Source organism: Alkalibacterium sp. 20, assembly GCF_001885615.1.
Lineage (GTDB): Bacteria > Bacillota > Bacilli > Lactobacillales > Carnobacteriaceae_A > Alkalibacterium.
In genome coordinates this window covers 1-115,343 of the sequence record NZ_LSRN01000034.1, presented here as the reverse complement: position 1 = coordinate 115,343, position 115,343 = coordinate 1, and the positions used below count along the sequence as shown (strand labels likewise).

General features: G+C 38.6%; 106 protein-coding genes, 4 tRNA genes and 4 pseudogenes (1 of these 114 running past the window's edge). 30 read left to right on the top strand and 84 right to left on the bottom strand.

Annotation, left to right across the window (positions count from 1 at the left end; translation table 11 throughout):
* The 22 genes from AX762_RS06950 to AX762_RS06840 form a co-directional block, all read right to left on the bottom strand.
* Positions 1 to 675: the beginning of a phospho-sugar mutase gene (locus AX762_RS06950; protein ID WP_071848414.1), read on the bottom strand. 1,050 nt of this gene lie to the left of the window's left edge; only the first 675 of its 1,725 coding nucleotides appear in the window; its start codon is at positions 673 to 675; its stop codon lies off the left edge, out of view.
* Positions 676 to 965: 290 nt separating this feature from the next.
* A complete protein-coding gene (gene trxB / locus AX762_RS06945) occupies positions 966 to 1,919 on the bottom strand; it encodes a thioredoxin-disulfide reductase (RefSeq protein WP_071848413.1) in 954 nt (317 codons plus the stop codon).
* 231 nt (positions 1,920 to 2,150) lie between these two features.
* Entirely contained in the window at positions 2,151 to 3,095 is a 945-nt protein-coding gene (gene galU / locus AX762_RS06940; RefSeq protein ID WP_071848412.1) for a UTP--glucose-1-phosphate uridylyltransferase GalU, read from the bottom strand.
* Positions 3,096 to 3,134: 39 nt separating this feature from the next.
* Complete coding sequence (locus AX762_RS06935) at positions 3,135 to 4,136, bottom strand: NAD(P)H-dependent glycerol-3-phosphate dehydrogenase (RefSeq protein WP_071848411.1); 1,002 nt, start codon at positions 4,134 to 4,136, stop codon at positions 3,135 to 3,137.
* Between the two features lie 40 nt (positions 4,137 to 4,176).
* Complete coding sequence (lgt, locus tag AX762_RS06930) at positions 4,177 to 5,052, bottom strand: prolipoprotein diacylglyceryl transferase (RefSeq protein WP_071848410.1); 876 nt, start codon at positions 5,050 to 5,052, stop codon at positions 4,177 to 4,179.
* Positions 5,053 to 5,066: 14 nt separating this feature from the next.
* Complete coding sequence (gene hprK, locus AX762_RS06925) at positions 5,067 to 6,005, bottom strand: HPr(Ser) kinase/phosphatase (protein WP_071848409.1); 939 nt, start codon at positions 6,003 to 6,005, stop codon at positions 5,067 to 5,069.
* 132 nt (positions 6,006 to 6,137) lie between these two features.
* Entirely contained in the window at positions 6,138 to 6,467 is a 330-nt protein-coding gene (locus tag AX762_RS06920; protein ID WP_071848408.1) for a phage holin family protein, read from the bottom strand.
* 3 nt (positions 6,468 to 6,470) lie between these two features.
* Positions 6,471 to 6,767, bottom strand: a complete 297-nt coding sequence (locus AX762_RS06915) for a PspC domain-containing protein (protein WP_071848407.1) — start codon at positions 6,765 to 6,767, stop codon at positions 6,471 to 6,473.
* 20 nt (positions 6,768 to 6,787) lie between these two features.
* The gene (gene liaX, locus AX762_RS06910) at positions 6,788 to 8,485 is read right to left on the bottom strand and encodes a daptomycin-sensing surface protein LiaX (protein ID WP_071848406.1); all 1,698 of its coding nucleotides are present in this window, start codon (positions 8,483 to 8,485) and stop codon (positions 6,788 to 6,790) included.
* Between the two features lie 170 nt (positions 8,486 to 8,655).
* A complete protein-coding gene (uvrA, locus tag AX762_RS06905) occupies positions 8,656 to 11,481 on the bottom strand; it encodes an excinuclease ABC subunit UvrA (RefSeq protein WP_071848405.1) in 2,826 nt (941 codons plus the stop codon).
* A 161-nt stretch (positions 11,482 to 11,642) separates the two neighbouring features.
* Positions 11,643 to 12,308, bottom strand: a complete 666-nt coding sequence (locus AX762_RS06900) for an HD domain-containing protein (protein WP_071848404.1) — start codon at positions 12,306 to 12,308, stop codon at positions 11,643 to 11,645.
* Between the two features lie 65 nt (positions 12,309 to 12,373).
* Positions 12,374 to 13,510 carry a cation transporter gene (locus AX762_RS06895; RefSeq protein ID WP_177244059.1) on the bottom strand — a complete coding sequence of 379 codons (1,137 nt, stop codon included), beginning with the start codon at positions 13,508 to 13,510 and terminating at the stop codon, positions 12,374 to 12,376.
* A 4-nt stretch (positions 13,511 to 13,514) separates the two neighbouring features.
* On the bottom strand, positions 13,515 to 13,880 hold the full coding sequence (locus AX762_RS06885; RefSeq protein ID WP_256244553.1) for a metalloregulator ArsR/SmtB family transcription factor: 366 nt from the start codon (positions 13,878 to 13,880) through the stop codon (positions 13,515 to 13,517).
* A gap of 75 nt (positions 13,881 to 13,955) precedes the next feature.
* Positions 13,956 to 15,152, bottom strand: a complete 1,197-nt coding sequence (locus tag AX762_RS06880) for a PDZ domain-containing protein (RefSeq protein ID WP_071848403.1) — start codon at positions 15,150 to 15,152, stop codon at positions 13,956 to 13,958.
* A gap of 400 nt (positions 15,153 to 15,552) precedes the next feature.
* On the bottom strand, positions 15,553 to 16,443 hold the full coding sequence (ftsX, locus tag AX762_RS06875) for a permease-like cell division protein FtsX (RefSeq protein WP_071848402.1): 891 nt from the start codon (positions 16,441 to 16,443) through the stop codon (positions 15,553 to 15,555).
* Entirely contained in the window at positions 16,433 to 17,119 is a 687-nt protein-coding gene (gene ftsE, locus AX762_RS06870) for a cell division ATP-binding protein FtsE (RefSeq protein ID WP_071848401.1), read from the bottom strand. The genes ftsX and ftsE overlap by 11 nt, the downstream gene beginning before the upstream one ends.
* 427 nt (positions 17,120 to 17,546) lie before the next feature.
* Positions 17,547 to 18,651 (bottom strand): peptide chain release factor 2 gene (gene prfB / locus AX762_RS06865; protein WP_177244058.1). Its coding sequence is split into 2 segments (ribosomal slippage): positions 17,547 to 18,587 and positions 18,589 to 18,651, totalling 1,104 coding nucleotides; the frame shifts between segments, so codons are not numbered across the junction.
* Positions 18,652 to 18,719: 68 nt separating this feature from the next.
* Positions 18,720 to 21,182, bottom strand: a complete 2,463-nt coding sequence (gene secA / locus AX762_RS06860) for a preprotein translocase subunit SecA (RefSeq protein WP_071848400.1) — start codon at positions 21,180 to 21,182, stop codon at positions 18,720 to 18,722.
* A 178-nt stretch (positions 21,183 to 21,360) separates the two neighbouring features.
* Positions 21,361 to 21,930 (bottom strand): ribosome hibernation-promoting factor, HPF/YfiA family, encoded by a 570-nt coding sequence (gene hpf, locus AX762_RS06855; protein WP_071848399.1) that lies wholly within the window; start codon positions 21,928 to 21,930, stop codon positions 21,361 to 21,363.
* Positions 21,931 to 22,081: 151 nt separating this feature from the next.
* A complete protein-coding gene (locus AX762_RS06850) occupies positions 22,082 to 22,615 on the bottom strand; it encodes a ComF family protein (RefSeq protein ID WP_177244057.1) in 534 nt (177 codons plus the stop codon).
* A 155-nt stretch (positions 22,616 to 22,770) separates the two neighbouring features.
* Entirely contained in the window at positions 22,771 to 24,120 is a 1,350-nt protein-coding gene (locus AX762_RS06845; protein ID WP_071848397.1) for a DEAD/DEAH box helicase, read from the bottom strand.
* 129 nt (positions 24,121 to 24,249) lie between these two features.
* Positions 24,250 to 25,101 carry a DegV family protein gene (locus AX762_RS06840; RefSeq protein ID WP_071848396.1) on the bottom strand — a complete coding sequence of 284 codons (852 nt, stop codon included), beginning with the start codon at positions 25,099 to 25,101 and terminating at the stop codon, positions 24,250 to 24,252.
* Positions 25,102 to 25,205: 104 nt separating this feature from the next.
* On the opposite strand from AX762_RS06840, the gene AX762_RS06835 reads away from it, so the two are divergent.
* The gene (locus AX762_RS06835; RefSeq protein ID WP_071848395.1) at positions 25,206 to 25,841 is read left to right on the top strand and encodes a YigZ family protein; all 636 of its coding nucleotides are present in this window, start codon (positions 25,206 to 25,208) and stop codon (positions 25,839 to 25,841) included.
* Positions 25,842 to 26,001: 160 nt separating this feature from the next.
* Positions 26,002 to 27,060 carry an LCP family protein gene (locus tag AX762_RS06830; RefSeq protein WP_083432855.1) on the top strand — a complete coding sequence of 353 codons (1,059 nt, stop codon included), beginning with the start codon at positions 26,002 to 26,004 and terminating at the stop codon, positions 27,058 to 27,060.
* A 44-nt stretch (positions 27,061 to 27,104) separates the two neighbouring features.
* Here AX762_RS06830 and AX762_RS06825 read toward each other — a convergent pair whose 3' ends face one another.
* Positions 27,105 to 28,193: a glycosyltransferase family 4 protein gene (locus AX762_RS06825; RefSeq protein WP_371261636.1), complete on the bottom strand. Its 1,089-nt coding sequence runs from the start codon at positions 28,191 to 28,193 to the stop codon at positions 27,105 to 27,107.
* Positions 28,194 to 28,330: 137 nt separating this feature from the next.
* Here AX762_RS06825 and AX762_RS06820 point away from each other — a divergent pair, with 137 nt between their 5' ends.
* Positions 28,331 to 29,365 carry an LCP family protein gene (locus tag AX762_RS06820; RefSeq protein ID WP_071848394.1) on the top strand — a complete coding sequence of 345 codons (1,035 nt, stop codon included), beginning with the start codon at positions 28,331 to 28,333 and terminating at the stop codon, positions 29,363 to 29,365.
* Positions 29,366 to 29,447: 82 nt separating this feature from the next.
* Here AX762_RS06820 and AX762_RS06815 read toward each other — a convergent pair whose 3' ends face one another.
* The 10 genes from AX762_RS06815 to coaA form a co-directional block, all read right to left on the bottom strand.
* Positions 29,448 to 30,161: a GntR family transcriptional regulator gene (locus AX762_RS06815; RefSeq protein WP_071848393.1), complete on the bottom strand. Its 714-nt coding sequence runs from the start codon at positions 30,159 to 30,161 to the stop codon at positions 29,448 to 29,450.
* A 39-nt stretch (positions 30,162 to 30,200) separates the two neighbouring features.
* Entirely contained in the window at positions 30,201 to 30,899 is a 699-nt protein-coding gene (locus tag AX762_RS06810; protein ID WP_071848429.1) for a glucosamine-6-phosphate deaminase, read from the bottom strand.
* Positions 30,900 to 30,909: 10 nt separating this feature from the next.
* On the bottom strand, positions 30,910 to 32,046 hold the full coding sequence (nagA, locus tag AX762_RS06805) for an N-acetylglucosamine-6-phosphate deacetylase (RefSeq protein ID WP_071848392.1): 1,137 nt from the start codon (positions 32,044 to 32,046) through the stop codon (positions 30,910 to 30,912).
* Between the two features lie 92 nt (positions 32,047 to 32,138).
* The gene (nadE, locus tag AX762_RS06800; RefSeq protein ID WP_071848428.1) at positions 32,139 to 32,966 is read right to left on the bottom strand and encodes an ammonia-dependent NAD(+) synthetase; all 828 of its coding nucleotides are present in this window, start codon (positions 32,964 to 32,966) and stop codon (positions 32,139 to 32,141) included.
* Between the two features lie 41 nt (positions 32,967 to 33,007).
* Positions 33,008 to 34,492 (bottom strand): nicotinate phosphoribosyltransferase, encoded by a 1,485-nt coding sequence (locus AX762_RS06795; RefSeq protein WP_071848391.1) that lies wholly within the window; start codon positions 34,490 to 34,492, stop codon positions 33,008 to 33,010.
* A gap of 135 nt (positions 34,493 to 34,627) precedes the next feature.
* A complete protein-coding gene (locus AX762_RS06790; protein WP_071848390.1) occupies positions 34,628 to 35,725 on the bottom strand; it encodes a glycosyltransferase family 4 protein in 1,098 nt (365 codons plus the stop codon).
* Positions 35,722 to 36,462: a WecB/TagA/CpsF family glycosyltransferase gene (locus AX762_RS06785; RefSeq protein ID WP_071848427.1), complete on the bottom strand. Its 741-nt coding sequence runs from the start codon at positions 36,460 to 36,462 to the stop codon at positions 35,722 to 35,724. Before AX762_RS06785 ends, AX762_RS06790 begins: the two co-directional genes overlap by 4 nt.
* A gap of 81 nt (positions 36,463 to 36,543) precedes the next feature.
* A complete protein-coding gene (locus AX762_RS06780; protein ID WP_071848389.1) occupies positions 36,544 to 37,536 on the bottom strand; it encodes a sensor domain-containing diguanylate cyclase in 993 nt (330 codons plus the stop codon).
* Between the two features lie 138 nt (positions 37,537 to 37,674).
* Positions 37,675 to 37,971, bottom strand: coding sequence for a DUF3221 domain-containing protein (locus tag AX762_RS06775; RefSeq protein ID WP_071848388.1), 297 nt, complete (start codon positions 37,969 to 37,971; stop codon positions 37,675 to 37,677).
* A 20-nt stretch (positions 37,972 to 37,991) separates the two neighbouring features.
* Positions 37,992 to 38,915 (bottom strand): type I pantothenate kinase, encoded by a 924-nt coding sequence (gene coaA, locus AX762_RS06770; RefSeq protein WP_071848387.1) that lies wholly within the window; start codon positions 38,913 to 38,915, stop codon positions 37,992 to 37,994.
* A gap of 224 nt (positions 38,916 to 39,139) precedes the next feature.
* Here coaA and mvk point away from each other — a divergent pair, with 224 nt between their 5' ends.
* From mvk to AX762_RS06745, 5 genes are read left to right on the top strand one after another with little or no spacing between them, the layout of a single operon-like run.
* On the top strand, positions 39,140 to 40,093 hold the full coding sequence (gene mvk, locus AX762_RS06765) for a mevalonate kinase (protein ID WP_071848386.1): 954 nt from the start codon (positions 39,140 to 39,142) through the stop codon (positions 40,091 to 40,093).
* Entirely contained in the window at positions 40,080 to 41,066 is a 987-nt protein-coding gene (mvaD, locus tag AX762_RS06760) for a diphosphomevalonate decarboxylase (protein WP_071848385.1), read from the top strand. Before mvk ends, mvaD begins: the two co-directional genes overlap by 14 nt.
* A 20-nt stretch (positions 41,067 to 41,086) precedes the next feature.
* Complete coding sequence (locus AX762_RS06755; RefSeq protein ID WP_071848384.1) at positions 41,087 to 42,166, top strand: phosphomevalonate kinase; 1,080 nt, start codon at positions 41,087 to 41,089, stop codon at positions 42,164 to 42,166.
* A gap of 17 nt (positions 42,167 to 42,183) precedes the next feature.
* Positions 42,184 to 43,245, top strand: coding sequence for a type 2 isopentenyl-diphosphate Delta-isomerase (gene fni / locus AX762_RS06750; protein ID WP_071848383.1), 1,062 nt, complete (start codon positions 42,184 to 42,186; stop codon positions 43,243 to 43,245).
* Between the two features lie 39 nt (positions 43,246 to 43,284).
* A complete protein-coding gene (locus AX762_RS06745; RefSeq protein WP_071848382.1) occupies positions 43,285 to 43,788 on the top strand; it encodes a hypothetical protein in 504 nt (167 codons plus the stop codon).
* A 75-nt stretch (positions 43,789 to 43,863) separates the two neighbouring features.
* Here AX762_RS06745 and AX762_RS06740 read toward each other — a convergent pair whose 3' ends face one another.
* From AX762_RS06740 to AX762_RS06730, 3 genes are all read right to left on the bottom strand, one after another.
* The gene (locus AX762_RS06740; RefSeq protein ID WP_071848381.1) at positions 43,864 to 44,184 is read right to left on the bottom strand and encodes an AzlD domain-containing protein; all 321 of its coding nucleotides are present in this window, start codon (positions 44,182 to 44,184) and stop codon (positions 43,864 to 43,866) included.
* Positions 44,177 to 44,878 (bottom strand): AzlC family ABC transporter permease, encoded by a 702-nt coding sequence (locus AX762_RS06735; RefSeq protein WP_071848380.1) that lies wholly within the window; start codon positions 44,876 to 44,878, stop codon positions 44,177 to 44,179. Before AX762_RS06735 ends, AX762_RS06740 begins: the two co-directional genes overlap by 8 nt.
* 138 nt (positions 44,879 to 45,016) lie before the next feature.
* Positions 45,017 to 46,318: a pyrimidine-nucleoside phosphorylase gene (locus AX762_RS06730; protein WP_071848379.1), complete on the bottom strand. Its 1,302-nt coding sequence runs from the start codon at positions 46,316 to 46,318 to the stop codon at positions 45,017 to 45,019.
* 187 nt (positions 46,319 to 46,505) lie between these two features.
* Here AX762_RS06730 and AX762_RS06725 point away from each other — a divergent pair, with 187 nt between their 5' ends.
* Together AX762_RS06725 and AX762_RS06720 are read left to right on the top strand one after the other, a co-directional pair.
* Positions 46,506 to 47,699 (top strand): glycine C-acetyltransferase, encoded by a 1,194-nt coding sequence (locus AX762_RS06725; RefSeq protein ID WP_071848378.1) that lies wholly within the window; start codon positions 46,506 to 46,508, stop codon positions 47,697 to 47,699.
* Between the two features lie 94 nt (positions 47,700 to 47,793).
* Complete coding sequence (locus AX762_RS06720; RefSeq protein WP_071848377.1) at positions 47,794 to 48,744, top strand: L-threonine 3-dehydrogenase; 951 nt, start codon at positions 47,794 to 47,796, stop codon at positions 48,742 to 48,744.
* A 361-nt stretch (positions 48,745 to 49,105) separates the two neighbouring features.
* Here the strand turns inward: AX762_RS06720 and rpiA are convergent, their stop codons facing one another.
* From rpiA to murB, 5 genes and pseudogenes are all read right to left on the bottom strand, one after another.
* A complete protein-coding gene (gene rpiA, locus AX762_RS06715; protein WP_071848376.1) occupies positions 49,106 to 49,783 on the bottom strand; it encodes a ribose-5-phosphate isomerase RpiA in 678 nt (225 codons plus the stop codon).
* Positions 49,784 to 49,877: 94 nt separating this feature from the next.
* Positions 49,878 to 50,054 carry a hypothetical protein gene (locus AX762_RS12785; RefSeq protein ID WP_177244056.1) on the bottom strand — a complete coding sequence of 59 codons (177 nt, stop codon included), beginning with the start codon at positions 50,052 to 50,054 and terminating at the stop codon, positions 49,878 to 49,880.
* A gap of 70 nt (positions 50,055 to 50,124) precedes the next feature.
* Positions 50,125 to 50,583 (bottom strand): NUDIX hydrolase, encoded by a 459-nt coding sequence (locus AX762_RS06710; RefSeq protein WP_071848375.1) that lies wholly within the window; start codon positions 50,581 to 50,583, stop codon positions 50,125 to 50,127.
* Positions 50,583 to 51,506 (bottom strand): Gfo/Idh/MocA family protein, encoded by a 924-nt coding sequence (locus AX762_RS06705; RefSeq protein ID WP_071848374.1) that lies wholly within the window; start codon positions 51,504 to 51,506, stop codon positions 50,583 to 50,585. Before AX762_RS06705 ends, AX762_RS06710 begins: the two co-directional genes overlap by 1 nt.
* A gap of 238 nt (positions 51,507 to 51,744) precedes the next feature.
* A pseudogene (gene murB, locus AX762_RS06700) lies at positions 51,745 to 52,641 on the bottom strand (UDP-N-acetylmuramate dehydrogenase); the annotation flags it as partial.
* Positions 52,642 to 52,818: 177 nt separating this feature from the next.
* Here murB and AX762_RS13330 point away from each other — a divergent pair.
* The 3 genes and pseudogenes from AX762_RS13330 to AX762_RS06690 form a co-directional block, all read left to right on the top strand.
* Positions 52,819 to 52,992, top strand: a pseudogene (locus AX762_RS13330) (exodeoxyribonuclease III); the annotation flags it as partial.
* A 260-nt stretch (positions 52,993 to 53,252) separates the two neighbouring features.
* Entirely contained in the window at positions 53,253 to 55,883 is a 2,631-nt protein-coding gene (locus AX762_RS06695; protein WP_071848372.1) for a cation-translocating P-type ATPase, read from the top strand.
* A 163-nt stretch (positions 55,884 to 56,046) separates the two neighbouring features.
* Positions 56,047 to 56,571 carry a 3'-5' exonuclease gene (locus AX762_RS06690; RefSeq protein ID WP_071848371.1) on the top strand — a complete coding sequence of 175 codons (525 nt, stop codon included), beginning with the start codon at positions 56,047 to 56,049 and terminating at the stop codon, positions 56,569 to 56,571.
* A gap of 38 nt (positions 56,572 to 56,609) precedes the next feature.
* Here the strand turns inward: AX762_RS06690 and AX762_RS06685 are convergent, their stop codons facing one another.
* From AX762_RS06685 to AX762_RS06675, 3 genes are all read right to left on the bottom strand, one after another.
* A complete protein-coding gene (locus AX762_RS06685; RefSeq protein WP_071848370.1) occupies positions 56,610 to 57,128 on the bottom strand; it encodes a GNAT family N-acetyltransferase in 519 nt (172 codons plus the stop codon).
* Positions 57,121 to 57,579, bottom strand: coding sequence for a tRNA (adenosine(37)-N6)-threonylcarbamoyltransferase complex ATPase subunit type 1 TsaE (gene tsaE / locus AX762_RS06680; RefSeq protein ID WP_071848369.1), 459 nt, complete (start codon positions 57,577 to 57,579; stop codon positions 57,121 to 57,123). Before tsaE ends, AX762_RS06685 begins: the two co-directional genes overlap by 8 nt.
* 110 nt (positions 57,580 to 57,689) lie before the next feature.
* Positions 57,690 to 58,154, bottom strand: a complete 465-nt coding sequence (locus AX762_RS06675) for a Dps family protein (protein ID WP_083432854.1) — start codon at positions 58,152 to 58,154, stop codon at positions 57,690 to 57,692.
* Between the two features lie 138 nt (positions 58,155 to 58,292).
* Between AX762_RS06675 and AX762_RS06670 the strand changes: the two genes are divergently transcribed.
* Positions 58,293 to 58,928 carry an MBL fold metallo-hydrolase gene (locus tag AX762_RS06670; protein WP_218162481.1) on the top strand — a complete coding sequence of 212 codons (636 nt, stop codon included), beginning with the start codon at positions 58,293 to 58,295 and terminating at the stop codon, positions 58,926 to 58,928.
* Positions 58,882 to 59,898, top strand: coding sequence for an asparaginase (locus tag AX762_RS06665; RefSeq protein ID WP_305728183.1), 1,017 nt, complete (start codon positions 58,882 to 58,884; stop codon positions 59,896 to 59,898). The genes AX762_RS06670 and AX762_RS06665 overlap by 47 nt, the downstream gene beginning before the upstream one ends.
* A 49-nt stretch (positions 59,899 to 59,947) precedes the next feature.
* Here the strand turns inward: AX762_RS06665 and AX762_RS06660 are convergent, their stop codons facing one another.
* The 4 genes and pseudogenes from AX762_RS06660 to AX762_RS06645 all read right to left on the bottom strand — a co-directional run bounded on the left by AX762_RS06660 (position 59,948) and on the right by AX762_RS06645 (position 64,605).
* Positions 59,948 to 61,348, bottom strand: coding sequence for a glycoside hydrolase family 32 protein (locus AX762_RS06660; protein WP_071848366.1), 1,401 nt, complete (start codon positions 61,346 to 61,348; stop codon positions 59,948 to 59,950).
* Positions 61,349 to 61,381: 33 nt separating this feature from the next.
* Positions 61,382 to 62,776, bottom strand: a pseudogene (locus AX762_RS06655) (sucrose-specific PTS transporter subunit IIBC); the annotation flags it as partial.
* An 89-nt stretch (positions 62,777 to 62,865) separates the two neighbouring features.
* Entirely contained in the window at positions 62,866 to 63,849 is a 984-nt protein-coding gene (locus AX762_RS06650) for a LacI family DNA-binding transcriptional regulator (protein ID WP_071848365.1), read from the bottom strand.
* 15 nt (positions 63,850 to 63,864) lie between these two features.
* Entirely contained in the window at positions 63,865 to 64,605 is a 741-nt protein-coding gene (locus tag AX762_RS06645) for an acyl-[acyl-carrier-protein] thioesterase (RefSeq protein WP_177244054.1), read from the bottom strand.
* 323 nt (positions 64,606 to 64,928) lie between these two features.
* Between AX762_RS06645 and AX762_RS06640 the strand changes: the two genes are divergently transcribed.
* Entirely contained in the window at positions 64,929 to 66,464 is a 1,536-nt protein-coding gene (locus AX762_RS06640) for an AbgT family transporter (RefSeq protein ID WP_071848363.1), read from the top strand.
* Positions 66,465 to 66,558: 94 nt separating this feature from the next.
* Complete coding sequence (locus AX762_RS06635; RefSeq protein WP_071848362.1) at positions 66,559 to 66,837, top strand: hypothetical protein; 279 nt, start codon at positions 66,559 to 66,561, stop codon at positions 66,835 to 66,837.
* Positions 66,838 to 67,088: 251 nt separating this feature from the next.
* Here the strand turns inward: AX762_RS06635 and AX762_RS06630 are convergent, their stop codons facing one another.
* Positions 67,089 to 68,429, bottom strand: coding sequence for an aminopeptidase C (locus AX762_RS06630; RefSeq protein ID WP_371261635.1), 1,341 nt, complete (start codon positions 68,427 to 68,429; stop codon positions 67,089 to 67,091).
* A gap of 206 nt (positions 68,430 to 68,635) precedes the next feature.
* Here AX762_RS06630 and alr point away from each other — a divergent pair, with 206 nt between their 5' ends.
* Entirely contained in the window at positions 68,636 to 69,805 is a 1,170-nt protein-coding gene (gene alr, locus AX762_RS06625; protein WP_071848361.1) for an alanine racemase, read from the top strand.
* A 100-nt stretch (positions 69,806 to 69,905) separates the two neighbouring features.
* On the opposite strand, the gene AX762_RS12780 is transcribed toward alr, so the two are convergent.
* From AX762_RS12780 to AX762_RS06580, 8 genes are all read right to left on the bottom strand, one after another.
* On the bottom strand, positions 69,906 to 70,061 hold the full coding sequence (locus AX762_RS12780) for a hypothetical protein (protein WP_177244053.1): 156 nt from the start codon (positions 70,059 to 70,061) through the stop codon (positions 69,906 to 69,908).
* A 26-nt stretch (positions 70,062 to 70,087) separates the two neighbouring features.
* Positions 70,088 to 70,315, bottom strand: coding sequence for a hypothetical protein (locus AX762_RS12775; RefSeq protein WP_071848360.1), 228 nt, complete (start codon positions 70,313 to 70,315; stop codon positions 70,088 to 70,090).
* A gap of 459 nt (positions 70,316 to 70,774) precedes the next feature.
* Positions 70,775 to 72,019, bottom strand: coding sequence for a 3D domain-containing protein (locus AX762_RS12410; RefSeq protein WP_177244052.1), 1,245 nt, complete (start codon positions 72,017 to 72,019; stop codon positions 70,775 to 70,777).
* A 270-nt stretch (positions 72,020 to 72,289) separates the two neighbouring features.
* Positions 72,290 to 73,054 carry an iron export ABC transporter permease subunit FetB gene (fetB, locus tag AX762_RS06600; protein ID WP_071848359.1) on the bottom strand — a complete coding sequence of 255 codons (765 nt, stop codon included), beginning with the start codon at positions 73,052 to 73,054 and terminating at the stop codon, positions 72,290 to 72,292.
* Positions 73,054 to 73,704 (bottom strand): ATP-binding cassette domain-containing protein, encoded by a 651-nt coding sequence (locus AX762_RS06595; RefSeq protein ID WP_071848358.1) that lies wholly within the window; start codon positions 73,702 to 73,704, stop codon positions 73,054 to 73,056. The genes fetB and AX762_RS06595 overlap by 1 nt, the downstream gene beginning before the upstream one ends.
* A gap of 73 nt (positions 73,705 to 73,777) precedes the next feature.
* Positions 73,778 to 74,680 (bottom strand): YitT family protein, encoded by a 903-nt coding sequence (locus tag AX762_RS06590; protein WP_071848357.1) that lies wholly within the window; start codon positions 74,678 to 74,680, stop codon positions 73,778 to 73,780.
* Positions 74,670 to 76,289, bottom strand: coding sequence for an amidohydrolase (locus AX762_RS06585; protein WP_071848356.1), 1,620 nt, complete (start codon positions 76,287 to 76,289; stop codon positions 74,670 to 74,672). The genes AX762_RS06590 and AX762_RS06585 overlap by 11 nt, the downstream gene beginning before the upstream one ends.
* 118 nt (positions 76,290 to 76,407) lie before the next feature.
* A complete protein-coding gene (locus tag AX762_RS06580) occupies positions 76,408 to 77,034 on the bottom strand; it encodes a glycosyltransferase family 32 protein (protein WP_071848355.1) in 627 nt (208 codons plus the stop codon).
* Positions 77,035 to 77,204: 170 nt separating this feature from the next.
* Here AX762_RS06580 and AX762_RS06575 point away from each other — a divergent pair, with 170 nt between their 5' ends.
* The 3 genes from AX762_RS06575 to AX762_RS06565 all read left to right on the top strand — a co-directional run bounded on the left by AX762_RS06575 (position 77,205) and on the right by AX762_RS06565 (position 81,772).
* A complete protein-coding gene (locus AX762_RS06575) occupies positions 77,205 to 78,584 on the top strand; it encodes a rhodanese-like domain-containing protein (protein ID WP_071848354.1) in 1,380 nt (459 codons plus the stop codon).
* Between the two features lie 421 nt (positions 78,585 to 79,005).
* Positions 79,006 to 79,650 (top strand): TetR/AcrR family transcriptional regulator, encoded by a 645-nt coding sequence (locus AX762_RS06570; RefSeq protein WP_071848353.1) that lies wholly within the window; start codon positions 79,006 to 79,008, stop codon positions 79,648 to 79,650.
* A gap of 94 nt (positions 79,651 to 79,744) precedes the next feature.
* Positions 79,745 to 81,772, top strand: a complete 2,028-nt coding sequence (locus tag AX762_RS06565) for an ATP-binding cassette domain-containing protein (protein WP_071848352.1) — start codon at positions 79,745 to 79,747, stop codon at positions 81,770 to 81,772.
* Positions 81,773 to 81,838: 66 nt separating this feature from the next.
* Here the strand turns inward: AX762_RS06565 and AX762_RS06560 are convergent, their stop codons facing one another.
* Positions 81,839 to 83,227: an MATE family efflux transporter gene (locus AX762_RS06560; RefSeq protein ID WP_071848351.1), complete on the bottom strand. Its 1,389-nt coding sequence runs from the start codon at positions 83,225 to 83,227 to the stop codon at positions 81,839 to 81,841.
* Between the two features lie 167 nt (positions 83,228 to 83,394).
* On the opposite strand from AX762_RS06560, the gene AX762_RS06555 reads away from it, so the two are divergent.
* A complete protein-coding gene (locus AX762_RS06555) occupies positions 83,395 to 84,075 on the top strand; it encodes a CAP domain-containing protein (RefSeq protein ID WP_256244536.1) in 681 nt (226 codons plus the stop codon).
* Positions 84,076 to 84,148: 73 nt separating this feature from the next.
* Here the strand turns inward: AX762_RS06555 and AX762_RS06550 are convergent, their stop codons facing one another.
* The 4 genes from AX762_RS06550 to groES form a co-directional block, all read right to left on the bottom strand.
* A complete protein-coding gene (locus AX762_RS06550; RefSeq protein ID WP_071848350.1) occupies positions 84,149 to 85,624 on the bottom strand; it encodes a hypothetical protein in 1,476 nt (491 codons plus the stop codon).
* A gap of 129 nt (positions 85,625 to 85,753) precedes the next feature.
* On the bottom strand, positions 85,754 to 86,533 hold the full coding sequence (locus AX762_RS06545; RefSeq protein ID WP_071848349.1) for a carbon-nitrogen family hydrolase: 780 nt from the start codon (positions 86,531 to 86,533) through the stop codon (positions 85,754 to 85,756).
* A 372-nt stretch (positions 86,534 to 86,905) separates the two neighbouring features.
* Positions 86,906 to 88,528, bottom strand: coding sequence for a chaperonin GroEL (groL, locus tag AX762_RS06540; RefSeq protein WP_071848348.1), 1,623 nt, complete (start codon positions 88,526 to 88,528; stop codon positions 86,906 to 86,908).
* A gap of 59 nt (positions 88,529 to 88,587) precedes the next feature.
* Positions 88,588 to 88,872 carry a co-chaperone GroES gene (gene groES / locus AX762_RS06535; protein WP_071848347.1) on the bottom strand — a complete coding sequence of 95 codons (285 nt, stop codon included), beginning with the start codon at positions 88,870 to 88,872 and terminating at the stop codon, positions 88,588 to 88,590.
* Between the two features lie 238 nt (positions 88,873 to 89,110).
* Here groES and AX762_RS06530 point away from each other — a divergent pair, with 238 nt between their 5' ends.
* Both AX762_RS06530 and AX762_RS06525 read left to right on the top strand, forming a co-directional pair.
* Positions 89,111 to 89,773: a CPBP family intramembrane glutamic endopeptidase gene (locus AX762_RS06530; RefSeq protein WP_071848346.1), complete on the top strand. Its 663-nt coding sequence runs from the start codon at positions 89,111 to 89,113 to the stop codon at positions 89,771 to 89,773.
* 35 nt (positions 89,774 to 89,808) lie between these two features.
* A complete protein-coding gene (locus AX762_RS06525; protein WP_071848345.1) occupies positions 89,809 to 90,009 on the top strand; it encodes a YdiK family protein in 201 nt (66 codons plus the stop codon).
* A gap of 48 nt (positions 90,010 to 90,057) precedes the next feature.
* On the opposite strand, the gene AX762_RS06520 is transcribed toward AX762_RS06525, so the two are convergent.
* Positions 90,058 to 90,738 carry a redox-sensing transcriptional repressor Rex gene (locus AX762_RS06520; protein ID WP_071848344.1) on the bottom strand — a complete coding sequence of 227 codons (681 nt, stop codon included), beginning with the start codon at positions 90,736 to 90,738 and terminating at the stop codon, positions 90,058 to 90,060.
* A 371-nt stretch (positions 90,739 to 91,109) separates the two neighbouring features.
* Here AX762_RS06520 and AX762_RS06515 point away from each other — a divergent pair, with 371 nt between their 5' ends.
* Entirely contained in the window at positions 91,110 to 93,056 is a 1,947-nt protein-coding gene (locus AX762_RS06515) for an ABC-F family ATP-binding cassette domain-containing protein (RefSeq protein WP_071848343.1), read from the top strand.
* Positions 93,057 to 93,099: 43 nt separating this feature from the next.
* On the opposite strand, the gene tsaD is transcribed toward AX762_RS06515, so the two are convergent.
* Genes tsaD through tsaB form a run of 4 tightly spaced genes read right to left on the bottom strand, consistent with a single transcriptional unit; the run spans position 93,100 to position 95,908 of the window.
* Positions 93,100 to 94,110 carry a tRNA (adenosine(37)-N6)-threonylcarbamoyltransferase complex transferase subunit TsaD gene (tsaD, locus tag AX762_RS06510; RefSeq protein WP_071848342.1) on the bottom strand — a complete coding sequence of 337 codons (1,011 nt, stop codon included), beginning with the start codon at positions 94,108 to 94,110 and terminating at the stop codon, positions 93,100 to 93,102.
* Positions 94,070 to 94,585 carry a ribosomal protein S18-alanine N-acetyltransferase gene (rimI, locus tag AX762_RS06505; RefSeq protein WP_071848341.1) on the bottom strand — a complete coding sequence of 172 codons (516 nt, stop codon included), beginning with the start codon at positions 94,583 to 94,585 and terminating at the stop codon, positions 94,070 to 94,072. Before rimI (AX762_RS06505) ends, tsaD begins: the two co-directional genes overlap by 41 nt.
* An 8-nt stretch (positions 94,586 to 94,593) precedes the next feature.
* Entirely contained in the window at positions 94,594 to 95,193 is a 600-nt protein-coding gene (gene rimI / locus AX762_RS06500) for a ribosomal protein S18-alanine N-acetyltransferase (protein ID WP_071848340.1), read from the bottom strand.
* The gene (tsaB, locus tag AX762_RS06495; protein ID WP_071848339.1) at positions 95,180 to 95,908 is read right to left on the bottom strand and encodes a tRNA (adenosine(37)-N6)-threonylcarbamoyltransferase complex dimerization subunit type 1 TsaB; all 729 of its coding nucleotides are present in this window, start codon (positions 95,906 to 95,908) and stop codon (positions 95,180 to 95,182) included. The genes rimI (AX762_RS06500) and tsaB overlap by 14 nt, the downstream gene beginning before the upstream one ends.
* Before the next feature lie 163 nt (positions 95,909 to 96,071).
* Here tsaB and AX762_RS06490 point away from each other — a divergent pair, with 163 nt between their 5' ends.
* Together AX762_RS06490 and AX762_RS06485 are read left to right on the top strand one after the other, a co-directional pair.
* Positions 96,072 to 96,275: a CsbD family protein gene (locus tag AX762_RS06490; RefSeq protein ID WP_071848338.1), complete on the top strand. Its 204-nt coding sequence runs from the start codon at positions 96,072 to 96,074 to the stop codon at positions 96,273 to 96,275.
* A gap of 65 nt (positions 96,276 to 96,340) precedes the next feature.
* A complete protein-coding gene (locus tag AX762_RS06485) occupies positions 96,341 to 97,087 on the top strand; it encodes an NAD(P)-dependent oxidoreductase (protein ID WP_071848337.1) in 747 nt (248 codons plus the stop codon).
* Positions 97,088 to 97,139: 52 nt separating this feature from the next.
* Here the strand turns inward: AX762_RS06485 and AX762_RS06480 are convergent, their stop codons facing one another.
* From AX762_RS06480 to AX762_RS06465, 4 genes are read right to left on the bottom strand one after another with little or no spacing between them, the layout of a single operon-like run.
* Positions 97,140 to 98,129 carry a LacI family DNA-binding transcriptional regulator gene (locus tag AX762_RS06480; RefSeq protein WP_071848336.1) on the bottom strand — a complete coding sequence of 330 codons (990 nt, stop codon included), beginning with the start codon at positions 98,127 to 98,129 and terminating at the stop codon, positions 97,140 to 97,142.
* Between the two features lie 46 nt (positions 98,130 to 98,175).
* Positions 98,176 to 99,216 carry an aldose epimerase family protein gene (locus AX762_RS06475; RefSeq protein ID WP_256244533.1) on the bottom strand — a complete coding sequence of 347 codons (1,041 nt, stop codon included), beginning with the start codon at positions 99,214 to 99,216 and terminating at the stop codon, positions 98,176 to 98,178.
* An 11-nt stretch (positions 99,217 to 99,227) separates the two neighbouring features.
* On the bottom strand, positions 99,228 to 100,742 hold the full coding sequence (gene galT, locus AX762_RS06470) for a UDP-glucose--hexose-1-phosphate uridylyltransferase (protein ID WP_071848334.1): 1,515 nt from the start codon (positions 100,740 to 100,742) through the stop codon (positions 99,228 to 99,230).
* A complete protein-coding gene (locus AX762_RS06465; RefSeq protein ID WP_071848333.1) occupies positions 100,735 to 101,910 on the bottom strand; it encodes a galactokinase in 1,176 nt (391 codons plus the stop codon). The genes galT and AX762_RS06465 overlap by 8 nt, the downstream gene beginning before the upstream one ends.
* A gap of 265 nt (positions 101,911 to 102,175) precedes the next feature.
* Here AX762_RS06465 and AX762_RS06460 point away from each other — a divergent pair, with 265 nt between their 5' ends.
* Positions 102,176 to 102,877 (top strand): zinc metallopeptidase, encoded by a 702-nt coding sequence (locus AX762_RS06460; protein ID WP_071848332.1) that lies wholly within the window; start codon positions 102,176 to 102,178, stop codon positions 102,875 to 102,877.
* A 318-nt stretch (positions 102,878 to 103,195) separates the two neighbouring features.
* On the opposite strand, the gene AX762_RS06455 is transcribed toward AX762_RS06460, so the two are convergent.
* Positions 103,196 to 104,491: a M20 family metallo-hydrolase gene (locus tag AX762_RS06455; RefSeq protein ID WP_071848331.1), complete on the bottom strand. Its 1,296-nt coding sequence runs from the start codon at positions 104,489 to 104,491 to the stop codon at positions 103,196 to 103,198.
* A gap of 181 nt (positions 104,492 to 104,672) precedes the next feature.
* Here AX762_RS06455 and AX762_RS13325 point away from each other — a divergent pair.
* Positions 104,673 to 104,798, top strand: a pseudogene (locus AX762_RS13325) (IS3 family transposase); the annotation flags it as partial.
* 72 nt (positions 104,799 to 104,870) lie between these two features.
* Here AX762_RS13325 and AX762_RS06445 read toward each other — a convergent pair.
* Positions 104,871 to 105,623: a GDSL-type esterase/lipase family protein gene (locus tag AX762_RS06445; protein WP_071848330.1), complete on the bottom strand. Its 753-nt coding sequence runs from the start codon at positions 105,621 to 105,623 to the stop codon at positions 104,871 to 104,873.
* A 73-nt stretch (positions 105,624 to 105,696) separates the two neighbouring features.
* Positions 105,697 to 106,248, bottom strand: coding sequence for a serine O-acetyltransferase EpsC (gene epsC, locus AX762_RS06440; RefSeq protein ID WP_071848329.1), 552 nt, complete (start codon positions 106,246 to 106,248; stop codon positions 105,697 to 105,699).
* Positions 106,249 to 106,558: 310 nt separating this feature from the next.
* Here epsC and AX762_RS06435 point away from each other — a divergent pair, with 310 nt between their 5' ends.
* The gene (locus tag AX762_RS06435; RefSeq protein WP_218162479.1) at positions 106,559 to 107,041 is read left to right on the top strand and encodes a DUF456 domain-containing protein; all 483 of its coding nucleotides are present in this window, start codon (positions 106,559 to 106,561) and stop codon (positions 107,039 to 107,041) included.
* A 93-nt stretch (positions 107,042 to 107,134) separates the two neighbouring features.
* Here AX762_RS06435 and glmM read toward each other — a convergent pair whose 3' ends face one another.
* From glmM to AX762_RS06385, 10 genes are all read right to left on the bottom strand, one after another.
* A complete protein-coding gene (gene glmM / locus AX762_RS06430; RefSeq protein ID WP_071848328.1) occupies positions 107,135 to 108,487 on the bottom strand; it encodes a phosphoglucosamine mutase in 1,353 nt (450 codons plus the stop codon).
* A 37-nt stretch (positions 108,488 to 108,524) separates the two neighbouring features.
* Positions 108,525 to 109,538, bottom strand: a complete 1,014-nt coding sequence (locus tag AX762_RS06425; protein ID WP_071848327.1) for a YbbR-like domain-containing protein — start codon at positions 109,536 to 109,538, stop codon at positions 108,525 to 108,527.
* Positions 109,535 to 110,395: a diadenylate cyclase CdaA gene (gene cdaA, locus AX762_RS06420; RefSeq protein ID WP_071848326.1), complete on the bottom strand. Its 861-nt coding sequence runs from the start codon at positions 110,393 to 110,395 to the stop codon at positions 109,535 to 109,537. Before cdaA ends, AX762_RS06425 begins: the two co-directional genes overlap by 4 nt.
* A 176-nt stretch (positions 110,396 to 110,571) precedes the next feature.
* Positions 110,572 to 110,643, bottom strand: a tRNA-Gln gene (locus AX762_RS06415).
* A gap of 5 nt (positions 110,644 to 110,648) precedes the next feature.
* Positions 110,649 to 110,729 (bottom strand) — tRNA-Tyr (locus AX762_RS06410).
* 16 nt (positions 110,730 to 110,745) lie between these two features.
* Positions 110,746 to 110,818: transfer RNA gene (locus AX762_RS06405), tRNA-Thr, on the bottom strand.
* A 28-nt stretch (positions 110,819 to 110,846) separates the two neighbouring features.
* Positions 110,847 to 110,918, bottom strand: a tRNA-Glu gene (locus tag AX762_RS06400).
* A gap of 95 nt (positions 110,919 to 111,013) precedes the next feature.
* Positions 111,014 to 111,286, bottom strand: a complete 273-nt coding sequence (locus AX762_RS06395) for a GNAT family N-acetyltransferase (protein ID WP_071848325.1) — start codon at positions 111,284 to 111,286, stop codon at positions 111,014 to 111,016.
* A 1,168-nt stretch (positions 111,287 to 112,454) separates the two neighbouring features.
* On the bottom strand, positions 112,455 to 115,061 hold the full coding sequence (locus AX762_RS06390; RefSeq protein ID WP_071848324.1) for a DEAD/DEAH box helicase family protein: 2,607 nt from the start codon (positions 115,059 to 115,061) through the stop codon (positions 112,455 to 112,457).
* The coding region (locus tag AX762_RS06385) for a hypothetical protein (protein ID WP_218162478.1) at positions 115,054 to 115,343 on the bottom strand (290 nt) is incomplete at its 5' end. The genes AX762_RS06390 and AX762_RS06385, both read right to left, overlap by 8 nt.

Below are 115,343 nucleotides of genomic sequence, written 5' to 3'. Positions count from 1 at the left end.
AATTAAATCTTGATCGATCGTCACTGTTCTGATTGCTTCCAAATAATATCTGTCTACATCTTTACCAATAATTTTTAAAAGACCCTCTTTTTCTGCTTGTTCTCTATCTAGTGCATCAATCGAGAGGATATCAGTTACACTTCGTACATAAGTAGTTAATTCATCTGCTTCTTTAGGTGGTAGTTGTCCACCATCTTCACCGTATACTTTGTATCCATTGTATTCTGGTGGATTATGGCTAGCTGTAATCACAATACCCGCAGCGGCTTTCAAGTGTCTTACTGCAAAAGACAATTCTGGTGTGGGACGTAATTCTTCGAACACGTAGGCTTTTATACCATGAGCTGCTAAAGTTCTTGCTGCTTCTATGGAAAATTCCTTAGACATATGACGAGAATCGTAGGCAATCACTACACCTCGTTCTTTCATCTTGTTTCCTTGTTTTTCAATAAAGAGTGCCAGTCCTTCAGTTGCTTGTCGAACGGTATAAATATTCATGCGGTTCGTTCCAGCACCAATGACCCCGCGCATTCCAGCTGTACCAAATTCAAGTGATGTATAAAAGGCATCTTCAAGTGCAGAGTCCTGTTCTTTGTTTTTTTCTAAATCTTGTTTCAACGATGCATCCAAACTCGAGTGGTTCAACCATGTTTGATATGTTTTTTTCCAATCCACAATAATCCCTCGTCTCTGTAAGATATTGGTTAAGTTAATTAAACTAGTTTAATTGTATCATTTTTGTCCTCTTCTTGCATGAGAAAAGGGTACATGTTCAATAAATAACGAATGGTATTTTTAAAATATCGACGTTGCTTAATGTCGCATCAATGTTCTGGGAATATTTACATCAAAAATAATATCAAGCAAATAATTGTCACAGTCTTCTTTACCCTTTGGTTCGCACCTTCACTAAAAAAAATAGAGGTTGAGACCTGAGTCTCAACCTCTATTTGACAGACTAACCTTTAAACATTATGTTTTTCAAATTGTTCTTTCAATTCTTCAACATATTGGTAGGCTGCATTCCCAGCCACTGACCCATCTCCAACAGCAGTTGCAACCTGTCTTAATACTGTATCTCTAACGTCACCAATAGCAAATATCCCAGGAACTTGGGTCATCATATTGGCATCCGTTTCAATCCAACCTTCTTCGTTGGTGATAGATAATGAACGGAATTCGTTTGAGTTTGGTAATATACCAACGTAAATGAATGCACCATCCGCATCGATAAGAGAAGTCTCACCGTTTTTAACATTTTTAACTTTTACACCAGTAACTTTATTGTCACCAACAATTTCTTCAACGACGGAGTCCCAGATGAAATCAACTTTTTCATTTTTAAAAGCACGATCTTGTAAAATCTCTTGGGCTCGAAGTTTATCTCTTCGGTGAATAATGGTTACTTTATCAGCAAACTGGGTAAGGTATGCACCTTCCTCAACAGCTGCATCACCACCACCAACAACAACGACATGTTTATTTCTGAAAAATGCACCATCACATACAGCACAGTAGGAAACGCCGCGACCATTAAATTCGGCTTCACCCTTCACACCTAACATTTTGTGTTCTGCGCCAGTAGAAATAATGACTGCTTTAGCTAAATACGTTTTATCGGAAGTAATCACTTCTTTTACCGTTTCTTTATCCACAATTTCCTGCACGTCTCCATAAACATGTTCGGCACCAAATTGCGTTGCACCCTCAAGCATTTTCATGGATAAGTCGGGACCCACAATACTTTTAAAACCAGAATAGTTTTCGATTTCAGCTGTATTGTTCATTTGGCCACCAGGAATTCCTTTTTCTAACATCAATGTTTTCAAGTTTGATCTAGAGGCATATAATCCGGCGGTTAATCCTCCTGGACCTGCACCAATCACAATAACATCGTAAATTGTTTTTACGTCTTCCATTCAAACATGCTCCTCTCAACTAGCATCAAATAATTCATCATAGTTTAATTTTATTTTATGCTATCTATTCCTTTACTTACTTTTTGTAAGTTTCTTTACTTTATACATCTTACCAGAATTCCATCATTTGTCAAGCATGAAAAACTCCTATCACAATAAACAGTCCTGACTCTTCCTGTTCATTATAAAAGGAGCTTGCTCGGTCTGTCTGGTCATCCTACTAAGATTTAGTTATTCATCATTCTCTTTATTATCCTCAAGTTCGTGTACTTCTGGTTCCATACTATTTTCTATTGCTCCTGTTTCAAGTTCTTTGCTTAAGTCTAAAATGTATTGTTTCAAATCATCTTTGACTTGAGGATGTTTCAAGCCATACTGGATCGTTGTTTTCAAAAAACCGAACTTGTCTCCGACATCGTAACGTTCACCTTTAAATTCTTTAGCAAAGACGCGTTGCGTTTTATTCAGTACATCAATGGCGTCAGTCAGTTGGATTTCCCCACCCACACCTGGTTCGATTTTTTCCAAGATATCAAAAATTTCCGGCACAAGTAAGTAACGCCCGATGATTGCTAAGTCACTCGGAGCATCTTCAGGATTAGGCTTCTCAACAAACTTACGGACATTATATAATCCTTCTTCCACTTCTGCTTCGGGATCGATTATCCCATAATTTGAAGTTTCTTCATGAGGAACACGCATGACCGCAATATTGGAAGCATGTGTTCGTTCATACCCTTCGATCAACTGTTTAGTTAACGGAACCTCATCAGCCATGATATCATCGCCCAGCATAACGACGAAAGGTTCATCTCCAACAAAAGCTTTCGCTTGCAATACAGCGTGTCCCAGTCCCAGTGGATAAGGTTGTCTGACAAAGTAAAGATTGAGTCCAGTTGTTTCTTCTACAAGTTCAAGCAACTCTTCTTTTCCTTTTTTACGTAAACTTGCTTCCAATTCTGGATTGGAATCAAAGTGATCCTCAATTGGTCTTTTTAGCTTACCCGTAATAATCAGGATATCTTCGATACCGGATGCAATAGCTTCTTCAACAATGAATTGAATCGTTGGTTTATCAACAATTGGAATCATTTCTTTAGGCATTGCTTTTGTTGCTGGTAAAAACCGGGTACCATATCCTGCAGCAGGAATAATAGCTTTCCTTACTTTTTTCATTTTTCTCTACTCCTTTATACTGTGGTAAGACACGCCACCTTATTCAGCTTTTCCTTCTCGTTGCATAAGATTTAGTATAACAAATTTAACTTCAGCCTCATTATATAGCACTTCGTATAGTGCTTCAGTAATGGGCATTTCAATTTCATATTCTTTTGCTAATTCATAAGCGGCTTGTGTGGTAGAAACACCCTCAACAACCATTCCCATATTTTCCAGGACAGATTCAATTTTTTCGCCTTTACCTAATTGGTATCCAGCTCTCCAGTTACGCGAATGTGGGCTGGTACAGGTCACAATCAAATCGCCCACTCCACTGAGCCCCATAAATGTTAAGGGATCTGCTCCTAGCTCAATGCCTAAGCGACTGATTTCAGCCAGGCCACGCGTGACGAGGCCTGCTTTTGCGTTATCCCCATAACCAAGTCCAGCGATGATTCCAGCACCGATCGCGATAATGTTTTTTAATGCTGCTCCGATCTCTACTCCGATAATATCTTTATTCGTATAGACGCGGAAGTAATCATTAATAAACAAAGATTGAACATAGCGTGCACTATCTATATGAGTGGATGCCGCTGTGATTGTGGTTAAATCACCTTTTATCACCTCTTCAGCATGACTCGGTCCAGATAAAGCAACAATACCATTTATGTTTTCTGAAGAGAGTTCCTCTTCAATAATCGTGGAAATACGTTTATGTGTGTGACGTTCGAGACCTTTGGAAGCGTGGATGATCGTCACTTTTCTATCTAATAATTCATTGACTCTTTGCGAGAGTTCTCGCATCCCATTTGTTGGGATAACGAAGAGAATAGCTTCGACATCCTGAATGGCTATTTCCAAATCAGTCGTTGCCATAATTACATCTGGAAATTTGAATTCTGGTAAATAATGTGTATTAGTATGTTGTGTGTTGATCTCATTTTGCTGTGCTTCGTCTCTGGTCCATAAATTAACGTGATGACCATTTTCAACTAAAACATTTGCCAATGCACTGCCCCAAGAGCCAGCACCTAAGACCGCAATTTTACTTCCCACTTTAATCGCTCCTTCAAATAACAGGATCTAATCGTTACATTTAATTTTTTCTTTGATCATATTTCTTCTTTTTTTCCTGAAATGTTTTTTCCGGCTCAATACCTTCAGTATAATTAGGCGGTCTTGGATAAGCATAAAATCGTCTGTAGACGATTAGTCCAACTCCGGCGATAAATAACACTAATGAAAATAGTTGTGAAACTCGGAAACCACCGATATACAAGCTGTCTGTTCGCATGCCTTCAATAAAGAATCGGCCTAAGCCATACCAGGCAATATAACCTAAAAAGGCTTCTCCTCTAATTAATACATTATCTTTAGCTCTTAACACCATTAAAATTGCAAAGCCGATAACATTCCACACGGATTCATACAAAAATGTCGGATGATAATAATTCCCTGCGATATTCATCTGTTCAATGATAAATTCAGGTAATTGAAGTCTTTCCAAGAATCCACGACTAACTTCCCTACCATGAGCCTCCTGATTGACAAAATTACCCCATCTTCCTATTGCTTGAGCAATCATGACATGTGGTGCTAGAATATCTACTAAAAGCCAGACAGGCACATTATTTTTTTGGCTGTACCAATACAGCGTTATAAACCCAAGTATCAACCCGCCATAAATTGCCAAACCACCTTCCCAGAAATAAAACATACGGATTGGATCGGCTAAGTAGGTCGGTAATTCAAACAACACGTAATACAATCTTGCGCCTAAAATACCTGCTGGTATTATCCAAAAAGCAAGGTCAACAATAAAATCTTCGCCTATACCTCTTTTATTGGCTTCTCTCATACTGAGCCACACAGCTAAAAACATCCCAATAACGATAATCAGACCATACCAAGCGACTTCTACTGGTCCTAGTCTAAAAGCAATCGGATCTATGTTACCTATAATCATCTGCATCCTTAATCCTCCATCTAGTCTTCTTGAGAATTTTTCTCAATTAGTTTATTCAAATTATTCTCAAAAGTTTTTGTAGCATCATATCCCATTTCTTTGGCACGGATGTTCATCGTTGCGATTTCTATAATTATTGACAAATTTCGTCCTACTCGAACAGGAATCGAAAGTTTAGGAATATCTACATTAAAGATGCGCATTTTATCCAAATTGTAACCTAAGCGATCGTACTGCTTATTACGATCCCAGTGTTCTAAATTGATCACTAGATCAACCGTTTTCTGTAAACGAATAGCACCAACACCAAATAAGTTCACTACATCGATTACGCCAATACCTCTGATTTCGATCAGATTTCTCAGGATTTCAGGTGGTTCTCCTATGATGCGTCTTTCATCCATCATGTACAGTTCCACTCGGTCATCTGCAACTAAACGATGACCCCGTTGAATCAGCTCTAACGCTGTTTCTGACTTACCTATGCCCGAATCTCCTATGATCAATACACCCATACCATAAATATCGACCAGCACACCGTGTTGGGAGATACGTTCGGCTAATCGTTCTTCTAAAAAATTAGTCACGTTTGAGGATAAACGTGTAGTAGAACGTTTTGAGAGAAGCACCGGTATGCCCTTTTCTTCAGCAGCTTTTAAGAGCTCTTTCGGCGGTTCCATATTGCGTGAAATCAGAAAAGCCGGCGTTTCAGCTTGACACATACGCTTCATCACAATATAACGTTCATCACTTGTCATTTTTTTAGCAAATGATAATTCTGTTTTACCTAATAATTGTATTCTATCTTGAGGATAAAAGCTGAAATATCCTGTGAGTTCTAATGCGGGTCTTGATAAATCACTGATCGTGATTGCTCTATCCAAGTTGTTTTCGCCAACAACAACGCGAATATCATCCATCGCATCTACTAACTCGTGTATTTTTACTGATACAGTCATTGATTTTCTCCTTTGATCATTGATAAAAACATATCCTAATCATATCATATTTGAGTAAGCCATAATAGAATAAAACAATATCGATATAAACAAAAAGGTTTAACGTAGTAAGACTACATTAAACCTTTTCAATTAATTAGTGTTAAAAAATGCATTTAATGCTGATACGATTATGGCTACAAATAGCGCGAGAGTGAATGAACTAAATCCAAACCCACTTACCAAGGCGGCTGTAAACCATAACATCAAACCATTAATGATAAAATAGAATAATCCTAATGTCAGGATAGTTATTGGTAAAGATAAAATTACAAGGATAGGTTTAATCAGTACATTTAGTATCCCAAAAACAACTGCGGCCAGCAAAGCAGTCGTCCATGACGAAATAATAAACCCTTCTAAAAAGCCTGCTAAGGCAAGGAAAATCAAAGTGTTAGCTAAAATACGTTGCCACCATTTCATCGACTAAAAGTCACTCCAATCTTCTTCAACCTTTTCCGCTTCTTTTCTTTTAGGTTTTTCATTAAATTGGCCAAAAGGTGAATTGGTTCGTGGTTTGTTTTCTGATTGAGACTCTCCATTTTCATCAGGCATAACAAGCGCTAATAAGAGATAAATAGGAATAGTCGCGCCTACTCCAACGAAAGTTGCCACAACAACAACCACACGAAGCAATACGGGATCTATATTAAAGTACTCTCCCATGCCACCTAACACTCCAAAAATCACTGCATTTTTTTTTGACTTTGCTAATTTTTTCATAGTTTGACCCTCATTTCTTTTTATTGAGTATCTGTATCTTTTAGCAAAATATTACCCGTTGTGGTCGTTGCATTAAAATCAAACGACGTTTCATCAACCACTCTTTTATATCGTTTCATATTTTCTGATTTTTCGTTAACTTCAACTTCACTTAATCGACTTTTTATTTTACCGAATGTCGTTTTTGCCTGTCCCTCTAAAGTGATATTTTCAGGAATAGCCAGTTTCACGTTTCCATTGACCGTCGTTGCGTTAAGTCTAGTAATTGTACTATTCCTTACAGTAACTTTTATCTCGCCATTCGTAGTAGAAAGATCTCCACTTTTAATCGTTCCATCATATACAAGAGAACCATTTACTGAACTGGCAAGCAGATCCTTTAATTGACTGTTTTTTATCGTTACCGAACCATTCGATCCTTTAGCTTCCAACATTGTTCCACTCAGTTTTTCAAAATTGATTGACCCATTCGTTGATTTAGCATAGACATCTTTAACCTCAATGTCAGTGACCAGTACGTTACCATTTAGGGTATTGATGGATAAATAATCATACGTTCTTTCCGGTAAGGTAAGCGTTAGGTCAACATAGATACGTTTATTGGGAACGTGGACTATTAATTTGTCCTCATCTGCAGAAATAGTACTACGTATATCAAAAGATTCTTCCGGTGTCTCTTCATCCATTTTTCCATACAGTTTTCCTTTTGCAGATAATGTTATTGTTTGCGTGTTCCCTTTGTTTATAGTGACTTTTCCATTTGCGATTTTAATATCTAAAATGGTTGCTGTCGACTCATCAAATGCCCATTCTTTACTATACTCTTTGGAAGCCAAGGTTGGAAATTTCAAATTGACATTTTTCCAATCAAAATTATCGAGCACATTATCAAAAGATGTCCGAATCGTATCTTTCACATCTTTGTCGGAGGCTTCTTTCACTCTTTTTTTAAATAGTGTCGACATCTCTTTGCTGGCTTCTTCAATACGTTTACCTGCTTTTGACAATTCCTCACTGGCTTCTTTTTTCCAATCTTCCGGAATTTCGAAATCAGCTGTCACTTGTCTAGCTTTAAGTGTCCACTGTTTGACTTTTGAACGGTTCAACTGTTTGACACACTCATTTTTTCTATCAGTTAGTTCTAATTTTCTCTTTTCCAGCTGAGAAATCTCATCACTCAGCTCTTTGATACGAGCATCTTCTTCAAAGTCCTGTTCAGTCATTTCAACACGTTCCAGTTCTTGAGAAAGTTTATCAACTTTATTTCTCAATGCGATAATTTCATTGGTATTGTCCACTTCATCCAGTTGTTTGATCAACTCTAATTCTTTTTGAACAAGTTGAATTTCTTCTGAAATGGCTAGTTTTCTATCTTCAATGTCTAAGTGACTGTTTTTTTTCAGGCTATTCAATTCAGAGTTTTTTTCACCTATTTTTGAATCAACTTCTTTGAGCTGCTGGTTCAAATTATCTAGTTCAACTGAACATTCATTAATTTCTTTGACCAATGCTTCGAGTTCAATTTCAGCCTCTTTTTGATGTTGTGTTGATTCTGTTTCAGTTTTTTCTTCAACAGGCTGATCCTCTTGTTCAGCAAATTCTTCAGCTTCTACTTTTTTGCCTTCTTTATCGATTGTATTTTCGAGTAAGTCTAAGCCTTCTTCAGTAGATAAAATACCTTTTTTCATTAAGTCTATGATACGTTCTTTTTCGTTCATTCAAAGCCCTCCTATATGGGTTCCTTTAATCGATGCACAATAGTTCCACACGTTCTATAATTATTATGCACCATCTATTTTGGATTGTCATAGGACTTACGACTGATGTTTGTATTAAAAATAACTAAACTAATTATTCTCGAGGAAAATCAACAAATGAAAATCATGCTTTAGTGTCTATTCAGCATCTTACTCAAATACTGACCTGTATAACTCTCTTTACAATGAGCAACCTCTTCCGGAGTTCCTGTTACAATAACATACCCTCCACCCTCGCCACCTTCTGGACCAAGATCTATGATATGATCTGCCACTTTTATGACATCCAGATTATGTTCGATGACAAGCACTGTATTCCCCGCTTCTACTAAACGATCTAGAACTTGCAGTAGTCGAGCTATATCATCCGCATGCAGACCGGTCGTCGGTTCATCAAGAATATAAAAGTTATGACCATTCTGTCTTTTGTGCAGCTCACTCGCCAGCTTCATACGCTGAGCTTCCCCACCGGAAAGCGTAGTGGCAGGTTGTCCCAACCTCACATAGCCCAAGCCTACATCTATGATCGTCTGCATTTTACGTTCGATTTTCGGGACATTGGCAAAAAAACTAACAGCTTCATCGATTGTCATCCCTAATACATCAGCAATATTTTTTCCTTTATATTTCACTTCCAGCGTTTCTGAGTTGTAACGTGTCCCATGACATATTTCACACGGAACATAAACGTCAGGCAAGAAGTGCATTTCGATTTTTAATATCCCATCACCTCTGCACGATTCACAGCGTCCTCCTTTTACATTAAAACTGAACCGTCCTTTTTTATATCCGCGCATCTTAGCTTCATTGGTCTTTGCAAACAAATCACGAATATCATCGAAAACGCTCGTGTATGTGGCTGGATTACTTCTTGGTGTGCGCCCGATCGGACTCTGGTCGATATCGATCACTTTTTCCAGTTGTTCATGTCCTTCAATTGACTTGAATTTACCTGGTCTCTTTTTAGAACGACTGACTTCTCTTGCCAAAGCTTTATGCAGGATTCCATTTATTAACGAACTCTTACCCGAACCGGAGACGCCAGTTACAGCAACAAAGAGCCCTAAGGGAAAATCAACATCAATATTTTTTAGATTGTTTTCCTGCGCACCTTTGATCTTAATATAACCTTCTTTGTTGGTTCGTCTGGTTTTTGGTACAGGTATTTCTTTTTTTCCTGACAAATAGGCACCAGTGATCGAATCCGGATTTGCCATGATATCGTCTATTGTTCCTGTTGCGACTACTTCTCCACCTTTTTCTCCTGCTCCCGGACCAATATCAATAATATGATCCGCCGCACGCATGGTATCTTCGTCGTGTTCCACAACAATCAAAGTATTGCCCAAATCTCTCATTTTCTTCAGGGAATCGATCAGACGATTATTATCTCGCTGATGCAATCCAATAGATGGTTCATCTAGTATATAAAGGACACCTGATAAGTTTGACCCGATTTGAGTGGCTAAACGAATCCGTTGGGCTTCACCGCCAGATAGCGTTCCCGCTTTACGGTTTAAGGTTAAATAATCAAGTCCGACATTTTTCAAAAATGACAACCGTTCTTTTATTTCCTTGTTTATAGGTTTGGCTATGGTTGCATCTTTGGAGGAAAGATTTAAGTTATCAAAAAATTCCAATGCATGTTCCACAGAAAGCTGACTGATGTCACCAAGATCTTCTCCTTCTATTTTAACGGCTAAGGCTTCCTCGTTTAAACGTTTCCCATGACAAACAAGACACTCCAATTCGGTCATATACTGTTGCATAACCTTACGTGTATAGTCACTATTCGTTTCATGGTATCGTCTATTTACATTAGGCATTACACCTTCAAATGGAATCATCGTATCACGGACACTTCCAAAATCATTTTTATAATGAAAATGAAACTTTTTATTTTTAGATCCGTTCAATACAATATCCTTGTGTTTTTTGGGTAAATCTTTAAAAGGTATCGTTGTATCGATGTCAAACGCTTCACATGCTTGCGATAACATCTGTGGATAATAACTTGAACTAATGGGCTGCCAAGGAAGTAATGCGCCTTTATCTAAGGAAAGCATTTTGTCCGGCACAACTAGATCGATATCTACTTCGAGCTTCGTACCCAGTCCATCACATTCTGAACAGGCCCCAAACGGAGCATTAAATGAAAACAGACGTGGCTCCAGCGGCGGTAACGTAAAGCCGCATACCGGGCAGGCATAATGTTCGCTGAAAAGCACTTCTTCTTCGCCAATGACATCTGCTATAACGTATCCTTCCCCCAACTGCAAAGCAGCTTCCAGAGAATCGAACAAACGAGAGCGAATGCCTTCTTTAATCGCTATACGGTCTATGATGACATCTATGGAATGATTGACATTTTTATCCAACTCAATCTCTTCATCAATATCAACCAATTCACCATCGATTCTGAGTCTGACATAGCCTTCAGTTTTTATCTTCTCCAACACTTTTTTGTGCTGTCCTTTTTTCTCTTTTATTACGGGAGCAAGAATTTGAAGACGTGTTTTTTCCGGATATTCCAAAATACGATCGACCATTTGTTCAATGGACTGACTTGCTATCTCGGTTCCATCGTTTGGACAAATCGGTTTTCCGATTCTTGCATACATCAATCTCAAAAAGTCATTGATTTCAGTGACCGTTCCAACGGTTGACCGCGGGTTATTACTTGTTGTTTTCTGATCGATAGAAATTGCCGGACTGAGTCCTTCAATACTGTCCACATCAGGTTTATCCATTTGACCTAAAAATTGTCTGGCATATGAAGACAGTGATTCAACATATCGACGCTGTCCTTCCGCATAAAGCGTATCAAACGCCAGGGAACTTTTCCCTGACCCTGATAAACCCGTCATCACAACCAGTTTATCTCGCGGAATAGTAATATCTATATTTTTTAAATTATGCGAACGTGCACCACGTACTACAATTTTATCGTTAGCCATACTTTCATCCTACCTTTATTTATCGTCTCTAGGTTTACCATTCTCTTATTCATATTGTAAGGTTTTTAATCGAGTTATGCGACTATTAGACTCTGAATCGCTACTAAAAAAGAGGAAAGAGTCGGACTCTTTCCTCTCTTCCATTATTAATTTTAACATATTCACTCGTCTATTGCGAATGTCTGTTCTACTTCGTGATTCTTTAGAATCGCTCTAGATATTTTTTCTAGTTCCGCTTGATTGGTGAACTCACCCTTAAGTAAATCAGGCAATATCTCTGTTAGAAAATATTGCACACTCGCCATTTCTTTGAACTTTAGAATCGTATCTAATGATTCCTGGTAAATTTCTGTGAAAAGCGATTCTGGATTTCCTTTTTGTATTTCACCAAAAGACTCATATAACAGATCGACTTTATCCGCGACTGATAAAATTTTCCCTTCCAAAGTATCATCTTTTCCTTCTTTTAGTCGTTCATGGTAAATGGACTGGAATTCTTCCGGAAACTCTTGCTGTATAAAGTGCTGCGTCATGGATTCTTCCACATGCGCCAATCTATCTCGCAAATCAGGATCTGCGTATTTGACGGGTGTTTTGATATCCCCAATAAAAATTTCTGCATAATCATGATTCAGAGCTTTCTCATATAAGGCTTTCCAGTTCACCTTATTGCCTCTATTTTCTTCAACTGTTCCCAGAAATTGAGCAACTTTGGTCACTTTAAAGGAATGTTCTGCAACAGAATGTTCCTCATACTTAAATTTTCCTGGACAACGATATATTTTTTCTAGATCACTCAAACTCTTAAAATATTCATGTATTCCCATAATTATCTCCCCTTTTGATGTCGAATTCACCTTATATTATCAACTTCGCTGTCCCTTTTCAACCATTAATCCTCTGTTAATATATTTTCCGGATCATAGACGATCTCAATTGTCGAATGGTGGATAGCATAGTTTGACAAAGCTTTTCTAACCTTCTTCTTGATTGATTCGATTTCATGCATATCTGACACTGCTGTACTGATTGTCATCGTCATAGCATGTTCCTTGCCATCGACAGACCAAACATGTAAATGTGAGACGTTCGTTACCCCTTCAATCGAAAGAATGGTTTCTTTTATCTTTTTTTGAGACAAGTGTTTAGGTGTCGCATCTAAAAATATTTCAATCGTTTCTCTGAATAGAGGCCACGTTTTATACACAATGAATCCCGCTATAGCTATGGACAGTAAGGGATCCAAGAAGTACCAGTCTGTAAAATTTAAAACAACACTGACTAATAAGACACCAACCCAACCTAAAACATCTTCCATCATATGCAGGTTGATCAAGGATTCATTATTCGACTCCCCGCGACTCATTAACCAGGCAGAAAAACCATTTGCTACAATCGCAGCTATGGAGAGCCAAAACATGCCTTCATGATTGACAGGCTCCGGATTCAGTAAACGTGGGACAGCATTAAAGAGAACCACCATCGAGCCGCCTAATAAAATGACAGAAGTAACTAAAGCACCTAATAAAGAAAATCGCTGGTGCCCAAAACTATATTGATCATCCGCTTCTTTTGTGGAGATTCTTTCAAAGTAACTGGCTAATCCAATAGACAGCGCATCACCCAGATCATGAATGGCATCTGTCATAATAGCAATACTGTTAAACAGAAAACCAAAGACGAATTCGATGGCTGAAAAGAATAAATTCAAGCTGAATACAAACATCATTTTTTTTGACGTTTCTTGATTCATTATAGACTCTATACCATGGTGGTGTCCTTGATGGGAATGTCCCTCTTTGCTTTTATGAGTATTTTCGTTATCAGCATCCATGTCTGACATCGTGATTTTTTCAAATTCCAAGACTTTTTTTATCTGCTCGATAGCCGCATCCGTTTCATTTAGCGTCAGTTTATTATTTTCAAAATCTATTTTAACGGCAGAATTAGATGTGAATTTATTCAGTTTTTTTTCTAAATTTATAGAACAGTTGTTGCAATGTAACCCATGTAATTTGTATTCGGTCATTTTTCTACCTCTTTTCTTGAACATGTGTGACGACTTGGTTGATCAGTTCATAAACATGCTCATCCATTATAGAGTAGATACGAGTCTTACCTTCTCTGCGTGATTTTACAAGTCTTGCGGCTTTTAAGATTTTCAGTTGATGCGAGACTGCCGATTGTTCCATATTCAGATTATCTGCTATCGTATTTACATTCATATCATTTAACGATAAATAATAAACAACGGCTAACCGATGAGGATCACTTAATGCTTTAAACAATAATGCCGCATCTTCAAGTGTTTCATTTCCGATTTCCATCTTTACACCACTTTCATATGTATGTATGTTCATATGTTCATGATACCATTTTTTCATTCCTTTTTCCATCATAAAAAAAACCTCTCCGTTAACGTTATTACTAAAGGTTAAACCTTAATAATGACATCAACTGAGAAGTTAATAAGTTTAGTATTCGATTTCTTCCAATGTTACAAGTCCCAAATCATGAGCATCTTCTTCATAAATAGGCGTTTCAGCTATGACAAGTTCCCCATCCAATCGTTTCAATTTAAGTTTGCTATATGAGCGATTGTTAAACAACGATTCAGTAAGGTCTTCAGAAGAGGTCAATTTTATCTGATTCGATTCTACAAGAACATCCCCTACTTCAATTGACATTCTCTCGGCTGGACTGTTTGGTCTTACTGCTACGACACGCAATCCATCTTGATCTGGTCCGAATTTAAATGCCCATTTCCTTTCTCGCTGTCTATGTCTATACAACACATAAACGCCTCCAACAAGCATCACAACTAGGCCAATTGCACTGAATTCTTCAATCCAAAATGTCAGTCCCACTAGCAGGACGCTTAACACGCTAAGTAGTGAAAAATCCTTAATGATGGCCTGTTTCGCTTCAGAAGGAAGTTGTGCCTGCACGGTGTATCTGAAACCTAAAAGTACAGGTATGATCAAAAATGAATAGGTTTGATTGCCCATTGAAAAAACGGGCCACCAATCAAAGAGAGCGGTAAACGTTTCTCCCGGTACAACAACGACCAGAGGAATCAGCCATAAAGGTTTCATACGGTACCTGGCTACTAGCTTACCACGTTTTGTTTTCATAAATCTTGGGACAAATTGATTCATATTTCCTTTGTTCAAAACAATTATAGTACTCATCAATAGCAAAACAACTAAAACGAGTATCACTCGAGTACTTTCTAAACTCGTCGATGTCTGACTTAATATAGGACTGTTCCATTGTTCCAGGATATCGCCAAATAATGACGCTTCTGTGACAAAATAACTCAAGCCTAATACAACCAAACTCGCCGTACTAAACGTAAAGATTGGATGAATGAATCTATAGCCTAAACCTAAAAATAACAATGTCACAATATGATAGATTATGATCCAGTCAATCGTAACCGGCATACCTATACCCACTGAAAACAAGGATATGACTGCTCCAGGAATGAGACCCCACGTTATTAATCTTTTGATCTCATAATTTTCTTTATACACAGTCGTTCTGAGCTTACTTCTGGAGTACTTGAAACGTCTATTTTTGGATAAGAGTGCTAAAACGACACCAATGATAAACGTTGGTTGCAATAAAAATAACAAAAGTGCCAGCAAGATATTTTGAAACAATGTCATATTTTTCATCCCTTCGAATCTATATTTATCTCATTTTATCATATTAAAACATAACTTACTTTGTTTGTACAAAAAAACTCCCGATGTGACGGTATGACCTCACATAAGGAGTTTTATTTATACACTAAGATTTAAGGACGTCCGAATCTGGCAACACATCTAAGGCAACTTATCAGGTGCAAGTGAGCCAAAAGCCGCACCCGCCGCTGTATGAGCACCCAAGCATATCCTTCGACATGGTAAATGGGCCCGAATTGATAGTAGAAAAATAAACATCCTGGAGATGAATTTAAAACGCTTCTTACAATTCATTTAGATACTTTTTTTATCCACGTTGGCTTTTTTCTTATCTGCTTTTCTGACTATATGTAGGAAGAGGGGAAAATTCCCCTCTTTTAAATTAAACTTTCAAGAATTTTCTGATTGACAATGATGATCCAACGCTTCCTATAACTATACCAATAGTTAGAAGTAATATAACGATTTGAATTAAGAATGGGTTAGGCGGTAATAAACTGAAATATGTGCCCGATAGGTATCCCATTAATGTATCAAACCCTCTTAAATAAACATAAGAAATAATCGATACAGGGATCAACGCTCCAGCAAAACCGATCAGTGCACCTTCGATCAAGAATGGCCATCTAATAAACCAGTTTGTTGCACCTACTAATTTCATGATCTCGATTTCTGTTCTCCTTGAAAAGATAGTGATTCGAATAGTGTTGGAAATTAAGAAGACAGCTGTGAATATCAGCGCACCGATTATAACGGCTCCGACATTTCTTACTGTTCCCATCAATTCAAAGAGTCGATCAGCTTCTGCTCCACCGTAGTTAACATTATCAACCACAGAACCTAACTGTTCAGCTTCTTCAGCTACTACTGAAGTATACTCGGGCAATGACGTATTTAAAATGAATACATCATGTAAAGGGTTGTCGTCCCCTTCAAATAGTCCGAATTCCTCGCCATAGCTTCCCATGACATTATCCAGTTCTTCTTCTCTACTTGAAAACTCAATAGATTCAATATTATCGATTTCATCCAATTCACTTCTCAAAGCTTCTTGTTCTGACTCTTCCGTTCCGGTTGCAACATACACTCTCACGCTGACGTCTTCTTCAACATCTGACGCTAGCTTGTTTACATTCATTAAGAGAGCAATTAAACTCCCCACTAATAATAGTGTAATAGCAACAGCACTGATAGCTGCAAATGTCATCCATCCATTACGTTTAATACTTTTAAATGATTCTTTTATATGTCTTCCTGCTGCTCTAAATTTCATAACCGTACTCCCCTCTTTCCTGGTCGCGGGCAATACGTCCATTTTCAACAGCCAAGACACGATGTCTCACGCGGTTAACAATTTCGCTGTTGTGCGTTGCCATAATAATCGTCGTCCCATGATTATTGATTTCTTCAAGTAAATCCATGATGCCCGCTGCCGTTTCCGGATCCAAGTTCCCTGTTGGTTCATCTGCAATGAGTATACGTGGCATATTAGCTATCGCTCTGGCAATCGCAACACGTTGCTGTTCTCCTCCTGATAGTTCATTTGGAAACATGCGCACTTTATGTTTTAATCCAACTAATTCTAAAACTTCTAATGATCTTTTTTTGATGTTCTTAGGATTTTTACCGACCACTTGCATAGCGTACGCAACGTTCTCAAACACAGTCAAACGCGGTAATAATTTGAAATCCTGGAATACTACGCCTACGTATCGTCTTAAAAACGGGATTTTTTTATTCTTCAAATTCATTAAATCAAATTTACCCACTTTGACTGTTCCTTTTGTAGGCAGCTCTTCACGGTAGATCATTTTTATGAATGTTGATTTACCTGCACCACTGGGGCCCACAATATAGACAAATTCTCCCTGATCGATCGTTACGTCCAACCCATTAATAGCAGTGATGCCATTGGGATATTTTTTATAGACATTTTTCATCTCTATCATTAATTATATCACCTATCTATTTTAGATTTTTATTCTAATCTGGTAAGCAACCTATAACTATTTCCTCTTGCTTTTTGGAACCATACATAGTATATCATCATTTTTACACATGTCTGTTTTAAACAAATTACAATATTGTTTCAACGTAACATTTCTGTTTTTTTAAAAAATAAAAGTTTGATAGAACAAACCTCTCTTTGCCTACGTTCACCACTTCAAGCGTTTTAAATAACGATTAGACAGTATAACGAACCATTTTATTGCTTTATAATCACTTAAAATGGGAAGCGTTACACACTATTACAACATTAGTCTTACCTTTATTTTTCTTGTTTTTTTTGTCTAAAATATGACAATACCGGATTATCTTCCTAATAAAAATACAGACCTCCATATCAGAAGCCTGCATTTAATCATTAATCACTTTTTATCTATTCATCGTTAACCTTAAATAAGCATTGATGAATGGATCGATTTCTCCATCCATAACAGCATCAGTATTTCCTGTTTCCTCATTTGTTCTATGATCTTTCACCATAGCATACGGGTGGAAAACATATGATCTGATTTGAGAACCCCAACCAATTTCTTTTTGTTCGCCTCTAATTTCTGCCATTTCCTGCTCTTTTTCTTCAATTTCTTTTTGATATAACTTGGCTTTCAACATATTCATTGCTAGTTCTTTATTTGCTATTTGAGAACGTCCGGCTTGACTGGCAGCCACAAGGCCCGTTTCTTTATGAGTGATACGTACAGCTGAATCTGTTTTATTGATGTGCTGTCCACCAGCACCGCTCGCACGATACGTATCAACACGAATATCATCTGGATTAACAACAATATCTATTTCGTCGGTGATTTCCGGAATAACGTCTATAGAAACAAAAGAGGTATGACGTCGGCCATTTGAATCAAAAGGAGAAAGACGGACAAGCCGGTGTACCCCTTTTTCGGCTTTCAATAACCCATAGGCATTCGTTCCTTTGATCAATAACGTTACGCTTTTAATTCCTGCTTCGTCACCGCTTTGGTAATCAAGCACCTCGTAGGATAGTCCTTTTTTTTCTATCCAACGCGTGTACATGCGGTAAAGCATTTCGCCCCAGTCTTGAGACTCTGTTCCGCCAGCCCCAGGGTGTAATTCCATAATAGCATCGTTTTTATCATAAGGGTCACTTAAGAGCATGTCTAATTCATATTGATTGATGACCTTTTCTAATTGCGTTATATTCGACTCGATTTCCGATTGTATGTCTTTATCGTCTTCATCTTTCAACATATCGATCAAGATGGCAACCTCTTCTATCGATTCTTCCATATTTATAAAAGTCTGATAAGCTTCTTTTGTTTCGTTGCCTTCTTTGATAACCTTTTGCGCTTCTTCTTGATCATCCCAAAAAGTGGGATCGGCCATTTTTTGATCAAATTCAGCGATGTCTGTTTCTAATTTTTCTAAGTCAAAGAGACCCCCTAAAGTCTTCAACTTTATGTTTTGCTGCACTCAATTTATTGGTAATTTCACTTATTTCCATTATTATCCTCCGTTTTGTATAGCTGAAAAGGAACAGATAAACTATCCGTTCCTTTTCCAGGTTTGATATTATCCCAATCGTGTGTGTACTTCCTCATCATGCGAATGAGCTGGTTTCTCGGCTGCGCGACGTACTTGTTTTTTGTTACCATTTGGTGTTGCCTGCTCACGTTTCAAGTTTTGTCTGATTTGAGATTTCATTAACAGACGAGTCACATCATGTTCGATTTCACCGATCATTTCTTCAAACAATGTGAAACCTTCTTGTTGGTATTCTGTCAACGGATTAAATTGTCCATATGAACGCAGGCCAATTCCTTGTCTTAATTGATCCATCTGATCAATATGATCTGTCCATTTCTTGTCAACAACACGCAAGACAACTACTTTTTCAAATTCGAGTACTTGTTCTTTCCCATTAAGTTGAGATGTTTTTTCTTCATAATTTGCCAGAGATAAATCAATTAAAATTCCCTCGATTTGACTCGCTGATTTCTCTTTTAAATCGTCGACTGATAAATCATCAGGATGAACCAGGGTCGTGTGTGCAAAATCTTCAATGTGTTCTAAATTCCATTTTGAAGAGTCTTCTTGCTGAGTATTCAATTGAACAAAACGTTCTATAGTGCGTTTGATCATAGGAACTGCAACATAATTTAGCGACTCTTCTTCTAATATCACTTTTAAACGCTGCGAGTAAATAACTTCACGCTGTTCACGCATTACATCATCATATTTCAGTACGTTACGACGTGTGTCATAGTTATTTCCTTCAACCCTTTTTTGAGCTGATTCCACTTGGCGGCTGATCATTCGGCTTTGGATGACGGCATCATCTTCTGTAATTTTCAGTTGCTCTAGGACCATGCGGATACGTTCAGATCCAAAACGTTTCATCAAATCATCTTCAAGAGAAAGGTAAAATTGGGAAACCCCAGGGTCTCCTTGACGACCAGAACGTCCTCTTAATTGATTATCAATACGTCTTGATTCATGACGTTCAGTACCAATAACTGCTAATCCACCAATTTCTTTAACGCCGGGACCTAATTTGATATCTGTCCCACGTCCAGCCATGTTTGTTGCAATCGTGACGGCACCGGGTTGTCCGGCATTCACGACGATTTCAGCTTCACGGAAGTTATTTTTCGCATTCAAGACTTCGTGTGGAATGCCTTCTCTTTTAAGGAGATCACTGATCACTTCAGATGTTTCAACAGCCACCGTACCCACGAGTACAGGTTGCCCTTTACCGTGACGCTCTCTAATATCTTCAGCTACAGCATTAAATTTGCTTTCAAGCGTCGGATAAAGCAAATCATCACGGTCATCACGAATTAACGGACGGTTAGTAGGAATGGCAATAACATTCATGTTATAAATCTCTCTGAATTCTTCTTCTTCCGTTTTCGCTGTACCTGTCATCCCAGACAATTTTTTATACATACGGAAGTAGTTTTGGAACGTAATAGTTGCCATTGTTTTAGATTCTTTTTGAATCTCAACATTTTCTTTTGCTTCGATTGCCTGATGCAGGCCATCTGAATAGCGACGACCCTCCATAAGACGCCCCGTAAATTGATCAACAATCTTCACTGCATTATCAGCCACAACATAATCGATATCACGTAACATGATATAATTCGCACGTAACGCTTGATCGACGTGATGTACTAAGGCTTGATGTTCAATGTCATACAAGTTAGTTACATGGAAGGTGCTCTCAGCTTTTCCAATACCTTCTTCAGTTAATGAAATGGATTTAGAAGATAAATCGATCGTGTAATCCTCTTCCTCTTTCAGACCTTTGATAAAGAAATCACAGCGTGTGTAGAAGGATGTTGATTTGTTTGCTTGACCAGAAATAATCAATGGTGTTCGTGCTTCGTCGACCAAAATCGAGTCGACCTCATCCAGAATAGCGAAATTCAGTGGACGTTGAGCCATTTGTTCTTTATAAACGACCATATTATCTCGAAGATAATCGAATCCTAGTTCGTTATTCGTTGAATAGGTGATATCGCAAAGATAGGCCTCTTTTTTTTCAGCAGATGTTTTTGCATTCAGGTTTAACCCAACTGTCAATTCCATCCATCTGTATAATTCGCCCATTTCTTCTGCATCACGTGTTGCCAAGTAATCATTGACCGTTACGACATGTACGCCTTCGCCCGAAATAGCGTTCAAATAAACAGGCATCGTAGCTGTAAGGGTCTTACCTTCACCCGTTTTCATTTCGGAAATATTTCCTTCATGTAAGGAAATCCCTCCCATTAATTGCACTCTAAACGGGTACAATCCTAGAACACGGAGTGCAGCTTCTCTTACTGTCGCAAACGTTTCAACAAGCAAGTCATCTAGTGTTTCGCCTTTCGCGTAACGATTTTTAAATTCTACAGTTTTCGCTTTTAACTCGTCATCATTTAAAGCTTTCATCTCAGCACTTAATGCTTCAATTTTGTCAGCTGACTTACCATATCTTTTTAAAACTTTATTATCATTTTCAAATATTCTTTTTAATAAATGAGCCATGAATACAAATCTCCTCTATCGTTTCATTTCTACTACTATACTTCTGGAATATATCATACCTTATAATTGTACCATTATTCAGGTTCAAATAAAAGACTTGTTCCCATAAATATAGACAACTGTTTCAAAATTTTCCAATAAAAAAAGACGAGCATATTCGCTCGCCTTTTTGTTGAAATTAATCTGTTTCAATTAATCCGTATTTCCCATCATTACGTTTATAAACGATACTAGTACCATTAGTATCAGCATCTTCAAAAATAAAGAAGTTATGACCCAACATATCCATTTGCAGGACAGCCTCTTCGGCATCCATTGGTTTCAGGCTTAAACGTTTTGTTCGAACAATCGATGCGCTTAATTCTAAATCATCGTCGTCATCCATGTTTAAGTCTGCCCATAAATCAGAGTCAGTGGGCTGAGGCACATCCACACCTTGTGTACGACGATTCTTACGGTTGATTTTTGTTTTATATTTTCTCATTTGGCGTTCTAATTTATCGACAACTAAGTCGACGCTTCCATATAAATCTGGGGAAGTTTCCTCCGCACGTAAAACCACATATGGGAGTGGAACAGTGACTTCTACTTTAGCCGTTTTATCAGAATAAGTTTTCAAATTGACATGTGCATTTGCTTCTGGCACATCATTAAAATATTTCTCAATCTTACCGACTTTCTTTTCTACGTATTCTCTTATGGCTTGAGTCACCTCAATGTTTTCGCCTCTAACATTGTATCTAAGCATAATACTTCACCCTTCCAATATCTAGTATAGTCTTGACCTTAAAACACTGACCAAGACCATCTCCAAGCAAACCGATTATGTTTGCTTGATTTAATTATACATGATAGCGTTCCCTTTCTCAACGAAAGTACACTTTACTGAACCACTTAAATTATCTGAACAGAGAAAATGTCTCAATGCGCTTGGGTGAATACTGTTTCAAGACATCGGCAGCATGAAACAAGGTTCGTCCTGTCGTATATAGATCGTCAACTAATAGTACCGAAGCACCTGTAACAAGTGATTCCATCTCAGTTTCAAGGATAAATGGTTGCTGTGTTTCCATTCGGTCCGCTTTGTTTTTCTTGGACTGTTTCTCCCCTTGCCCTACGTTTTCAAGAGCTCTTATATACGGGATCTCAGCGCTGTCTAATAATAGTTCAACTTGATTGAAACCTCTTGTTTGCTTGCTACCTTGACTGATCGGAATGGGAATAATACGTGACTGTTTAGAGAGCGGTCCCAAGTGGGCTTTCAACTCGAGCGCAAATAAAGACGACAGTTCGCAATCTCCCATAACCTTATATTTTTTCATATAAGCTTTGGCAAATTCATTATAATAAAATAAACTGCGATGTTTAAAATCATACTCCGGATATGTTTTTTTCCATTTTCTGCAATCCAGACAGAGATCATCCTCCGACATTTTTTCACATCCGGCACACTTTACAGTTTCTTTACTCACGGGCTTCAATTGACTATAACAATGATCACACATTTGTCTGGGCATTACATTACGGTAAAAAAGATTAGCAAACGACAAACTATCTTCAACCTTTTCAAGGCACCATAAACACACACTCATTGGATCAACCCTCTTTTCTGAGCTAAGCGATTCATTTGTCTGATTTGTTTCAGCGCTTTTTTTATCGCTCGCGTCCAGTCCTGATGATAAAACGTCACATTCCCGGTTGGATGATTTTTTGATCTCCCCACTCTACCAGAAATTTGTACAAGCGCCGCTTCGGTGTATACATGATGATCCGCACGCCAGACAATTACATCAATATTTTCAAAAGTAACTCCGCGTTCCAGAATAGTCGTGGTCATCAAAAAGTCCAGTTCTCCATTCCTCATTTTTTGCACCTTTTCTTTCCGGTCAGCGTCTTTGGAATGTACACATTCAAATGATGCTCTTTGAAAATTCATCTGAAAAAAGGGTTGTATTTTTTCCATTAAGGCTATCGTTGGTATGAAGACCAAAAAACGCTTTTTTTGTGCGATCAATCGCTTCATATGTTTAATCAAACGGGTGTGCTCGCCTTTTTTGTAATTGATCGAATCACTCCTTTGATAAACAGCTTCTGGAACTGGCAAAGCATACCCATGATATCTGGCTGGTAATATAACTGCCTCTATCAGCTTGTTTTTTATTCTTTTCTGCATAGGCTTATCCGGCGTCGCCGTTAAGTAAATGAGGCTTGACAACGTTTTCCGAGCTTTTTTTGTAGCAAAATGAAGGGCTGCATTCATGTGATAGGGAAAAGCATCCACCTCATCGATGATAACCACATCAAAAGCTTCTTTAAATCGGTACAACTGGTGTGTTGTCGCAATGACAAGTTGCGTGTACCGGTAATCTTCTTCTGCTCCCCCGTATAATACAGCAATCGGGATCTCCGGAAAGACACGTTGCATCCGCGGGGCCAATTCCAAACACACATCAATACGAGGTGAAGCTATGCAGACACGTTTATTGCTTTCTAACGCCCCTTGAATCCCCTTAAAGAGCATTTCTGTTTTACCGGCACCTGCGACAGCCCAAACGACTAATTCTTTATGCTCTCTAATGCTTTCGGTGATTACTTTGGAAGCTTCTCTTTGCTGCTCTGATAATTTCCCATGCCACTTTAGATAGGGTTTTTGGTATGATTCATATTGATTAGGTTCTGGCAGTGAATACAGCTGAGCGCATTCCCTTACTTTACCTAAAGCAATACATTCTCTGCAATAGAGACAATGGTTCCCACATATGCATGGATTAGGTTTTGACAATTCAGAACGCGTTGAACAGCGTGCACACCTTTTACTTCCGTCACTAATAACAAAAGCGGGTTCAACACAAATAGAACTCTTTATTTCTTCAGTCAGTTCGAAACCAACTTCTTCTTTCAATAAACTTCTTCCGTATACTAACGAATAGTCTGGCATTTTTCTTCATCCCTTAACTAAATGGTTACTACTACTATTTACATACAAATAAAAAAATCACTTTTTTGGGTAAAAAAAAAGCATCAAATGATTGATGCTTTGAAATAATAGTATAATAGCAAATTATAATTAGTGGATATCCTTTGTCCATGACATCCCAATGGCGCCTTCCCCTGTATGAACGCCGACAACAGGACCTAAAAAACTGGAGGTAAATCGTACCGTAGGAAACTTGATTTCCAAATGTTCCTTAAACGCTTGCGCTTCTTCTTCACAATAAGCGTGAACGATCGTCGCCACGATAGGATAGTCTTTATTTAATACTGACTCTTCGAGTAACCCTTCAATTTTTCTCAAGGCTTTCTTTTTAGTTCTGATTTTGTCATAAGCAACAATTTCTCCTGCTCTAAAAGTCAGAACTGGCTTGATTTTAAGCGCCGTTGCTACGCCACCTGCAGCTCTCGATAATCGTCCGCCTTTGATTAAATTAGTCAGATCGTCAACAATAAAATAAATCTCTAGTTCTTTTTTTATTTTATCTAACTCGTCAATGATTGCATTAATTGATTGTCCCTCTTTAGCCAACTTCATTGCAGCTCTCACAAGAAAGGCTTGTCCGGCACCGGCTAGTTCAGAATCATATGGATAAATAGTAATGCCTTCTAAAGAGTTGGCCACACTATAAGCATTTTGAAATGTTCCAGATATTCGACCGGATAAATGTATACTGATAATGGCATCATAGTCATCTTGTAATTCTTGATACAGCGTTGTTAATTCTCCCACTGTCGGTTGCGAACTGGTAGGGAGCTGCTCACATTCTCTCACTTTTTCAAAAAATTCATTTGATGTAATGTCTACTTCTTCTTTGAAAACTTCATTTTTAAAAATGACAGACAACGGGACGAAATAAACGTTATCCTTTTCATACTCTTCTTTGTTTAAGTATGCTGTACTATCTGTTACAATGGCTGTACGCATTTTTTCACCTCACTTCCTTAAAAATCACCTGTTTAAACACCCTTATACTATAGCATGTATTCTATTGTACACCAACTTTGTGACTAAATGAAAGGGACGGAATCATGAAAAATTATCGAACAATTCGTGAACATGGCTCGCACGAAATAAATATAAAAAAGTCTCGCTTTATTTGCACACTTAAGCGCACCGAATCTGAAGGAGAAGCTGTATCTTTTGTTGAACAGATTAAAAAAGAACATTCTAAAGCTAGTCACAATTGTTATGCTTATTTAATTGGTGAGTCTGATCACATTCAACGCGCTTTTGATGATGGTGAACCGAGCGGGACAGCTGGCGTTCCAATCTTGGAAGTTTTAAAAAAAAGAAACGTCAAAAACATCACGGCTGTTGTCACTCGCTATTTTGGCGGAACCAAATTAGGCGCTGGCGGGCTCATTCGAGCCTACGGACAAGTCACGAACGAAGCGCTCAATCATATTGGAATCGTTGAAAAACAGCTTCAACAATTTGTTGCTGTATCCGTCGCCTATCCGGTGAGTGCTAAACTTCAGAATATATTAGAGGAGTCCGCTTACACCATCCATTCCACTGATTATACAGCAGATGTAACCTATAATTGTCTTATCCCTATAGAAAAAGCAGAACTATTCATGGAAGAAACAACCAATTGGACAAGCGGGAACGCCACTTTTGAAACAGGCGCTAAAGCATGGATAGAAGTCCCCGTTGCTAATTGAAAATAAATGACATCGTAAAAAACAAGCGCGAATGATGAACAGCTTGTCAAAACCGACTGTTTCTATTTAGTCAGTTTCCCCTCACATATTGACACGTGAGTCATTTAGCATAATAATAGTAAAGGACCGTCTTTCAACTCACTTTAAAGGAGTAACCCTATTGTCTTATCAAACTAATCAGTCTAATTTTTCTCGAACACACGTGAATAATCGAAAGAAGAAAAAAAAGCAACGCATCATTTTGAGTATCTTGATTCCACTATTTACAATTATATTGATTGGTACAGTTTATTTTGCTAAGCTTTTTGCGACAATTGGAAATGAAATTGACGCATCATTCGCCGAGATAGACCGGCAAGGACCTATTGAAAAAGTTAATCCCATTGACGAACCTGTTTCATTCTTGTTTTTAGGTGTCGACAATAATGAAGACCGTCAACTCGATTCCACCCGTGCTGACTCTATCATCTACGCTACCATTAACCCGATGACACACGAGATGAATATGGTTTCCATCCCTAGAGATACCTTCGTACCGATTAAACACAAAGGCGAAACCATTCGCTTTGACCGGATCAATGCGGCTTATGCTGTCGGACAAGAGAGCGCTATGGTTCAAACAGTTGAAGAATGGCTGGATGTGCCTATACATTATTATGCGACCTTTAACTTCACCGCTTTCTTGGATATTATAGATGAACTCGGTGGGATTGAAATGGATGTTCCTGTTGCGATAAACGAAATGGATTCCAACGATCAGCTGGGTTCGATTGCTCTAGAAAAAGGATTACAGACTTTGAACGGTGAAGAAGCGTTGGCATTAGCACGCACACGCAAGCTTGATAATGATGTGAATCGCGGTCATCGCCAGCAGTTGATTATTGAAGCTATCATAAAAAAAGCATTAAATTTTGATTCACTCACTAAATATACCGGCATAGCTGAGACAGTAGGCAGCAATATGCAGACAAATCTGCGGATGCGTGATATGACGGCTATTGCTCAAACCGGTTTAAACGACTCATTTAAGATTACGACACATATCTTTGAATGGTCCAGTTTTACAGAACGAGGAATGGATTTAGTTGAAATCAAACCAGAAAGTTATAACCTCATTCAAAACGAATTAAAAAATTCGTTAAACAAAACGGAAACATCGTCAGAGTCTATGCCGTATGATGAAGAACCTACCGCAGGCACAAGTAGTACCATAAATTAAAGAAAGCCTCACGAATTATTATTATCTATAATTCGTGAGGTTTTCTATTTATTTAATTTTCGTAAGAACGCTTTAATTATATTCAAAATTGGGTGTTTATCTTCACCAACAAGACCAATGAGTTCTACAAACAAGATAACCCCTATGATCACAAAAAGTGTCAATAAAACAGAACCAATGAGTGTAGAAAAATTATAGAGCAAGGCGATAATTGAAAAGATGGCAGACACACTATAAATAGCTAAAACTGTTTGCTTATGTGACAACCCTATACTCATAAAACGATGATGAATATGACTTTTATCTGCGGTAGCAATGGATTGTTTGTTCAGCTTTCGTCTAATCATAGCAAATAAGGTATCTGTTACAGGAATACCTAAGATAATGATAGGTAGACCTAGAGAAATAAGCGTTGCATTTTTTAGGCCCTGTAAAGAAAACACACTTATCATAAAACCTAAAAACAAGGCTCCGGTATCTCCAAGAAAAATACTGGCCGGATAAAAATTATAAGGCCAAAAACCTGCAATGGCAGCGACTAGAATAAAAATCATCACAGAAATAGAGATCTCTTCAATGGTTAGAAAAAAGAAACCGATTATTCCCATCGTCGTTAGGGCAATCATTGAAATCCCGCTGGCTAATCCATCTAGACCATCTATGAGATTTATGGCGTTAGTAAAACCAACTATCCATAGAATAGTAAATGGAAGTTGAAAAGAACCAAATTCTATCGTACCTAAATACGGAAATGTCATGGTTTCCAGCGCGACGTCACCATAAAAATAGATAAGACTAGCTGCTGTGATTATCCCGAGTAATTTTAACAACGGAGATAATTCAAACAGATCATCAATGATTCCTGTTATAATAATAACTGAAGAGGCTGCGAATAGAGGTATCAACTGATTATAAGGAATGGGTACTAAGAAAAAGGTAGCCAGATAAAATGACAAATAAATTATTATACCGCCCATGGTCGGCATTCTTTTCTCATGAATTCTTCTTACTTTTGGCTCCGGATCATCTACGATGTCCCACTTGTCAGCCAGTCGTTTAAACAGTGGCGTTAATATAAGTGAGAATATCATCGTAAATATACTAACGAGCAATACAATATACATATCAAACATTATCATTCTCTTTTCATGCTATTTTGGACCCATTATAGCATTCTAAACTTTGAAAATACAATTGCAATTAAACGATAACTAGATTAAACTAATTAAGGAGATACTGCTCATTTTCCCCTTTAGAAAAGAGGTCCCCCATGCAATCAGATAAACATATTGATAAACAACAGCGAGTTAAAAAGCTGAAACGTCTTTCACTAATTCTAGGCGTACTCGTTTTTTTAACTTTCGGTATTATTGCCGGTTATTATGCTAATGAAGTGAGAGAATTTCTTAAAGATGTAAACGAAGATACACCTGAAGAATTAAAAGACACCAGTGAACAAGACGCCTCACTTAGAGATTTGCACCCTATCTCTTTCCTCATCCTAGGCTTAGACGCTGAAGGGGAAGGGGAAGCCACGCGATCTGATTCAATAATGGTCGCCACTGTCAATCCTGGCGAGGAATCAACAAAGATATTATCGATTCCACGTGACACTTTGATCACTTTACCTAACAGCAACGAACAAGAAAAATTCAATGCCATTTATCCCATTACTGGTATGACTGGTTTAATCGATTTCGCCGAAGATTACTTAACGATTCCGATTTCTTTTTATGCCACGTTGAATTTCGAAGGTCTGGTCGATCTGGTGGATGCCGTTGGAGGTATAACTGTCGATTCCCCTTTGTCCTTCACTGTTCAGGACAGCAACGAAAAGGCTGATGCCATTGTCATTGAAGAAGGTATTCAAAAGTTGAATGGCGAAGAAGCTCTCGGCTATTCTCGGATGAGAAAGCAAGATCCAAGAGGTGACTTCGGTAGACAAGACCGTCAGCGTGAAGTGATTGAGGCAGTGATCGAAGAACTTCTATCATTTAATTCAGTCACTAATCTCACACCAATTCTTAACGCCGTTCGTCCTAATCTGCAAACAAATATGTCAGGTCAGCAAATCCTCACAGTTGCTTCTAATTATAGTGCTGCAGGCAAAAACATTGAATCAGTTGAGTTCTCTGGAGCTGCAGAATATGTTTATTTCCCTTCCTACGGTCATGACCTGTACGTATGGAATCCTTATGAAGAGTCACTAGACGAAGCTAGACGTACATTACGTGAACACCTTGAACTAGATCCGTCATCAGAAGGACTACCCGAAGAAAACAGTAATGATGAAATAAATAATTAAAAAAAGAGTGTCTCCCCTCTTTATTAACTACACCTAAGATGTTTTCCATACGGTTAGTTTGTAAAGACAGGAGACATTCTTTTTAGTTACTCTTCGCTTCAATAAAAAATTCATAACGGGAACCAACATACTGGGCTCTGACATATTCAAAAGGGTTATCTTCCTGCGTGTAGCTCACTTGTTTTAATCTTAAAATTGGAGACTCTCTCTTGACATTCAACATATCAGCTACATACTCAGATGCCCATGTTGCGGATATGACTTGTTCAGCCCGAGCCACATGGTACCCAATATCTGAAAGCGATTGGTATAAGTGTTGTTTCAAATCTTCTTTGTTGATTCCACTTACAATATGATAAGGAATAGTCGCTACCTCAAAACATAAGGGGGCGTCATCTGCATATCGTATGCGTTCCATGACCAATACTTCTTCATCTTGTTTAATTTGTAGTTTTTCGGCTTCGCTCTCACTTGCATGTTTAGTATAAAAAGAAACAAGTTGACTCGAGGGGGTCTTTCCGAGTTTTTCAATAGTTTCGGTAAAGCTTGGGATCCCACTCAATTTTTCTCTGACTTTATCCGATGCAACAAATGTCCCCGCACCCTGTTTTCGCTCCAATAAACCTTCTTCAACTAAAGAACTCACCGCTTGTCTAGCCGTCATCCGACTGACATTAAATTCAGTTGCCAGTGCACGTTCAGAAGGTATTTTTTGACCTTTATTCCATTCTTTTGATAATACTTTTTGTCTTAATTCATTGTGCATGGCAATATAAACGGGTACTTTTTTCGACATAATGTTTCCTTCCTTACAAGCTAACTAACACCTCATAGATTATAACTGGCTGGCCGCCTCTTCATCAACAATAATAACGACATCAGAATGCTTTTGTAAAATACTGGCAGGAACATCTTCTGTAACAGGTCCATTCACTGTTTTCGCGATGGCATCTGCTTTGTTTTGACCATAAGCAATCAGAATGATTTTTTTAGCAGCCATAATGGATGCAATCCCCATTGAATAGGCAAATTTGGGTACATCTTTTTCAGAATCAAAATTACTTTTATTTGCTTCAATAGTCTCTTCCGTCAGCTTAACTTTCTGCGTTTCGGTATCAAAGGCTGTTCCCGGTTCATTGAAACCGATATGAGCATTTGTCCCTATACCTAAAATCTGAACATCAATGGGATACTTTTCTAAAATATCATTGTACCGTTTTATTTCAGTTTCTTCGGGTGCCAAACCGTCTGGAATATGCGTTTCTTTAAACAGCTTTTTGTTAAACAGTTGCTTCTGCATGAAAGTCTTGTAACTCTGTGGATGATCAGCCGTTAGTCCAATATATTCATCCAAATTGACAGCAATTTTATCTGAAAAATCAACATCACTTAATCTTAATTCTTTATATAATGTCTCCGGTGTGCTGCCGGTGGCTAGCCCAAAAACGGTTGCGCCTTCATTTGCTGCTTTTTGTATAAGTTGAAACGCCACTTTAGCGCCTTCTTCTTTATTTTTAACGATCTCAATTTTCATATTAGATGGCTTAGTTGAACTCATTAATTTTTCCTCCTAGGATTGTTTGTCTTAATGTTAAGTCTTCATCCAGCACGACCATATCTGCATCAAAACTTGGATATAATTGGCCTTTAGAAGTTAAATTAAACTCTTTAGCCTGGTTGAATGAGCTCATTTTGACCGCTTCTAACATTGAACAACCTGTAAAATTCATCATGTTTTTGAATGCGTCTATAAAGGTCAGTACGCTCCCTGCTAAGGAACCATTGCTTAGACGTGCTTGTTTGTCTTTCACAATGACTTTCTGCCCCCCCAGCTCACTCTCACCTTCCGGATAACCTTTGGCGCGCATAGCGTCTGTAATCAATTGAATCCCGTCCGCACCTTTTGTTTTATAAGCAAGTTTTACCATTTCCTCCGAAATATGAAACCCATCGACGATCATTTCAACGCTTACGCCGTCTTCTAGTAAACCGTATCCACTGACCCCAATTTCTCTATGGTGTAAGCCTAATTGGCCGTTAAAAAGATGTGTGATGTGCGTGGCCTTTGATTCTTTGAGTTGCTTGTATGTCGCACCTGAATGGCCTGCAGATAAGATGATATCATTATCTTGACAATACTCTTCAAACTCTGAAACTTCACCCGTTTCCGGGGCATAAGTAATGAGGCGAATACGTTCTCCACTTAATTCCTGCCATTTTTTCAGTGTATCAAGCTGAGCAACACGAATAAATTCTTCCGGCTGAGCGCCTTTGAATTTTTTTGATATAAACGGTCCTTCCACATGAATGCCACGAATCATCGGATTCATACTAGCCGCTTTATCGATTGCTTTTAAAGCAGCTTCAATCTTTTCATCTGATTGGGTCATCGTTGTTGGAAAATATGAAGTGATTCCTTCTTCTAACATTTTATACGTCATGTCACTAATTTTCCCGGCATCCGCATCCATGTTATCCACACCATAACCACCGTGGCTGTGGACATCAATAAAACCCGGTACAATAAAATGGCCGCGTAAATCCGCTTCTTCATCCTCTACTTGTTTAGTATAATGTTCCATTTTACCTACACCGATTATTTCATCAGAGAAACGGATATACCCATTTTCAATTTCTCCTTCGCCGGTAAAGATATGAGCGTTAGTGTATACTTTTGTCACAAAGAATCCTCCTTTTTTATTGTTGCTAAATTAATGCGTAACAATAATGAGCAACATCTTTGTATTCATTGAAAAACACAGCGATGTTGCGTCTACTTCCAGAAATCGTCAAAGATCGTAACTGGTAAGTGACGCTTGTGTTGTGTTTGAAGGTACCATTTCTCAATTTTTTCTGCTGATTCTTTTTCTATTTCTTTGCCTTCCAGGTAATCATCAATTTCATCATAGGTCACGCCTAAGGCAGCTTCATCTGCAATACCGGGCTTATCACTTTCCAAGTCAGCTGTTGGTACTTTTTCTATCAAGTGTTTTGGTGCACCGAGCGCTAAAAGTAATTGTTTGCCCTGTCTTTTATTCAAACGGAACAGCGGATTGACATCTGTTCCCCCATCACCATATTTCGTGTAAAAGCCTGTGACTGCTTCGGCAGCGTGATCTGTCCCTAAAACAACACCCTTTGTTTCGCCGGCTATCGCATACTGGACGCTCATACGTTCACGTGCTTTTATATTTCCTTTATTAAAATCACTTACTTTCAAATCATTAGCTTCTATACTTTTTTCAGTTGCATCCACAGATGGTTCGATATCTGCACGCATCATTTTGTCTGGTTGTATCCAGTCAATAGCAGCCATTGCGTCTGCTTCATCTGCTTGTATACCATAAGGCAATCTTAAAGCTATAAATAAATACGTTTGATCCCCTGTTTCTTTTCGTAATTCTTCAACAGTTATCTGAGCAAGTTTTCCCAGTAATGTAGAATCTTGTCCGCCAGACATCCCTAAAACAAACGTTTTAAGAAAGGAGTGTTTCAGCATGTATTCTTTCATGAAATCGATAGATCGGCGAACTTCTTCTTTAGCATCAATGGTAGGTGAAACATTCATTTCTTCTACTATTTGTTTCTGTAAATCAGACATCATTTCCTATCTACTCTCCTTTAACATCGATATGAATCATCTTAAAAAAATGATTTATTCATCGTTGTTTTCTCTTTTGCAATTTCTCTGAAAAAATTAATTGTCTCTACTTTTTCATCATATAATTTTTGTGATAAATCAACAGGATACGGCTCCGGATTCAATAAGCGTTTATGTTCCTCCCATTGTTCTGATAAACTCTCTTTTGCATAATCCTTGATCTCTTCAAGAGAAGGCATATTGTAAACCAGTTCTCCCTCCACGATTATATCTTGTAACAGCGGACGTGCTTCAAAGTCATCTAATGTTTTGTTTATATACGTGTATTGGGGGTGGAACATAAACAATTCATCCTGCAGGTCGGGACGTTCATCAGCAAGGGCAATGTAATCTCCCTCAGGCTTCACATTATTATGCGAACGAATACGCCAAACCTGTTTTTTCCCTGGTGTGGTGATCTTAGACGCATTCGCTGTAAGTTTTAAGGTTGGATACATAGTTCCGCCGTTTCCTTCAACAGAAACAATTTTATATACTGCTCCTAATGCAGGCTGATCAAAGGCTGTAATCATTTTGGTACCTACGCCCCACACATCGATTTTTGCTCCCTGCATCTTGAGGTTCAAAATTGTTTCCGCATTTAAATCATTAGACACATAAATTTTTGCATCCGGGTAACCCGCTTCATCTAATTGTTGTCTTACACGTTTGGATAGATACGATAAGTCTCCAGAATCTAAGCGGACACCTAAAAAGTTGATCTTATCGCCCATTTCATTAGCTACTCGTATGGCATTGATCACGCCCGAATCAAGCGTATGATAGGTGTCGACTAAGAAAACACAGTCTTTGTGTGTCTCGGCATACGCCTTAAAGGCTTCGTATTCATCTCTATAAGCTTGCACCAATGAATGGGCATGTGTCCCAGAAGCGGGTATACCAAAAATTTTACTTGCTCTCGTATTACTCGTCGCATCGCATCCGCCAATATAAGTTGCGCGTGATCCCCATATCGCTGCATCAAACTCCTGCGCTCGTCTCGCACCGAACTCCAGGACAGGGTCATCACCTGCCGCACTCTTTATTTGAGAGGCTTTGGTAGCAATGAGTGTTTGAAAATTAACAATATTAAGTAATGCTGTTTCTATTAATTGGCAATCTGCAATGGGGCCTTCAACTTGAATCAAAGGTTCATTGGCGAAGGCAACTTCTCCTTCTTTAAATGCACGGACGGTTCCTTTAAATGTCCAATTCTCCAAGTACTCTAGAAAGTCTTCCGGAAATTCTTTGATTTCTTTTAAGTACTTAATATCTGATTCACTAAATTTAAGATTTGTAATATAATCCACAACTCTTTCAAGCCCGGCAAAAACTGTGTAGCCAATCCCAAAAGGATTATCCCGATAATAAACTTCGAAAACGGCCTTATTTAGGTGGTTCTTTTTTTTCCAATAAGTATAAATCATATTTAATTCGTAAAAATCTGTATGCAATGCCATGCTATCATCTGCATAGGTCTGAAACATCGTTTTTCCTCCTAATTATATAAGGTAACTCCGTATTGAAGTATACCATAATTCGCGCCTTATCGCGTTTATTCTGTATTAATCATCGGCGTACCTACAGCTAGAAAGAAACAAAAACCCAAAATAGAAAAGTTTCTATTTTGGGTTTTTTACTAAAATTTCCTGATAAAATGATTTTACGGCTTTCGCCTGTTGTTCGATTGAAAAACGTATCGCCCAGGCATGGAGGTTTTTTCCTTTTTCACTTAGTTTATTTTTTTCCCAGAGTGAATAAGCTTGCAATAGGGCTTCTTTTATTTTTTTGTTATCATTTGGGGGAACGAGCCACCCCATACTTGAATCTTTGATCACTTCTTTGACGTCTCCTACATCTGTGGCAACGGCAGGCACGTTTACATCAGCTGCTTCAAGTAAAGTCAACGGAAAACCTTCGCTCAAAGAGGGAAGCATAAAGATGTCCGCCTGATTTAATTCTTTCTTGATTTCAGCTGAGGAAAGCCAGCCTTTAAAGTTTAAATGCCCAGACAAATCATAATCTCTTCCACGTCTCTTTAAAGTCTCCATTTCTTCACCGTCACCACAGATTACCCATTGCCACTCTTCAAATTCAACTGTCCTTAAGACGTCCATCAAGTTAGAATAGCCTTTGATTTTATTAAGTCTGCCTACAGTAATAAGAGTAAACACCTTTGATTGTATCATGGGACCCTGTTCGGCCGATTCAGAAAATCTTATACCATTATGTATGACTTTAATGCGATCAGGGGAAACATTAAAAGAATGTAACACTTCCTTTATTTCATTGGAAACAGTTATGATGCCATCTGCTCTTTTAAAAGTCAGACGGTGAATCGTCTCAAACACTTTTCCTTTGATTCCTCTATCTTTAAAATCTAATAAAGGATTACTATGAACAGTCATTATCCAATACACGTGTATAAAAGGATTCAAGAGAGCTATGAGCGCGTTGGCTCGTGGCCCGTGGGTGTGTACAATTGTGTAATCTTGTTCTTTGATATATTGTCGTAAACGGTACAACACTTTAATATCAAAGCGGTTATTTTGTTCAAAAACATATACTGGAATACCCTCTTTGCGCGCTGCTTTAGCTACGGGACCTTCCTCAAAGACAATCAAGTCGACACCATCCTGTTCAAGTTCTTTAAGCAACGAGATGATGTGTACAAGGCCACCCCCGATTTCGTTTCCAGCATTTATATGAGCAATTTTCATATTTTTTTTTCCTTCTTATTCTGTTTATAAACTTCCTGCAAAAATTTTGGCAATACGGCCATACGTTTATATCTCGAGGGCTGTTTAATTAAACGATACAGCCATTCAATATGAAAAGATTGAACAAATTTCGGTGCACGCTTCGTTTTACCGGATAACACATCAAAGCTACCTCCTACGCCGACTGCTATTCCATGAGATACTCGGCTAAGATAGTGACTGATCCATTTTTCTTGTCTAGGAAAACCAAACGCTACAAATACAATATCAGGATTAGTATTTTTCACTCTCTCGATCATTTCCGGATCATCATGATCAAAATACCCGTGATGATAACCGACAATATTGATATGAGGCCATTTGTTCTTTACCTTTTCAATGGTGAGCTCTAAAGTTTCTTCTTCAGCACCTATAAAATAAACGTTTTTCTCTTCTAAATCAGCGATTTCAAGTAAACCGAGCATCAACTCAAATCCGGGAACGCGTTCTTGAATTGGCGTGCCCAATTTACGAGAGGCTTTAACAATACCAATACCATCCGGCGCGATATAATCTGCCTGCATCAACAAATCATAATAATCTTTATTATTTTTTGCATACATAACGATTTCCGGATTGGCGGTCACTAAAAATGTTTTTTGATGCGTGTTTAGTCGTTCATTTAAGTTTTTCAGGAATTCTTTACGAGTCATATTATCGAAGGGGATCCCTAGAATCATCACTTTTCTTTGCATCATATGTCCATCCATTCTGCTAACTTTTCGCTCTGTTTTCTTGTTTAGAGGCCTATTTTACCGCATGCCAGTCAATCTGTCTATCTAGTCTGATAAGACATTGTTTTTCCCATTTTGTTTTATCCTGAATAATAAGCGATTTGCACGATTGAATAGTTCACTGACCGTCTCATTGGGTTCATATTCAGCCACTCCCAAACTACTCGTCACCTCGGCCGGTTCACTAAAGTCTCGGTTACTAAAAGTTACTCTAATTTGTTCAGCAATTTGACGCGCTTGGCTTTTCTTGACATCGGGAAGCACAATCAAAAATTTCCCTCCTTCAAACATTCCGGCATAATAATCCGCTTGAATGATTTCCTTAATAACTGCTGCCGCTTCTTTGATCAATTCGTCACCAAATAACGGTCCGAACAAAGAATTCTGATGTTCTAAATTGTCAATGTCCACTAAAATCATTGAAACGGTCTGTCGTTTTTCTTTATTGACTTCAGAAATGATTTGTCCCAATTTAAGAAGGATGTTTGATCGGTTAAGTAGACCAGTCAACTTGTCTAGTTTAGAGATTTGCACCCATTCTTTATTTTCTTTGAGTAGCACCTGTTTTTCCGCTTCATACTTTGTAACGTCAAAAACGATACCCGTGAGAAATAAAGGTTCTCCCGTTTCGGTCCGCTGCGTTATTTTCCCACGGTCATAATAAGTTTTGTACGAGCCGTCTTTTGCCCGGATACGGTATTTCACTTCCCAAACAGGAACTTTCCCAGCTAAATGATCTCTCATTTCTTGCATGACACATTCGTAGTCTTCGGGGTGTATTCGATCGGTAAAAAAATGATAATCAACATTTTCAGGTAACTCTTCTCTCTTAAAACCTAAAGATGTAGCTTTCATTGGGTTGAAGGTTACTTTTTTTTGCTCTAAGTCCCAAAACCAATGACCCAAATTACCTATCCATGAAAATTCCAGTGAATCTTGTTGCTGCTGTAGATCAAGGAGTTCTTTGTTTAAACGTTTCACAGCGGCTAATTCATTTTTCAACAGGTCAATTTCTCTTTGCTGCTCAGTGTCCACCATATTGTCATCCCCTTTTCTCTAGTATAATACAGGTCTCTGTTGTTTTATATTAAGAATTCAAAGCTATTCAATTCAAAAAGACGATAGTCACAAAACTGTCATACTTTGATAGTTTTGTGTTTTTTGATAAACCGAAAGTCACTTTGTTCTTTCGATTTCAATGAGATTGATTTGCAAGGGGAAACTTTCCATAATAGGCCCGTCATGAGTCACTCTGACTTCATCTCCTACTTGGAAATTCAAATCATCTTCAACACGGATGCTTACTTCAGAACCCGATCGTCTTATTTCTTCGTCTTCAAACGGCTCTACAATAATATAAGACTCTTCAACATTAATAATCCTTCCTTCAAAGGTCGGGTAATTTTTATTTGTTTGACATCCACTTAAAACAAAGATAAAAGTAAACATAAAAACTACAACGACCATCTTCATTCAATTACCTCCATTTCCATTTAATGCTTTTTCAGTAATAACTGATCTATAAAATGCTCTGTTGTCTTGTGTAAAATCATGTCTGCCCTAAAACGAGTAGGTAAAATATATTCTTCTAAATTTTTCAAGTTGATTGTTTTCCAAACGTTTCTCGCCATTTCGAACGCTTCTTTCTTATCTCCAATGGCATATGGGTAATAATAATTAGAAGGATCCTTGAATGCTGTCTTTAAAAGCAATCCGAACCGTTCCAAATACCAATTTTCAATTTTATGTGGCTCAGCATCGACATAAAAACTGAAATCAAAAAAATCACTCACAAAGATTTTTTCGTTTGCCGGTAATTGTAAAACGTTGATGCCCTCGACAATAAGAATATCTGGTTGATCGACAACTTCAAATTCATCTGGGACAATATCATATAAACGATGCGAATAAAGTGGGACCTCGATATTTCTTCGTCCACTTTTAACATCTCCCATAAAACTAATGAGACGATGCATATCATAGCTTTCGGGGAAACCTTTACGGTTGAGAATATTATGCTCTTTTAAAACTTCATTGGGATACAAAAAACCGTCTGTAGTAATGAGGCTAACCTTTTGATCAGGATAGGCTCGCGCCATCATGGCTTGTAGAAAACGTGCCAGTGTACTCTTTCCCACGGCCACACTTCCAGCTATCCCAATAATATAGGGATCTTTTTTTTGAGGTTTACTTAAAAAACGTTTAATCTCGCATTGTCTTTCATGATAATGTTTGATGTACTTATTTAGTATTTCCAATATGGGCAAGTAAATTTCTTTCACGTCTGTCACTGAAACGTTGTCATTCAGGGAACGCAGTGCCTCTACTTCGATGTCTGTCAACATCATTTTTTTGTTTTTATTTAATTCTTTCCATTCTTCTCGATTAATAATATAAAAGGAATCTGATTCTTTCATGCGGTTACCTCCGCTCTCCATCGTATTTATCTTACTTAGTTTACCAAATTCTTATCCGCTTTCACAATACCCTCTTATAATCTGTGGAAATATAATTCTTAATTGAATTTTAAAGATAACTTGATATGATAAAATTGACGAACTCGATGTGATAGACTATGATACAAAAGATGTGGTTCAACCGCTCAAATTATATAAACAATAACTAGTAAAGAGGTTACTCTATGAAGACCCTACCAGAACAAGCTAAAGGTTTTGCTCACGGAAAAATCATATTAATGGGTGAACACGCTGTTGTCTACGGCGAACCTGCTATTGCCCTCCCTTTTAGGGCAACACCTGTAGAAGTCACAATAGAAAAAATAGCCACACCGAATCGAATTATATCAAGTTATTATCAAGGACTACTTTGTGAAGCGCCTCGATCCTTAAATAATTTAAGCATACTGATAAAAACGATCTGTAACGATTTAAATCAGTCTTCTGACCACTTATCAATTACAATAACAAGCTCTATCCCCGCTGAAAGAGGTATGGGTTCAAGCGCAGCCGTTGCTACAGCACTCGTTCGGGCACTTTTCACTTATTATGACGAACAACTTGACGCGTCTCATCTGTTAAATTATGTCGATTTATCCGAAAAAATTGCACACGGTAATCCCAGTGGTATAGATGCTCGTGTGACAAGCAGCGATGTGCCCATCTTTTACCAGAAAGGCAGCGTCTTCGAGCCTTTCACCTTAAATATTGCCGGGTATTTGATTGCATCAGATACTGGCGTGCAAGGACAAACGCGACAAACTGTCAAAGACGTTGCCGATCAGGTCAAACGTTCACCAGATCAGACAATGGTTATAATTAAACGGCTTGGACGATTGACACTTCAAGCCAAGGAAGCCATAGAAAAAAATCAGGAAGTGACGCTAGGCAAACTGATGACTCAAGCACATGAATTATTACGACAGCTAAATGTAAGCAATGATTTACTGGATCAGCTCGTAGAAACTGCCCTCAGTCATGGTGCGCTAGGGGCTAAGCTAACTGGTGGCGGTCGCGGCGGTTGTATGATTGCATTAACCCGTACAAAAAAAGAGGCAGAACTCGTCTCAAATAAATTAATGGAACAGGGAGCAGTTAATACCTGGATTCATGCGTTAGGAGCAGATAATGAAGGGTGAATGGGTACGCGCACATACGAATATTGCACTGATTAAATACTGGGGTAAAGAGAATGAAAAGTTGATCATTCCCATGAATAATTCTCTTTCCTTAACTTTGGATGCTTTCTACACAGAAACGAGAGTTATCTTTGATGAAAATTTAAAAGCAGATGAGTTATACTTAGACAACACGATACAAGATTTAGCTGCGCTGGAAAAAGTCAAAACCGTTTTAAACATAGTTCGAGAGAAAGCCGGTATCAAAGCGAAAGCGAGAGTTGAAAGTTACAATCATGTTCCTACCGCAGCAGGACTAGCCTCGTCCGCATCGGGATTGGCAGCCTTGGCAGGCGCGGCAAGTTTAGCGGCAGGACTTGATTTATCTGAAAAAGAGCTGTCCAAATTGGCCAGACGGGGATCCGGATCTGCTTCAAGAAGTGTCTATGGCGGATTTGCTGAATGGCAAAAAGGGACGGACGACGACACCTCTTACGCTGTCCCTATCGATGATGCGAGTTGGGATATTGGTATGCTCTTCATTGTCGTGAATGATAAGAAAAAAGACGTATCCAGTCGTGAGGGCATGCGGAGGACCGTCAAAACATCTCCCTTTTATCAAGGCTGGCTGGACACGCTGGATGCTGATTTGAGTGCGATAAAAGAGGCGATCAAGCAGCAAAACGTCCATGAAGTCGGTGCCATCGCTGAGCGCAATGCACTGAAAATGCATGCAACGACATTGGGAGCAAATCCTCCGTTCACCTACTGGTCGCCTGATAGCATGAGAGCAATGGAATCAGTCAGAGACTTACGTGAACAAGGTTATTCCGTTCATTTCACTATGGACGCCGGTCCCAATGTGAAACTCATCTGCAAACAGTCTCAATTAGCAGAAATAAAAGCATACTTACTCAAAGACTTTTCAGAGAGTCAGCTTATCGAAGCAAGACCTGGACCCGGACTGCTCGTCGTTTCAGAATTTAGTAAATAGTTAAATGAAAAGGTGACGATATGAAACACGCACACGCTAAAGCCCCAGGAAAATTATATATTGCCGGAGAATATGCCGTCACTGAACCAGGACACCCTGCGGTGATTGTAGCAGTAGACCGATTCATTACTGTTTCATTGTCACCGTCTAGTAACGTTTACGGGACGATATGCTCCCCTCAACTTTCAAGTAAAACGCTGAAATGGAAACGATTGGGTCACGACCTCTTTCTAGAAGAGCCAATCGAAAAGACGACTATCTTATTAAAAACCATCGAAGTCACTGAGCACTTTTTAAGAGAAAAAGGCGTGACGCTCCCCTATTATGATATAACAATAAAAAGTTCATTGGACAGCAAAGATGGCAGGAAATATGGCTTAGGTTCCAGCGGAGCTGTAACTGTCGCAACGATTCTGGCCTTACTTGAATCGGTTGAGTATTCGCTTGACGATGAAGGAATATTCAAACTTGCTGCGATCATACACACACAATTACATAGCCGTGGCTCGCTTGGAGACTTGGCTGCAGCCACCTATACTGGCTGGATTGCTTACTATAGTGTGGATAAAAGTTGGGTGAAAGAAAAGCTGGCTGATGCAAATCTCATTTCACTCCTTGAGTGTTCATGGCCTGAACTGAAAATTGAACGGCTCCCTTCACCAAAGACTTTAAAGCTTATCGTTGGATGGACAGGGATACCGGCATCGACAGAAACTTATGTCAAGTCTATAGAACAGGACCGTGAAGAACTAAACTATCAGGATTTTTTACTTCAAAGCAAAAAATGTGTGACGGACCTAATTGTCGGGTTAAAAACAAATGACACGCAACAGGTATTTGACTCTATCCGTTACAACCGAGAATTATTGCTTGAAATGAGTCATGCAAAAGAAATAGTCATAGAGACCCCTTTACTTCAGACGCTTACCCGTATCGCTTTAAAATATGGCGCTGCTTCAAAAACGTCTGGTGCTGGAGGCGGAGACTGCGGAATCGCCCTGGTCAATTCAAGTGTTCAAGAAAATGAAATACTGTCAGAATGGCGGGCAAGTACTATTGAACCTCTTTCTCTTGCTGTGTATGATAAATCTAACTTATAAAATCTGGAGTGTGCTTTATGCCGAAAACCAATAACCGCAAAAACGAACATGTCTCATTATCAGAAAAATTTTATGATCAGGGTCACTCTTCGTTTAAAGATATAAAATTTATTCATCACTCTTTTCCACAACGCGATGTCTTGGATGTGGATCTTTCTGTTTCTTTAGATAATCTGCAATTCTCATCCCCTTTCTTTATCAATGCCATGTCTGGCGGAAGTGAATGGACTGGGAAAGTTAACGAAAAACTAGCTACCATCGCCCGAGAAACAGATTTGGCAATGGCAACTGGATCGGTCAGCGCTGCCCTTAAGGATCCTTCTCAAGCCAGTTCATTTAAAATTGTTCGCCAGACAAATCCGAATGGTCTCGTTTTCGCAAACTTAGGTGCCGGACATGGTTTAGAGAACGCCAAACGTGCCGTTGATTTACTCGGTGCCGATGCCCTTCAGATCCATTTAAATGCGCCTCAGGAAATCGTTATGCCAGAAGGTGACCGTGAATTTTCAATTTGGATAGAGAATCTTCAAGCAATAGTGAACGGCTTACCTTTACCGGTCATCGTCAAAGAAGTGGGCTTCGGCATGTCTAGAGAAACAGTGGCCTTGCTCGAATCTATCGGTGTTACACTTATCGATATCAGCGGCAAAGGCGGAACAAACTTTGCTCGAATAGAAAATTACCGCAGAAAAGACTACAAGCTGGATGATTTCGAAGAATGGGGACAATCCACTGTCGTCTCTCTTCTTGAAGCACAAGAAAGTGTCAAAACAGCGTCAATAATCGCTTCTGGAGGCATCAGACGCCCGATGGAAATCGTTAAGTCATTAGCGCTTGGTGCTTCGATCAATGGCCTTTCAAGCCAAATCATGCATATGGCACTGGACGATGTGGATGAGGCTATTCTGACCGTTAATCATTGGAAAGAAGAAATCAGACGGATCATGACTTTACTCGGGGCAGAATCTATCGATGATTTAAGAAAGACCGATATAATCATTTCAGGAGCTGCTGCTGAGTGGTGTGAAGCTAGAAACATTGACAAATCGCGCTACGCTTTTCGTTCTAAAACTCTTTGAAAATCAGTTAAATCTAATTCCAACTGAAGAAGGTTGCGTATGAATCGTTCAAATCCAACACATTTATTGTTTGACTACGCCTGGGTCCCCTTATATATACTTATTCAATTAACTTGGGGCTTTTTCCAGACGTTATTGGGATTCTTCCTGTTCCTGTTTCATTTCAAGGCACCCCATGATTTTTATCACGGAAGTATCCGGACCAAATGGTCGTCATTTAATGGGATCTCTCTCGGCTTATTTATCTTCACGCCAAATGAGGATGAAGATACATTACTTATACGCACACAAAACAATAAAAAAAGTTTGAAAGAACAGTGTGACAGACTATCGGTTCACGAGTACGGACATACTTACCAGTCCCTACTTCTCGGTCCCTTTTATCTTATAGTCATCGGCGTTGTTTCCTGGTCTTGGGCACGAATGAACAGATATAAGACTTTGAGAAAAAAATACGGTGTGCCATATTCATTTTGCTGGACAGAAGGATGGGCCAATGCTTTAGGTGAAAGAATCTTAAAAGAACCATCTATTCGTCATTAACAAAAAACAGTCATGAGGTTAATCATGACTGTTTTTTGTTTCTAAAAAGCTTTATTCAGTTTGATAGCTCTCTTTTTACAACATCCAAAACAACGTCATTGAAAGTACGCCTGCTAGCATGGACCAGAGCAAACTTTTCGTTTTGTAGGCTACGATCAAGACGAGAACAGATGGAATGAGTTTAATGTTAGTAAGCGGTTGTAACGAAAAGGAACCTTCCCAAAAGAATATGTCCGAAGCTACCAAAGATGCAAAGATCGAAACAGGGATATACGACATCCAGCGACTGAATGAGGGAGAAATTTCTTTTCTGCTCAATAGTAAGATAGGTAAAAACCTCGGAATATAAGTGACTATCGCCATTCCTAAAATCAGCACCCATGTTTGACTAGTCATTGATCCTCACTCCTTTTTCGACCGTTCTCTTTTCTAAATAATAACCGACAAAAGAAGCAATGATCGTCGCTAAAACTAAAGCGATATTGTGTTTAAGCAGTACAGTGAACAAGATGGACAGTACGACAGCAACGATTCCAGCAATAATGTGTTCTTTTGAAACGAACTGCAGCACCATCATACATAAAAACATCGCAATCAAAGCGTAATTCATGATCAGTGTGTTAATGGAAAATTGACTGCCAACGACCCCACCTAATACCGTGCTCACTACCCAGGCGGAATAATTAAAAAAATTGGTGACCAAAGCTTCATTCGTCGTCCAGTTATCTTTTTGAAAATTGGAGTAATTGATTCCAAATGATTCATCAGATAGCGTATGACTAAACACACTTAAATAGCTCAGCGGTTTCCTTTTGACGTATTTAGAAATACTTGCCGACATCAAAATGTGTCTTAAGTTCAAGAAGAAGACCATCAATATGATCGAAGGAATTGTCGCGCCTAAGGCTACCATGCTTCCTGCTAAAAACTGAGCAGCTCCCGCATATACGAGACTGCTCATGAGAAAGATAGCCAACACATTAAATCCGGCATCATATAAAACAATACCACAGGCAAGTCCCAAGGCGAGATAACTTGCCATGATCGGCATACTTGCCTTCATTCCACTAAGTACTGATTCGTTTCTCATCTATCTTTCTCCTTTCTGAATTCTCTGAAAATAGTTGTCACATCAGTATAGCATACCTTTATCTCCAAATATAAAAGAGAAGCGCCAGATACCGAACGTATCCAATCGCTTCTCTTTTGTATTTTTTTGTCATTTCTATTATTGAATAATTTCATGTATCAGTGTTGGTATTTCAGCCGATTCTGCCACTTTGATGTTGTTTAAGATTTTAGTTATTACTTCTTCTTTGATCTCTTTGTTAGAATAAACCGTCACTAGCGCTTCATCTTTTTCGACAGCATCTCCAATTTTTTTGTGCATATATATCCCGGCAGCTAAATCGATGTCACTTTCTTTTGTTTCACGCCCAGCCCCCAGCATCATCGCAGCGATACCGATCTGATCAGCGACGATCTCAGAAACTTTACCGGATTCTTTAGCCAAAACATCTTGTGAATACTTAGCTTTCGGTAAAACACCTTCTGGATCATCAGCAACTGTAGCGTCGCCACCTTGTGCTTCCACAAAGGTTTTAAATACGGCTAATGCTTTGCCGTTGTGCAAGTTCTCTTCGAGTTTAGCGCGTGCCTCTTCCAGAGAAGATCCGACACCACCTAAATAAGCCATTTGACTACCCAAAACTAAGCAAAGTTCCGTTAAGTCTGCGGGTCCATTCCCTTTGAGCGTATCGATCGCTTCTTTCACTTCCAAGCCATTACCAATTGCATTACCTAACGGCTGGCTCATATCAGAAATAACCGCCATAGTATTTCTACCGACAGCTTCACCAATATTCACCATAGTTTCGGCTAATTCTTTCGCTTGTTCAACGTTCTTCATAAACGCACCGGCACCTATTTTAACATCCAACACAATAGCATCCGCACCGGCGGCTATTTTTTTACTCATAATCGAGCTTGCTATCAACGGAATCGATTCTACCGTACCCGTTACATCACGTAAGGCGTACAGCTTTTTATCTGCGGGAGTTAAATTACCCGATTGTCCCACGACAGCTACTTTGTTTTTATTGACTAATTCGACAAATCTTTCTTGAGAGACTTCCACGTTAAATCCTGGAATGGCCTCTAATTTATCGATCGTCCCACCCGTATGACCCAGTCCACGTCCACTCATTTTCGCAAAAGGCACGCCAACACTGGCAACTAATGGTGCTAAAATCAGCGTTGTTGTGTCACCTACACCACCGGTTGAGTGTTTATCCACTTTGACTCCTTCTATGGAAGATAAATCAATTTGTTCCCCTGATTCAACAATAGCCATAGTCAAAGCGCTACGTTCCTCATTATTCATGCCATTGAAGTAAATGGCCATTGCCATCGCACTCATTTGGTAATCAGGAATCGCTTCTGACGTATAGTTTGTTATCATCCATTTAATTTCATCCTCTGTTAAAGCTTGGTTATGTTGTTTTTTATCAATCAAATCGATCATTCTCATCAGTTTTTCACTCCAGTTCTAGTTAGTTATATAGATTAGTTTAGCATAAATTCTTGAAATAAGAAGGTAATTTAACTAAGAGACGATAAGAATCTTCCAATAAACCAGAGGATTACTATACGATTTTTTAAAATAGTGGTAAAATTAAACATGAGGGTTTTATACAAATCACAAAAGGAGAGATTTCATGACTAGTCAAAAATTGAATACCTTTTTAGAAGAAAATTTGAAAGAACTCAAAGATAACGGTCTTTATAACGAAATAGATGTCCTTGAAGGACCTAACGGCGCAGAGATCACGATCAACGGAAAAAAACTGATCAATATGTCTTCCAATAACTATCTAGGTTTTGCGAATGACGAACGCCTAAAAGCTAAGGCAATCGAAGCTACAGAAGTATTTGGTGTCGGCGCTGGTGCAGTTCGTACCATCAACGGAACACAAACCATTCACGAAGAACTTGAAACCAAAATCGCCACATTCAAGCACACCGAAGCTGCTGTTGCTTTCCAATCTGGATTCAACTGTAATATGGGGGCTATCTCGGCTGTCATGAACAAAAATGACGCTATCTTGTCAGACGAACTCAACCACGCTTCCATCATTGACGGCTGCCGTCTATCAGGGGCTAAAGTTATCCGTGTGAACCACCAGGATATGGATGATTTACGTGCCAAAGCAAAAGCTGCCACAGAAAGTGGTCAATACGAAAAAGTAATGTATATTACTGATGGTGTCTTCTCAATGGATGGCGATGTCGCTAATCTTCCGGATATTGTAAAAATCGCCGAAGAATTTGATTTGATCACCTATGTCGATGATGCCCACGGATCAGGCGTTATGGGCAAAGGGGCTGGAACAGTCAAACATTTTGGTTTACAAGACAAAATCGATTTCCAAATGGGTACCTTGTCCAAAGCCGTTGGTGTTGTGGGTGGCTATGTTGCCGGTACTCAAAACCTTATTGACTGGTTGAAAGTCCGTGCGCGTCCATTCTTGTTCTCAACGTCACTAACACCCGGAGCTTGTGCGGCCTGTATCGAAGCCATCGATATCATGTCTAGTTCCACAGAAGAAAATGAACGTCTTTGGGAAAATGGACGCTATCTTAAAGAAGGCCTGAAAAAGTTAGGCTTTAATATCGGTAATTCAGAAACACCAATCACCCCATGCATTATCGGTGAAGAAAAACTGACTCAAAGCTTTTCTAAACGTCTGACTGAAGAAGGCGTCTATGCTAAATCGATTGTCTTCCCTACTGTGCCTCGTGGTAAGGGTCGTGTGAGAAACATGCCTAGTGCTGCTCACACCAAAGATCACTTAGATAAAGTGCTGGAAACATACGAAAAAGTCGGAAAAGAATTAAACGTCATCAGCTAACTTAACAACGAAGAGTGAAAGAGAAATGAACGCATCTGTTCTTTCTCTTTCTTCTCGTATTTTTAAAAATTTGAAATTGTAGGAGGATTTTTTTGTGAAAAAAATTATAATTACTGGAGCTTTAGGACAAATCGGTTCTGAGCTGACTATGAAACTGAGAGAATTATACGGAAAAGATAATGTTGTTGCGACAGATATCAGAGAACCCAAAGATTCCAAAGTCGTAACTGATGGCATCTTCGAACAACTTGATGTCACTGATGCCGATCGCATGAAAGCATTGGTCGAAAAATATGAAGTGGATACATTTATCCATCTGGCTGCCTTACTTTCAGCCGTTGCTGAAGCAAAACCGAAACTTGCCTGGGATTTGAATATGGGTGGATTACTTAATGCTTTAGAAATAGCCCGTGAACATAACTTGAAATTCTTCACCCCGAGTTCGATCGGCGCATTTGGTCCTGAAACACCTAAAGACCAGACCCCTCAAGTTACTATTCAACGTCCGACGACGATGTACGGTGTAACGAAAGTAAGTGGCGAATTGCTCGGCGATTACTACTTCCAAAAATTTGGTGTGGATACCCGCAGCGTTCGCTTCCCTGGATTGATTTCTCATGAAACTTTACCAGGCGGCGGGACAACCGATTATGCCGTAGATATTTATTTTGAAGCGTTGAAAAATAACGCCTATACTTCTTTCATAGGTAAAGGAACTTATATGGATATGATGTATATGTCAGACGCCGTTGATTTAATTATTCAGCTAATGGAAGCTCCAAGTGAACAGCTTAAATGTCGCAATGCCTATAACGTCAGCGCGATGAGTGTGGCACCCGAAGATATTGAGCGTGAAATTCAAAAACACCTACCAGAGTTCAAATTGACGTATGAGGTAGATCCAGTCAGACAAGCCATCGCTGAATCATGGCCAAACGCTATTGATACAAGTGCTGCTCAAGAAGAATGGGGATTCTCACCTCAATTCGATTTAGAAAAAATGACGAATGACATGTTGCAACAGTTGAATAACAAAGAGATTTAATTATATCGATTTAGAAAGACTATTTTTACTTATGAGAGATTTTTTCTCCATATGTTGAAATAGTCTTTTTTTAACGAGGTAAAAGCAGATGACTGCCACCTTATAACCACTTGATGAGGGCTGTTTTTCACGTCTGTGTTCGTCGACTTTTTTAGTTGCTGCTCAGTGTGTGCAAACTTTGAAATCTCTGCTATAAGCCCGTATAACCGCAACTCTGAGTCCTCATCCTTTTTGAGTTAACGCTATACCATTCAAGCCGGTAATAGTAATCCCCTCCTTCAGGAATTCAATTCGAATAAGCAGAAAAAGGACAAGAAGATTCGTTCCCTCTTCTTGTCCTTTTTGCTAAATATTTATTATTTTAACGACTAACGTCTTTCACAACAGGACCGTCTTCAGTACCGACGATAACTTTCGTTACACAGTCTAAGAACAAGCCGTGTTCCACGACCCCTGTTAGTGAATCTAACCAGGTAGCCAATTCATGAGGATTTTCAATTTGCTCTAAATGCAAGTCGATAATATAGTTCCCAGAATCGGTTAAATACAAGTCATCATTTTCATCATTTCTAAAGCTTGGCTTCATTTCTTTTTCTTCAAACAAACGGAAGACTTGCTGGCAGCCAAACTTGACGACTTCAACTGGTAATGGAAAAGCGCCGAGTTTATGAACAAGCTTGCTGTCATCAACTATCCAAATCACTTCATTTGAGTGGTTGGCCACCATTTTTTCAAATAAATGGGCGCCACCACCACCTTTGATGCCCTGGTAGTCGTCAGAAATTTCATCGGCTCCGTCTATGGTGACATCGATCGATTCAACTTCATTGATATCTTTCAAAGGAATACCTAATTCTTTTGCCTGAGCTGCTGTTCTGTGCGAGGTCGTTACTCCGGTAATAGCTAACCCCTCTTCTTTCACACGTTTGCCGATTGCTTCAACCATATAGTAGGCAGTAGAACCTGTTCCCAAACCTACAACCATTCCGTCTTTCACGAATTCCGCAGCTTTATATCCAACCATTTCTTTTAAATTCATAAATGATAACTCCTTTACTAATGTCTTCTTGAAATTATTATAGCACAGAATAGTGAAAGTGAGGATACAGCCTGTAGCCTCACTTTCGGTCATTTCATTTCAATATTTTAAATTCCAAAAACAGATCATTGTAGACGCCGGTATACTCCTGTCTCAAGTCTTCATACACTTTCAAGTTGTCAATCATTTCATCGGTGACCAGATCTTTTATGTACGGTCCCAATGAAACAAGTTTGTCAGCTGCAAAAGAAACGATATAAGCAGAGACCATTCGACCTTCAATAATATTACTTTCACCAATGAAACAACCACTAGCGGTTAAGGGGTTAAAGTAATATTTTTCAGTTTTTTTTCAGACTATTTCCAATAAATATATTTAAAAATTGACGCCATCTCTTATTCATTTTTTCAGGCACTTGATTTAAGGGGAAATACTCTAGTTTCAGTGATTCATCTGAATCGCTTTTAAGTTCTCCTTCAAACTCAGTTATTGCGTACAATGCCGTCACGGAATAATACTGATCTCCATTGTCTAGCCTGACAAAAAAATCTTTCCCCGAGAGAATATCAACAAAATCATAAGCGTTAACTGTTAGATTGGTCTCTTCTTTCACTTCTCTAATTAGCGTCTCTTCAAAACTTTCTCCCAGCTCCATTAATCCCCCAGGCAGTCCCCAGGTTTTATCTGGTCGCTGCTGCAGCAAGACCTCTTTTTGTTCATTCAAAATAAAAGCCACAGAACCATTTAATATGAGCACATCATGTCCCACTTTTTCTCTCAGTTGAGTCACATAATCCATTAATTCAAGCCACTTTTTTCATATTCACTTATCATCATTTCGCAAATTTCATGACTCTGCAAGGCACTTTCCAGTGAGACGGGATTTTCACCGTTCGTTTCCACCGCATGAAGAAAGGCGTTGATCATAGGTGTAAAGCCCCGTTTATCAAGAGTCATGACCCAGTCTCCTGCTTTTGTATGGGTGATTTCATTCTCCGTGTATGTCGCTTTGTCTGTTAAATTTTCCAAAACAATCGTTTCTGACTTGCTTTGTATTTCATATTTTTCCAGTTTAGTGCCGGATTCATTATTGATTGAGACATAAGCCGTTGTCTTAGGTGTTTCCAACAAGACCCATGCACGGGAAAACTGATTGTCTTGCATAACGATATGAGACTTTACAACTTTTGCTGGTTCTTCCAATAGGTAAAGAGCGGTATCCAGAGGATGAATCATCAAGTCGTACATCCTGTACCTGACATCAAAGTCCGTCTTATTCACCTGGTTTTTTTGCATGATGATATGATTTTTATCGGGCAGCCGTTTTATATTCTGAACCATTGGAGCAAAGCGTCTATTAAAACCCGTCATTAAAAGTGTATCTTGTTTTTTCGCAAAATCCATTAAGGCTTTAGTGCTCGCAATATTTTCAGTCACTGGTTTATCAACGAACGTTGGAATATGGTTATCTAAAAATCCTCGACATACCTCTTCATGTGTTTCTGTTGGTGTATGAATAAAGACTGCATCCACAATTTCCAGCAAGTCCCGCCAGTCTGTGACTTGACGTTCTACCGGTACGCCGTATTTATTTCCTAATTCTCTTAACGTTTTTTCTGTACGTGTTGAAAAATACCACTCGTGTTCTGGGAATACCTTCGTATATACTGGTAAGTATGCTTTTTGAGCGATACCTCCGAGTCCTATTACACCGATTTTCATAACAAAACCTCCATTTATGATTATTACTTTTAATATACCATGACCTGCGTAAATTGAACATATCGTTGTTTCTAAATAAAAAAAGCAATTCTATACACACTGCTTTATTGCATCCGTGTATAGAATCGCTTTATAAGTTTTCGCTTTCTTCAGCTAAAAAGATTTCATTAAATTTTGCTTTTATTGTGTCTTTCGCTTTGCTGATCAATTCACGGCCTGTATTTTCTTCTGTTATAAAATCTTCGCCGATAATTTTGACTTCTGTTTCTAACATGACACCATCTTTTTCCAGGATAACTTCCTTGATATGATCGATCAATTCAATATAATCTGTGGCTGTTGCATTATTGATATTAACAATAAAACCAGCATGTTTGGTTGAAACTTGTGCGCCTCCCCAAGTGAACCCTTGTAAACCGGCATCTTGGATAAGTTTACCAGTGAAATAGCCTGTAGGACGTTTGAAGACAGAACCACATGATGGGTATTCCAATGGTTGTCTAGAGGTTCTCAGATAAGTCAATTCATCCATTTTTTCTTTGATCTCTTCCTTATCCCCAGGCTCAAGTTCGAACACGACCTCTAAAGCAATGTCATCAGAATCTTGTAAAATACTGTGACGGTAATCAAATTGCATATCCCCATTAATCATCTCTTTTATTATGCCTTGACGGGTCAACACCGCGACTTTTTTAATGACCTCTTTCACTTCTCCGCCATAAGCTCCGGCGTTCATATAAATAGCGCCACCCACACTGCCAGGTATTCCGCAGGCAAATTCCAACCCTGTTAACCCCGCGTCATAAGCTCGCTTACTCACTTCAGTCAACGGTGCCCCTGCAAACACACGTATGATATTATCCTGAATAGATATTTGATTCATATCGGTCAAAATAATTGTGGCTCCTCGAATCCCACCGTCTTTAACAATCAAATTACTCGCATTACCTAAAATAGTCAGCGGCCAGTTGTTCTCATTTAACCATTTCACCAAGGTTTGGACTTCCTCTTTGCTCTTAGGAAACACAAGGGCATCTGCAGGTCCACCTGTCTTGGTATATGTATATCGGGACAACGGTTCATTTTCTTTTATATTTACTTCAGGAAATGCATTTTTAAAGGCTGTTATAGTCATAGATTCAGTGATTCCTCTCGTAATAAGTGTTTAAATTCGGGTAAGTTATAATCTCTATCAATTAATCATATTCATTTTAACATTATTCTACCCCATTTTGTAGAATAATACCCAATTGTCACTTAATCGTCATGTCGTTACTGGTTATCATTTCTTATATACAATAAAAAAGCTGACTATTCTTATTGGGGTTACCGCTTCTAAGCTCGCAAACGGTATGCTGGGTGGCGGATCGACTATTTCTTAACTTCAGAACAAATAGAATCTAAATTAAAAGCATTTAAGAAACACAGTGACCAAATGAGATCTGACCAATGTCCAGTGGAACTCGATATTGTTATGATAATTTAAATCACTCATAAAAGCATATTGTTTCTTGTTATTGAAATAAGATACTTGCTTTTCAAAAAAGACTTATCTATAATTAGCTATACAATTAAATATTATATATGCGGGAGTAACTTGCAGAGATAATCTGTTGCAGTGCCACCATTCGTAGATTGATAATCTGCTGGTGCTGTATTAAATAGTGAGACGTATACGGATTATTCATCATTTATTCCGTGTGCGTCTTTTTTCTTACTCCAATATAAACCAGAAAGGACAAAACAATGAATCATTACCATGAGACGAAAGAAAAAGTACTGGAATCCATCGGTACGACTAAAGAAGGACTCAGTCAATCGGAGGTTGACAAACGCCTGGAAGAAAACGGCTATAACGAAATTAGTCGAAAAGATAAAAAATCTATTTTCTCCATGTTTATTGAATCGTTTAAAGATCCAATGGTTATTGTTTTATTAATTGTTGCCATTGTTCAGGTAGCTATTGGTGAATGGATCGAATCGTTGATCATCTTCGTCGTGTTGATCTTAAACTCCATACTAAGTGTTGTACAGACGAAAAAGGCGGAGGATTCACTCGAATCTCTGGAAAAAATGTCTGCCCCGACCGCTAACGTTTTTCGCGATGGAAAGCGAAAAGAGATTGAAGCTAGAAAATTAGTGGTTGGTGATGTGGTCGCGCTGGAAGCCGGCGATAATATCCCTGCTGACGGTCGGTTGATAGAAGCAGAATCACTTCAAGTAGAAGAAGGTGCCTTAACCGGTGAATCCATGCCTTCAGAAAAAACAGATAAAGCTTTAAGTGAAGACATCCCACTCGCTGATCGAATCAATATGGTTTACAGCAGTACCATGGTAACTGCCGGACGCGGTATGATGGTCGTGACTTCAACGGGTGAAGGTACTGAGATGGGAAAAGTTGCTGAACTCGTTCAAAACGTATCTGCCAAACAGACTCCGCTGCAAAGACAACTGGCGACATTCAGTAAAAAATTAGGTGTAGCTATCTTGCTCTTATCTCTTCTTATCTTTGGTATTCAAGCTGCACGTATATTCCTGGGAGATACACAAGATATAACCGTGCCTTTGCTTAACGCCTTTATGTTTGCTGCTGCCGTAGCCGTTGCCGCTATTCCAGAAGCACTGCAGTCTATCGTTACCATTGTTTTATCCGTCGGAACAAATAAAATGGCAAAGAATAACGCGATCATTCGACAGCTTCCAGCCGTTGAAACACTCGGTTCTACTAGCGTGATTTGTACCGATAAGACCGGTACATTAACACAGAATAAAATGACAGTTGTTGATGACTATATTCCTAATGGCGAGTCCAATTTATTTTCAGGAGATAGCAGCAAATGGTCAGAGTCAGAGAAAATACTGATGCAAGTCGCAGTCTTGGCTAATGATTCAACTATAAATGAAAAAGGTGAATCAAGTGGTGACCCCACCGAAGTTGCTTTAATAGCCTACAGTAATAAGCAAAACCTTCCATACGGTTCCGTAAGAGATGAATACCCTAGAATTGCTGAACTGCCTTTTGACTCCAGTCGCAAACGTATGTCAACCGTTCACGAGATAGACGGTGAAAAACGGCTGCTTACAAAAGGTGGACCAGATTTTTTATTCAAACTTTGTTCCAGAGTGCGAATGGATGGGGAAACGGTTGAATTAACTGAAGAACGTCTGGAAGAATTAAGACAAAAAAATGAAGAGTTTTCTGATCAAGCGATGCGTGTACTCGCCTTTGCCTATAAACCAATCGATTCAACCGAGGTCAGTATTGAAGACGAAGACGACTTGATTTTCATCGGTCTGCTAGCCATGATCGACCCACCTCGCGAAGCAGTTTATCACGCAGTAGAAGATGCAGCGAATGCAGGCGTACGAACTGTCATGATTACCGGTGACCATAAAACGACCGCCCGTGCTATCGGACGCGATTTGAACATTTTCAAAAAAGGCGATCTGGCCTATACGGGGCAGGAACTGGATGAATTATCTGAAGAAGAACTCATGGATCAGCTGGAGGAAATCACTGTCTACGCTCGAGTGACACCGGAAAATAAAATCCGTATTGTTACAGCTTGGCAGAATAAAAACCAGATTACTGCCATGACTGGTGATGGTGTCAATGATGCTCCTGCTTTGAAACAGGCAGATATCGGTATAGCTATGGGAAGCGGAACGGATGTGGCCAAAGACGCTTCAGCAATGATTTTAACTGATGATAATTTCGTTTCCATTGTTCGTGCCATTTCAGTAGGACGTACAATTTACAGTAACATCAAAAAATCTATTGCCTATCTATTCTCAGGAAATCTAGGTGCTGTGATTGCAATCATATTTGCTCTGATTGTGAACTGGGTGAGTCCGTTCACGGCCTTGCAGCTTCTCTTTATCAACCTGGTCAACGACTCACTGCCAGCTATAGCTTTAGGGCTAGAACCGGCCGAACCTAATGTCATGGAACAGAAACCGCGTGATCCGGATGAATCTGTTTTTTCTGGTAACACATTTAGAATCGTTCTTTTCCGTGGCGTGCTTATTGCTATCGCAGTAATTATCTCTCAGTATATTGGTCTTCAGACTTCTAATGAGATGAGTGTCGCCATGGCCTTTACCACGTTGATACTGTCCCGGACACTTCAAGTCTTCCCGGCACGTTCAAATGTAGAAACAAGTATTGGTGCTGGATTCTTCCATAACAAATTTGTAATTATCGCTTTCGTTGTATGTATTGGGCTATACGGCATTACACTATTACCTGCAGTTAGAAGTGTATTCTATATCCCTGCTGCCTTTGGTTTAACAGAATGGGCTATTGCAGCCGGTTTAGCCTTTGCAACTACGATAATTATGGAACTCAGAAAAATAGTCTTACCTTACAAAGTATAAAAAGAGTTAAAAGGCACGGAATATCTCGTAACGAGATATTCCGTGCCTTCCTTTTTTACAACTAAAGTCATTTTACTTTGATCCCGTTATTCGTCTTGAAACTCCTGTGAATCATGCTATACTATAAAGACTAAATAAGATTTAAGTAAAAGAGGTTAACTAAATGAATTTTACAGCTATAGATTTTGAAACAGCCAACCGACAGTCACACAGTGCCTGTTCTGTTGCTTTAACCATCGTTAGAGACAGCAAGATCGTCGATGAATATTACACCTTGATCCAACCTGAAACATGGTTTGACCGTATGAACACACAGATCCACGGAATAAGTGAAACTGACGTATATGACTCACCAAAATTTCCAGATGTATGGAACGATATGAAAAGATTTTTCACCCCAGATCAACTAGTCGTGGCTCACAACATGCCATTTGATAAACGTATTCTGACTGGTACGCTGTTACATTACGGTATAGATGCACCTGGATTCCAAACACTATGCACTGTGCAGTCTTCACGCTCACTGCTGCGGGAATTACCGAATCACAAATTAAATACGGTCGCCGCATATTATGGCATCTCTTTAAATCACCATCACGCATTGGATGATGCACGTGCCTGCGCAACGATATTACTCAATCAGGAAAAAGAATATGGTAAGCTTTCTCTGGATCGCTTCATTAAATAATCGACAAAAAAACGTCAGGAATAATTCCTGACGTTTTTTTATATCAACTTACTCATTAAACAGACGTTAAGTAATTGTCCTTCGTCTTTGACGCCTTGTTCCATAATAGCTTCTAATTTGAAACCCAATTTTTCATATAAATGACGGGCGCGGCTATTTCGTTCCTGCACTTTTAATTCCAGGCGACTAAGCATTGGCGATTCATCTGCCCAAAGTAACAATTCCTCCATCAGCAACGTTCCTAACCCGAATCCCCAATAACCCTTGTCTACGACGACACCTATTTCTCCAATATGTTCGATTTTAGGTTTATCGGAAGCGTGTATCGATGCAATACCCACAACCTCTTCATCCACACGGGCAATAAACACACAATTATTTAAAGAAGAATAGATAGTATCAAGTTGTTCCTCTTCTTCCTCAACGCTCACGCCAACCCCTTCTCTACCTTGTGTCATAAATCCTGTCTGAGCGGCTGTTTCATTCAAAAACTTTAAGATCTGTTCTGCATCGCTTGGAATGGCTTCCCGTATAATACAATCAATTGTTTCATTCATTTTCTAATCGCTCCACTATTTCAGTATATTTTTTACCATGTGCTTTAAAAATCAATTCACGTTGTTCTGAATCGTTTAAAACATTGATTTCAATCAGCAGGTGTTCCGCTGGTAGCTCTTCTTTCATAAAAGAACCCCATTCCACAATGGTGATTCCTTCACCAAAAAAGTACTCTTCCAATCCCAACTCTTCGTCTTCTGCGTCTTCAAGACGATAGAGATCCATATGATAAAGTGGTAGGTCCCCATCAGTGTATTCCTTTATCAATGTATAGGTGGGACTCTTTATTATGCGTTTGATCCCTAGTCCTTCGGCAACACCCTTAGTAAAGGTCGTCTTGCCTGCTCCTAACTGTCCTTCCAGCAAAACAGTCATGGAAGGCTTCAGTAGGGTAGCTAATTTTTTTGCAATCATTTTTGTCTCTTGCTCATTTTTTGTAATTATCTTCATCGTTACCCTTCTCTACTCATAAACTATTCATAATCCTATCACATTTTTTTGAATAATCCTACTCTTTACAAAAAAAGAGCCGGCTAAATGCCAGCTCCTTATGTTCGATGTTATTTACCTAATGCGTTTTTTCCTGCATAAGCCCAAAGCATCCAGATCGTTTGATCAACAAATGCTTTTTGTGCGATCAGCATATCAACAGTTACATCATCATTGTTTTCATCGATCAACTCGATTGCATTTTTCAAATCGTCTCTGAGGATTTCAAAATCTAAAACGATAGCTTTAATGAATGGTTCTTCAGGAATGTTTTTGTTCTCAAGCGTTTCTTTAATGGATGAATGATCAATAAATTCTTGTAGAGTTGAATAGGGCTCTCCGCCGATTTGCAAGAGTCTTTCAGCTGTAGCATCCATGTGTTTAGTTATTTTGTCATAATACTCTTCCAATTTAACGTGTAAATTAAAGAAATGATGTCCTCTGATAAACCAGTGAGCTTGATGGAGTTTCGTATAAAACAGACCTTGTGTAGCAACAAGATCGTTTAAACATTCTTTTACTTCTGGTGTCGACATTTTTATACCTCCTATGTGTTTTTTTCTTCTATCTATAGAATATGACAAAATTTTCGCGTTCTCAACCAATATGCCTTTATCGACAGAAGATAACTATTTGGTTATACTAAACGAAGAACAAAGGAGGTCATATGAATGATTCAAGTAAAACAAATCGAAACAGGCGCCATCAATGAAAATTGCTATATCATCTATAACAATACTGAAGCATTGATTGTCGACCCAGGTGCTGAAACAAATAAAATCAAGAAAGAACTGGACAATCTAAACGTTACGCCCTTAGCTGTCATATTGACACATACACATTATGATCATATTGGAGCACTGGAAGATATCCGAACGGATTATGCGATTCCCGTTTACGTCAGTGCAAAAGAACAAGATTGGTTAGGCGATCCAAGTCTGAACTTATCAACTTATACGAATTTTGATTTAAGAGCTAATCCCGCAGAATACACATTTGACCTGTCGGAATCAGTGACAATCGGTCCCTTTTCATTTGACGTGGTTGCTACTCCCGGACACTCGCCAGGTGGTGTCAGTTTCATTTTCAAAGAAGCTGCCTGTGTCTTTTCTGGAGATGCGTTATTTAAAGGCAGTATCGGCCGGACAGATTTACCTGGAAGCGAATCGGAAAAATTGATCCCCGCTGTTGAAGAAATGCTTTTTGTCTTGCCGGACGACTACACCGTTTATCCTGGTCACAACGATTCTACAACCATCGGTTATGAAAAACAAACGAACCCTTACTTTAGAAAAAGAAAGGATAGTTAAAGTGAAAAGAATTTTACTTTTGCATACAGGTGGCACTATTTCAATGAGTACCGACCAACGTACAGGTGCCGTTAAACCAACCGATGAACACCCTTTACACCAGTACAGTCACTTATTTGAAGAAAATATCGAAATAACTGAAGAGGATATTTTTCATTTGCCTTCACCACATGTTACTTTGCACAATATGCTGGATATACAAAAAAGACTCATTAAAGCCATTGAAGAAGAACGTTTCGACGGTGCTGTGATTACTCACGGAACAGATACGCTGGAAGAAACGGCCTACTTTTTAGACCTGTCTCTAAATTCACCTTTCCCTATTGTGCTGACCGGTGCAATGCGACCCACGGATGAACTCGGGTCTGATGGAGTGAGCAACTTGCAAAATGCGATCTGGACGGCTTTATCCAATGATTCGAAAGATAAAGGTGTGCTGGTTGTTATGAACGAAGAAATACACACTGCGCGATATGTCACCAAAACACACACGACCAATGTAGCGACTTTCAGAACGCCAACATTTGGTCCAATCGGCATCGTATCTAAACACGTAGTCCGCTTCTTTCAGAAATTAGTCTTTGACGAAACTTATCCTGTCCGGTCCATTTCTAAAAATGTGTGTTTGATTAAAGCTTTCGCCGGAATGGATAGCACACTTTTTGATGCCCTTGCTTCAACTGATATTGACGGTCTCGTTATTGAGGCCTTAGGTGCTGGGAATCTACCTCCAGCAACGTTACCGGGCATCAAAAAACTGCTTAATAATAACGTTAAGATCGTCATCACTTCCCGCGCATTCAGTGGGATAGCTCAAGATATTTACGCTTATAAAGGCGGGGGGAAACACCTGAAAGAACTTGGTGCTATTTTTGCTCCAGGTCTGACCGGAGTAAAAGCCAGAATCAAATTACAAGTCATTCTAGAACAAGACAACGCAGACGAATTATTCAAACAATGTTTTGATTGATTAACCAAAAACAACGCTCATCTGTAAACTAACAGATAAGCGTTGTTTTTTATTTAAACTTAATCGTTCTTTTTAATTCATGAACAGTTAAGTCAGCTAAATGATCTTTCCAGTTTTCTTCTTTCCATTGCCACATACTTGTTCGATTATCGTTGAAATAACGCAGTGAGAACACTTCAGCCCCCTGGTTCAGATAGATTTCCATTGATGAATCCTCCAGGAATAACTGCAACCTTTCAAGCGCTCGCGTCAAACTGACACTTCTTGTTTCTCGCTCTCCCGTCAACCAATTTGTGCGCTCGACAGTGATACGCTTTTCGGTCGCATCATAAGTGACCGTGACTTCATTAAGGAATTTCCAAACAAATGATGCTGGTGCATCGTTCCAAGAACAATTGATTTCTTGTTCAGGTGTGGAGAATTCAATGCTATCTTTCTCAGCTATATCCTTTAACAGATCAAACGATTCGTGTCGCAACTCTTTCAGTTCTTCGACCGGTTGCTGTAATAACTGATTTCCCACTATTTTGATTTCTCTGGGTAGTGTTAAGTGATGAATCCAACCCTCTTTTATAGTAGGGACTGCCTTTTCGACATCAGGGTCCATTGCACCCATCCAACCGAAAATCAGGGTTCTTCCATTATTATCTTTGAAAGATTGAGGAGCATAAAACTCAAAGCCTCGGTCCATTTCAATAAAATTCCCTTTATCCGGAATGAATTTCCCAGCTTTAAATTCTCCCAGCATGTATCCAGTTTGAAAGATGTTCTGGTATAAATCACCTTTAGCTTCTAATCCTTGCGGCGAAAAGACAAACACATCTTTATTGGGTAACTGTAACACGTCTGGGCATTCCCACATATATCCAAAATCTGGCAAAACATCCATAAATTCACCTTCAAATGACCAGTTGAGCAAATCAGATGAACGGTACACTATGGTCGTCCCTTTTAAATCATGTGTTTGAGCACCCAGAATCATCCAGTATTCATCTTTTTCCTGCCAGATTTTCGGATCTCTAAGATGCGCCGTGTAATTATTTGGATGATCAAACAACGGTCCTTTTTTCTCAAAATGAATACCGTCTTCTGAAACAGCCAAACATTGATAACTTTCTCTCTCGCCGCTAACATTGCGGACGTTTCCGGTATAAAACAAGTAGAGCTTTCCATCTTTCTCAAATGCACTACCAGAATAACACCCATCTTTATCGAACCAATCTGTCGGTTCCAAAGCCGGTTTCAAATAATCCCATTCGATCAAATCAGTAGAGACAGCATGCCCCCACGTTTTGTTTGCATGTGTTGTCCCTTCTGGGTTCCATTGAAAGAACACGTGATACTGATTATTAAAATAAACTAAGCCATTGGGATCATTAATGAGCCCATGAGGTGCGCGCAAATGATAATAGACTGTATAGTTTTTATCATTTCGTTCTACTTCTGACATCTTATTCCTCCTGAATAATTAAGCGTTTGAACCTTCCATATCTTCTCTCATTTTATCAGTATAACCAAATAAATAAGTGAGTGTAAAAGCAACACCAATTGAAAGTAGGTTCGCTAGAATGTACCAGACAAGTTGGTCATTCAAGTAAAGAAGCGTTCCTGGAATAACGGTAACGGCCATTCCTGTTGCTTCAAGATTAAGTATATCTGCCATGAAACCACCCACAGCACCTCCGACTAAACCGAATACAAATGGTTTGATGTAACGTAAATTCACACCAAAGATAGCCGGTTCCGTGATTCCTAAAAAGGCTGATAAGGCTGAAGGATAAGCCAAAGCTTTCAATTTTTTGGATTTCGTTTTCATGGCCACAGCAAGTGTTGCTCCGCCCTGTCCGGCAATACCCATAGTAATGATCCCATTAAAAGGATTGACATCGGTGTTTGCAAGCAGCTGGATCTCCAGGAAATTAAAGATATGATGGACCCCTGTGATAACGAGGATCTGGTGCGTTCCGCCGATAATCATACCCGCCAGGCCAAACGGAAGTTCCAGAAGCCAGACGACGATGTCCAGCATCACTTCTTCCAGAGAATGGAAAACAGGTCCGATAATAAAGAGCGAAAGTACACTCATGACTAATAGTGTTCCGAATGGAGAAATGAGTAAATCTAGAGATTCAGGAACATTTTTTCTAAACCATTTTTCGACTTTAGCTCCAATATAGCCTGCAATAAAGGCTGGTAAGACAGTTCCTTGATACCCGACGACCGGGATAAAACCCAACATATAAATAGGTGATGCATCCCCACTGGCTACTGCATATGCATTTGGAAGTGCCGGATTAACTAGCATCAAACCTAAGACTATCCCTATAACCGGTGAGCCGCCAAACACTCTAAATGCTGACCAAGCGACTAAAGCCGGCAAGAAAGCAAACGCTGTATCTGTCAGAACTTGTGTGTACAACAGGAAGTTTGCACTTATATCCTCTGGAACTAATCCAAATAATCCCAAAACTTGCTCTTGCGTTAATAAGCCGCGCAGCCCCATAAATAGCCCTGTTGCAACAAGGACAGGAATGATTGGAACAAATACGTCTCCAAAAGTACGGATGACCCGCTGAAAGGCATTGCCCTGCTGTTTAGTTTCTTCTTTCATTTCTCCTTTAGACGTACCTGGTAAGCCAAGATCAATGATTTCATTATAGATCTTGTTAACCGTTCCTGTGCCAAAAATAATTTGATACTGACCAGAATTATAAAAGACGCCTTTTACTTTTTCGATATCCTCTATTTTACTATCATCCACTTGTTCTCTATCTTTGACCATTATACGCAAACGTGTAGCACAATGTGCAACCGAATCAACATTATCTTTACCGCCAATTGCATCGATCACTTGCTGAGCAATCTCTCTGTTATCCACCATATTTATCCCTCCAATTTTTTGTGGCCCCATTATATTGGAACCGGTTCTATTACATTATAAATGAATGCGGTTTCTTTGTAAACCCTCTATTTGAATTTTTTTGTTGTTTCTTTGATTATCAATTGATTCTCTAATGCTTGCTGATGAGGAACTTCCTCTTTTAAAATCATTTTCTCAAGTGTTTCAATGGCCAAATCACCGATAGTGAAATAGGGGTATTTAACAGTAGTTAACGCCGGCGACATGAAAGAAAGTAAATCATAACCTCCGTATCCTGCTATAGAAATATCCTCAGGAACAGACATCTTCAAATCATTAGCCGCTTTCATTACCGCCAAGGCTATTGTATCTGTTGCGCCCACAATAAATGTTGCCTTTGATTTTTTCAATTCTATCATCGCTGTATTATAGGCCTCTCGCATGAGGAAAGAAGTCTCTACCATTTCTACTTTTGCCAGGCTGTTTCTCGAAATTTCTTTATAGAATCCATCATATCGGTCACGACCAACCGCTTTATCTTCTCTTGATACAGTGAAATAGAGAAAATCATGATGTCCTAAATCCAGGGCATGTTGTGCTATTTTTTTGCCTGCTCCATAATCATCGTGGGTAATGGAGGGAATTTCTTTTGTTTCTTGTCCCAACACCAAAAAAGGGATATCGATTTCTTCTATTGTTTTTCTGTGTTTTGATGTCACTTCTTTAGCTAAAAAGATGATGCCATCTACCTTTTGTTTAGCTAAAGTGTAAATATCTTCTATTTCTCTTTCAGTTTCTTGGTTAGCATTTGTAATGATCAGCTGAAATCCTTTTTCATAAGCTTTAGAATCTATGCCAGACAGTACTTCATTCGTTGAGGGGGAATCCAGACGTGGGATGATCACTCCAATCATGTTGGTTTTTTGAGCTTTTAAACTTCGCGCAAACGTATTTGGTTTGTAGCCTCTCTTTTTTACGATTGCATCAATTTTTTCCTTCGTCTTGGGACTGACTGAACCATTATTTAAATACCGGGACACCGTACTCTTTGCTACACCTGCTTCTTTTGCAATATCATTGATCGTAACCATAATTGAACTCCCATCTTATCTTTCATTCCATTGAAAACTAGCTGAAGCATGAATCGTTTCATCCACGAGAATTTGATGATCAGTGTAAAGGTGTGCATCCGAACGATGGCTGACTTTACTGGTCACGGTATCGTCCTCTTTGACTTCTTTATCAAAAGTAATAATACCATGTTGTATCTGATGTGATGCCATAAAAGATGCATTCAAACTATCTAGTAACCATTCTATATATTTTGAATTATTGACATGCTGGTTTGCATCAATATCAAAATAACGCACGCTATAATTTGTCTGAACTGCCTGTATGAGATCTACTTCATGCGGTTTGGCGTTTCGGCGTATCCGTTTAGAAAAATCGGCTTGATAGGGATTAATGACCTCACTTGGAATTCTTGTCATCTTTCTATTTTCAATGTTCATGAGCGCAAATGTCGTCTTGACTTTTATTAATTCATTTTGATTATTATCGCGTACAATGAACTCACGATAGGTAAAGAGCTTATTATATTCTGTTGCAAAAGTTTCTATTTCTACTTCCTCTTTATAGTGTGGCATTCGCGTGACCACAAATTCATATCTGAGAACGATCCAGTTGAACCCCATTTCTCTAATCACTGATTCCTGCCTATTCAATTCGGCTGAATGATTTTCCGATACATTTAAGAGCACATTGACCAGCATTGATAAGGTCAGCTGTTGTGTTCGATCACACATGTAATATGTAACACTTTGTTTTTGTTTATACGATTGATTCACATTCATTTCTCCTTTAGATACATTGACTAAATTATAAAAGGAATCGATTTATATTACAATTTTAATTAACGATACTTCTGATAAAGTCGATTTTCTCATTAATTTTACCAGTTCAGTCTGACAATTCAACAAGAAATTATTTTTGTTTTTCAAAAAATAATTAGTTATATTTTATTGAACTTACCATGTGTTTTGTATTAGAATAGAATTTATAGTATAATAAAAAATGGAGCTAAATTTTAATCTTACTTATTATTCCCTCATTAATATGATTTGTAAGATTAGAACTTATTCCTATTTCATAAATTAAAGGAGGAAATTAAATGAATGATTCTGAACAAAATAGAAATAAAGGATTTCTTGGATTTATCGAGCGTGTAGGTAATGGGTTACCTCATCCAGTTATCATATTCGTAATATTAGCTTTATCTATTATCGTGATATCCGAAATCGTTGCCCGTTTTGGTGGACCAGTTGAGTATTTCAGCGCAACCGAAGGCGATTTCGTAAGCGTAGAAGCTGTTTCACTAATGTCAAGTGATGGCATAGCTCACATCTTTAATAGTGCTGTAACTAACTTTACAGGCTTTGCACCTTTAGGTACAGTACTTGTTGCTATGTTAGGTGTAGGTGTTGCTGAATGGACTGGCTTAATTTCTACGACACTTAAGAAATTATTGAAAGGCGTGCCAACAGGACTTTTAACTGCTTCTGTGGTATTTGCCGGTATTATTTCTAATATCGCATCCGATGCCGGATACGTTGTTGTTATTCCTTTAGGTGCTATTATTTTTGCAGGAGCTGGTCGTCATCCTATTGCCGGTCTAGCCGCAGCCTTTGCTGGTGTATCTGCCGGATTCTCAGCTAACTTGATCTTTGGTCCTACAGATGCATTGCTTGTGGGTATTACAAACGAGGCTTTAACCGCTGGTGGTATTGACTACGATGTAGCTGTTACAGCAAACTGGTACTTCATGATTGTTTCTACATTTGTATTAACTGCTGTAGGTGCTTTCGTCACAGAGAAAATAGTCGAGCCACGGCTCGGCGAATATAATGGGAGTTACAAACCAGACGATGAACCCATTACAGATATTGAAAACAAAGGTATGCGCAATGCATTTATCTCATTACTTGTCTTCTTGGGTATTATGGCGTTCATGATGGTCCCAGAAAACGGCGCATTAAGAGCTCTGGATGAAGCCACTGGAAATATGACATTGGATACATTCTTGAGACAAGGCTTACTCTTCATGATTTTCTTGCTTTTTGCAATTCCTGGTTATTTCTATGGAAAAACAACTGGCAAGATCGATACATCACATGATTTAGTTAAAGGGATGTCAGACTCCATGAGTTCAATGGGTGGCTACTTAGTCTTAGCCTTCTTCGCAGCTCAATTTATTAACTATTTCTCTTACACAAACTTAGGATTGATCTTAGCAGTCAGTGGTGCTGAATTCCTTGAAGCTATAGGATTTGTTGGTTTACCGCTTATTCTAGCTTTCATTATAGTTACAGCGTTCCTTAACTTATTTATTGGTTCAGCTTCAGCTAAATGGGCTATTATGGCCCCAGTGTTTGCACCAATGTTATTCGAAGTAAACATTGCACCTGAAATGACATTGATGGCTTACCGTATTGCTGACTCATCAACAAACATTATTTCACCATTAATGAGTTACTTTGCAATGATTCTTGTCTTTGCTAAACGTTACGATGAAAAAAGTGGATTAGGTACAATCATTTCAACGATGCTTTCATACAGTATCGCATTCTTGATTACCTGGTCATTACTATTGGTCGTATGGTACGTACTTGGCTTACCATTAGGTCCTGGCGCACAAATCATATTATAATTTGATTTTTAAGATTTCAGACATGTTCTCCTAGCGAGAACATGTCTTTTTTTACAATTTTATATTTCATGGTAAAATCATAAGGAGGGTTAAAATGTCCCAAAAATCTAAGAGAAGATTGCTTCAACTATTTGGTTTTATCATTGGCCTTTTATTTGGCTACTTTCGCCGATCACAAATGCAAGCTTTACTACCTGTATTAGCGATCGGCGTCGGTATTGGCTACTTTATTTTTTCCACTATAATATCAGATAAAGAAAAATCGGTAGATGATGTGGGCTGGTTCCCTTTTGTTCAAATGATCATGTATTTCATTATCGGTGGAGTTCTGTCATCTAATGTGTTACTGGCATTGGAATTACTATTACAATAATAAAAATGAAGAGACTGGGATTATGTGATATGCTCCCAGTCTCTTCATTTTTATTTCTTCATCATTAGTTTATATCTCTAATTGTTGCGTTAAGTCTGATTAGAGAAAAAATACATTTGAATGGTATCTCTTGCGCCCATATTGGGCGTACTCAAGTCATAAATCGTTTGAGCAATGCTATATGTCTGCTTCATTCGATATACTCAGCACAAGCCCAAGTTGAGCCATGACAAAAGTTTTAAACACTTTTTTTATTTCACCATTGCTAAAGCGCCCATTGGGTCCCAAGGTTCCAATTCGACCACTGGTTCATCCAAGGCTTTGAGCCATTTCCCATCAATGTATTTGCGCTTAACTGCAACTTGGTAATTGTATTCATCAAACCATTTATCACTCATTGAATACATACCTTTGTCTCCATTTTTATCTCCCCAACTGTTTTCGACTTTCCATTTGATTGGGTTGCCTTCGTCATCTAGATCGACTCCGACAAAGACCATAGCATGGGTTAACAGGCTATCACCATAATCGAGACGTTGTGCTTTCGTTAATTCTACCGACTCACCTAGAGTCACTTCATAATCGTACGCTTTATCATCCATGATCCCCGCTTCACGGTCAAGCATTTTACCGACGTCACATCCAAACCACACAGGTTCACCATTTTTAATTGACTGCATAGCGGCATCTTTTAAGGCTTCGATAGGCGCATTAACATACTTAATAGGTTGAGCTTCTTTTATTGTACCTAAATATTTAACCGTATAGGCTTTTCCAAACGGTTTGTCTTCTGTAGGAGCGTTGATCAAGCTAATGCGTTCCTCTAGATCCCACTTGACATATTTTTTGAAGAAATTTTGAGGTGTGATGCCACTGATACGGTTGAATTTATCATCTTTATCACGATATTCATACGTAAATGTTTCTGGCACTTCACCTAAGGTCTTAACTAAAAGTGAATAGACAAAATAGAGATAGTCCTCTTTCTGATCCATCAACTCTTCTTTACTTTTACCGGCTCTAAAACTTTCACGTAAATTGGCAGCAAAATCTCTTAATTTTGAAGTAAGTAACTGATTTAATTCTTTGGTGTTAGAAGAATGATAGGTTTCTGGCATGGCAGCTTTAGGTACTGCACCATATTTTTCTAAGATACCAGAAAACATGTCCCATTGTCCCCCATCTTGAACGGGAGCCTGCAAGAGATGCTGAACTAAACGTGAATTTAATGGTTCATCTACTGTTTCAATAATGCTGTCTAAGAAATAATTAGATTTCTCTAACTTGTCCCAAAATAATGTGTAATTTTCAGAGAATTCGAATGTTTTAACATTTAATTTTTCCATAGTATCTATACGGGCTGTATTTAAGGCCGCAAACATCCAGCAACGTCCGCTTGATTTTTGATTTGTTATTTCTCCTTTTTCAGTTTCATGAGAAAACACAAAATTATGGCGGCGAGTCATGTTGTTATCCACTGATGATTTATTAATGCCAACTTTGGCAATAGCATTTTGAACGGCTTTGTTACTCATGTTGTCATTAAATTTATCTCTATATATTCCCAACGTTTCTTTGGTAATTTTCATCATATTTACATCTCCCTTTAGTCACTGTATCTATCTTATCTAAAAACAAGCACAATGACAAGGTGTCATTTTATTGTTTCATTATCCACTGTAGACGGTACACTAACTTGAGCTGATTTTTTAACTGTCACAATAAAATATCAAAGTGCTTCTTCAATGTACATACTCGTTCATGTTAAAATAGGGAATAACCGAAAGGAGTTTTAATCGTGCATCATGGTAGTTATCGCTATACACGTGCAACAATCGACTTAGATAAAATCACTTACAATTATAATCAAATGAAAGGATTATTATCCCCAAAAACCAAATTCATGGGTGTGATCAAAGCTAACGCATATGGCCACGGGGCAGTAGAAGTAGGTAAACATTTAGAAAAACAGGACATCGACTTTCTTGGTGTGGCTATTTTAGATGAAGCAATGGAATTGAGAGAAGCGGGGATTAAAAGTCCGATTCAGCTATTAAGTCCTATTGAGCCTGACACCATCACACTGGCAATTAAAAATGATATCTCTATAACCGTTTTTTCAAAAGAAATTGCTGAAAAAGTAAAACGAGATGCTGAAAGTCTGCAACAAAAAGCAAAAATCCATTTAAAAGTTGATTCAGGAATGGGAAGAATTGGCGTTCGTTCACGAGAACAGGCTTTAGAATTAAGTCAATTGATGACCTCTGAATGGGTAGTTTTTGAAGGAATCTTCACTCATTTTGCTGAAGCAGAAAACACTGCTGATCCAGCCTACACAGAATATCAATATAATTTTTTCATTGATATTGTCGACTATCTAAATCAACAGAACATTAATTTTGATTTAACCCATTGTAGCAATACAGCAGCTGCACTATTATACCCTGAGTATCATTTGGATATGATACGGACTGGTATTTCCTTATTTGGTTACCATCCGGATAAAGCCTTGGAAGATGTAATCAATCTCGAACCGGTTATGCAGTTATCCACTCACGCTGCATTTTTTAAGCAAGTAGAAAAGGGGCAAACGATTGGTTACGGTAGAACCTATGAAACACCCGAAGAAAGAACTATCGCAACTATTTTAATTGGTTACGCAGATGGTATTCCCAGACAATTGTCCAACCGCTGGTATCTGACTACAGGGAATCATAAAGCACCCATCGTTGGTCGAATATGTATGGATCAATTAATGCTAGATGTCAGTGATATTCCTGACTTTTCAGAAGATACAGAGCTCATATTTATTGGTGATCCTAGTGATGATCATCCAAGTATCTACAAAATGGCTGAACTTACGGATAGTTTCCATTATGAAATATTATGTGGTATCGGAAAACGTGTACCTCGTGTGTATTTAAAAGACGAAACAGTTAAAGCCAAATATAACGCACTGCTTGACTAAACAGAAAAAGAAGCACAAGCCTCTATTAACAAAAGGTTGTGCTTCTTTATTTATATTATTCTTTTCAAAATACTTATCACTGACGAATAAAAAAGCAGTCTTATTCGTCAGTTTCGTAATCCATATCTTCGTCTAAATCTTCTGTTTCTTCGACATCTGGTGAATCGTTGTCATCGCCATTATACGCATCTCCGCAAGCAGCTAAGAGTAAGCCACCGGTCATAGTCAATGCGAGTAACTTTGTCAATTTCTTCATTCTCAAATTCCTTTCTAAGATCTTAATTAATCCATATCATCGTCTGTATCATCATCCATATCGTCATCCACATCTTCATCCATGTCCTCGTCAAGATCTCCATCCATATCATCGTCCAAATCTTCATCCATTGGATCTGCCGGATCTTCTATTCCTGGCGTATCATTATCATCAATCTCATCTGCATCTCCGCAAGCAGCTAAAAGCAAGCCGCCGGTCATAGTCAATGCTAGTAATTTTGATAATTTTTTCATTTTTATCTTCCTTTCTTTTCTTTTTAATACGTTAATTAATCCGTGTCTTCATACAAATATTTTCCATCACAATATGCAGCTATGGATAGTCCTATCATTGCTTAGAACATATATAGCTATTTCATATCATCTCTCCTTTTATTTGTTCATTCTTCTTAGGATTCATCAAATTAACTTCCTTTTATAAAAAACAACACTTTCAATATTTTAGAAGCTAACTTCGGATTCATTAATTATTTATTTGTTTGAAGTCGAATAGTAGAAGTAGCTATCACTAAAAGTTAATCCTTTACTTGAGTACACACTAACATGAATGAAAATCGTTTTAAAACATAACGCTTTAACAACTTATTTACTGATATGGCAATGCTATTATGTTTATTACAGTTTGTTTAAAAAAGCCAAAAAAAATAAGCATAAGGTATAAACCTTATGCTTATTTTAAATTGTATGAGTTTATTAGTTTAAAATTTTAATATCTAGTTCACGACGCCCAAACTGCCATGCAGCTTCTAAGTCTTCCATATGAAGGTCAATACGGTTACCTTTGATTGCACCACCAGTGTCTCCGGCAACGAATTCACCATATCCCGGTACAAATATTCTTGAACCTAATGGAATAACATTTGGATCAACAGCGATAACACGGGAATTTTCTCTTAAATCAATTCCAGCAAACGTAAAGTTACTTAGACTTGCTTGATTACGAGAATAAGCAGTTGCTTCAACTGTCATCCATTGACCCGACTCATCTTTAGTTTCTGCTTCAGCCTCTTGGTTAGAAGTTGTTGAGGCTTTGCTTTCAGTTGCTTTAGCCTGTGCTACTTCTTCAGCTTTTGCTGCTTCTGCTTTTGCTGCTTCTGCTTTTGCTGCTTCTGCTTTTTCAGCTTCTGCTACTCTTGCTGCTTCTTCAGCTTTTGCTGCTTCTGCTACTCTTGCTGCTTCTTCAGCTTTTGCTGCTTCTGCTGCTTCTGCTGCTTCTGCTGCTTCTGCTGCTTCTGCTGCTTCTGCTACTTCTGCTGCTTCTGCTACTTCTTCAGCGTTTGCTGCTTCTGCTGCTTCTGCTACTCTTGCTACTTCTTCAGCGTTTGCTGCTTCTGCTGCTTCTGCTACTTTCGCTGCTTCTGCTGCTTCTTCTTCAGCTTCTGCTGCTTCTGCTGCTTCTGCCGCTTCTGCTGCTTCTGCCGCTTCTGCTGCTTCTGCTGCTTTTGCTGCATCTTCGGCTTTTATTGCTTCTTCAGCTTTTGCTATTTGTTTTTCTTCTTTAGCTTCTTCTACTTCTTTAGGTGTCTCTGTTTCTTTTACTTCTTCTGTTGAAACATCGTAGCTTACGACTTCTTCTTCATTTTGTACGGAAACAACTGATAAATCCTTACTTAGATAAACCGTTGCTCCAGCACGAATTAAGCTGCGGTTATCAATATCATTAACTTTAGCAAGTTTATCAACTGAAATATCAGTTACTTGTGAAACACCCCATAATGTATCTCCCCATTGGAGAGTGTACTCTAATGTTTCATTCTCATTTTCCATATTTGCTTTTGCATCATTAATTTGTTCTTCAATCTCAAGCACCGTACTCGGTACCCAGTTTGAGCTACTGAATTCATTTGCGCTTGCTTCTGTATCGTTAGTTAGCATCATTAATCCCGCTGCAGATAATGTTAATCCTGCTTTAAGCCATGTGTTTTTCTGAATAGTCATTTTAAAAAATTCCCCTTTTCGTTTCATTCGACTGGTAAGGTTTCTAGACGATTTCCATTTGCGTTCAACCGTTTCTTTTGAACAACTGAATGTATCTTACCATGCGAATCGAAAATAAAAAGGGGTTTGAACGCTTTGTCACTTCCTTTTAGTTAGTTTGTATTATATCTGTTTTATTCTTACAGGACTATTTCAGATTAGAGATACCCTGTAACAGTGTAATATAAAAAGCCTCCTCTACTTATAAAGTAGAAAAGACTTTTCTAATACTCAAATTAGCAACTGATTCCGATCATTATAATATTCTCTATACGCTAAGTAGCTCGCAATAAAACTTGCAATACTTGTTACTGATATCAGCATAAACATGACAACAATTTGATATCGGATCGCATCTGTAGGATCTACTCCTGCAAATATCAATCCGGACATCATGCCCGGTAAGCTGACCAATCCAACTGTCTTGGTACTATCGATAGAAGGACTCATTCCTGTTTTGACACTTTCTCGAATAATACTCATCGACGCTTGCTTTTCATTCGCTCCCAAAGCTAGCTTTTCCAATACCTGCTGTCTCTGATCAGTAAATTTACTGTTTAGTGCTCGAAAAGTTAAGCCTATTGCGACCATAGCATTACTGGCTATCATTCCTGTAATAGGAACAATTTGCGATGGTACCCACTCAATTGCTCCTGAAACGATCATGATACTTAAGGTTATTGCGGTCCCTGCTCCGATAGCCGTTAATGATATAACAAGCGAATTAGAAATGCCCTCACTTCTTTTGTGTGCATTAAAACCGGCATTGAATACAATAAACAGGACCATAGCCAAGGTTACAAAGAAATCATCGACTTGAATGACATACTTCAATACAAATCCGATGATGAACAGCTGGATTACTGCTCTGACAGCTGCAATAAAGATATCATTGCCTAAACCCAATTTTTCCTTGTAAGCAACAAAGACAGCAATAAATATTAATCCTGTTGATAACAGCAGTGAAAAGTTACTGATTTCTAAATTTGAACCCATTATTTATCTGCCACCTTTCCATCAACGATTTGAATGACGCGATCTGCCTGATTGATTTCTCTTTCATCATGCGTAACAGAAAGTATAGTCATAGCCGCTTCTTCATTCAATTCATCTAAAATAGCATAAATAATCTCTTTGTTTTCTGCATCCAATGAACTTGTCACTTCATCAAGTAAAATAATATCTGGTTGATATAACAAATTCCTTACAAGAGCGACACGTTGTTTTTCTCCACCGGATAAATCTTTTACAGCTTTATCTAAGTAAGTACGATTCAATTTCACTCGCTCAAGCATGGTGACACTTTTCGTTTCATCAAACTCCTCATCACGTATTTCATAAGGAAAGGACAAGTTGTCTCTAACGGTTTGATCAAACAACGTGGCATTTTGAAAGAAATAGGAGACTTTTTTCCGGTAATCTATTGGGTTGATGTCAGCAATATTCTTTCCGTTATAGCTGACAACTCCTTCTGTGGGGGATAACATACTGGCAATGATTTTGAGTAAAGTGCTCTTTCCTCCACCTGAAGGACCTGTAATTGTCACGCGTTCACCTTTATTTATGGAAAAATTCAAACCCTTTAAAATATTTTCCTGATCTACACTGAAACTAACATTCTCGACTTCAATAATTCTTTCTGCCATTCTACTACTCCTTTGCATTTCCTTACTTTATAATAATTATAAAGTAAGGAAACTAAATTGCAACCATTCTAGACTAATCATTCCAAGCTTTTTCTGCTTGAGTGATCCGTGCAGCTTTCACTTCTTCAGACAAGTAGGTAAACCCTTCTCCCGTCACCTCTTGAACGTGAGAAATAGTCATGAACGCATTAGGATCGATCGCTTCTACGATCCGCTTGATACGCAACACTTCTCGTCGACTGATAATAATATATAAAATTTCTTTTTTCTCTTTTGTATAATAGCCTTTGCCATCAAGAATAGTTATACCTCTGCCGAGTTGTTGTTCAATAGCCTCAGCTATTTCTGTATACTTATCAGATATGATAAAGAAAGATTTTTTTGGATTTAGCCCTTCTAATATGAAGTCGATCACTTTACTTTGGATGTATAGATTGATCAGTGTCAAGAATGCATTTTCTGCACCAATAATGAACGCGCTCGGTAGTACTACAAAGACATCGATCATAAGCAGTCCCGTTGGAACATTGATACCGACGTACTTGTGCAATAATTTAGCAATGATATCACTGCCGGCAGTTGTGCCATGTCCCAGCATAATCAACCCTATGCCGGTACCCATAAATATACCTGAACCGATGGGTGCTAATAAAGTCGTCTCCGGAATGAATTCCCATCTGGTTACAACCAGTAAAAGTACCGATATGATTCCGTTGGCTACTAAAGTGTAATACAAAGTCTTTTTATCCAAAAACTTGTAACCGATCGCCAATATAAGTATATTGATGATAAAAATGGTGTAAGAAGGTGTAATACCTAGAACATAAAACAGGATCAGTGAAAAACCCGTTAAACCGCCTTCGGACAAGCCGTTAGGAACAGTGAAGACATTGACACTGATAGAATAGAGCAGCGAACCTATCACAATAAGAGCCAAATTCTTTAAACGTGTCTTGGTTAGGATCTTATTTTTCATCCGCTTCACCTCGACTATAAACACAGTCCCCATCGACATAAGTCTCTATTACCTTTATCACTTTGATTTGCTGCGGTTCACAGGTGAAAATGTCTTTATCAAGAATGATGAAATCAGCCAAGTAACCTTCTTTAAGTCGACCTTTATCTGACTCTTCAAAGGACGCATAGGCGCCTTCATAAGTATACGCATCTATGGCTGAATAAATATCTACTGCCTCACTTGGTAGATACGGTTCCGCATCTGAGGATTCTAAACGATTTCGCGTCAATGCACATTGAATATTATAAAAAGGATTAAACGAGACGATGGGAGCATCACTACTAAACGACTGATGGATCCCTTTGTTTATCATTGTCTGAAAAAGATACGAGGTGTTCGCACGTTCTTCACCGATACGCTCATAAATTATGGGCATATCATCATCCAAGAAAATAGGCTGTACGTAGGTTAAGTAACCTTTTTCAGCTACACGCTCTATGAGATCATGTCCGGTGATCTGCATGTGGTTGATTCCCAGTCTCAGCTTGTTCGGCTGCCCATTTAAGGCGGCATCATAAGCGTTTAAGATTGTCTCGATCCCGCGGTCGCCGATGCCGTGAATGATCACTTGAAAACCATGCTCGACTGCTGATTTGACTTCTGCTGTTAGTGTTTCCTGAGATTTGGTCAACATTCCCCGAGTTGTTGGATCATCGGAATAAGATTCTCTCAGCGCAGCTGTTCGTGATCCGAGCGTGCCATCTATAAAGAATTTTATCGGACCCACTCTATTCCAGCGTGATCCTTGTTGAAAGGAATAAGAACTATTTAAAAAACCTGATAGATATTTACCATCATTAAACCAGATCTGCTGGTAAAACCGAAGTGTTAATCGCTGTTCCTTTTCCAATTCCTCATAAAGCTTCAATGTCTCTTCAATCGTTTCGTCTTTTGCATCATTCGTGTGCATGGAAGTGAGTCCGACTTGATTGGCTAATTTCATCGTATCGATCAACAGCTTTTTCTTCTCCACTTTTGTTTTACGAGGAAGTTTTGCTTTGACTAAATCAACGGCGCCTTCTGTTAAGACCCCTGTAGGCTGACCAGACTCATCTTTGATTATCTCTCCGCCATTTGCAACGATTGTGGCGCTTGTGATATTGAAATAGTTTAAAGCGGCTGTATTCAAACTCATGACATGTCTGTCTACGCGCACTAAAACGACCGGAACATCTGCAGATACCTTATCCAAATCTAACCGGTCAGGCATCCTCTTTTCATCCGTAAAGGTTGTATGGTTCCATCCTTCGCTATATAAAACGGAATCTTTCGTCATCTCAGTTTCTGTAATGTGTTTTTGACAACGCTCTATAAGTTCTCTCAATGAGCTGACATCTGCGATTGGCAGCAAACTAATATATTCAGCTGTCATTAAAAAATGCAGATGCGAATCGATCAGACCCGGCAAGACCGTTTGTCCTTTTAGATCGACGACAGACTCTCCTTTAAAGACACTTAAACATTCGTTTTGGGTTCCTACTTTAACGATACGGTTATCATCAATAATCATCGCCTCGGCGAATGACTCTCGTTCTATGTAAATTTTTCCGTTTTTAAATAATTTCATGCAACCCATCCTTTCATAAGATGACACTCCTATTTATTATACAACTAAAAAATAATATATGTATACACACGAAAAAAACCAGAACATAAATGTCCTGGTTCACTGAATCAAATAATTATTATAACCAGCTTCCGGTAAACTGATGGATGCCATGTGTATTAGGCGTCGCATCCACTTCACGTGTCCAATAATCTTTGGGCGAAAAATATTCGCGTGGTAAAATAGTGCAATTTTCTATTTCTTGTCGCGTATTATTGGGTTTAAGTCCTCTTTCAATCATTATCTCAGTGATTCGATCTACATTTGTTTTATCGTCACGTGTACCATCAGCCAAAATAAACTCTCTACCCTCATAATCTTTGTACAGTTCTTCAATAAATGGGTGATGGGCTTCTGCTCCTATAATTCCTGTTGATATTTCCGTTTCGATTTCAAAGCTGAAAAAGGCAGGAAATTCACGAAATTTATCTATCGGTTTTATCAGTTCCATATCGGTATCACAATACACCCCACCGTGCTCTTTTAGTGCATGCAGACGGGCCACATCCGAAACAAAGGCATAGTCTTCTCTTTCATAAGCTTGTTCTGCATACTTCCCATGCTCTTTGGGAGTGAAATTTGATTCATCCCATCGCATAATTTCCCAATCAGGACAATACTTTTTCCAACTTGCTAAACATTTTTCTTCGAGCGGTCCGAGTTCATTTCCTCCGAACCAGGCATAATGAATGATCTTAGGTATCATAATTATCTCTCCTTCTAAAGTACTACATTTTATTTTAACAAACTAGTATATAAAAAATCGATCATAAAGACTTAAGCGGGTCAATAAGCATTTTCTTAAAAGGACTCGCCTATGCATGTTAAAATGATTAGAAATAAGCGCTCTGTTAAAAATTTAGGGAGTGGACATAAATGTATTTTAAATCTTTTTTTGATAAGCAATTAGCTCAAATGGCTTACTTAGTAGGCTGTCAGCAAACGGGTGAAGCCATCATCATCGATCCGCTACGTGATCTGGAAGACTATGTCATGGCAGCTGAAGCAGAGGGATTGACCATTACTAAAGGGGCGGAAACACATATCCACGCTGATTTTTCTTCCGGATTGCGTGATGTGAACAGAAAATTAAATGCAGAAATATATGTTTCCGATATGGGAGATACTGACTGGAAATATCAGAATATGCCCGATGACACAGTTTACCTCAAAGCAGGAGACTCAATTGAAATCGGTAATATTATTCTGGATGTCTTATACACGCCTGGACACACACCTGAGAGCCTCTCTTTCATGTTGACAGATAAAGGTGGAGGATCATCTGTTCCTATGGGTATCTTCTCCGGAGATTTCTTATTCGTTGGAGATGTCGGTCGGCCGGACTTACTCGAAGCCGCCGCGCAGATGGAGGGAACCACCGATTCTGGCGCAAAAGATATGTATCATTCCGTCCAGAAAGCCAAACAGCTTCCCGATTACCTGCAAGTCTGGCCGGGACACGGCGCCGGAAGTGCCTGCGGTAAATCATTAGGGGCTGTCCCGATGAGTACCTTAGGATATGAAAAAGAAAATAACTGGGCTTTTCAGCTTGACGATGAAGACGCATTTAAAAAAGAACTTGTGCTGGAGCAACCTGAACCACCCAATTACTTTGCAGAGATGAAAAAAATAAATAAAGTCGCTGTTCCAAGAGCTTTAGATACTCGCGTATATCCCATCAGTTCAACTGAGTTTTCAGAACTGATTATTGACTTACGCCCTAAAGAAGTTTATCAGGCACATCATACTTATGGCACACTCAATATTCCAATGAATGATAATTTCTTGAGCTATGCTGGCTGGTTCCTGGATTACGATAAAGAATTGACACTGATCGGTTCCAAAGAAGATTCCGACGAAGCAAGCAGGCAGCTTTTACTCATCGGTTTTGATAAAGTCAACGGCTATGCTAGTTCGGATAACCTTGATAACTTGACTGTTTCTTTTAATATTGAAGCAGCTGAATTCGTAGAATTATATCGAAATAAAAAGAAAAGCTTAAATATTCTAGATGTACGTAATCGATCAGAATGGGATGAAGGACATCTAAAAGGAGCAAAACGTGTCTTAATGGGAGACCTCTTGAACGGAGACATTCCTTTTGCCGAAAACGATCCTCTTTTTGTCCACTGTGAATCCGGTGTGCGTTCAAGTATCGCCTTGGGCGCTCTAGAAAAGAGAGGTTTCACCCATGCCATTAATATCAAAGGTGGATATGGTGAGATAGAAAAAATTATGAATGACAAACTGATTTAAATGAAATGAAGGACGTATCCCAGCAATCGGGATACGTCCTTCATTTCATTTAAACGATTTTTTCCTTGTACACCAGTAACTCCTATCACATCTACAGCAAAGTGATATAAGAACATGCCTTACTCAATGAAAAAACAGGTTTGGAATCCATAGTTCAAGAAACAGTACACGATATTCTCTATCTTTACTAGATTCCCTTTCAAGACAGGTCTGCATATGACCTGACTTTTTTGATTTCTTTATTGAAAAAGTGTCTTTAGTATTGGAACGATCGCATCGTTTTTTTTATTAAGATTTCAGTACATCCGTCTAATAATCTCTCTTTTAGCTATAGAACATTCACGCTCTTCCTTGAAAGCTCTTGCTTGTTTTCAATTAACACCGTAAGATGAAATCAAAACCACGTGAAGGAGCGGTTTAATTGGACTCCATTTTCGAACTGTTTAAACATAAAATTGAAAACAATGAAAAACTAACCCCGAAGATGCAGGATATCTTGGAAGCTAGCTTATTATTGTTCGCTGAAAAAGGCTACTCAAATACCTCAACTAAAGATATCGCACGCTCAGCAAATGTTGCAGAAGGAACTATTTTCAAGCATTTCGGCTCAAAAGAAAACTTGCTTTATGCGAGCATCCTGCCGATTCTCAGTCAATCATTTGAAGACTTGATTCCAACAGATTCACAAAACAACTTGGATAGGCTCAGCACCTTATCGTTTTCAGATTTTCTTCACCAAGTACTGCCAGAACGAATAAATTTTGCCGGAAATAATCTGAAAATCTGGAAAATATTCCTGACAGAATATCTCTATCAAGAAACGATGCGCGATAACTTGATCACATTGATTCCTATAGTATTGCTCGATGAAATCAATCAAATCATAAATCTCTTTAAAGAAAAGAAAGAGATTATAGATTGGCCCAACGAAGAAATCATTCGTCTCATCATAAGCATCATTAGTGGATATGTCATTGCCAAATCAATGGGCTTTTCCACCAACTCGGAAACTAAGACTGAAACCGATCATCTTATTCTTTTTCTCGAAAAAGGACTTCATCCTTAATTTGACCTTGACAGAATACCCAGTTAGGGTCTATACTTCATTCAAGAGCATAAGTGAGTGATTACTCACTTGCTTGTTAAGGAGGAACAGTTTTATGCCATTTTTAGAAGTAAACAATTTAAATAAGTATTATCCTATTACCGACAAAGATCGTTTTCATGCCTTGAAAGACGTGCAATTATCTTTTGACAAGGGAGAATTAGTGTCCATCATTGGCGAGTCCGGTAGTGGAAAATCCACACTGATGAATGTATTGGGTGGTCTTGACTTGAAATTTGAAGGTGAAATTCGTGTAGATGGAGAAAACATCGGCCACTTCAAGGAAAAAGAAATGGTCAATTTTCATAAAGAAAAGGTCGGCTTTATTTTCCAAAGTTTCAATCTCGTCCCTCACCTATCTGTGTTAGATAATGTTACCTTGGCGATGACCTTGTCCAATGTCGATGCAAATACCAGAAAAGAAAGAGCCAAAGAAGTCTTAGAACACTTAGGATTGAAGGATCACTATAAAAAGAAACCAAGTCAACTATCGGGGGGCCAAAAACAACGTGTGGCTATTGCACGGGCTCTCGTAAATGATCCAGATATCATCATCGCAGATGAACCGACCGGTGCACTCGATTCCCAGACATCCGATCAAGTATTGGATATCATTGAGGAGATTGCAAAAAATGGTAAATTAGTAATCATGGTTACCCATTCAGAACGTGTGGCTTCGCGCTCCACTCGCGTAGTCACCATCGATGATGGGAAAATTATCAATGACGAAAAACGCAAAAATATACACGACCACAAAAACACTTTTCAAATAAAGAAACGGCAAGAAAATAAAAACCTTGGTTTTTTTGCAGCGATTCGGATGGCTTTGTTGAACATGAAAGAAAAATTGGGTCGGAATATCCTTATTGCATTGGGCGCCAGCATTGGTATCATGAGCGTTATCCTGATGCTCGCACTTGGCAACGGTGTGAACGATTATTTAACCGACACTATGAATGAAAACGTCAATCCCATGATCAGTGAGGCACGAATGACTGAAGAAACGCAGGAAGAGGCCGACGAAGAATTGGATACAGAGGCTCCTGCAGAACAGGGAGGTGGAGGACCCGGAAATCTAGCCGCGAATAATCCAATTGTTCAATTATCTAAAAACATCGCTTTTGAAGAATCGAATATTGCCGAGCTAGAAACAATTCCGCATGTTGAGGAGATAGAACTTGCATATTCATCCTTCTCAATTGGAAGTGACACAGTCGTCTATGAAGACGAATCTTATCCATTCATGAACTTCGGTACCATCTCAGCAAACATGACCGATTCCAATATTTTGTATGGGTCATTTCCTGAAAATAGTGAAGTTCTAATTACAGAAGAAATGGCAGAGAACGTGTTCAGTACGGCAGAAGACATGATAGGAGAGGAAGTTGAAGTAAAGCTATCAGTGAATGGAAGTCCTTTAACTGGTAACTATACAGTCAGTGGAATTTATACTGCTGGAAATGCCATTGGACCGGCTAGCGCTTATGATTCCGTCTTTATGACAATGGACACTTTCGCTGATATGAATGAGGAGAACGGATTGACCGTCGAACCTAATTTAGCCTATCTTTATGCAGATGAAGCAAGCAAATCGCAGATGATCAAAGATGAAATCAGCGATTTGGGTTATGCAGGTTCATCTACCGATACACTGGCAGAGACCTTTACACAAATGCTGGATATTTTCACTTATATTTTGTCGGGTGTAGCGGGCATATCCCTATTCGTTTCAGCTATCATGATTCTAACTGTTCTTTATATCAGCGTGGTTGAACGGACTCAAGAAATTGGTGTACTCAAAGCAATCGGTGGCCGGAATAAAGATATCCGTCGCATCTTTGTTTCCGAATCCTTCCTCATTGGCCTCTTCAGTGGTTTGCTCGGTGTCGGAATTGCTTCCTTTATTTCGATGGTCGGAAACATTGCCGTTGAAAACCTATTTGGAACAACCATCTTACACATGACCCCGGCTTATGCCCTGTTTGGTATCCTGGCCAGCATTGTCATTAGTGTGGTTGCCGGCGTATTCCCAGCGAATAAAGCTGCAAGATTAGATCCAATTGAAGCCCTCCGTCATGATTGAATCACCTAAACAGAAAAAATCATGAACAACCAAATGATTTGAATAAAAAAGAAGGATACACCCTCACTACTTGGGTCCATCCTTCTTTTTATTTTCATCTGATTTCAACGGTTTAATTTTTTTGTTGTACACGTACCGCATGGCAAAGACTGCAAAAATGACCGTAACTCCTTCAGATATCAGTTTTGACCACCAGACCATATTGACATCTCCCGTTAAGGAAAACATATAAGCAACTGGCACGAGTACGATCAGCTGACGGATGACTTGAATCCATAAACTGATTACCGCTTTTCCCAGAGATTGGAAAACGGTCCCGAGCATGATACTTATTCCGGCAAAAACAAAGCTCAAACTGATGATCCTCAAAGCGGGTACACCGATTTCCATCATTTCTTCTGAAGCATTAAATAAATTCAAGAACTGAACGGCAAACAACTGAAATAAAAGTGTTCCTGTGAGCATAATGATTAAGCCATATATCAGAGATACTTTAATTGCCTGGAGTACCCTTTCCTTATTCTTTGCTCCATAATTATAGGAGACGATCGGGATCATTCCATTATTCAGACCAAAGACCGGCATGAAAGCAAAGCCCTGCAGCTTTATATAGACCCCGTAGACAGCTATAGCTGTAGGCGTGAACTGAAGTAAAATATTATTGAAAATCAATGTTACAAGCGATGTGATGGATGTCATCACCATCGAAGGAATACCTACAGAATAAATACGTTTAATGACTTCAAAATCCGGTTTATTTCCAAAGAAATGCATGTCTAAATCATCATTGACTCTCGCATTAATGATGATTGCAAGAATGGCCGAGGTTATTTGTGCGATAACGGTAGCAATTGCAGCACCATATACACCGAGTGCAGGCATGCCGAACCAGCCGAAAATCAGAATCGGATCGAGGATGATGTTTAAAATGGCCCCCGTTCCCTGCGTTATCATCGTGTAAAACGTGCGTCCGGTAGCCTGCAGAATACGTTCATAGGTGAATTGCATAAACTTCCCAACAGAAAGGGTCGTGATCAGTACAGTATATTCCATCCCATACCGTATGATTTCAGCATTATCCGTCTGCAGCTCAAAGAACGGTCTAACAAACAGCAATCCAAAGACGAGAAACAAGCCATAATGAAACAGGGTCAAGAAGACACCATTATTGGCAGCTGCACTGGCTAATTTCCGGTTCCCTTCACCTAGCCGTTTGGATACCTCAGCATTCATCCCCACCCCTGTTCCAATACCAATTGCCACCATAAGCATTTGTATAGGAAAAACAAGTGACAGAGCCGCTAATGCTTCTTCGCTGATTTGAGCAACAAATATGCTGTCGACCACGTTATAGAGAGATTGGATAAACATTGAAATCATCATAGGTACTGAAAGCGTCAGGATCAACTTGTTCATTGGCATCGTGCCTAATTTTTCGGAATTCATATTTTTCATATCGGTCTCTCCTATTTACATGTATAATCAATAGTAGCTTCTTTAGTATACAAAAGAGTGCTACGAAAATGAAATAACTCAGCTCAATTCGAATTCGAAAAACTTATACTATTTTTAACTTTTTACCATAGAAACTTTCTGGTAAACTGTGCTCAGAACAGAAAGGTATGAAAAAAATGAAACTTTTAAGAAAATTTATTACTCTGCTATTGGCCATCACTATCGGTTTCTGGTTAGGCGTAAGCGGCATTTTAAATGGAACACGCTTAGGTGGCTGGATGAATACCGCAGTCGACTATATGCCCACTCAAACGGAAATATCGCAGTTAAGGTCTTCTTTTGACACCATACCCATCATTGGTGAATCTTCCTTCACTGACAACCAGGAGAGTCCCGCAGCTGACAACACTATCATAGAAACAAATGAACACGAAGAAGTCGATTACGACAAGGTTGAACAAACGATTATTTCTTTATTAAATGAACTAAGGGAAGAACAGAACCTAAATACACTGAAGTCAAACGACATGTTAAAAGCAGCGGCCATTATCCGCGCCAAAGAGACAGAAGAATCTTTTTCCCACACACGACCTAATGGCACTGATCCCTTCACGGTCTTTGAAGAAGAAGGCATTAGTTACCCTTACCGAATCGTCGGGGAAAACTTGGGGATGGCTACCTATTATATGAGCGAAGAAGAAATGGCTGAATTGCTCTTTGATGGTTGGGTCGAGAGTGAAGGTCATTATGAGAACATGATCAAACCCGAATATGAAGAAATCGGTGTAGGCGTTCACTATGATGGTGAATTCTTATATGCTACCCAACTCTTCGGGACACCGTTATAAAAAAAGTGCTAAAACGTAAAAAGAATCTGGGCCATGGCTCAGATTCTTTTTATTTATCTTTCGCTTTACTCATTTAGTCTTTCTCATCTAGAATCCTTTTGGCATGTTCAACGAATGCTTTCAATACTTTGATCCGAGCATACTTCTTCTGCTGCCCTTCTACAATGATCCACGGCGCGTATTCCGTGTTCGTCCGCACCAGCATTTCATTCATCGCCTCTATGTGATCATCCCATTTTTCACGGTTACGCCAATCTTCATCCGTGAGTTTGTATATTTTGTCCGGTTCATTTTCGCGATCTTTGAACCGGGCAAGTTGTTCATCTTTATCGATGTAAATAAAGAACTTCAGGACAAGAGTGCCAAAGTTATGAAGGTGTTTCTCCATTTGATTGATTTCAGAGTAAGCACGGTCCCATTCTTCTATTTTCGCGAGATTTTCGACTCGCTCGACCATTACTCGGCCATACCAACTGCGGTCAAATATTTTCATATCTCCCTTTTTCGGAAAGTTTTTATAAAAACGCCACAAGTAATGGTGATTGCTTTCCAGAACTGAAGGCGCCGAGGTCGTGACCACTTCATATCCCCGCGGATCCATCTCTCGAGTCAGCCGCTCAATGGCACCGCCTTTTCCAGCCGCATCGACGCCTTCAAAGACCAGCACTGTGGGTATCCCTTTCGTATACAATTGAAAAGCCAATTCCCGGGCTTCAAACTGCAACTCATCTTTTAGTTTATCGTATTCCTGATCATCCAATTTCAGGTCTAACTTTAATTCATCCAGTGGTTTTTTCTGTGGTGCGTAATCTCTCAATTCTTTTCGCAATCCACCCTTTTCCATACCAAAGATCCGGTCGATACCTTGGTGAATCAAATCAATAGTCATACCCAAAACTTTATTCGAGGCATCTTTTTTATCTTCTGAAGAAACGACGTGCCACTTGCTGAAAGTGAAATCGGATTTTTTTAAAATATCATCAAAATGGTCAAGATACTCATCATAGTTGTCATATTGGTCTTCATCACGTTTGCTGATTAGGAAAGAACGGAATTTATCGTCTTTCAGCTCATCAATTCTCTGCTGTTGTGTTGTCTCTTTTTGATGCAGAAAAAATTTAATGATGATGGCTTTATCATCTAATAGTTGTTTCTCGATCGAACTGATATCCTTAATATCTTTTTCTATTTCTTCGTCATTTAAAGATACATCGTTGAAGAGTTTAAAATAAAAACTGCGGTCATAAATAGCAATGTCCCCATATCCTGGAATTTTGTCCCAGAAACGCCATAGAAAAGGTCTGTTCCGTTCTTCTTCCGTTGGATTTTCAAACACGCTCACTTTAAAATACTTTGGATTCAATTCTTTCACTAAATCTTTAATAACGTAACCCTTACCGGATGACTCCCAGCCATCTACAATAATCAAAACCGGGATACCTAAATTGCCTATCAACCGTTGGGCCCGTGACAGACGTTCGCCCAGTTCTTTGGTTTTAAACAAACTATACGGATTCTTGTAATCATCAAAATCATATTCCTTTAGCACGTTTTATCCCTCCTCAGTCTTTAACTCTGATAAGTGTGTGGATTCTTAATACTAGAATAGCAAAACCAGAAAAGATCCCCCAATAAAAGGAATCAATTAAGAGTACATCCCTAAATGAATTGTATCTCTTTAATAGAGATCTGGTCGACGATCAACATAAACCGCTATATCCTGACGAATTTTCGCTATACTTTCCAAGTCTAAATCGGCCCATAAAAGCATCTCTTCTTCTCTGGCGGAAGCCAGGTATTCGCCTAAAGGATTGAATATCCTCGAATGACCACAGAATTTTAATTTATCCGTTTCCCCCACACTGTTGACACCCACGACGAAAAATTGATTCTCAATCGCTCGAGCCCGGAGCAAGGTCTCCCAGACGTGAACACGAGGATGTGGCCATGCGGCCGGTACAAACAAAACCTGGATATCTTCTAAAGCCATGCGTCGGATCCATTCTACAAACCGCAAGTCATAACAGGTTGCTACCCCTACTTTTACACCATCGAGTTCAAAAACCCCCAACTGGTCGCCAGGTGTAAACACTTGTTGTTCGTTTGAAGGTGAAAACAAATGAACTTTGTTGTACGTATGCACGAGCTCGCCTTCTCGGTTGAACGTATAGCTCGTATTATAAAACTGGCCATCTGAATACGTGGCCACCGAACCGCCGACTATATTCACATGGTACTTTTCTGCTAGATCTCTTAGAAACTGTTTTGTTTTTTTGCCGTCTTTATCCGCATAATCTTCAAGCTCATCGGGGAAAAAAGAAACGTTCCACATTTCGGGCAGCACGAAAACATCAGGTTTATTCCTTTCCATAGCTGTCCTGATCAGTTCAATTATTTTATTCTGGTTTTTCTTCTCATTCTTATAAATCAAATCAACTTGCAGTGCACAAACCTTCATACTGTCACCCCTCGAATTCTATTGTTGGATTCAGTTTATCAATAATGGAAGAAGTAAGCCACAAGTTGACTTCTTCTAGTCCTTATTTATAATCAGGTTAATTGAAGTTTATATTTTAGAAAGAAAGATGTTGAAATGAAAAAAATAATAAATAGTATTTATTGACTGGTCTTCTTGGTGTGCTTAGCTATTTTATTATCGATGGTGTCCTCCTGTATTCGGGCTTTGATGGATCTGCTCTCGTAGTATCCGTACTTGAATCGCTGTTTGGTTAACTATAAAAATACATAAAAACGCCCTGACTACCAAGTTTAAAGTAGTCAGGGCGTTTCGTCTTTAACTGTTTATATATGCTCTGAACGCGTCAGATTGTTACATCATACCGCCCATGCCGTTTGGATCCATTCCACCGGCTGGTCCGTCTTTTTCAGGGAATTCTGCAACAGCTGCTTCCGTTGTAAGAATTAGAGCTGATACAGATGCAGCATTTTGAAGAGCTGAACGGGCTACTTTGGTTGGATCGATGATGCCCGCTTCGACCATGTTAACCATTTCTCCTGTTGCAGCATTGAAGCCAATACCTGGTTCAACGTGTTTCAAGCGTTCAACAATGACACTACCGTCTAGTCCGGCATTTTGAGCAATTTGACGAACAGGTTCTTCAAGCGCACGTAAGACGATTTTCACACCTGTTGCTACATCGCCTTCTGCTTCGATTTCTTCTAATTTACTCAAGATGTTGATGTACGCTGTTCCACCACCGGCAATGACGCCTTCTTCAACAGCTGCACGAGCAGCATTCAATGCATCTTCAATACGTAATTTACGTTCTTTGATTTCTGTTTCCGTAGCTGCACCGACTTTGATCACGGCTACACCGCCAGCTAATTTAGCAATACGTTCCTGCAGTTTTTCACGGTCAAATTCTGAATTTGTCTCCTCAGCTTGAGCGCGTAACATACCCACACGTTGTTCTATGGCTATTTTGTCACCAGCACCTTCAACGATAGTGGTGTCGTCTTTAGTAACAACAACTTTTCCTGCTGTACCTAATTGATCGATGGTCATGTCTTTCAAGTCTAAGCCTAATTCACTGGTAATGACGGTCCCGTTAGTTAAGGTAGCGATATCTTCCAGCATACCTTTACGACGATCGCCAAATCCAGGCGCTTTGACCGCGACTACATTTAGGGTGCCACGAATTTTATTCAAGACTAATGTCGGTAATGCTTCTCCGTCAATATCATCTGCGATGATTAATAACGGACGATTTTGCTGCATGATGTTTTCTAGCACAGGTAGAATTTCTTGAACAGATGAGATTTTCTTGTCTGTTATTAAAACATAAGGGTTATCTAAACTAGCTTCCATTTTTTCATTATCCGTTACCATATATTGAGATAAGTAACCACGATCAAACTGCATCCCTTCAACAACGGCTAATTCTGTATCAATACCTTGGGATTCTTCAATTGTAATTACCCCATCGCTACCGACTCTTTCCATAGCATCTGCAAGTAAAAGACCAATTTCTTCATCTCCTGAAGAAATCGCAGCTATTTGAGCAATCGATTCTTTATCATCCACTTGCGTTGAGATCTCGCGAAGTGATTCCACTGCTTTTCTCGTTGCCATTTCAATTCCTTTGCGGATACCGACCGGGTTTGCGCCAGCTGTTACATTTTTCATGCCTTCGTTGACGATCGCTTGGGCTAATACAGTTGCTGTTGTTGTTCCGTCACCGGCAATGTCATTTGTCTTGCTTGCGACTTCAACAACCAATTGCGCACCCATGTTTTCAAATTTATCTTCTAATTCGATTTCTTTTGCAATGGTGACCCCATCGTTAGTGATTTGAGGGGCGCCATAGGCTTTATCCAAAATAACGTTTCTGCCTTTGGGTCCTAAGGTAACTTTTACAGTGTTTGCTAATTTATCTACACCACGCAACATTGCAGCACGTGCATCTTCTGAAAATTTAATTTCTTTAGCCATGTTTGTATTCTCTCCTTCATCAATTGTATTTTAAAAATCAAACTTTATATTTTATATCATTATTCGATGACAGCAATAATGTCTGTGTCTTTTACAACCAGATACTCAGTACCTTGAAATTTGATTTCAGCACCTGAATATTTTTCAAAAACAACTTCGTCTCCAACTGAAACAGCTATCTTAGCGTAGTTTCCGTTATCAAGTAATTTCCCTTCACCAACAGCCACAACTTTAGCTGTCTGGGGTTTTTCCTTAGCAGAATCGGGTAATACCAATCCACTGGCTGTTTTTTCTTCTTCTTTTTTCACTTCAAGAAGTACACGATTTCCTAATGGTTTTAACATGATGTAATCCCTCCATAGTTTTAATATATATTTTTTGATTTTCACTATATTCATCGTGAAGATGAGAATGTTAGCACTCTCTTGGGTCGAGTGCTAACTCCCTTACAAGTATATTAAAAACTAAAGAGTCATGCAAGCCCTATCTTCTAAAAATCTTTCATTTTTCCCTTTGTGGAAACCCGTTTCATTTTGTGTTAAATTAGTAGTATTGTAGAAACTAACTAAAAGGATGACTTTAATGAATCAAACCCTATTAAATAAAAAAGCTGCCACACGTATCATTTCACTTTTTGTGCTAGTTCAACTCTTATCCGGAATCATCCCACTATTTCTGCCTGATACTATGGGTCCCGTAGGATTCTTGATGCCGTCACTTGTCCTCTTTACTTTGGGTGCTGTTGGTATGATCGCTATTGTAAAGAAATATGCGATGACTTATCCTTTTGAAGAATCTTTTTCAAAACAAAAAAAAGACGTATTGCTATGGGGAATAGCTGGGATTTTCATCGCCCTCTTTGCACAAAATTTAGCTAGTATTATCGAGGTCAGATATTTAGGTTCTCCCATGGAATCGCAGAACACTCAAATGCTGATAGAAGTAGTGAGAAACTACCCTATCTTCATATTGCTTATTGGTTTAGCCGGTCCGATCATGGAAGAATTCGTCTTCAGAAAAGCCATCTTCGGCATGCTGGTAGACAAAACCGGTGGCATTGGTGCAGCTGTTATCAGCTCTTTGATTTTTGCATTCATTCATTTCGACGGCTTGCTTCTTGTATATGCTTCAATGGGACTTGTCTTTTCCTGGCTTTATTATAAAACGAAAAACATATGGACGCCGATCATTGCTCACTGTTTGATGAACACTATAGCTGTTTTAGCTAATTTATATTTACTCTAGATATCCATAAACTGCTCATCAAGAAAGGATTTACTATGACAGAAAAACAGCTCAGATTTCAAATCGTCTTTAAATTCCTTTTTTTTGCTCTCTTTCTTTTCTTTACCATTGATTCAGTATCTTCGAGTGGTTGGGGATTCTTTTCATATCTCTTCGCCATTTTTGCCACTAAAGACTTTGTCCAAGGTACTCGCCTGGCCGACGCATACTATCGCATTAAGAAAAGTCAAAAATAAATAAAAAACGGACAACCTTTTAAAAGGTCGTCCGTTTTTATCATTTAATTAAATGATAAAATTATCTATCTCTTCATCACTCTCGTGTGGTTTTTCTATATCTTGGTAATAATTGATGAAATAAATAAGTGTTTGTAATTCATTGGTTAAATCAACATTGTGGACACGAATATGCTCAGGAACCGTCATACGGATCGGTGTGAAATTCATGATTCCTTTTACGCCGCCTTCGACTAGTTTATTAGCCATCTCTTGTGCGACTTCTGAGGGTACGGTTAAAATAGCCACATCGATCTGCTGTAAGTCGAGTTGTTCCACCATATCATCGATCGAATAAATAGGCACACCCTGATGAATCGTACCAATTAATTCATTCTTGACATCAAAACCGGCACTTATCCGAATATTATTATTGCGACGGAAATTGTAATTCAGTAACGCTTGTCCTAGATTACCGACACCAATAAGCGCTACGTTCGTTAGTCTATCCTGATTTAAGGTTTTACTGAAAAAATTCATTAACTCCTCAACATCATAACCATATCCTCTTTTTCCCAACGCGCCAAAGTAAGAAAAATCACGACGTATCGTTGCACTGTCTACTTTAACCGCTTCGCTCAACTTGGCAGATGATATGCGTTCTTTTCCTGCTTCATATAAAAATCTTAAATAGCGATAATATAAAGGTAAGCGTCTAGCTGTCGCTTTAGGTATTTTTTTTTCAGCCATTATTCATTCTCCTCATCCAATTTAAAAATTAACTTTAGTTTTATTATAATTTACTTCCAACGAAACCTTTGTGTATTCACAAACTTTAAACTCTCTTCCAATTAATATTATATCATTAATTCTTTCAAATAAAAGCAAAACAACTTGATTCATTAGAATAATTATAATTTTAAATGAATAAATACATTGCAAAAGATTGAACACATGTGTAATTAGTGAGCAAACATACATGATAATATCACATGCTTAATTGAGAACGCCATTCACAAAAGCCTCTAGTTATTAGCTGCTCTGATATTGTTATCTAATAGATGTGTGCTAAACTGTAATGGATGACTAAACGGCAATATTTAGAAAATGAGGACACTAAAATGATACTATTACAAACCGAAAAAATTTCGCGCCATTTTGGTGCCGAAAAATTATTTGATAACGTTACTATCGAAATCAAAGACAACGCACGTATTGGGCTTGTGGGTAGAAATGGTGCTGGGAAAACAACATTACTGGAAATAATATCCGGGAGAGAAGAACCTGATTCCGGAAACATTCATAAAAAGAAAGAAATCACCATCGGTTATCTCGACCAATACACCGGTTTAGACTCCTCATTGACCATTTGGGATGAAATGATGAAAATCGCTGAACCCCTTTTAGCGATCGAAAGAGAAATGCGGGAGATCGAAAAAAAATTAAGTGATCCGACATTAGATAAATCCGGTACTGAGTATACCGAAATGCTTAGCCGCTATGATATCTTGCAGCTAACTTTCCATGAAAAAAATGGTTACGGCATTGAAAGTGAAATCCGTTCAGTCTTACACGGTTTTCGATTTTTCGAGGAAGATTATGATACTCCTATCCAAAAATTATCTGGAGGTCAAAAAACGCGACTGGCTTTAGCTCAGTTACTTTTAGAGAAAAAAGATCTGCTCATCCTGGATGAACCGACAAACCATCTGGACATTGAAACCTTAGCGTGGCTAGAAAACTATTTACAAAACTACTCCAAAGCTCTTTTAATCGTTTCTCACGATCGCTACTTCTTGGATAAAGTCATTAATGAAGTTTACGAAGTAAGCAGAGGCTCAGTTGACTATTTCACTGGCAATTATTCAAATTACTTGAAATTAAAAGCTGAGAAAATCAGACGCGAATGGAAAGTCTTTGAAAAACAACAGAAAAAAATAGCTAAACTTGAAGATTTTGTTGATAAAAACATCGTTCGTGCTTCTACAACCAAGCGCGCCCAGGCACGTCGCAAACAACTTGAGAAAATGGATACTGTTGATAAACCTCAAAATGATGAAAAAAGTGCACATTTCAGATTCCAAACAGAAAGAGAGTCAGGACAAATCGTTCTGCAGACAGATGACCTTTCTATTGGTTACGAAGATACGGCACTTTCCAGTCGCATTGATTTAGATGTCAGAAAAGAAGAATCGATTGCCATCGTAGGTCCCAATGGAGTTGGGAAAACAACGTTGCTTAAAACCATTAATCAAATGATACCTGCACTAAACGGCACGATCAATTACGGCGTGAAAGTAGATTTAGGTTATTACGATCAAGAACAAAATCTTTTGAGTGACAAGAAAACTGTTATAGATGAGATTTGGGATGATCATCCCAGTCTTCCTGAACAACATATTCGCACTTTACTGGGTTCTTTCTTATTTAGCGGGGATGATGTTGAAAAATCGATCACTTCTTTAAGTGGTGGAGAAAAAGCGCGTGTTGCCTTAGCCAAGCTCTCTTTGGAAAAAAACAACTTATTACTTCTAGATGAACCAACCAACCATTTAGATATTGATTCTAAAGAAGTTCTCGAAAATGCTCTCATTGACTATCCAGGCACTCTTTTATTCGTTTCTCATGACCGTTATTTTATTAACCGGTTAGCCACGAGAGTCATTGAGTTAAATGATAAAGGCGCCGACGTCTACTTGGGCGATTATGATTATTATATCCAGAAAAAAGCAGAGCAGGAAGCCTTGAAACTCATAGAGCAAACGGAAGAAGAAAAGACTGAAACAGCCCCTACCTCTTCCAAAAAAACATTTGAAAAACAAAAAGAAGTGCAGAAAAACCAGCGTAAGATCGAACGCGCTATTCAATCGATTGAAGATGAACTCGAACAACTTGAAGAACAGATCGATTCTGTTCAAACATCGTTAAGTGATCCAGAAATATCAAATGATTTTGAAAAACTAGAAAGCCTCGCCAAAGAGAATGAGTCATTGCAATTAAAGCAAGAACACTTGCTCGAAGATTGGGAAGAAAACCAATTCGCCTTAGATGATTTACTAGATGCCTAAGACAAAAACCGCCAGTTGAATTTCAACTGGCGGTTTTTCCTGTTTAAACAGTTAATCCGGGTCTGCCATTTAATGCATACGTAGCAAAATTATTATTTTTCAGTTCTATATAGGCCGCAGCCCCGATCATAGCAGCGTTGTCTCCACACAGTTCAAGCGGAGGAATAAGCATTTCAACTTCCGGCAATTCTTCTGAAACAGCCGTTTGCAATGCTGTACGCAGACCTTTATTTGCAGCTACACCGCCAGCCAGAACTAATTGCTTAACCTTTTTCCCTTTGGCTGCCCGAATGGTTTTAGAGACTAACACGTCGATGACAGCAGCTTGGAAACTGGCTGCTAAATCATTGAGATGAATTTCTTCATCTTTCTGCTTCGCATTATGAACGGTATTGATAAACGAACTTTTCAATCCACTGAAACTGAAATCAAACGTATCATCTTTTATCATTGCTCGCGGAAAATGATAGGTATCTTTTCCTTCATGAGCCATTTGATCGATATGTTTACCTCCCGGGTAAGGAACGCCTAAAACCCGACCGATTTTATCATACGCTTCTCCAGCTGCATCATCACGCGTCTCACCAATTATTTCGTAAGAATCTTCTGATTCCATATAAATAAGTTCAGTATGCCCGCCACTCACGACTAGCGAAAGAATGGGAAACGACAGCGTCGATGCCAATTGATTGGCAAAGATATGACCTTTGATGTGATTGACGGCTATCAGCGGTAAATCGTGAGCAAAGGCAATGGCTTTTGCAGCATTTACACCAATCAGTAGCGCACCTACGAGTCCCGGACCTTCGGTGACCGCTACAGCGTCTAAATCATCATAAGAGACGGCCGCTTCCGTTAATGCATCTTCTATAATTAAGGTTATTTGTTCGACATGATGACGACTAGCTATTTCGGGAACAACACCGCCAAAACGCTGATGACTTTTTATTTGTGAAGCGACAATATTCGATAGAATCGTATGACCGTCTTCTATTACTGCAACACTTGTTTCATCACAACTTGTCTCTATAGCTAAAATCCGCTTCTTTTCCATGTTCTGCCTTCTTTCTACTCTTACTTTTCATTATTATTGCGTTTTCTATGGGATGGGTATAATAATCTTTTTTTGCTGCAATAACTTCAAATTCATTTTTCAGATAAAACGATTGAGCTATTTCATTGGATTCTCTCACTTCTAAAAAAATCGTGTTTATATTGGCTGAATGACACTCTTCTTCAAATCGATCAAGCAAAAAGTGAGCGACCTGTTGTTGTTGAAATTCTTTGGATACAACGATCGTATAAACATTTGCCTCATCGAGAGACAGTTTCCCACCAATATAACCAATAAGATGCGTCTCTATTTCAGCTACAAAAAAGACAAGATCTTTTCTTGACAATGTTTCCCGGTACTGTTCCTCTGTCCAGGGTGACCCGTGCTTAAAAGACTGCTTTGCAATAGCATAGAACCGATCATATTTAGCTTCATTGAAATTATATCGTCTAATACTCACGCGTTTTTCTTGCATCTTGCTGATCATCCCTCATTCACTGTTTCACCAGGTTCTTCTGCGAGCACTCGAATCATTTCCAGTGCATCCTCGTGATTGTTGCCATAGTATCTACTCTTAATCCGACCATCTATAAAACCCAGAGACCGATATAAACTCTGAGCCGTATTATTAGAAACTCTCACTTCTAACGTAACTTTTCCAATTTCTTCTTCCAGCGCAACACAAATGATTTCTTTTAATAAGTAAGTGGCTATCCCTTTATTTTGATAGGAAGGTACCGTCGCAATATTAGTGATATGTGCTTCATGTGCGACAAACCAAGTGCCTACAAATGCCACTGGCTGTTCCCCATCGTACATGATAATGTAAAAAGCATTTTTATTGTAACGTATTTCGTGAAGAATAGCTGTACGGTTCCAGGGCATCTGCCCCTCATAACAAAGGCGTTCAATTTTCAAAATGCTATTCACGTCATTTTCATCGGCTATCTTCACTTTTAGAAACTGCTCATCCGAAAGAGCATAAAAAAGTTGGTGTAATTTAACGCGTGTTGAAATAGGTAAGAATGCTCTAGTCGAAGATTTAGCTACTCTTTCTGAAATCCAATCTTTAAAGTTTTTCAATCCACCCGCCTCCTTTTTCAAAGTCAGGATGTGCCTCCATCCAATTCTGCTCAGCTTCAGCTAGCTTTAAATATTCCGGTTCAAACAAATGAACATTTTCTGGTTCAAGGTATCTTCCTCGTTCGGCTAATACACTCGCACGTGGATAATGAAGACTTGCAGGCAATTCAATCAGTTTATCGCCACAGTCGTTTTCAAATAGCTCTGTGTGTATAAGTCGATCTTCACCTAATAATTGAATGGGTCCCTGTAGATGTTTCAAATATAGTCCCCATTGTTCAGCAGAAACATGTGTATCTTTTTCAATTTGAACAAGCTTATGTTCTTTATATTGGTATAAACCTGTATAAATATTGCCACGTCTGGCATCAAATATCGGAACACAGTATGATTCTGGTATTTGCGCGCCATTTGCCGCTAACACTTCAAGACTTGATACGCCTACAAGGTCAATATTTAAACTGAAGGCTAATGTTTTTGCCACGGTGACACCGATACGAACCCCTGTATACGAACCAGGTCCCTTCGCCACAACGATCCTTGTTAACTCTTTAGGTTTCCAGTCAGCTTCTTTCATTATTGCTTCAATAGCCGGCATCAGCTGAATACTGTGATTTTTTTTAACATTTACTATGCGTTCAACGATTAAACGAGCCTCGTCCATCAAAGCAACTGACATTACTTGATTAGATGTATCTATAGCCAAAATTTTCATACTTAGACTCCTCTAGTCATCAATCTATTTAACTTGATTTTAGCACACTATGACGGCCATGAGAAACTAAACTGATACGTTTCAGCCTTAATTTTTGCAATAATTTACACATCGTCATACAATAAGTGTGAACGAAATATGATAATAAAAGGAGTGAGGGTTAATGGACGAGAATAAAGACAGTTTAAAACATAAAGCTAAAGGTGCTAAAGACAAAGTAGTGGGAGAAGCCAAAGACACTTACGGTGACGTTACCGACGATTTAGGTAAACAAGCTGAAGGCAAAGCTCAAAAAGCTAAAGGTCATGGTCATGATGCTGTTGGCGAAGCCAAGAAAGACAACAAAGACAACGACAAAAAAAGATAAGCATTCTACTCCATCCTTATCATTTTAAGGATGGAGTCCTTGTTTATCATTCAAGGAGGATTCAGATGAGTAAGATACTGATTACTGGTGCTACTGGAACGATTGGAACAAATTTAACTAGGCACTTAAAAGATGAGCATGAGCTGGTTCTTGCTGACATTGACTTTTCATCATTCCCAGAAGAGCTGAAAAAGGGTGTAGAAATCATTCAGGGAGATTTAACAGAACTTGAGGCTTGGGAAGGATTACTCGATGATGCGGAGTATGTCATCCAACTCGCCGCAAATCCAGACCCTGATGCTGACTTTTATGATGACCTTGTTGGCTTGAATTATGTGTTACCTCAGAATTTATATAAAAAAGCGTTAAATGCTCCTAAGCTAAAACGAATTATTTTTGCGAGTTCTATCCATGCCAGTGATGCATACCCCGATGGTGTACAAGTGAAAACGACCGATCAAGTCCGTCCGGATGATTTGTATGGCGTATCTAAAGCATATTTGGAAGCTCTAGCCAGCTATTACGCCTTTAATAAAAACATCGAATCCATTGGTATTCGTATTGGGGATTATAAACCAGACGAATCAGAACTTGATCCAGAGAGTGATTTTAATGATATGGCTATGTATTTCTCAGCCAGAGACATGAATCATCTTATCGACTGCTGTTTGGCTACACCCCTTGAGGAACCCTTCTTACTAGTGAATGGCCTCTCAAACAATACATTCCCACGCTTAGATATTCATTCTGCACGCGTCAAACTAGGATATCAGCCACAAGACAATGCTTTTGAAAAGCTTAACTGGCTGTGAATCAGGTTAGTGTGAAAAGAACGTCGCCTCAAATGAGGTGACGTTCTTTCTTTTAGGTGCTTTCTCGTTCAATGAGTTTCGTAGACATGATCACTGTTTTTGTGACATCCCGTCCCTCTTCGATCCTTTCGTGAAGAAGATTGATTCCACTAATGCCCATGTCTTCTGTGTAGACCTTCACGGTTGTTAAAGAAGGCGTAATATATTTAGCTGTGGAAATATCGTTAAAGCCAATGATACTGATGTCTTCTGGCACTTTAACATTTTTCTCATACAGTGCTTTTAAACAACCAATGGCAATCGCATCATTTGCAGCGATGAAAGCAGTTGGCCATTGATCTTTTTCGATGGAGTCCAGCGCCTTGAGCATATTTTCTTTGCCATCTTCGACACGAAAGGCTCCTGTAAAGAAATAGTTCTCATGATACATTTTTTTTCGTTTAAGATACTCTCTCACTATTTTCTCTCTCGGATCAGTCCAATGACCGGTCCCATCACTAAACGATTCTTCCCCACCAATAAAACCTATCTGTACGTGACCTTTTCCGATGAGATAATCAATGTTTTCGCGCATCGCTTTTTTGAAGTTTACCACCACACTATCACATTCTTCTTTCGGCAGGTAATCTACAAAACAAAGCGGAACATCATTGCTTTTTAATTGCTTCACTTGTTTTTCACTGAATTTGCCAATCGCCAGAATACCATTCAAGTCAGATTTTTCCATAAAATCATCTTGTTTATATACGCGGCGATAGGAGTATCCCAGTGCTTTAGCGCGTTTTTCAGCTCCTAAACGTATAGACATATAATAGACATCTTGAAGTTCTTCTGCTTCAGTGTACCAGTTAATGATAGCCAATTTACCTTTTACTTTTTTGGCTGATTTTTTTTTGTTTTTATATTCCAGTTCTTCTGCTGCTTCAAAAATTCTTTTTTTCGTCTCTTCGCCAACAGACAGTGATGAATCATAGTTCAGTACTCGAGAAACGGTTGATGTGGAAACACCTGCTTTGTTTGCAATATCTTTTAAAGTTGCCATCTCTGCTCTCCTTCGTCATCACTTTTTTTCAATCTTACAAATCCTGTTAGATTCTTACTCCAAATTTATACGTCGTCTGCGACCGGAACGTCTCATCTGGTCTTAAAATAACATTTCCGAATCCCGGCTGATTGATTGCATCAGGTAACGTTTGAGTTTCCAAAGTAATGCCCGCATATTGTTTAGCTGGTCCTCCGTCAATTGTATAATCATCCACTTCTCCATTATGAGTAAACACGACCACGCTGTTACAGTCTGTGTAGAATTTTACTTCTCTTTTACTTTCTGGATCATACAGTCTACCTTTAACTTCATCTTTTTGATCCAGAACAAATGGATGATCCAGACCATTTAATGGTTTGATTTGAGGATGATCGGAAAGTACAGCTTCTTTGACTGGTTTCAATATTGTAAAATCGAATGGTGTACCGTCAACGCTCGCCGAGTTGCCACCTGGCAGGTTTTCTTCAGCAAGTGGCACATAATGCCGACTGGCCAACTCCAACTCATGATTTAATATCGGTTTATTGATGTCCCCTGTTAAATTGAAATACACATGATTGGTGGGATTAAACAACGTCATTTCGTCTGTCGTCGCTGTGTAATCAATCACCCATTCATTCGCTTCAGTCAGCGTATATGTGACAGTGATCTGCATGGTTCCAGGAAACCCATTCTCTCCTGCCGGGCTTTCATAATTAAAAGAAAGTTTGCCTTCAGCTTCGTACGCTTCAATATCCCACAGTTTTGTGTCCAAGCCTTTGGGACCACCATGCAACAGGTTGTTTCCTTCGTTAACATCTAATTGTATCTCCTTGCCGCCCAAGAAATATTTACCCTTGGTAATGCGACCGGCGACGCGGCCAATCGTTGCGCCATAAAAAGGACGATGCGTTACAAAGTCCTTTAAATTTTCGATATTCAAAGTGATGTTTTCTTTCTTCCCATCCTTATCTGGTGTTACCAATTTAGTCAGGGTTGCACCAAATGGCATCGCGCTTATTGAGACACCATTCGAATTGGTCAATGTATATTCATACACATCTTTACCTTCATACGTCCCGAAAACAGTTTTTGTCAGTTCCACAATATTTCCTCCTAAAGTGATCCTTTATCTATCAAATAATCAATGAATCGTCTAAATGCATCTTTGCCATCTTTATCACCTTTAAAGACGCCTGCATCTTTCAAGACCTGTAAAAAGACGTCGCCGACCGCTTTATCAACGATTTCATTGACATTATCTTCTGTTATCTCATTCTTCTCTTTTAATTCATCAGCCCACTCTTGATGGAGGGCATCGACATGACTGCTTCTTTCAATCAGAAAGTCTCTGACCGTCTGCAGTTCATCTTTTAGGCGTGGTGGCAAAATAGCTAATCCCATCACTTCGATCAAGCCGATATTTTCTTTCTTGATGTGTTGAACAGGTGGATGTGGATGGAAGATGCCATCAGGCAACTCCTTTGAAGTCCGGTTGTTACGTAAAACAAGATCTAGTTCGAACGCCTCACCTTTACGTCGGGCTATCGGTGTAACCGCGTTATGCGGCTCCCCATCTACTTCAGCATAAATCCCCACCGATTCATCGGAATAACCTTCCCACATTTTCATGATTTTATCAGCAGTTTGGACCACCGCTTTTTTGTCCAAACTCGTTAAGCGGATCACTGACATCGGCCATTTAATCACACTCGTCTCTACATTTGATGACTGGCTCAATTCAAAAGAATAATCAGCATCAGCTTTCTCTAGAGGGAAGGTATGAAGTCCGCCCTGATAATGGTCGTGGGATAAAATAGACCCACCCACAATAGGCAATCCGGCATTAGAACCCACAAAATAATGAGGCAATGCGGTCAAGATATCCAAGAGATTTTTTATGGCTTGAACGCCCACATCCATCTCACGGTGGATACGAGATAAAAAGATGGCATGTTCGTTGTAGTAAGCATAGGGTGAATACTGAAAGCCCCATTCTTCTTCGTTTAAATCCATCCTTACGAGCCGGTGATTTGCTCTCCCAGGATGCGTTAAGTGTCCCGCATACCCTTCGTTTTCCATGCACAGTTTACACTCAGGATAGTTTGTTTTTGTTTGTCTGGCCAAAGCGATTTCTTTGGGATCTTTTTCTGGTTTCGATAAATTGATCGTGATTTCCAGTTCACCATATTCTGTCTGATGGGTGTATTCAATATTTTTAGCTATTTCTCTTGTTTTTATATAATTATTTTCTTTACTCATTTCATAAAAATAATCCGTTGCCCATTTAGGCCCTTTTTTATACTCTTCCCAAAACAACTGATTCACTTCAGAAGGACGCATGGTTACTAGGTCCATAACTTTTGCTCCAAACACATCCTGACTAGAAGAAAGGTCATCGATCACATTGTGTTTGACTGCATACTCCGTCAGTTTGTCCAGCAATTCCAGTGGTTGATCATTCTCTTCCAGAGGCATTAAGGCTACAATTTCTTTTTTATCCAGTAGATCAAGTAACCGGTTCGTCAAATAGATGCGGTCATTATTATCTACTCTATTTGTTTTAATATAATAATCAATAAAGTCAGTAATGATCTGATCGATGGCTGGGGCTGCTATCTTTTTACTCATTGTCCACCCATTCCTTTGCTCCATCAGCTGTTTCTGCAATATAAAATTCAGCTTCATGTCCTATTTTCTTATTAAAGCCGCTCCCGACATTTTCGACAAATGATTTTACCTCATTATTTTCTACGATGGCAATACAGCATCCCCCGAATCCGCCTCCGGTCATGCGCGCACCGATGACACCCGGTTCTTTCCATGCTGATCTAGCAAGTAAGTCTGTGGCTTCAATGGTCACTTCGTAATCTTCATCCAAAGAGATGTGCGACTCATTCATATATTTTCCAAACTGATCTAATTCGCCGGCTTTCAATGCTTCAGCTGCTCGATCAGTACGGGCACTTTCGTATACAGCATGACGAGCACGGCGCATCAATACCTCGTCTTTGATGACATGTTTGTATTTTTCAAATGTTTCTTCTGTCAATTCTCCTAATGAAGAAACGTCAACGACTTCCTGCAATTGTTCTAACGCTGCTTCACATTGTTCACGTCGGGTATTGTACTCTGAATCAACTAATTCACGTCGGGTCATGGAGTTCATGATCACTATCTTATGGTGTGGCAGATCGACCGGTACTTGCTCATACGATAAAGTGTTTGTGTCAAGCAACATAGCGTATCCTTTTACAGCCATCCCTACAGCAAACTGATCAAGAATACCTGAATTGAGTCCTAAAAATTCATTTTCTGTACGCATACCTAGTTTGACAAGGTCTAGTCGAGAGATATCCAAGTTGTATAAGTCATGCACGATCACTCCAGTAAGCAATTCCAAAGAAGCGGACGAAGAAAGCGAAGCGCCATTTGGGATTGTACCATAAACGTACAAGTCAAAACCATGAGGCAATTCGCCCACTTGTTCTTGAATATATTTCATCATCCCTTTAACATAGTTCGTCCAGTTATCTTCTTTTTTAAAAGCGAGGTCCTGAATGTCAAAAACTATTGTACCGACTTTAGGAAAATTGCCGGAATAGGCATGGACTTCATTATCTTTACGCGCTTTTACAACCCCATATGTGCCCATTGTTATGGCGCAGGGAAACACTTTCCCGCCGTTATAATCCGTGTGTTCACCTATTAAATTGATGCGTCCAGGTGAAAAAAATACACGTTCACCTTCATAGTTGAATCGTTCTTTAAATTCCTGCATTAATTTTTTTCGTTCCATTATAAACACGCTCCTTATAGTAGTCACTATTATTGTAACCCCTTTAGTAAAACTAAACAAGTAAATTTACTAAATTAAATTGTTTTGTTATTACTTCCTTTACGAGCATGAAAAAAAAAGTCTTTGAAACTAACTTTCAACAAAAATAAATCACACCTAATTCATAATAATAATCTGAAAAGACATTCTCTATATGGTATAATTAATTGAAATCAATTGAACTCAAAAGTGAATTTCAATTAAAAAAGTATTGGAGGTTCTTAAGATGTATTTCCCCTTTTATTGGGATCCAACCATGATATTAATAATTATCGGCTTAATCATTTCTGGTTTGGCGAGCATGTATGTGCGATCGACCTATAGTAAGTACAGTGATGTGAAAAGCAAACGTGGGTACACGGCATCTGATGTTTGTCGTCAAATTTTAAATGCGTCAAATTTAGAGAATGTGCGTCTGGAGGGTATCAGAGGAAACTTAACTGACCACTATAATGCGCAGGATAATGTCTTACGCCTTTCTGACACAACACGTAATTCAAGTTCCGTCGCTGCCATTGGTGTTGCTGCTCATGAAGCGGGACACGCAATGCAGGACCGCGATAATTACGGACCATTGCGTTTACGTGCAGCCTTGGTTCCTGTCACGAACTTCGGTCAAACCGCTGCGTTTCCTATTCTCCTGCTTGGTATGTTTCTTGGCGGAGAAGGCATGCTGATCAATATCGGTATCATGCTTTTTTCTCTGACATTACTCTTTCAACTCATAACTTTACCGGTTGAATTCGATGCATCCAAGCGTGCCATTCGTATCTTGGAAGAGCAGAATCTGCTGACCCGAGAAGAAATCCCGCAAGCTAAAAAAGTCTTGAATGCCGCAGCTCTAACATATATTGCTGCAGTGATTGCTTCTTTCTTAAGCGTGATGCGTCTCATCTTAATATTCGGAGGCGGCCGACGTCGCAGTTAAATAAAGGCAAAATAAAAAAAGATGACATTGGGTTTTTCATTCCAATGTCATCTTTTTTCTATCTTATAAATGCTTACTTTGCTTTATGATTTTCATTCAAGATTTGTTCGAGAATCAACTGAAAAAGAATCGAACCCCTTCCATAGAGCAAGACCAGGGACAGCAGACACACAATTAAGTATTGTATGCACTTCATCCAATCTAATGGGGTGACGAAGGGAACGCTATTACCCATTATGTCACATTTCATGCATATTATTGGGTACACTATGGGCTTCTACATTCACAGATCTAATTATTAGCTCATTCTCATTACTGTTATTGCAATTTCTCGATATACCTCTTCAATACTTGTACGGTTTGGACACAATCACTTAAATCTGACCATTCAGCCGGATTATGACTGATCCCGTCCCTGCTTCTAACAAATAAAAGGGCTACAGGAATATACCTACCTAAGATCATTGCATCATGACCAGCTCCACTTGGTAAGAAATAGGGTCTTATTCCTTCTTCCTTCGCAGCTTCAGCGAGTTTATCTTGTAGTGCTGAGGGTATTGGGACAGGCAAGGAGTTGTGCACACGCTTATGCTCAAAAGAAACATCCGAATGATGACTTATATTTTCACCGCATGAGATGATTTTTGAAATCAGTTCTTGTCTGGAGTCTGTCTTTATATCCCGAATATCCACATAAAGAATGACTTCGCCCGGAATGACGTTGGTCCCATTCGGTTTAACTTCTATATTGCCCACAGTTGCAACAGATGTCATATTTATTGTTCGAGGTAACTCACTCACTTTTTGAATAAATTCGCTAGCCGCAACCAGAGCATCTCGGCGGTCATCCATGGGTGTGTTGCCGGCATGTCCAGCTAATCCTTTAAATGTAACTTTCATCCAATACGGTCCAGCAATCCCATTCACAATACCGCACGGCAAATCTTCTTTTTCTAAACGTTTCCCTTGTTCAATATGTATCTCTACATATGTTTCGATTTCATTTAAATCTCTCTTGGCTTGCTCAAATCCTTCAACTGTCAAACCAACATCCGCGATGACTTCTTTAAACGTACGTCTTTCATTATCCACTTTAGACAACAAATCATCTATATTTGAATCACCTGTCAGTGCTTCGCTTCCAGTCAACCCACCATTAAACCGTGACCCCTCTTCATCCGTAAAAATAACTACTTCAAAAGGTTTCTTAGGCAAGTACCCTGTGTCTTTCCATGCTTGTGCGACTTCCAGCGCAGACAACACGCCTAAAGTGCCATCAAAATGGCCACCATTTGATACGGTATCAACGTGAGAGCCGCTCATGATAGCTGGAAGAGATGACTGTTCTCCTTCCAGACGGCCGATAATATTGCCTGCACCATCTTGACGAACACTTAAACTCGCTTCTTTCATCCATTTTATCACAGTCGTTTTGGCTTCGCGTTCAAGTAGTGAAAACCCTGGACGTTTGGATCCGTTGTCACTTGTTCTACCAATCATCGAGAGAATATCCAATCTTTCAGCCAGGCGTTTCCCCGAAACACCCGTTTCTGATTTTTCCTGATTAAACTCACGCATCAAGGCATCCTTCATCTTCCATTCTTCTGAATCCATGATCTTCACTCCCCTTTATTTTTATTATTATAGCATAAAACAGGAATACAAAAGAGAGCTATTACGGAGCGGTTGGAAGAAGCAATAGCACGCATAGTCTATCTGGAAGGTAAGCTATATTCAGTAAAAAAGTTATTACTGAAAGAAAAAAGCATGAAGAACGAAACAGGAAACCCTTCAGGAGTTGTGGAATTCAGTAGAAGACTATATTTCGTTTTATACTCATGGTCGTTATCAAAAAAAGAAGATGGCCCCAGTAGCTTACCGGGATCATCTTCTTTGGATTGCATATTATCGTTTTTTTTAAGTATCTGGTTTAAACGTAGTAGTTCATAATAGGAGAGAGCCAACCTTTAAACTTATTTTATTTTTCATTTACTTAATCGAGCTTTAAAGCATCCAAGCCTATTTCAGCAAGTTTGGCCTGTCCGGCTTCGGTCGGATGGATGTCACCAGGCAAGACGTATTCTTCGTCTTCGTTATCACGGAATGCGCTGTAGGCATCAGCCAGGTAGACATCTGGGTAAGTAGATGCCAGATTTTCGAAGACAGTGTTGATACCTGGAAGATAAGTTTCTGCGACACCATAGAGCAAGAACGGATCATAAGTCTGGAAAGGGTTGTACACATTGTATAAAACGATTGGCGAATCTGTCAACAAGCGGACTTCTTTAATAGTCTGGGTGATATTGTTGAAAATAACAGGGCTGTTTACTTTTAGCATACCTGCCAGTATTACTTCGAACGGAACCTGTTTCTCGCGGCTTTCTGCATCTGCAGCCCGCAGAATTCCCAAGAAATCGTTACTTCCGATGGTCACGGCGACATAATCCGAATGAATAATAGCTTGTCGGTATTTCTGATTGGTTTGCAAGGCAGTCAATAACTGACCCGACTGCCTTCCCGAAACACCGAGGTTCCGGACCCGCAAATCGCTTAGTTTGCCGATCACATAAGGATAACTAGTTTTTGCGGGATTTTGGTTGGTCTGCCCCAGGTTGTAGCCGAACGGAATCGAATCGCCCACCGCAACAAGCGACTCTTTGGCATTATCACTTTTGGCAAAAGCAGCAGGAGATGACAATAAGCTGACAAACAAAACAGCCATAATGATTTTGATTAGCCGATTCATAGAACCCTCCTTTTCTTGTACTTCATAAGTAGTATATAGCCAATAGTTAGAACATTCTACTAATAGCTTTTACTCACTTTAGTTCGCAGGCGTCAGTTTCATCAAGATTTTCAATCTTTGATTTCACCACTTTAGCAGGAATACCCACAGCCGTTACTCCTTCTGGAATATCTTTCAAGACGACGGCACTTGCACCAATTTTTGCATTTTTCCCTATTGTTATATTACCGATAACTTGAGCATGAGCTGATAGTAAAACCCCATCCTCTATCGTTGGATGACGCTTGCCTGTTTCATCTCCTCGGCCACCTAATGTCACGCCATGAAAAATACGGACGTCATCACCGATAATAGCCGTTTCTCCGATCACTATCCCCATACCATGATCTATAAAGAAGCATCTGCCTATGACGGCTCCAGGGTGAATTTCAACCCCTGTCAGCCATCTTCCGAACGTAGAGATCATACGTGCGATTAATTTCAAATTCCTCTGGTGTAAGAAATGAGCGATACGGTAATATATAATAGCCCAAAATCCGGGATAAGTTAGAACAATTTCAAGTGTTGATCTAGCCGATGGATCGTTTCTTTTATATGTCGTAATATATTTTTTGAATGCTCCCATACTAACTCCTTTAATTATTTCTTGCTAAATTTTTAATGCAAGAAATATTGATCCTACTCTTTCTACTCAGTATCTATTGAACTACCTCCATTAAGAGTCCTGCCACGCTATTATCCCTTTAATGCCTTTCTATTAGAAAAAAATGATTTTCCTTCTTAAATACTTTACCATAACGCATTTTTCAGATTGAATTCCAGTTTTCAATGAACCAATTATAATTTTCTATTCTCTCGCAATTTTAATTTTTTCCAAACACATCCGTATTTAGTATACTAAAAGTGTGTTGATTTTAAGAAAGGAGTCTCTAATCTTGGAAATACTTTTATGGATCATAATTATTGGTTTATTTATTACTAGCTTCGTTGCCTTATTTTTCCCCGTTTTGCCATCCGTTTTCGCTATATGGGGTGGCTTTATAATATATCATTTCTTTCTTAACTCTGGTGAACTTACGACATTCTTTTGGATATCCATGGTCACCTTGACAGCAGTCCTGTTACTGGCTGATGTTTTTACTGGTTCATTAGCAGTTAAGCAATTTGGAGGTAGCAAGTTAGGCGGACGGGTTGCTGCGATTTCAGTCATCATTGGTGCATTTGTTTATCCGCCATTCGGTATTTTGGCTCTGCCATTCATTGCTGTCATCATAGTCGAATACTGGCAGCAAGAAGATTTCCTTTCCGCATTGCGCGCGGCTATTGGCACCCTCATTGGCTTTTTAAGCGGTAGATTAGCTGAAGGAATCATTCAATTGATCATGATCGGCTGGTTTTTCTTGATCATTTGGTCCTAGTCCTTTTCTATAAGTAAATGACAGAGAAAAAACTACAAACCACATATTCCGATGGGGTTTGTAGTTTTTAATTTGTCGTTTGTTTTATGAAGTTTAGTTTGTACCTAATTCTTCTCTTACAACTTTCGCGATACGTTCTACATATTCTAAAACAGCTTGTTCTGTGGGAGCTTCCGCCATCACACGCAGTAATGACTCTGTTCCACTTGGTCGTACAAGGACGCGACCATTATCAGCCATTTCTTTTTCCACTTGTTCAATAACTTGGCTAATTGCCGGGTTAGACATAACATTATGTTTGTCAGTTACTTGAATATTAACCAGTTTTTGAGGAAAAGAGGTGACTTCTTCGGCTAATTCAGATAATTTTTTCCCTGTTTGTTTCATCACGTTTAGAAGTTGAACACCTGTTAATAAACCATCTCCGGTTGTATGGTAATCAAGGAATATAACATGTCCTGATTGTTCTCCACCTAAATTGTAACCATTTGTAACCATTTCTTCAACAACAAAGCGGTCGCCCACTTTTGTTTTCACTGATTTTAAATCATGTGCTTCCAGCGCTTTGTAGAAACCGATATTACTCATAACCGTTGAAACGATCGTACTCTTCTTCAAGCGTCCTTCGTCATGCATATATTTACCACATATGTACATGATTTTATCGCCGTCTACGATATTACCCAGTTCATCTACCGCAATCAAACGATCTCCATCACCATCAAAAGCTAATCCGACATCTGCACCTTTATCTTTAACGAATTTAGAAAGATAGTCCGGATGCGTACTTCCAACACCCTCATTGATGTTTAGACCGTTAGGCGTATTTCCAGTCACGTCAAAGTCCGTATCTAAGTCTGCAAATAATCGGTTAATTAGCGGACTAGCCGCTCCATTCGCACCATCAAGCGCAACATGGATACCCGATAAATCTCCAGAAATAGTTTGTTTTAAGAATTGAATGTATTTTTGTAATCCTTCTTTGTATTCATCAGAAGTCCCCATGCCATCTGAACTCGGACGAGGTAATGTATCTTCTTCAGTATCAATCAAGGCTTCTATTTCAGCTTCTTGTTCGTCAGAAAGTTTGAACCCGTCAGAGCCAAAGAATTTGATTCCGTTATCCTCTACAGGATTATGTGACGCAGAAATCATGACACCTGCTGCGGCATCTTGTTGGCGCGTTAAGAAAGAAACACCTGGAGTAGTTATTACGCCTAAACGTAAGACTTCGACACCTACGGATAAGAGACCAGAAATTAAAGCATATTCCAGCATTCTCCCAGAAATACGTGTATCTTTACCCACTAAAACGCGGGGGTTATCTGTTTTTGAATGTTGTGCTAACACATATCCACCAAAACGTCCTAACTTAAACGCTAATTCTGGTGTCAGTTCTTTATTTGCTATTCCTCGTACGCCATCGGTTCCAAAATATTTTCCCATTATATATTAACTCCTCACATTATTGGTGTTCACCTGTTTAATTTGATTCATTATCATTTTCGTTATCTTCTTCATTCTGTACTCTATTTACGCGAATCAAAACATCTAACTCGCGAGGGTTTGTTTCAGTTATGCCATCTGGATGATTCAAAGGTATCGTCCGTATTGTTGATTCTGTTATTCCTGAGACATCTACTTCTATTACAAAGTTATTCAACTCTTCTATAATATCAGATTCTCCAGTAATCGTCACGTTCTCTGGCTCTCCTTGAGAAACCTCTAAAGAATATTCATAATCTTCGATCGGGATCCCCGATTCTTCCAAGACAATCGGTAATGTCCGCTGCGTTCCTTTAACAGGAATCCTGACATCAATTAGTTGTGGAGAAATATTTACATTTAAGGGGTCACCTGTTTCGTCGAGCACCAATACATTTAATGTCATTTCGATATCTTCGGTGATATTACTTCCTTCAGGCATAACAACCACCATCACATCACTGATTTGCTCCATTGTAGATAACGCGCCCGAGATCGTCACCGTTTCATTCGACAAGATAGTATCCTGAGCTCGATAGCCCTCTGCCAGATGGGAAGATTCATTGAACTCAATACGCACGTCATGATCTTCTACTCTTTTTTCTTCTATTTCTACTGCAACTTCTGAAGGCATTACACTATAATTCAACTGATTGCTTAGTCCAGCTGCCTCCAACTCAATCGTATGACTCCCAGGACCTAGTCTTTCCAGATCAGGTGTTTCAATAGTGAAGTTCTGCGTGGCTAAAGTTTGTGTCAAAATAGCCTGTGGACCTTCTAATCGTATTGTAGCTGTTTCCGGTATGCCTGAAACGAAATAATTATCGCGGTCAATATTTATATCGATCGGTAGATTAGTAATGACTTCTGAACTGGTAATACTCGCTCCATCTGTTGGATCTGTTGAAAGATTACGTGATTGATTCTCGAATGTTACGAATGAGAACAGCACGATGGCAAAAAACAAGGCAATCAATTTTGAAATCCAAGGATTATCAACATTCATCTTCATTTACCCGACACCCCTTTTCTAACATCTTCTATAAATTGTTGTAAAGGTCCTCGTGTCTCTTTCTCTTTTTCAGTTTCGACTATTTCTTTATTTAAATAACTGATAACTTCTTCTTGTGTCATATCATTAATAAGGTTCCCTCTACGAGAAATGCTTATATCTCCAGTTTCTTCTGAAACAACTAGTGTAATTGCATCGGACACTTCGGACAAACCAATCGCAGCACGATGTCGGGTCCCCAATTTCTTCGGAATGGCTGGACTCTCTGAGAGTGGAAGATAACTTGCGGCTGTCGCAATTTTATAATCCTTAATAATCACAGCCCCGTCATGCAAAGGTGTATTAGGAATGAAAATATTAATTAATAATTCAGACGACAAGTCAGCATTGATCGGAATTCCAGTTTCAATGTATTCGTCGAGTCCTGTTTCTATTTCGATTGAAATCAACGCACCAATTCGTCTTTTCCCCATATATTGTAGGGCATGAGATAAATGCTCAACAACTTGTTCACTAGGATTTGATTTTCGTTTTCTTCCAAACACAGATCCTCGACCGAGGTGCTCTAATCCTCGTCTTAATTCAGGTTGGAATATAATAATGAGCGCTAATGCAGACCACTGAATAACGAAATCAACAACAAATTCCGTCGTGTTGAGTCTAAATAACACACTTACAAATTTAAGTAATAAGATAACGCCAATTCCCTTTAACAGTTCTACAGCACGTGTACCTTTAACGATTCGCATGAGCTGATACATGAAAAAAGCAACAATCAAAATATCAATGATGTTAACTCCTGTTCGCCAAGCAAATAATCTTGACCAATCGAATGTTCTCAGAAATTCTATAGGCATTACGCCACCTCCAATATCTAACCATATACTGTGTAAGTATACCATACAATCATAAACTGTAAACGAGTGAATTTTATCGATTAACAACTATTCATACCATAAAGCATTAAAGAATAATTATTTTTAATTATACAAAAAAACTGTGCAGCAAATTGCCACACAGTTTTCTAATAATACTGGGCTACTAGGATTCGAACCTAGGAATGACGGGATCAAAACCCGCTGCCTTACCGCTTGGCGATAGCCCAATAAATGGAGGGAGTAGGATTTGAACCTACGAACCCGAAGGAACGGATTTACAGTCCGCTGCGTTTGACCACTTCGCTATCCCTCCGTATTTATATACGCAATGCCGGCTAAAGGAATTGAACCCTCGACCCACTGATTACGATTCAGTTGCTCTACCAACTGAGCTAAACCGGCATAATTACATTTCATGAATAAATTGCTATGACCCCTACGGGATTCGAACCCGTGTTACCGCCGTGAAAGGGCGGTGTCTTAACCGCTTGACCAAGGGGCCAAAATATCTTGTGCTTTTTAAGCACAAGATACATATTATAATAAACCAATTGATTTGTCAACATTTTTTAGAAAAAACATTGGAATTTAGCAAAATCATTTTGAATGTATATGATTATACTTTTCAGGTTTTCTCTCGAATAAAGTATCAACATAGGGACAAACAGGGACAATTTTTTTACCTTCTTTTTGCATTTCTTCAACTACCCGCTCCACTAACTTTTCAGCTACACCTTGTCCTCTAAGAGATGGATCAACAAACACATGGTCAACTTCTACAATATAATCTTTTGGAACATAAGTTATTTCTGCTAACAATTCCCCATTTTCTTCTTTGTAAAAGCGATTTTCACCTTTTATAAATTCCACAGAAATCACTCCTCATATAATTTATTTGACTTAAGTGTACCACGCAGGTTGAAAATTTACATTAGTTATTCTTCATTGTATGCATTGTTCACTTGCTAAATATCTTTATTTAATTGAGACGATTTGCTCAAAGTATAAAATCTAGCTTGTTAACAACATATTCATTAAATATATCGTACAATACACTATATAATTCGTCTTATTTATTAGGGAGCGTTTTTGGATTGGGTCAACTTTTTCAGTATAAATCCTCCTGCTTTATACTATATCGCGCCTAGTGTGTCTTATGTAAATAAGTTGAATAAATGCTATTTTAATACCCGAACGAGGGCACATCACCTAAGTTTCGATGTTACTTGTATCTCATCACACTTGTACATTTGGCTCATTTTTAAATGAAACTTTAAAAAATTGTCGCCAGTTATTTATTTGAGAATCTTCTCTGTTATACAATCTGTATTGGTCTCATGGTATTACTAAGCTGGGGCAGTCCAGAGTTCCTCAATGCACAGAAAAATTATTGATGCTCCCACTTGATGAAATAAATACTAACCTACTCTAATATGGGTTAGTTCTTTCAGTATAGTAACAAATACTTTTTCAAACTACGGATTTCTTTTAAGCTTTTCGTTCTTTTTTGCTGAGACTGATAAAACCACTTTCTTAAGCCATACTTAGTATGCATCACACACAAAACCGAAATGAAAAACACACACAATCCTACTTTTTTTGAAACATCTTTCAAATCATCACATTTTATTACTGATCTTAGCTTAATAACAGTTATCTTGATGATATCATAAGGGATAAGTCGTTTTAAAAATTAGAGATCTAGTTTAAAATAGGTATAAAAACCGTCCATGATTACCCCACACCATTCCACAAATCCACAAAAAAAAGAGACCCTTAGGGTCTCTTTTAGGTAAGCCACTTGCCGGATTCGAACCGGCGACCTCATCCTTACCATGATAATATATTAGCGACATAAACGAAATAGAAAGTTTTAAAATGCTTAAAACCAACATATTAATAAAATAACTGTCATAGTTGGATATGGTTTAACATGAACTCGGTTCCGTTTCGGTTCCTAATAATGAGAATAGCGTACATAACGATAGCAACTACTATTCAGTAGTTGCTTTTTGTTATCTTTTAAATGAAAGTACAATTATTGGGTATCATCTGATTCTAAAAGAACTTCTAATTCACTCTTAAAAGTGTTTTTAAAAATATTTCCATTGATTACATATTGGAAAAATGTTTGATAATCCTTAGGGGTTAAAAAATGAAGAATATATCTCTCATTAATACCTTTTTCTTCTAATTTTTTATTTAATTCTGCGAAATGCTTTAGGGCATATTTATATTTAGCCTTATTTTCAGGAGAATCGTCTTTATCATCTTTAATTTCTACTACTAAAATAATATCTTCATTTTTCTGCTTACATTTTATAAAATAATCAGGATTAAAGTTTCTTTGTCGCTGGTGGCTAGCTATTCTGATACTATATTCAATTTGGTAAAATCCTCTGTCTCGTGATTTTATCCATGATTCAATAACTTCAGCATTATCTTTCTCAGAAAGTTGTTTAGTAAACTCGTATTCTGGTGTTTCTGTAGTAAATAAATAATTAACTGGGGTTTTAAATAGATGTTTATTAATTTTTTTACTTGACCTTTTGGGGAAACTATCATCTTCTAAAAAAATTTGAATTGCAAACTTCTGTTCTTCATTTAAAGAAGTATCTAAATAATCTGTAGTATAAAATAAAGTAGCAGCTCTTCTAAAAGAAGATAATCCTAAACTTTCATTATTCATATCAGATGTTTCTATAACGTATGGTTCTTCAGATTTCTTTTCTAACACTACTGTCTTACTAGATTTTCTAAATAATGTATTAAAAGTGCTCATAACTCTATTTGCATTTTCTTCTGATAAATTGTTTCCTTCAATCCCAACTTTATCCATAGACTTTCGAATCAATAGTCTGACATCATTAGGTTTTGGTAAATTTTTCTTGTCATATACTTCATCACTGCCTAGACCTAAGATACCACCTTCCCAATCACGCGTTCTGAACCCATGAATGATTTTGTTTACAACTTCATCTATTGATCTAGTCTTATATTGAATATCATATTTTCTGGAAGTTACCAGTCCAGAAGATAGATCTTCATATGAAGTCACCCTTTTCAAATGATCCGGTTGACTTGTTAGCTTGATTCCTTCTTTCCATGTTTTTGAATAATCTAAATCTTTTCTATCTTCTTTATGATTAACTTCTTTTTCCGATTTATCATATGGTAAGTTATGTACTGTAAAATTATATTTATTTCTATCATTTGAGTATTTTACAGAACTGTGCAATCTAGTTTCAATTTCTAAAACTTCGTTGACTAAATTTTCAATATTTTTACTCCAACTAGCATGATTGAAAACAATAACTATAGGCTGTGATCCTGATGAATAAGATTCTGGAATTCTTAATCCTCTCCCTAATACTTGAGAGATAAGAAGTTTAGAGTTAAAGGCTCTATCTTCCCAAGGGACTATTTGGAAGACATTTTTGACATCCCACCCTTCAGTGAGCATACTGACTGAAATAATCCATTCAATAGGATTTTCTGAATTGTCTACTGTATCCAATAATGGGATATTGGATTTGTGTTTAGAACTTGATGTAACAATCAGCACCTTTTTTTCGGCTTCTTCTAATATTATGCCCTTACGCTCAACGAGAAAATCACAGAAATCTGCATACAAGTTTTCTGCATTCTTAATATCTTTTGTTACCATTATTGTAATAGGTTTTATCTTTGAGTATTTCCTTTTATTCTCTTTATGATTATGAAATATTTTTTGGAACTTTTCATAATCATTATTCACAGTGTCATCTTCTTGTACGTACTCAATTGATTTTACCATTCTTTCGTCTATAGATTCCCTCAAAGAATATCTATAAATCACGTCACTAAAGTATTCATTATCAGTGTATGCAGTACCAGTAAAACCTAGAATATAATTGAATTTATATTTGGGATTAATTAGAAATTCTTTCCATCTTTTTATGTTTTTCCCTTCGTTAGTACTGCTATTAATACTTTGTAGCTCGTTATATATATGATGTGACTCATCATTAAGTACTAAAGTGTCTTCACCTCCATTTTTAAAACTATCTCTAATGGATGAACCCGTAGTGTCATATACAGCATGAATATTTTCTACACAGATATCCCCTTCTGTTATTGTTTTATTTGCATCAATTATGCTAGGTTTAGAGATAACTGCATTCTCAGGTATTGCTGCTTTTAGCTCTGGATCTATAGCCAAGTCGATAAATTTATTCATTAAACCTTTTTCAATTGTCAGTGAAGGACAAAGAACTAGAACCCTTTTAATTAAACCCAAACCAAGCATTATCTGAGAAATTCCGTAAATAACATATGATTTCCCTGTACCAGTAGCTAAGTCAATATTTGCATGTAGTTTATTTTTCACCTGTAATGTACTAATAAATTTATTTAAGGTAGTATATTTTTGTTGAAGATTTGTATTTGAATTGAAATTTTCAATAGCTAAATCTTCAGTTGTTCTATAATTCTTTGAAGCTAAAAAAATTACTGAATTAATAATAGCTTTCTTTTGATATTCTCTATTACCACAGAGAACATCTAAAAATTCATCCCATTCTTCTAAAGGCAAGTCATAAGGGTTATAGTCATGACTGACCTTTAGCATTAAATCTTCCTGTTTATATACTCTAATATCACTCATTGTCTACCTCCATTAATGGTTTAACAGTAAAATCATTACCATATACATCAGAAATTATAAACATTGGATTTTCCCCTAACATATCTTCTTTAAATGACCAAATAATTTTCTCGATTTCATCATTCTTAAATATAACTTCAGTATCACTATTTAGAAGAGCAGTACTTTCAATTTGATCCCAAAATCTCACATCATCCATGATGAATACTTCGTTATTCGAATCGTAATTTACATAAACACTTGATAAGGTTGAAAAGTTTTTTGTATAACCCTCTTTAATAG

Bases quoted from the DNA above. Each gene is read 5' to 3' on its own strand.
- AX762_RS06795 (WP_071848391.1), bottom strand. From the start codon at position 34,492: ATGTTTCAGACCTATGCAGATGATAGCATGGCATTGCATACAGATTTT.
- cdaA (WP_071848326.1), bottom strand. From the start codon at position 110,395: ATGCCTATAGAATTTCTGAGAACATTCGATTGGTCAAGATTATTTGCT.
- glmM (WP_071848328.1), bottom strand. From the start codon at position 108,487: ATGGGAAAATATTTTGGAACCGATGGCGTACGAGGAATAGCAAATAAA.
- AX762_RS06665 (WP_305728183.1), top strand. From the start codon at position 58,882: ATGAAAAACAAACGAACCCTTACTTTAGAAAAAGAAAGGATAGTTAAA.
- AX762_RS06730 (WP_071848379.1), bottom strand. From the start codon at position 46,318: ATGAGAATGATCGATTTGATTGATAAAAAACAACATAACCAAGCTTTA.
- AX762_RS06460 (WP_071848332.1), top strand. From the start codon at position 102,176: ATGTATTTCCCCTTTTATTGGGATCCAACCATGATATTAATAATTATC.
- fetB (WP_071848359.1), bottom strand. From the start codon at position 73,054: ATGGGTTCAAATTTAGAAATCAGTAACTTTTCACTGCTGTTATCAACA.
- AX762_RS06900 (WP_071848404.1), bottom strand. From the start codon at position 12,308: ATGGGAATACATGAATATTTTAAGAGTTTGAGTGATCTAGAAAAAATA.
- AX762_RS06525 (WP_071848345.1), top strand. From the start codon at position 89,809: ATGACAGAAAAACAGCTCAGATTTCAAATCGTCTTTAAATTCCTTTTT.
- hpf (WP_071848399.1), bottom strand. From the start codon at position 21,930: ATGCTTAGATACAATGTTAGAGGCGAAAACATTGAGGTGACTCAAGCC.
- AX762_RS06825 (WP_371261636.1), bottom strand. From the start codon at position 28,193: ATGTTTGATATGTATATTGTATTGCTCGTTAGTATATTTACGATGATA.
- AX762_RS06740 (WP_071848381.1), bottom strand. From the start codon at position 44,184: ATGACTAGTCAAACATGGGTGCTGATTTTAGGAATGGCGATAGTCACT.
- liaX (WP_071848406.1), bottom strand. From the start codon at position 8,485: ATGAACGAAAAAGAACGTATCATAGACTTAATGAAAAAAGGTATTTTA.
- AX762_RS06790 (WP_071848390.1), bottom strand. From the start codon at position 35,725: ATGAAAATTGCTCATATAAATGCTGGAAACGAAATCGGGGGTGGCCTT.
- AX762_RS06590 (WP_071848357.1), bottom strand. From the start codon at position 74,680: ATGAAAAATAAGATCCTAACCAAGACACGTTTAAAGAATTTGGCTCTT.
- AX762_RS06565 (WP_071848352.1), top strand. From the start codon at position 79,745: ATGCCATTTTTAGAAGTAAACAATTTAAATAAGTATTATCCTATTACC.
- groL (WP_071848348.1), bottom strand. From the start codon at position 88,528: ATGGCTAAAGAAATTAAATTTTCAGAAGATGCACGTGCTGCAATGTTG.
- AX762_RS06895 (WP_177244059.1), bottom strand. From the start codon at position 13,510: ATGACCGAATACAAATTACATGGGTTACATTGCAACAACTGTTCTATA.
- epsC (WP_071848329.1), bottom strand. From the start codon at position 106,248: ATGGGAGCATTCAAAAAATATATTACGACATATAAAAGAAACGATCCA.
- AX762_RS06545 (WP_071848349.1), bottom strand. From the start codon at position 86,533: ATGAAGGTTTGTGCACTGCAAGTTGATTTGATTTATAAGAATGAGAAG.
- coaA (WP_071848387.1), bottom strand. From the start codon at position 38,915: ATGAAAGAATCAGATTCCTTTTATATTATTAATCGAGAAGAATGGAAA.
- rimI (WP_071848341.1), bottom strand. From the start codon at position 94,585: ATGCAAGAAAAACGCGTGAGTATTAGACGATATAATTTCAATGAAGCT.
- AX762_RS06560 (WP_071848351.1), bottom strand. From the start codon at position 83,227: ATGAAAAATATGAATTCCGAAAAATTAGGCACGATGCCAATGAACAAG.
- AX762_RS06490 (WP_071848338.1), top strand. From the start codon at position 96,072: ATGGACGAGAATAAAGACAGTTTAAAACATAAAGCTAAAGGTGCTAAA.
- mvk (WP_071848386.1), top strand. From the start codon at position 39,140: ATGAAGACCCTACCAGAACAAGCTAAAGGTTTTGCTCACGGAAAAATC.
- AX762_RS06515 (WP_071848343.1), top strand. From the start codon at position 91,110: ATGATACTATTACAAACCGAAAAAATTTCGCGCCATTTTGGTGCCGAA.
- AX762_RS06425 (WP_071848327.1), bottom strand. From the start codon at position 109,538: ATGAAGATGAATGTTGATAATCCTTGGATTTCAAAATTGATTGCCTTG.
- AX762_RS06850 (WP_177244057.1), bottom strand. From the start codon at position 22,615: ATGTCGGAGGATGATCTCTGTCTGGATTGCAGAAAATGGAAAAAAACA.
- AX762_RS06735 (WP_071848380.1), bottom strand. From the start codon at position 44,878: ATGAGAAACGAATCAGTACTTAGTGGAATGAAGGCAAGTATGCCGATC.
- AX762_RS06780 (WP_071848389.1), bottom strand. From the start codon at position 37,536: ATGGTGGACACTGAGCAGCAAAGAGAAATTGACCTGTTGAAAAATGAA.
- AX762_RS06660 (WP_071848366.1), bottom strand. From the start codon at position 61,348: ATGTCAGAAGTAGAACGAAATGATAAAAACTATACAGTCTATTATCAT.
- AX762_RS06675 (WP_083432854.1), bottom strand. From the start codon at position 58,154: ATGTCGACACCAGAAGTAAAAGAATGTTTAAACGATCTTGTTGCTACA.
- AX762_RS06845 (WP_071848397.1), bottom strand. From the start codon at position 24,120: ATGCCAGACTATTCGTTAGTATACGGAAGAAGTTTATTGAAAGAAGAA.
- AX762_RS06585 (WP_071848356.1), bottom strand. From the start codon at position 76,289: ATGAAATTATTTAAAAACGGAAAAATTTACATAGAACGAGAGTCATTC.
- AX762_RS06710 (WP_071848375.1), bottom strand. From the start codon at position 50,583: ATGGATTATGTGACTCAACTGAGAGAAAAAGTGGGACATGATGTGCTC.
- AX762_RS12775 (WP_071848360.1), bottom strand. From the start codon at position 70,315: ATGAAAAAATTATCAAAATTACTAGCATTGACTATGACCGGCGGCTTG.
- AX762_RS06580 (WP_071848355.1), bottom strand. From the start codon at position 77,034: ATGATACCTAAGATCATTCATTATGCCTGGTTCGGAGGAAATGAACTC.
- AX762_RS06815 (WP_071848393.1), bottom strand. From the start codon at position 30,161: ATGTCGAAAAAAGTACCCGTTTATATTGCCATGCACAATGAATTAAGA.
- AX762_RS06575 (WP_071848354.1), top strand. From the start codon at position 77,205: ATGTATTTTAAATCTTTTTTTGATAAGCAATTAGCTCAAATGGCTTAC.
- rpiA (WP_071848376.1), bottom strand. From the start codon at position 49,783: ATGAATTTAAAAGAAATGGTTGGATATAAAGCTGCGGAATTCGTGAAA.
- AX762_RS06785 (WP_071848427.1), bottom strand. From the start codon at position 36,462: ATGATGCAAAGAAAAGTGATGATTCTAGGGATCCCCTTCGATAATATG.
- AX762_RS06650 (WP_071848365.1), bottom strand. From the start codon at position 63,849: ATGGTTACGATCAATGATATTGCAAAAGAAGCAGGTGTAGCAAAGAGT.
- AX762_RS06465 (WP_071848333.1), bottom strand. From the start codon at position 101,910: ATGGAACGAAAAAAATTAATGCAGGAATTTAAAGAACGATTCAACTAT.
- AX762_RS06840 (WP_071848396.1), bottom strand. From the start codon at position 25,101: ATGCGTACAGCCATTGTAACAGATAGTACAGCATACTTAAACAAAGAA.
- AX762_RS06775 (WP_071848388.1), bottom strand. From the start codon at position 37,971: ATGAAGATGGTCGTTGTAGTTTTTATGTTTACTTTTATCTTTGTTTTA.
- secA (WP_071848400.1), bottom strand. From the start codon at position 21,182: ATGGCTCATTTATTAAAAAGAATATTTGAAAATGATAATAAAGTTTTA.
- tsaE (WP_071848369.1), bottom strand. From the start codon at position 57,579: ATGAAGATAATTACAAAAAATGAGCAAGAGACAAAAATGATTGCAAAA.
- trxB (WP_071848413.1), bottom strand. From the start codon at position 1,919: ATGGAAGACGTAAAAACAATTTACGATGTTATTGTGATTGGTGCAGGT.
- galT (WP_071848334.1), bottom strand. From the start codon at position 100,742: ATGAGTAAAAAGATAGCAGCCCCAGCCATCGATCAGATCATTACTGAC.
- AX762_RS06685 (WP_071848370.1), bottom strand. From the start codon at position 57,128: ATGAATGAAACAATTGATTGTATTATACGGGAAGCCATTCCAAGCGAT.
- AX762_RS06885 (WP_256244553.1), bottom strand. From the start codon at position 13,880: ATGATGGAAAAAGGAATGAAAAAATGGTATCATGAACATATGAACATA.
- AX762_RS06445 (WP_071848330.1), bottom strand. From the start codon at position 105,623: ATGAATCGGCTAATCAAAATCATTATGGCTGTTTTGTTTGTCAGCTTA.
- AX762_RS06705 (WP_071848374.1), bottom strand. From the start codon at position 51,506: ATGAAAATCGGTGTAATAGGACTCGGAGGTATCGCTCAAAAAGCATAC.
- AX762_RS06630 (WP_371261635.1), bottom strand. From the start codon at position 68,429: ATGATGAAAATTACCAAAGAAACGTTGGGAATATATAGAGATAAATTT.
- uvrA (WP_071848405.1), bottom strand. From the start codon at position 11,481: ATGGCTAACGATAAAATTGTAGTACGTGGTGCACGTTCGCATAATTTA.
- AX762_RS06555 (WP_256244536.1), top strand. From the start codon at position 83,395: ATGAAAAAAATGAAACTTTTAAGAAAATTTATTACTCTGCTATTGGCC.
- groES (WP_071848347.1), bottom strand. From the start codon at position 88,872: ATGTTAAAACCATTAGGAAATCGTGTACTTCTTGAAGTGAAAAAAGAA.
- ftsE (WP_071848401.1), bottom strand. From the start codon at position 17,119: ATGATAGAGATGAAAAATGTCTATAAAAAATATCCCAATGGCATCACT.
- AX762_RS06640 (WP_071848363.1), top strand. From the start codon at position 64,929: ATGAATGATTCTGAACAAAATAGAAATAAAGGATTTCTTGGATTTATC.
- nadE (WP_071848428.1), bottom strand. From the start codon at position 32,966: ATGTCTGATTTACAGAAACAAATAGTAGAAGAAATGAATGTTTCACCT.
- AX762_RS06920 (WP_071848408.1), bottom strand. From the start codon at position 6,467: ATGAAATGGTGGCAACGTATTTTAGCTAACACTTTGATTTTCCTTGCC.
- lgt (WP_071848410.1), bottom strand. From the start codon at position 5,052: ATGCAGATGATTATAGGTAACATAGATCCGATTGCTTTTAGACTAGGA.
- AX762_RS06455 (WP_071848331.1), bottom strand. From the start codon at position 104,491: ATGGATTCAGAAGAATGGAAGATGAAGGATGCCTTGATGCGTGAGTTT.
- AX762_RS06745 (WP_071848382.1), top strand. From the start codon at position 43,285: ATGAATCGTTCAAATCCAACACATTTATTGTTTGACTACGCCTGGGTC.
- tsaD (WP_071848342.1), bottom strand. From the start codon at position 94,110: ATGGAAAAGAAGCGGATTTTAGCTATAGAGACAAGTTGTGATGAAACA.
- AX762_RS06390 (WP_071848324.1), bottom strand. From the start codon at position 115,061: ATGAGTGATATTAGAGTATATAAACAGGAAGATTTAATGCTAAAGGTC.
- galU (WP_071848412.1), bottom strand. From the start codon at position 3,095: ATGAAAAAAGTAAGGAAAGCTATTATTCCTGCTGCAGGATATGGTACC.
- AX762_RS06820 (WP_071848394.1), top strand. From the start codon at position 28,331: ATGCAATCAGATAAACATATTGATAAACAACAGCGAGTTAAAAAGCTG.
- ftsX (WP_071848402.1), bottom strand. From the start codon at position 16,443: ATGAAATTTAGAGCAGCAGGAAGACATATAAAAGAATCATTTAAAAGT.
- AX762_RS06880 (WP_071848403.1), bottom strand. From the start codon at position 15,152: ATGACATTGTTTCAAAATATCTTGCTGGCACTTTTGTTATTTTTATTG.
- AX762_RS12410 (WP_177244052.1), bottom strand. From the start codon at position 72,019: ATGACTATTCAGAAAAACACATGGCTTAAAGCAGGATTAACATTATCT.
- AX762_RS06695 (WP_071848372.1), top strand. From the start codon at position 53,253: ATGAATCATTACCATGAGACGAAAGAAAAAGTACTGGAATCCATCGGT.
- AX762_RS12780 (WP_177244053.1), bottom strand. From the start codon at position 70,061: ATGAAGAAATTGACAAAGTTACTCGCATTGACTATGACCGGTGGCTTA.
- fni (WP_071848383.1), top strand. From the start codon at position 42,184: ATGCCGAAAACCAATAACCGCAAAAACGAACATGTCTCATTATCAGAA.
- AX762_RS06690 (WP_071848371.1), top strand. From the start codon at position 56,047: ATGAATTTTACAGCTATAGATTTTGAAACAGCCAACCGACAGTCACAC.
- AX762_RS12785 (WP_177244056.1), bottom strand. From the start codon at position 50,054: ATGGTCTCTGCTTATATCGTTTCTTTTGCAGCTGACAAACTTGTTTCA.
- AX762_RS06835 (WP_071848395.1), top strand. From the start codon at position 25,206: ATGAAAAATTATCGAACAATTCGTGAACATGGCTCGCACGAAATAAAT.
- AX762_RS06530 (WP_071848346.1), top strand. From the start codon at position 89,111: ATGAATCAAACCCTATTAAATAAAAAAGCTGCCACACGTATCATTTCA.
- tsaB (WP_071848339.1), bottom strand. From the start codon at position 95,908: ATGAAAATTTTGGCTATAGATACATCTAATCAAGTAATGTCAGTTGCT.
- AX762_RS06480 (WP_071848336.1), bottom strand. From the start codon at position 98,129: ATGGCAACTTTAAAAGATATTGCAAACAAAGCAGGTGTTTCCACATCA.
- AX762_RS06485 (WP_071848337.1), top strand. From the start codon at position 96,341: ATGAGTAAGATACTGATTACTGGTGCTACTGGAACGATTGGAACAAAT.
- AX762_RS06725 (WP_071848378.1), top strand. From the start codon at position 46,506: ATGACTAGTCAAAAATTGAATACCTTTTTAGAAGAAAATTTGAAAGAA.
- AX762_RS06810 (WP_071848429.1), bottom strand. From the start codon at position 30,899: ATGAAAATTGAGATCGTTAAAAATAAAGAAGAAGGCGCTAAAGTGGCG.
- hprK (WP_071848409.1), bottom strand. From the start codon at position 6,005: ATGACTGTATCAGTAAAAATACACGAGTTAGTAGATGCGATGGATGAT.
- AX762_RS06755 (WP_071848384.1), top strand. From the start codon at position 41,087: ATGAAACACGCACACGCTAAAGCCCCAGGAAAATTATATATTGCCGGA.
- AX762_RS06595 (WP_071848358.1), bottom strand. From the start codon at position 73,704: ATGGCAGAAAGAATTATTGAAGTCGAGAATGTTAGTTTCAGTGTAGAT.
- AX762_RS06635 (WP_071848362.1), top strand. From the start codon at position 66,559: ATGTCCCAAAAATCTAAGAGAAGATTGCTTCAACTATTTGGTTTTATC.
- AX762_RS06520 (WP_071848344.1), bottom strand. From the start codon at position 90,738: ATGGCTGAAAAAAAAATACCTAAAGCGACAGCTAGACGCTTACCTTTA.
- AX762_RS06915 (WP_071848407.1), bottom strand. From the start codon at position 6,767: ATGAAAAAATTAGCAAAGTCAAAAAAAAATGCAGTGATTTTTGGAGTG.